This window comes from Acinetobacter sp. T63 (assembly GCF_053852345.1).
In genome coordinates this window covers 115343-230685 of record NZ_CM132659.1, presented here as the reverse complement: position 1 = coordinate 230685, position 115343 = coordinate 115343, and the positions used below count along the sequence as shown (strand labels likewise).

The following is a 115343-nucleotide window of genomic DNA, read 5'->3' as shown; positions in this document are numbered from 1 at the left end:
ATTTTGCCCGCGATTTAGGCAACCGTCCGGGGAACATCTGCTTCCCGGAATATCTGGCTGATCAGGCACTGGCACTGGCAGAAGAATTCCCGGATTTACTCAAAGTAACCGTGCTGAATGAACAGCATATGGCTGACCTGGGCATGGGTGCGTTCCTTGCGGTCAGCAAGGGTTCCGAGCGTCCGGGCCGCATGATTACCCTGGAATACAAGGCCAATCTTGAGCAGGCACCTATTGTACTGGTCGGTAAGGGTATTACCTTTGATACCGGCGGTATTTCCCTGAAACCGGGTGCTGGCATGGACGAAATGAAATTCGATATGTGCGGTGCAGCCTCAGTCTTGGGGACCGTACGTGCGCTGTGTGAATCACGCTTGCCGATTCATGTGGTGGCAGCCATTGCCGCAGCGGAAAATATGCCATCGGGCAAAGCCACCCGTCCGGGCGATATTGTCACCACCATGAGCGGTCAGACTGTCGAAATCCTGAACACCGATGCCGAAGGCCGTCTGGTGCTGTGTGATGCCCTGACCTATATCCAGCGTTTTAAACCGGCACTGGTCATTGACGTGGCGACCTTAACCGGTGCCTGTGTGATTGCGCTCGGTTCGGTGTTAACCGGTCTGTTCACACCAGATGATGAACTGGCACAGGAACTGACTCAGGCCGGCCAGCAGAGTTTTGACCGCGTATGGCGTATGCCGGTGATTGATGACTATCAGGAACAATTAGATTCACCTTTTGCCGATATTGGCAATATTGGTGGTCCAAAAGCCGGTTCTGTGACTGCAGCCTGCTTCCTGCAACGCTTTACTCGTGACTATCGCTGGGCGCATCTGGATATTGCCGGCACTGCCTGGAATTCAGGAACCCATAAAGGTGCAACAGGCCGTCCGGTACCGCTACTGATGCAATTCCTGGCCAACCGTGCAGAGCAGCATGGCTAAAGTCAGCTTTTATCTGTTTGAAAAAAGTCCTGAACGGCAAGTGGACAGCACTTGCCGTTTATGCCGGAAAATCCTGCGTGAACCACAGCGCATCTGGCTGTATAGCACAGACCCGGCATTGCAACGGGCGCTGGATGAACGGCTGTGGAGCTTTGATGCCGGCAGTTTTATTCCGCATGGTATTGATGAGCCTACGGCACAGGTCTGTATTTCAGCGCAGTTGCCAACTGAAAATGATTGGATTGTGTTTAATTTTAACGAACAGGCTCTTGAACAGTTCGCCAAATTTAGTCACATTATCGAAATCATTGAAAATCATGAAACCGCCAAACAGCTTGGCCGGGAAAAATATAAACAATATCGTCGTTTAGGCATTGAGCCGCAAACCCACAAATTATAGAACCACCCCAAAGGAGATGCAGCGTGGCATTAAATGTTGGTCCAGATTTTAAACAGCGCTGGTTAACTGCGCCTGAAGCTGTGCGTCAGACCTTTATTGATGACCTGCATCGGATTAGTGAGGTACTGCAACCGGACAGCGACCTAAAACGCTGGGTAGAGTACGATCAGCAGCAACAGCAACAGTCCTTTCAGAAAATTGATCAGGCCTATGCCGAACTGAAAATCCAGTTAATTGAAGAAGCGCGTATTCGCCGCCAGCAGATGCTGGAGCAACGTCTGGCCCAACAACGCGCCGATCAGGCCGCGTATGCGCAGGCTCTGTATCAGGATGAACTGCAACAGTTTGCCGCGCAGACCGAAACCCTGGCCATTTTACGCACCCAGCTGGATCAGGAGATTCTGGACTACACTGCGCGTTATCAAAAAAATCCGGAAAATGGTAGTTTCAATTTTGCCAAAGGCGTGCGTATTGCCGATGAACAGATTCTGTCGGAACTCGACAGTGTGCGGGTACGTCTGGAACTGGAAGCCGAAACCCGGATTGAAGAAGCAGTACAACAGTTCCGCAGCCAGCTACAAGCCGCTGCCCAGGAAGAAATTGAATATATTTTAAAACATTCCCAATTTTCCAAAGAGGCCTAAATGTCGGCCTTCTGGCGTGAAAAACCCGGTACGGTGTCAGTAAATGCAGATTTAAACCGGCCCATCTGAAAGATCAATCGGGTGTGAGGCAGAATTTCTCGCCCAAGTGTCATGAAAGTGAAATATTTTTGTCACAAGATAGTCATACTTTAAACAGCAGTACTGCTGCCTTTTAAAGTAAAAATTATTTTTATAATTAGGGTTTAAAATGGGTATCTTGACACAAATATCGAGCAAAATTGACCATCTGCATAGTGGTGAACAATGGCATATTACTGCTCAGGATTTATTAATCAGCCGTGCAGATTTCCAGTCGCTTTATATTTACCTGACCAAAGAAGCTAAAAAGGGTACATTTTCTTTGGCACCGGTTGCAGAAGCCAGTCCACGTTTAGGCGGCACTTCCGTCACAGTGATCAAGCACTAAGGTCAGCGAATTTCTCCCCGCAAGATAAAAGTCCACCCCGCGTGGGCTTTTTTGTACGTGCGGTTTTTCAGCACTGTTTATATTAAAAAAATATGACCCAGCCACGACAGGATATTGCCCAGACCGTAACCGATGGCCAATAAAGACACAATCCAGATAATGCCACCGGCAATGTTATAGGCCGTAAAGCTGGCGATGGGCATATGTCCGGAACCGGCAGCAAACGGTGCAAAAGAACGGACAAAAGGAATAAACCGTGCAATGAGAATGGTTTTACCGCCATGCTTCATAAAATAGCGGTTGGTTTTGACGATATATTCCGGTTTGAAATAACGCGAATGGTCATTAAAAAACTTCAGCCCCAAGACCTTGCCGGTATAGTAATTCACGCTATAGCCAAGAATAGAGGCCAGGCACAGTAAAATCGCCATATAGTGTAAATGCACCACATCGGTGGTTGAACATAAGGCGCCAATGGCAATCAGCAGACTGTCTCCCGGCAGGAAAAACATAAATACCGAACCGGTTTCCGCAAAGATAATTAAAAATAAAATTGCATAAATCCAGACCCCATAGTTGTTGAGCAACACAGGCAGCCACTGTTCAAAATTTAGCAAAAAATCAATCATCTACACTTAACCAACGTAAGTTACTCTGTTTCGCGCAGCCTGAATTATCGCTAAAAATAAAAAAACAGTCTAATTTTTTCAATCAGACTGTCCTGTACAGCAGCGTCAGGACTTATTTTAAGAAGCCATTTTCGGCCAGAAAGTCCATGCTGATTTTTGACTGTGCCGTGGTTTCTGCGGCTTTTTCACCGAGCAGTAAACGCTCGATATAACGCGCCAAAACATCCACTTCCAGATTGACTTTGCTGCCAGTTTTCCAGGTACCAATATTGGTACGCTCTGCGGTATGCGGAATCAGGTTCAGGCTGATTACACTGCCACGTAAATGGTTAATGGTCAGGCTGATGCCATCTACAGTCACCGAACCTTTTTCGGCCAGATATTTGGCAATTTCAGCCGGTGCAGTCACCTCAAAATATAAAGAACGCGCATCTTCACGCACCAAGGTAATTTCACCCACGGCATCGACATGACCACTGACAATATGTCCGCCAAAACGGGTGGTCGGTAACATGGCTTTTTCCACATTCACCGGCTGGCCAACTTTCCAGTTACCTAAGGTAGTCCGGTTTAAACTTTCCCGTGACACATCGGCCGCGTACCAGTTATCGCCCCACTCAATAACGGTCAGGCAGATGCCGTTGGTGGCAATAGAATCCCCCAGATGGACATCGGACATATCCAGATCGGTCTGAATACGCAGGCGGACATCACCACCGACACTTTGCAGGCTGTCCACTTTGCCCACGCTTTCAATAATTCCTGTAAACATAGTCTTTTCTCTTATTGTCTCTAGTGCTTACCACAAGGCCAGTTGGGTGCTGACACCGCTGGTATCGACCCCGCCCAGCTCGGCAAAGTGATGCAACTGCCCCAGCAACTGCCGGATTGGCGGGCCAGACTTGGCATGAGTATCGGTAATCACAATAAATTCCAGTACTCGTGCACGTTCAGACTGACGCTGCTTGCTGACCCGGTAACGCGGTACATCCTGGGTTAACAGGCTGACCCGGCCACGTTTTAAATTGGCCTGCAACAAATCCACTGCACTGATATTGCCATCGGTGGAGTAACTGGTCAGGATATAACGTGCATTAATGGTTTCTAACAGTTTCTCATACGCTTCTTTGGCGTGCTTGGACGAGTTATACGGACTCGGACGCTCTTTGCGCCAAGCACGGTCAATGCCGCTCTTAAAGCCTTTGGTATCCGGGGTTGGTAAATCAACCTGATCCCACAAGGTTAAGGCATTTAACACATGATAGTTACTGCTATAAGCATGCTGGTTATATGGCGGATCTAAATACGCCACATCCACTTCAAAACCGCTCATCTGGTTGGCCAGATGCTGGGCATCAACACACCACATTTCGGCAGCCGGACGTTTCGGATCACCAATTTCACAGAAGCGGCTTGGGGTTAACCACAACAAAGATTCAATCCGTTCCAGTGCAGTCTGGGTTTTACCACCCCAGCCATGGTGGAAACTTTTAAAGACCCCGGAGGTGTTGCTGACAAAACTGGCCGAATACAGCAAAGGCGCCAGCAGCGCGCTCATCTCGACATCATCAATCGCGCCTTGCGCCTGCCAGGTGGCAATCTGCTGGCGGATGGCATCAATACGCATTCCGTTACGGCGTTTAAAGAATAAACGGTCACGGGTCGGATCATAAATTTCATCATTGCGTGGGCACAGGTTATGCGTGACCCAGCCTTTGACTTCCGGCAAACGGTTTAAATAATCAATTGCTTTCTGATAACCGCCCAGCTCTTTAAATGCCGGCGCTTCTACACAGGCCAAAATCGCATGATTCAGCGCATGGCTATACGGTTCCCAGTCATTGGCAATTACCCGATAGCCATTTTGACGGGCCAAGCGCGAAACCACGCCTGAACCGGCGAAAAAGTCGGCGAAGATCGGCGCGCGGCCGCCTTTGTTCAGGGTGCCGGTCTGCTCCAGCGCTTCCAGAATCAGATGTAACAGACGACGTTTATTCCCCAGATAAGGAACCAGCTGATGGAAAAGATATTCATCTGTCGTACGTGCGGCGTGACGACGTTTGTGATAAACCGTAGACTCTGAATTCATAACGTCTCTTGAGAAGGGGTTAACCTTAAGCGCACATCATCACCGAATTGAGTGACGTCGCAAAGTTTAAATCGAAGTTGTTGTGCCATACGCTCAAATTCTGCCTGAAACATGGCACGTGCAGACCGGCCTAACAGGGTCGGGGCCACATAACTGATCACTTCGTCGACCAGTTGCTGCTGTAAAAAGGCGGTCGATAATGTTGCACCGGCTTCAATCAGCACATCATACAGCTGATACTGCTGCACCAAAGTTCGAAGCAATTGATCCAAAGGTTGAACCTCAAGCTGGATCACGCCCAGCGCTTCCAGCTCGGCCCGATACGGACCCATCACCATCACACTGTCCGGCTGCTCGAGCAGCTTGGCGGTTAAGGGCAAGCGTCCCTGACGGTCCAGTACCAGCCGTTTCGGCTGGACAATGCTGCTGATGTCCTGATGTATCGCCAGCTGGCGGACATTGAGCTGACAGTCATCGGCCAGCACGGTTTCAATCCCGGTAATCACCACTGCTGAAATTGCGCGCCAGTGCTGCACATCCAGACGGGCCGGATTGCCGGTAATCCATTTCGATTCACCGGAGGCCATGGCAGTACGGCCATCCAGACTTGACGCCACTTTTAAGCGGACATAAGGCTGACCCGTGGCCATGGCTTTTAAAAAGCCCAGATTCAGCTGATGCGCCTGCTGTTCCAGCACGCCTACCTCCACCTGAATTCCGGCATCGCGCAGAATCTGCACGCCTTTACCAGCCACCAGCGGATTCGGATCAGGACAGGCCACTACCACTCTGGCCACACCGGCTTCGACCAGACCTTTGGCACAAGGCGGGGTACGTCCATAATGCGCACAAGGTTCCAGAGTCACGTAAGCGGTTGCACCGCGGGCGGCATCGCCGGCATCACGTAAGGCAAATACTTCGGCATGTGGCTGTCCGGCACGCGGATGATAGCCCTCACCCACCAGCTGTCCGTCTTTAACCAGCACACAGCCCACATTCGGATTCGGTTTGGTCGAGTACTGTCCGAGTCGTGCCAGTTCAATGGCACGCTGCATCCAGATTTGGTCTTGAGTTAACTCGGACATGTCACCACTCTTGCGCGTTGAGCTTAGTATTCACGTTGCTGCATTTGTTCAATTTGACGGCGGAAGGCTTCCACATCCTGAAAGTCCTGATACACCGAAGCAAAACGCACATAGGCCACATGATCCAGCGAGAATAAAGACTGCATGACAATTTCCCCGATGGTGCGTGATTTAACATCACGTTCGCCCAGACGGCGGATTTGCAGCTGGATATCACTGAGTACCGTTTCAATCTGTTCCTGAGTCACGGGACGTTTTTGCAAGGCATGCATCAATGAACGGCGCAGTTTGGCTTCATCAAAGGGCTCATTTTTACCGTCCGATTTAATGACGCGTGGCATCACCACTTCATAACTTTCAAAGGTGGTAAAACGTTCACCACAGCTAATACATTCACGACGTCGGCGAATTTGACAGCCTTCAGCTGCCAGCCGTGAATCAATCACTTTACTGTCTGCGGCGTTGCAAAATGGACAATGCATAGTGGTTTAATTGAACAAATCCAGTTGATTTGAGAGTGTAGCAAAAAAACAGGATTTTGTAGAGTTTTACGCAATATATAGAAAAAAAACAGCCCTTTTGGGCTGTTTTACACAATATATTGATTATGCTGCTGAAAGATTATTCAACCCGTTCACCATGCTGGCTTAAATCCAGACCCATGCGTTCATCATCAGATTCAACACGGATACCAATTACCAGATCAATCACTTTCAGGATAATGAAGGTTAATACTGCAGAGTACACAATTGTGGCAATCACACCTTCCACTTGCACCCACAGCTGACCCATCAGGCTGGCAGGTGCCGCATCGCCCATAATGAATTCGCTGGCAAAGAAAGCGGTTAAAATTGCACCTACAATACCACCCACGCCGTGCAGGCCAAAGGCATCTAAAGAGTCATCGGCTTTCAGGGCACGTTTCAGTGCAGTAATCCCCCAGAAGCAGACCACGCCACCAATCAGACCCATGGCTAAGGCACCACCGACGGTGACAAAACCTGCTGCCGGGGTAATGACCACCAGACCAGCCACGGCACCTGAAGCACCGCCTAATACAGAGGCTTTACCACGGACCACTTTTTCCGTCACTAACCAGGCCAGTGCGGCTGCAGCTGCGGCAACTTGAGTCACCACCAGGGCATAACCTGCTGAACCATTGGCGCCCAACGCAGAACCACCGTTGAAACCAAACCAGCCCACCCACAGCAGGCTCGCACCCACCACAGTTAAGGTCAGATTGTGCGGTGCCATAGATTCACGGCCCAAGCCCATACGTTTGCCCAGCATATAGGCAGCCACCAGACCGGCTACACCAGAGTTAATGTGTACCACGGTACCACCAGCGAAATCCAGCGCGCCGTCGTTGCCTAACCAGCCGCCACCCCAGACCCAGTGGGTAATAGGTGCATAGACCACCACCACCCAGATGGCAATGAACGCAACAAAGGCCCCAAATTTCATCCGCTCTGCAATCGAACCGCTGATAATCGCCACGGTAATAATCGCAAAGGTCATCTGGAAGATCACGAACAGGATTTCAGGAATGGTGCCACTCAAGGCATCGGTGGTAATACCGGCCAGCATGAACTTGTCTAGGCTGCCAATAAAGGCATTGCCTTCGCCAAAGGCCAAGGTATAGCCAATAATTACCCAGACCAGACTGACCACTGCGGCCGCAACAAAACTGTGCGCCATGGTGCTGAGGACGTTTTTCTTGCGCACCATACCGCCATAGAACAGGGCCAAGCCCGGAATGGTCATAAGTAGGACAAGTGCTGTTGAGACCAGAATCCAGGCAGTATCACCAGTGTCTAACACGGCTTCTTCAGCCGCTGCCACTTCAGGTAAAGCAGTTTCTGTAGTGATGATATCGCTTGATTCAATAAGCGCAGGTTCCACAGTATCATTTACTGTGATTTGTTCTGAAGGAGTTGGCGCTGTTACGGCTTCTTCAGCCCAAGTAACAGAACCACCCAAAAGCGCGCCGGACAGGCCGAGCGCAAGTAGCATTTTTTTCATTCGTATCCCCCAACCTAGTTTTTGTGAGTTATTAGGTACTCAGCAAACTTCGTGCCAATTACTTAAACAGCATCTGCACCTGTTTCACCTGTACGAATACGGATGACCTGTTCCAGATTCGTCACAAAAATTTTACCGTCACCGATTTTGCCGGTGCTTGCTACACGGGTGATTGATTCAATCACTGAATCCACCATCTCATCACTAATGGCGATTTCGATTTTCACTTTTGGTAGAAAATCAACAACATATTCTGCGCCACGATACAGTTCAGTGTGACCTTTCTGACGACCGAAGCCTTTGACTTCAGTGACAGTGATCCCTTGAACACCAATTTCTGACAGTGCTTCACGCACGTCATCTAATTTAAAGGGTTTTACAATTGCAGTTACGAGCTTCATGTGTGTTTTCCTTCGGCTTATTTCACCAGTAAGGTTTTATGTTCAAATTTCATGCCAAAACTCCTAAGGTCGGGGGAAATTAGAAGTTACGGCATGTGATTTATTTATATCTTATTTTATACCTTTCTCATGCACCAATCTTCAAAAAATAAACATTTTTCTGTAGAGATTTACGATCTCCGGCATCGAATAAAACCATATTTCATCTGAAACACTATAGTCTGGGCCAGAGCAATGCTACACTGCGCTTTTCAGTCCACTGGAATGGAATTTATCATGATAGAAACCTTATTACAGGCCATCTTAGAACAGGTCGATCAACCGAAAAAAGATTTAGAACATAACCTGCGTGCCCTGCTAAACGAAGCCGTCAGCAAAATGGATCTGGTGTCCAAAGAAGAGCTGGACCGTCAGCGCACTGCACTGAATAATGCCAATCTTCGTTTAAATGAACTGCTGCAGCAGGTAGAAGCACTCGAACAAAAGATTTTGAACAAAGAATAAGCACCTTCTTAGTGCAACAAAAGACGCATAACGACCAAAAATAACGCACCAAAACGGAACATAACAACAATGTCTTTTGCCAAAATTTATACGCGGGGTCTGCTTGGACTGAATGCCCCGTCCATTGAAGTTGAAGTCCATTTAAGTCAGGGTCTACCCTCCTTAACCATTGTCGGTCTGGCCGAAGCCGCGGTCCGTGAAAGTAAAGACCGGGTCCGCTCGGCCATTATTAACAGTGGTTTTCAGTTTCCCACCAAACGTTTGACCATTAATCTGGCCCCGGCCGATTTACCCAAAGATGGCTCACGTCTGGATTTACCGATTGCCTTAGGCATTCTGATTGCTTCCGGACAATTGCCCGAACAGGCCGCAGAAAACCTGGAATTTATTGGTGAACTGGCGCTGGATGGCCAGTTACGCCCGGTCACCGGCACTTTAAGTATTGCCATTGCCTGTCAGGCGGCCGGCCATCAACTGGTATTACCGGAACCCAATGCACAGGAAGCCGCACAATTGCCCGACTTTCAGGTGTTTGCGGCCAGTCATCTGAAACAGGTCTGTGAGCATCTGGCGCAGGCTGCGCCCCTACAGCCTTTTGCAGCAAGCTCGGAAACCCGCTTGGAACGCTATGCTTTTGACCTGGCGGATGTCAAAGGACAGCTGCGACCTCGGCGTGCCCTGGAAATTGCCGCTGCCGGTGGCCATTCCTTGCTCTTTAAAGGTCCACCCGGTACAGGCAAGACTCTCTTGGCCTCACGTCTGGCCAGTATTTTGCCGCCCCTGAATATGCAGGAAAATCTTGAAGTTGCCAGTATTTATTCAATTGCCAATACCCCGCATCGCTTTGGACAGCGGCCATTTCGCGCCCCGCATCATACCGCTTCAGCGATTGCGCTGGTCGGTGGTGGCTCACATCCAAAACCGGGCGAAATTACCCTGGCCCATTTAGGTGTGCTGTTTTTAGATGAACTGCCGGAGTTTGACCGTAAAGTGCTGGAAGTATTGCGGCAGCCCTTGGAATCCAAGGAAATTGTAATTTCCCGGGCATCGCGGCAGATTACCTTTCCGGCCAGTTTCCAGCTGATTGCCGCGATGAACCCCTGCCCGTGTGGCTATGCGTTTAATCAGGATATTCGCTGCCAATGTTCCGCAGAAAGTATTAAACGCTACCAGAACCGGATTTCTGGCCCACTCCTGGACCGGATTGATTTGCATATTGATGTACCACCATTACAGGCCCATGAGTTACATGATAAAACTGTGGTGGAAAACTCAGATACGGTTCGCCAGCGGGTGATTCAGGCCTATGAACGGCAAATGCAACGCCAAGGTATGCTGAATATGAACTTAAGTCCAAAACAGCTGGAACAGTTTGCTGCCTTAGCCACACCAGCACAGAACATGATGGATCTGGCCCAGCAGCGCTTAAACCTGTCGGCTCGCGCCTATCATCGGGTCTTAAGAGTGGCGCGCAGTATTGCCGATTTGGCCGAAAGTAGCGAGATTCAAACTGCTCATTTATCGGAAGCGCTGTCTTATCGAGGTCAGCAAAGCTAAACGATTGGACAATAAAAATAAAAAAAGGCGACATTTGTCGCCTTTTTTCTATAAGAGATTAGAAGCTATAACCAAGCCCGAATACCACTTTATTCTTTTGTTTTTCATCAAAACGGTCATAACCACCAATGATGTAGTTCATGCTGGCAGTGACACCTGTATCACCCAGTGGTTTACTTAGACCGATGTCAAAATGGCGGAAGCCAAAACTTTCAGTCGTTCCTTCAATAAAGTCACCTGATTTTTCATAAGCATATAAACCCAGAGCGGTATCTAGACTGAAATCATTCGGCAAGGCGTAGCTATAAGTACCTTTAATATAAGTATCCCCCGCATTCCCCCAAGTCGTATCTTCAAGAAGGGTTTGTGCCGTAACACCTAAATCCTTATAGCTCATACCCAATAACAGCTCAAAACCATTGGATTCCACATCAGATTCATAATAATAATAGTAAGTCGTACCGATGGTTAAACCTAAGTCATCATTTACTGCATGGCTATAGCCTAGATAGAAGTTATTTTCAAAAGCATCACGTCCTTCCTCAGCCAAAGAATAATCCAGGGTAGATCCCCACCAGCCTGCATAGAAACCAGAGGCATGGGTATAATCCAGTCCACCTTGCAAGGTTGCTCCGCTATTTTCAGGCACGTTGGTAATACCACGCAGGTTATAGCTCGATAATACACCGATATTGCCAGATACTGAGTGCGGAGATGTAGGCTCATCTGCAAAAGTAAAACTGGATGCTGAAGCTACTGCTGCAACTGCTAAAGCTTTTAAAGTGAATTTCATTGTTAGATTCCCCCAACCGTCCGCAGACGTTTTTAGTTGTGTTTTTAAACTCAACTTAAGCTTTGCAATAGCTATGCCAACACTGGCATCTGTTCAAAAAGAATGATTTCAATTTTTCTTTAATTAGTTTCAACCTATTATTTTATATAAACTTTTAATATCAGATAAAAATTTAAAAACAGCATGATACTTTTTCAATCCTACTGATGTGCGGATCATTTCACTGCGTTGGGAGATAAACCAGATCATTTATATTTGCTTACATCATGCGCTATTTTGAGTCGCTTAATCATTCAAAAGCTTTTTTCTGCTTAAAAAAAGTGCAATCTTGCATTCCACTAAAATGCACTGATTCATGAGATAGTTCTAATCATAGCTTCAACGAAATGCATAAAAAATTCAGCGAGATAAATCTTTTATGTACGTTTTACTCCCTGTAAAGTGCCAAATTTTCTCTATCTTCACACTGTCTAAAACCGCATAATCACAAATTATTTTTTGAATAAAAAGTATAAACACAGTACATTAAAGCGCGAAAATTGCCTTCCTGTTTTGAGAAGCAAATTTTCTGCAATATGACCCAGGAAGGGTTTTTTACAAGAGCAAGGATTGAAACTGTATACGCTAGCGTTTGCATTTTTCTCAAAGAAAAATGGATAAAACGGTATCTTTTTTACAAATTCCCTATAAAATTCTTCCGGTTTCTGGGTTCTTTTTAAACAAATTGAAACATAACATTCTGGATGAGGCTCTCTCCCAATGCTAAACGCGAAAAAATTAACATTAGCAGTCCTGGTACAAGCTGCTTTAATTTCTACAGCTGTTGCTAGCGAACAAAGCGAAGCTAAAGGTTTTGTTGAAGGTGCAGAAGGTTCGGTATTATTCCGTACTGGTTTTATTCACCGTGACAAGATTGACAATAGAAAAGACCAAAGCTCTTATGCACAAACCGCAATTGTTCAACTTGAATCTGGCTATACCCAAGGCACTGTAGGCGTGGGTGTCGGTGCCGTAGGCGACTGGTCATTTAAACTGGGCAGCAATAACAACTCAGCCAACAATATGATTCCACGTGACAACAATGACGAACCATATGACCAGTGGGCTCGTGGTGGTGTCAATGTCAAAGCACGTATTTCCAATACTGAAGTACGTTACGGTACCCAAGTTCTAGACCTGCCGGTATTGGCCAGCAACACGGCGCGTTTAGTTCCAGAATATTTCACTGGTGTTTTAGCCACGAGCCGTGAAATTGATGGCCTGGAATTAACTGCCGGTAAATTTACCAAAAACCAGTTCTCTGACCAGATTGCCACCGATCAAAATGATTTAGATCGTGCCATTGTGTGGGGTGCACGTTATCAGGTGAATGATCAGCTGAATACAGCGTATTTTGGTGTAGACAATAAAGACCGTTTAGAGCGTCACTATGCCAATGTTAACTATAAGCTTCCATTGGCAAACCAAAGCAGCCTGACCTTTGATTTTAGCGGTTACCACACTGATTGGGATCGTGAAGCAAATGGTCGCCTGTATTCTCATATTGGCTCGGCTGATGATAAATTCCAGAACTCGATCTGGGCGATTTCAACTGCTTATAACACTGGTCCACACAACATCATGGTGGCGTACCAGCAAAATACAGGTAATACAGGTTATGACTATAACCTGGGTCCGGGTATTGCAGATGGTGGTCAAACCATTTATATGCCAAACTCCTACCTGTCTGATTTTATTGGTAACGATGAGAAATCTGTACAACTCCAATACACTTATGACTTTGCTGCAATGAATGTTCCTGGTTTAACTTGGACATCAGCCTTTGTATATGGTTGGGATATTGATGTACCAACAGCTACCGACCGTTCAATGTTATTAACTGATGATGCACAAGAACGTGAATTCTTTAACCAGGTGAAATACACTGTTCAATCTGGCTTTGCTAAAGATGCCAGCTTACGTGTACGTCATTCTTACTACCGTGCAAGCGATGAATACCAAGTAGACAGATACATTGGTGACACCAATGAATGGCGTTTATTCCTAGATATCCCGGTGAAATTATTCTAATTTCCTGACGATGGTCTAAATCAAAAAAACCTGCACACTGTGCAGGTTTTTTTATGACGTCCTCACTGAACAAGACAGATCAGTGAGGGGGAAAAGCCGTATTATTTTGCAGCTTCAATCGCTTTTAATACTTCAGCTTTGGCAACGTCTGCGCCTTCCCAACCGGTCAATTTCACCCATTTGCCTGGCTCTAAATCTTTATAGTGAGCAAAGAAGTGTTCAACCTGTTGAATCAGTAACGGTGGAAGATCGGTATATTCTTTCACGTCTTTGTAAATTGGAGTCAATTTGTCGTGCGGTACCGCGATCAGTTTCGCATCAATACCACCGTCATCTTCCATGTTCAATTTACCGACCGGGCGGCAACGAATTACTGAACCTGGTTCAACCGGATGTGGTGTTACCACCAATACGTCTAATGGGTCACCATCTTCAGACAAAGTATTTGGTACATAACCGTAGTTTGCTGGGTAGAACATTGCAGTACCCATGAAACGGTCTACAAATAACGCATCAGAATCTTTATCAATTTCGTATTTGATTGGCGCTGCATTGGCAGGAATTTCAATGATTACATAGATATCATTTGGCGCATCTTTACCCGCTGGGATATTGCTGTAGCTCATGGCATCACTCTTTCACAAATTAAATTTTTTAAACCGCGTCAATTATAACGGGTTTCGGCTATTAATGACTTCGCGATTATACATTCATGACATAAAAATAGATATTTTGCTGTGCAATCACGCGGTCAGTTTAATCACCAGCAGCAATAAACAGATCGGGCAAAGTAACGATAATAACCAGATAATCGAGCGCAACGTCGCCCAGTTGGCCAGATAACACAGCCCGTACAGCAGACGAAACACCAGATAGGCAATGCCAAAGGTCATAATAATAAACTGCGGAATCACCATATATTCGGCCAGTAAAATGGCGGCAATAAACAGCGGCAGACTTTCAAAGCTGTTTTGCTGGGCAGCATTGGCACGCGCCGCCAGACCGGTAGTATTGGCTAAAAAAGAACGTGGATTTTGATTATCTTCAGATTTAAAGCCGCCAGCCATTTTTGCAATTACTGCAAATAAATAAGGCAACAGGCAGGCGATTAGAATCAGATAGACGATTCCACTAATACTTTGCATCTATTTTTTCTCATCGGAATTCTTCAAAACTTTATCATAGCATGGTGTTTTAAGCATAAATTTTGTTAAATAGGGTGTTTTTATTCATTGTGTAGGATTCATGATGGTCAATCCTGATCAAAAAGAAATGTTCGATGTACTTGAAAAACAGCGCCAGCATCAGCTGCAAGTCGATCGGGCCTTAAAAATTGTGATTCCCATTGTGGCCTTTTTATTAACGGTCATCTGTTCCAACCTGAACATCTGGTCAACCCTGTTTACCTTTGTGGTGCTGTGGGTGGCCCTGTATGCGGTGGGAATTAAACGTCTGCCTTTATGGCACTGGGTGACCGTAATTCTGGTGTATTGCCTGATTGATAATATTTTAAGTTATGGCAGCTTCCATTCCTCCGGTTTTAGCCGTCAGTTTGGCTCGATGTTTATTTTCCTCGGGGTGATGGGGGTTGGACGTCCTTACTTCGACCGCTGGCTAATGAAAAAAGAGAATTAAAAAAAGCGCCCTTAGGCGCTTTTTTTATTGCAGAATTTATGCAGTCTTACGTAGGTCTTTACGCAGGATTTTACCTACGTTAGATTTCGGTAATTCATCCATAAATTCAACATAACGTGGGCGTTTATAACCGGTCAGGTTTTCTTTGGCAAAGGCCAGAACTTCTTCAGTCGTCAATGAAGGATCTTTCTTCACAACGAACAGTTTTGGCACTTCACCTGATTTTTCATCTGGTACACCAATTGCAGCCACTTCCAGTACTTTTGGATGCTTCGCCACGACTTCTTCAATTTCAGAAGGATAAACGTTAAAGCCAGATACCAAAATCATGTCTTTCTTACGGTCAACAATCTTCACATAGCCTCGTGAATCCATAACACCAATGTCACCTGTACGGAAGAAACCATTAATCATCACTTTGTCGGTTTCATCTGGACGGTTCCAATAGCCTTTCATGACTTGTGGACCACGAATTGAAATTTCACCCTGCTCGCCCAATGCTACTTCATTGCCGGCATCATCCAGAATTGCCACTTCAGTTAATGGCAATGGAATACCAATCGTACCGCTGAATTCTTCAGACGCTGGCGGGTTCGCGGTAGCCACCGGTGAAGTTTCAGATAAACCGTAACCCTCAATGATGTTGGTGCCAGTCACTTTTTTCCAGGCTTCCGCTGTAGATGGTAATACAGCCATACCGCCGCCCATCGCCATTTTCAATCGGCTGTGATCAAGCTGTTTAAACTCTTCATTGTTCACAAGTGCATTGAATAAGGTGTTCACCGCAGGGAAGAAAGTTGGTTGATATTTGCGTAATTCTTTCATTACCGCAGGTAAGTCACGCGGGTTTGGAATCAATACGTTTGCCTGACCTTTATACATCCCGTAAAGCGCGCACACCATAAATGCAAAAATGTGATACAGCGGCAATGCACAGAAAATACGGTCATCTGGCTGACCATCTTGCGCACCAAATTTACTTTGGAAAATACCATCGCATTGCAGCATGTTTGCCACTAGGTTACGGTGGGTCAGTTCTGCACCTTTAGATACCCCTGTCGTACCACCGGTATATTGCAGTACTGCCGTATCGCTTAGAGTCAGGCTTGGACGCTTGTAGTTGCTGACATTGGCTTTCGACATGGCCGCATTAAACTTGACATGACCCGGAAGGTCCCACGCCGGAATCTGTTTACGCACTGAACGTAAGACAAAGTTCACCAACGTACCTTTTAAGGTGCCTAGCATGTCACCCACAGAGGCAACCACGACGTGCTTGACTGGGGTTTTACCCAGAATCGCCTGATATACAGAAGCGAAGTTTTCAATAATCACCAGCACTTCTGCGCCAGAGTCATTTAACTGATGCTCAAGTTCACGTGAGGTATACAGCGGGTTTACATTCACCAGCACCAGACCGGCACGGAATACACCCAATGCCACCACTGGATATTGAAGAACGTTTGGCATCATCACTGCAACACGTGTGCCTTTGGCCAAGCCCAGACCTTGCAAATAGCTTGCAAATTTACGGCTTGCTTCTTCCAGTTCAGCAAAGGTCAGCACTTTATCCATAAAGATAAAGGCATCACGTGAACCAAACTTCTGGAAATTACGTTCAAAGATATCAACCAGTGACGTATTCTCCGGTGGCAACTCTACAGTTTCTGGAATCCCTGTCTTTCGGTATTCTTCAAACCAAATTTTTTCCATAATGCCAATCTCTCCAATCAGTAATCCTTAGTATTCAACTGTTTTATACACTGCCGCACTTCATTTTTTGGCTTGTTTATGTACAGCAGTGGATCCATTTTCACGAATTCGATTCATATATAACGTATTTTATGTAAACAACGCTAGTCTTATCTCTGAATCAACAGTTTATTTGCTTTTTGATATCCCCGTGGTAAAAGCTGTCCCTTAGTTCCTCTCTTACCGATATACTTCTGCAAGTCATCACCTTTTAATTTTAACTGCTGTTGTCCTGCAAACACTTGAATTATTTCATCTAAATTTAGCATTGTCATGGATACAATCTGATCTTTCGGTTCAAGTTGTATCAATTTATTACCTTTACCTTTGTTCAGCACCGGTAATTCTGCCAGATCAACAATCAGTAAACGGCCGGCAGAACTGAGTAGCGCAACATGACTGAACTGCTCAATAGTTTGCAGATTCATCACGCTGGCGCCTTCAGACAGGCTCAGGAAAGCCTTACCGGCTTTGGCATTGGTATCCAGCTGTTTGGCTTGGGTTTTAAAGCCATAACCTTTGCTGCTCATGACCAGAATTTCAGCCTGATCTTCTGCCACAAACACCTGTTTAAAGCCGACCCCGCTGGCCGGTGATAAACGTGAACTGAGCGGTTCACCCAAACCACGCGCCGATGGCAGGCTGTTAATGGCCACACCATAACTGCGTCCAGTGTCATCCAGCACATAGGCACGCTGGTTGGATTTGCCTTGGGCGTGACTTAAATACTGGTCACCAGCGCGGAAATTCAGGTTTTCGGCATCGACATCATGGCCTTTGGCACAGCGAATCCAGCCAGCTTCAGACAGCACCACGGTTACCGGATCAGCCGGCAGCATGTCCTGTTCATTAATGGCAGTGGCTTCAGCGCGCTGCACGATTGGTGAACGGCGGTCATCACCAAACTTTTTGGCGTCGTCTTTTAACTCCGTAATAATCAGGTTTTTTAATGATTCCGGATTGGCCAACTGTTCACGAATTGTGGCAGCTTTGGCCTCGAGTTCTTCCTGTTCGCGACGGATTTCCATTTCTTCCAGTCGGGCCAGATGGCGCAACTTGAGTTCCAAAATGGCTTCAGCCTGAATCTCATCAATACCAAAGTGCGCCATCAGCTCTGCTTTGGGATGATCTTCTTCGCGGATAATCCGGATCACGGTATCAATGTCTAAATAGGCAATCAGCAAGCCGGCCAGAATATGCAGGCGTTTTTCAATCTTGTTCAGATGATATTGCAGGCGGCGTGTGACGGTATGTTTACGAATCTCGATCCATTCCAATAAAATCTGGCGAATCGATTTCACCTGTGGACGACCATCGGCACCAATCATGTTCATGTTGACCCGATAGCTTGATTCCAGATCGGTGGTTGCAAACAGATGGCTCATCACTGCATCGGCATCAATCCGGTTGGAACGCAGCACAATCACCAGACGGGTCGGATTTTTATGGTCCGACTCATCCCGTACATCGGTCACCAGTGGTAGCTTTTTGGCCTGCATCTGGTCAGCAATCTGGGTAATGACTTTTGAGCCAGAGACCTGATACGGTAAATCACTGATAACAATTTCATTTTTTTCAATGGTATACACCGCGCGCATGCGATAGCTGCCGCGTCCGGTGGTCTGAATCTTTAACAGTTCATCTGGCGGGGTAATCACTTCAGCCCGGGTCGGTAAATCCGGACCAGGAATATATTCTGCGACCTTGCTATCGCTTAAATTCGGATTACGGATCAGGGCGATGGTGCCTTTAATGATTTCGCGCAAGTTGTGCGGCGGAATATCGGTGGCCATACCCACGGCAATGCCGGTGGTGCCATTGAGCAGGATATTTGGAACCCGTGCCGGCAAGGTCACTGGCTCTTTTAGGGAACCATCAAAGTTGTCCTGCCAGTCGCAGGTGCCCTGACCGAGTTCAGACAGTAACAGGTCACTATATGCGGATAATTTGGCTTCGGTATAACGCATTGCGGCAAAGGATTTTGGATCATCCGGTGAACCCCAGTTGCCCTGCCCTTCAATAAATGGATAACGATAGCTAAACGGCTGCGCCATTAACACCATCGCTTCATAACAGGCCGAGTCACCATGCGGATGGTACTTACCCAGCACATCACCGACCGTACGTGCAGATTTCTTTGGTTTACTGCTTGGCTTGAGACCCAGCTCGCTCATGGCATAGACGATACGGCGCTGTACCGGTTTCAGGCCATCGCTGATATGAGGCAATGCACGGTCCATAATCACGTACATGGCATAGCTGAGATATGCTTGTTCAGTAAATTCTGCTACGGAACGGTTTTCTGTCGCATGATGCGCGAGGCTTGTCATAACAACCTGTAATCCTAAATTAATGCGTTATAGTTTTGACGTTCTTATGCTATGCCGCAGCCGCGGCCAGCACAAGGGTAGCCGATCACACTCTGCGACAATTTATGTCTTATGGCGTAAAAATATCCATTTTAGGCGCGTCAATCAACTGAAAAATACACAAGTCTGACTGCACGTTGAAAAACATATTCCAGAAATAAAAAAGATGCGCCGGCACAATAGCCAGCGCATCTTGCATTGTCTGTATGAGCGGCTGCTTATAAACCAATCGACTCCAGGGTCTTGCCGCGGGTTTCCTCACCCAGCAGCACAATCACCAGTGCCACGGCCAGCAGCACCGCGGTAAACATCATAAATACATAGCTAAAGCCGTTGTGCATCACCATCATCTGGGTCACCACCAAAGGCGCAACAATACCGCCCATACGGCCCACCGCCGAAGCCCAGCCGGAACCAAAGGCACGGATATTGGTTGGATACTGTTCCGGCGTATAGGTATACAGCACACCCCAGGCGCCTAGGTTAAAGAAGGACATCAGGCAACCCCAGAACACGATCATGCCGACGCTGCTGGCCTGTCCAAAGAAGTAGGCTGATACCGCACACAGCCCAATAAAGCCGGCCAGTGTGGCTTTGCGGCCAAGTTTTTCTACCAGCCAGGCCGCCGCAATATAACCCGGCAACTGCGCCAGAATCATGATCAGCACATATTCAAAGGATTGCACAATAGTATAGCCTTCCTTGACCAGCAGGCTTGGCAGCCAGGTAAAAATGCCATAGTAGGAATAGACAATGCCGAACCAGATCAGCCACAGCATGAGGGTACGGCGTGCAAATGGCCCCGACCACAGCTGGGCAAAGGAAATATTCTGTTTGGCGGCCACCGGTTTCACTTCCAGCTGTTCAATCACCTCGACACCGCAGCGGCGTTCCAGACTTTGTACTAGTTTGTGCGCTTCTTCGACCCGGCCGCGGTTAATCAAATACGGCACCGATTCCGGTACTTTTTTCCAGATGACCCAGGCATAGAGCGCCGGCAAACCACCAATTAAAAAGGCCATATGCCAGTCAAAGGTCGGAATCACAAAATAAGACACCAGCGCCGCACAGAGCCAGCCCAGCCCCCAGAAGCTTTCCAGTAGCACAATAAAGCGGCCCCGCACATGCGCCGGAATATATTCACTGACCAAAGTCACCGCAACCGGCAACTGCCCGCCCAGCCCTAAACCGACAATAAAGCGGAAAAACAGTAACCAGCTTAAATTTGGGGCAAAGGCACAGGCGGCTGTGGCCAGGCTATAAATCACCAGGGTCGTGGCAAATACAGTTTTACGTCCAATCCGGTCAGCCAGACCACCGGAGAACACCGCACCAATGGCCATGCCGACAAAGCCAATCGACACCACCCAGCCTTTTTCTGCCGGACTCATTTGCCAGTCTTCCGCCATTTTGGCCAGAATAAAGGAGATTAAACCGGTATCCATGGCATCAAACATCCAGCCCAGTCCGATAACCCATAGCAAGGTATAGTGGAACTTACCAATCGGTAAGCGTTGTACACGAGAAACTAGATCCATAATAAACGCTCTGACAGGGTGAAGAGGAAAACGCGGATGGCGCGCCTGGTTATTGTTATGACAACAGCAATCAGCTTTGATTTTAAAGACAATGACCGCTATCTGGATAGCGGTCATGCAGTTTAATTTATAGGAGATTTGTGGCTAGGAGGCATCTTTGGATGAGGCCGACTGCTCATCATCATCCTTATAAATGAATTTTGGCATTTCCAGACCAAAATAGATCGCAATTAAACGTAAGGTAAAACCAAAAATCAGCGTGGCGATAACGGTTAGTTCTAGCGACAGGCCAATTTCAATACAGACCCAATAGCAGATCACCGACACAAAAGAGATACTGGCATACAGCTCACGGCGGAACACCAGCGGCACATCATTACACAGAATATCACGCAGAATCCCGCCCGAGACGCCGGTCAGCACACCAGCCACTGCCGACACCACAAAACCGTGGCCCATTTCCAGCGCAATCTGGCAGCCAATAATGGTAAAGCCAATCAGGCCCAAAGCATCCAGCACCAGGAAGATGGAACGCAGATGGCGCATCCATTTGGCAATTAAAATGGTGACAAAGGCTGCCGCGCAGGTCAGCACCAGATATTCCGGATGCTTGACCCAGGTTAAAGGATAATGGCCCAGCAATACATCACGTACCGAGCCGCCGCCCAGTGCGGTGACACAGGCAATCAGGGTCACCCCGAACCAGTCCATGCTTCGCCGTCCTGCCGACAATGCACCTGTCATTGCTTCTGCAGTAATGGCAATAATATAAATGACCAACAGCAACATGAACTGCCCTTCTTTCACTAGGGGAATTGATGCGCATTATCATAAGCGAAAATACGGCAAATGTTATAAAAATTGCGCACAACATTGCTTAAATTTCTTGCCCGAACCGCAGATACAGGGCTGTTTCATGGTGATCTGCTGATCGGTGGTCGGATCAAGAAAATACCACGCACCCTGATGTTTGACGAAATGCGATACTTCATGATGTATCTGCGGCTGGTTGCCATCCTGATAATAGGCCTTGAATTCGACCTGGGCATGGCTTTTGTCCAGCTTTTCCTGAGCACTTACGATTTCCAGTTTTAACCACTGGTTGGCGCTGCTCCAGTCCCGAATAGCGGCCACATCCAGAGCCTGCTGCTGACCAAGTGCGGTGGTTTTGACAATATAATCAATCTGCTGCAAGGCAAAGGCACTATAGCGTGAACGCATTAGCTGAGCGGCAGTTTGGGCCTGCTGCTGACCTAAATGCAAAGGCTGGCAACAACTGTGATAAAACCCAGCGCCACAAGGACAAGGCTGTTCTGACATAAATATTTTCCAAAAAAATAGCCTGACAATGCAGGCTATTTTAACGGAACTGGATCGGAAAACAGGAATATTCTGAGTGCTACTCGGCTGGCGGCTGTGGCAGCACATGCACCTTCTCGATTTTATGCCCGTCCATGGTGACCACTTCAAAAATATGATCATCAGCCAGCAGACGTTGGCCATTTTCCGGCAAACGGCCGAGATGGAACAGGATATAACCCGACAGGGTCGAATATTCTTCCAGCTCATTGACCAGATCACGACCGAGCAATAACGAGACATGGCGGATATCAGTCGAGCCATCCAGCATCAGGCTGCCATCTTCCAGGGTTTCTGCAACCGCGTCGAGGGTATCTTCATCCGGGAATTCACCGGCAATGGCTTCCAGTACATCAATCGGGGTGACCACACCTTCAATCGAGCCATATTCATTCAGTACAATTGCCATTTGCAGCGGCGCCTGACGCAGCTGTTCCATCACCATCAATACCTGCGCATTTTCATGCACAATCACCGGTTCGCGCAGATGTTTTTCAAAATCCAGTACGCCGGTTTCAATAAATTCATTCATGACCTTATGGGTCAGCACCACCCCGGCAATATTGTCCAGCTCGCCATGCACCACAATTAAACGTGAATGCGAGGTATTCATCAGCTGGGCCTGAATACTGTCCTGGTCTTCATCTAAATCCAGCCATTCCAGTTCCGGTCGCGGGGTCATCACCGATTTTACCGGACGCTCGGCCAGACTGAGTACACCCTGCACCATCACGGTATGGTAAACGCTGTTCTCTTCGGCAAAGACTTCATCGGCAAAAGCACGCGTGGCCAGCACTTCTTCCGGACTTGGATGTTCCGGTTCCGACCCGTTCGGTTTGCCGCCGAGCATCCGCATCACCGCGGAAGCAGTACGATAACGCAGGTCGGTGGTGGTGACCATTTTTTCCTGATTTTTGCGCATGGCCTGGTTCAGGAACTCGATCATCACCGAGAAACCAATTGCGGCATATAAATAGCCTTTTGGAATGTGATAACCGAAACCTTCCACCACCAGCGAGAAACCGATCATCATCAGGAAACACAGGCACAGAATCACCACAGTTGGATGTTTGTTAACAAAGTCCATCAGCGGTTTAGAGGCCCAGAGCATAATACCAATGGCAATGATCACTGCGATCATCATCACCGACAGCTCTTTGACCATACCCACCGCGGTAATCACACTGTCGAGCGAGAACACCGCATCCAGCACTACAATCTGCACAATCACCATCCAGAAAGTGGCGTGTACCGGATTTTCTTCTTTCAGCTGCGGCTTGCCTTCAATACGCTCACGCAGCTCCATGGTGCCTTTGAACAGCAGGAACACCCCACCAAACAGCAAGATCAGATCACGACCCGAAAACGGATGATCAAAAATATGGAACAGCGGATTGGTGAGAGTCACCACCCAGGCAATTGAAGCCAGCAGAATCAGGCGCATGCCTAGAGCCAGAATCAGCCCGACCACCCGTGCGGCGTTACGCTGTTCCGGCGGTAACTTTTCAGCCAGAATGGCAATAAACACCAGGTTATCAATACCCAGCACAATTTCCAGAATAATCAGGGTCAGCAAACCCACCCATGCGGCTGGATCAGACATCCATTCAAAAATCATGGGCGATGCTCCACGAATACCGTTTTGGCTGTGCGACAGCCAAGGCCGGCTGTTTCAAAACCTGGGGAATGAAAGGGAAAAAGAAAAGAGATTAAAAGCGACTGTTGTTGTATGGTGCGATAGTGTCCACTACCCATGACGGTTCTATTGTTGTCAAAAACAATTTCAGTATAGAAAAGATTGGCGCCAGAATCACTCTTTTTTTGGCCTAATCACGGTTGTGCTGCATGCTTTAACAATTCTTTGCAATCACACTGCACGGCGCTGGCATTGTTTGTCATATTTTTTGCATAAGCTAGAGCAGACAAAAAGAACATGTTAAGGTGAAACAAGAATCATGAATAGCGTAGTAAAAATGACTGATAATTTAAAACATCCTTCTCCTAAAACAACACAACCTTTAATTGCTTTATATTGCGGCTCACGTTCTGGAAATAAACCGGTTTATCAGGAAAAGGCCGTGGCACTGGCACGCCGTCTGGCGGAAAATGGCTTTGGTCTGGTCTATGGCGGCGCCAGTATCGGTTTAATGGGCCAGGTCGCCGATGCCGTAGTTGATCACGGTGGTGAAACTGTAGGTGTGATTCCAGAATTTATGCTGGATTATGAAATTGCCCATCATCGTCTGACCGAGTTGCATATTGTACACAGCATGCATGAACGTAAAGCCCTCATGGCCGAACGTGCCAGCGCCTTTGTGGCCTTGCCGGGCGGACTGGGCACCTTTGAGGAAATTCTGGAAATTGCCACCTGGGGCCAGTTGAACCAGCATCAAAAACCGATGATGCTCTATAACGTCAATGGCTTCTATGATGCGCTGATTGCCCAGCTTGACCATGCCGTAGCCGAAGGCTTCCTGCCGCCGCAGCACCGCGCCAAGCTGATTGTCTGCAATCATGCCGATGAAATCCTGACTGCCTTGCATAATCTGGATGCCCCACAGCACGTTGCCATTTAAAGCGCTTGAACCCAAAAGTCCAGAAAGAAAAAAGCGAGCCGAAGCTCGCTTTTTTTGTACTTGATGTTCAGTCCAGGCTTAGCCTGAAATCAGGTTATAGAACCATGGCAAAGTGGTCGCCAGGAATACCGACATGGCCAGACCAAACATCAGTTTCATCGCATCTTTGCTGACATTGCGTGAGGTACGGTATTTGCTGACCCCGTTCACAATCATTGAGATGGCAAATTCACGACCGGCCAACAGACCCAGGAATACCCAGGTGGTACTCATCGGGATATTGCTCCACTCTTTGAAAATCAGCAGGATCATTGCATAGATAAAGTCCACGATGGTCGCAGCACGTACATCGGTAACATCGGTTTTGGTATCGACAATCTTCTGGATGGCACCACCACGCTGGTACAGAATAACCCCCAGCAAGATCACAAAGACCGTAATGGCAAACATCAGGAATTCAAACGGTACCTGACGCGGCACATACACGAAGATGTTGGCCAGATCCTGAATCAGCCACTGGCTCCACAGGAAACCGGTAGATAACCATTGTAGAATCACCCATTTGGTCGAATGTTCCTGATCTTTGGTCTGGTTGAAGTACACCGTCATTTTGTTGGCCACAAAACGATAGATGATCAGCGCCGCCAGGAAGGCCACGGCATAGCCCATCATGGATTTGACCATCATCGAGCCCAGGCTCGCAGGAGAGAAGATGGTCAACACCAGGAAGGTGGTACTGACCGGAATACCATATTTGGTCAGTAGCAACAGTAAAACCGGCGGCACAATATACAGCCAGGTAATTCCACCTTCAGGGAACGGAATGGTTTCCAGTCGTCCATAAGAGGCATCACCGACGCCTGATGCATACCAGCCATAGACCAAGACCACAACCAGGATACTGCTGATATACACCCACAGTACCCACCAAGGACGATGGGAGTTAGAAGAAATAAAAGTCCCTAAGGTTTGAGGTACATCATTTCCGACAATAGAATAGGCCGCCAAACAGAAGCCGATTACCATTAAAAGTTCAATTGTCATAAGAACAAAGCCTATGTTCAAAAAGGGAACACCATCCCAATCGGGCTGGCATTAGCTTAAAATGATGACAATACTATTTCAGTTCTATGACATTTTAGTGACAATGAAAATTTAAAATAAAAAAAAGAGCACCGTAGTGCCCTTTCTCTTTTTTGCTCACTTATTTCAGATTCAGCTGATATACCGCGGTGCTGCCGCTGACTTCATTGCCCACCACCAGTAATGGCTGGCCATTAGGCGAGTCCATTGCCGCAATAAAGACCAGACCTTCCGGGCCTAAATCACCGGCCTGCCCCAGCTCAATTTGTTCAGTGCTCGCACTCATCTCACGGCTATTCAGATACTGCACAAAACTTGGTGCAGATGGAGTCGATACATCATAGACCATCACCCCGCCAGCACGTTCCAGACCAATAAAGGCAAAGGTTTTGCTGCCAATCTGGCCCAGCGTCACGCCTTCAGGTTCAGGGCCTTTGTTGTCACTGCGGTTATCCATGCCTGCTTCTTCATGGTTGGCATTGAAAATTTCCGGATGGTGCTCGGCAATGTACTGCTCAAAATCATCCCCTGAATCCCAGACCAGTTCCAGACCGTTTTGCGCGCTATTTTCTGTCCAGATACTGACCGAACGTGTACCAAAACTATAAAGATGGTCATATACCAGATTACCGCGTTCATTTAGCTTTGGCGTACCATCGGCATTTTTCTGGTAGCCTTCAGTCCAGGTAATATTCAGACGACCCAGCAGATGATCTTTACGGCAGTCACCAGCATTGCCTACCGTGGCACCGCAGTAGCCAAAATTATCCGGATTCAGCTCGGCACCTTTGGCCAGCTGGCTTAAGTGCGCAGGTAAATCATCGCCTAAACGGCGGGCAAAGCCATCGGCATGTACCAGATGTTTCACTCGCCATTCTTCAACAAAACCTTTGCTGATGTCGTTGTTAAAATATTCTGGTGTGTCTTCACCCCAGGCGCGCGCATCGCCTTCATTGGCGGTCACAATATAGGTTTTGCCGGCCACGTCAAAGCTGGCAATTGCATCTGGCATATACAGACCGCGCACATTGGCCCAAGTCTGGATCTTAATACTGCCCGCTCCATCGACACCATCCATATCGCTGACATCCATGCCATTGCCGTCCAGACCATGGTCTTTAAAGCCCAATGGATACACCGCCAGTACTTTGGCATTAACCACATCAATTTTGGCCAGTGCATTGTTTTCCTGCAATGCGGCCCAAGCCGTTTTGCCATCTTGCGATACCGTAATATATTCCGGTTCAAAATCCTGCGCCGCGGTCGCATTTGGCCCGAAAATACGCACGCCCTGGGCACGCAGCGCCGCTTCCTGACCATTAAAGGCTTTGAAGTCTGCAGTGCGAACCACAGGCGCTGTTAAATTACTCAGCTGAATCACGGAAATTGAACCTTCCGGATCAACCTGATAATCATCAGATGGCTCACCTTCATTGGCCACCAGCAGGGTTTGACCATCCGGGCTAAAAGTCAGCATATCCGGTAAGGCACCGACCTGCACATGCGCCAGTTTGCTCAGATCTTTGGCCTGATACAGCGCCACATAACCCGGATCGGTTTTGACGGCAGCCTGAATCGCAATTGCCACAATACCGTTATGCACCGCGACACTGTTTACTTCTGCGCCTTCGGCAATATCATGGACCTGAATCTCGGCAATTTTAACCGGCTGATTTGGCTGGCTTAAATCGAGTACATCCAGCACCCCGGCCTGCGCATTGACCACAAACAGACGTTTGCTGGCGGCATCATAGGCCGGAATTTCTGCGGCACTTTCTGCAAAAATGCCCGACTGATAGGCCCCAATTTTGCTCAGTTCAATGGTATTGGGGGTTGGATCGACCGGTGCGGGACTGACCTGATCATCATCACTGTTACACGCTGCCATCCCCACGGCCAACATGGCCACCCAAAGTGATTTCAATTTTAATTTCATAGGTTTAATTTGATAGTGTTTAGAATATGAACAATTTATAAACATCCGGTTGCAGTGCCATGACGTTTTGATTGCAGTTTTCTGACAGGGTCAGGCCGTCACGCGGCAACGCTTTAGATACGACATCCGCGCCAGATTGTTTTACACTAGGCAAAATTCCACCATGCCCGCTAATTATGACTGCCACGCCAACCCATCAAGCCCTGCAACCCGAATTCAGATTGTTGGTGCTGCTGGTGTCGATTGGCTTTTTTATGCAGGGCCTGGATACCACCATCATCAACACCGCGTTGCCGGCCATTGCCGAGAATTTGCAGGAAGATCCGCTGCGAATGCACAGCGTGGTGGTGGCCTATGTATTGTCAGTGGCGGCCTGTATTCCCTTGAGTGGCTGGCTGGCCGACCGTTTTGGCGTGCGCAACACCTATTTTTCCGCCATTGTGATTTTCACCCTGGCCTCCATTGGCTGTGCCTATGCCAGCAGCCTGAATGAACTGCTGTTTTACCGGGTACTGCAAGGCATTGGCGGCGCGTTCTTATTGCCAGTTGGTCGTCTGGCGATGCTAAAAATCATTCCCCGCACCCAGTTTTTATCGGCCATGAGCCTGATGAGTCTGGCCGGTCTGATCGGCCCCTTAATTGGACCTACTTTGGGCGGCTGGCTGGTCGAAGTGGCCTCATGGCACTGGATTTTTCTAATCAATCTGCCGATTGGCATTTTAGGCGTCTTGATTACCTTTAAAGCCATGCCAAACATCACCGAGCCGAGCGTGCCGCAATTTGATTTCTGGGGATTTATCCTGTTATTGATTGCCATGGTCGGGCTGTCACTGGGCATTGAAAACGTGGCCAGTCCGCTGTACTCGCTGTGGTGGAGCATTGCGCTGGTCCTGCTCGGTCTGCTGAGTGCCGGCCTGTATGCCTATCATGCGCATACCCATCAGAATGCCCTGTTTCGCAGCAAGCTGTTCCGGCACCGGATTTATGCAATCGGGATTCTTGGGAACTCGATTGCCCGGCTGGCCGGCAATTCAATTCCCTTTTTACTGCCGCTGATGCTGCAACTGGCCTTTGGCTTTGAGCCCTTTGTGACCGGCCTGATGATGATTCCGACCGTACTCGGTTCGCTGGCCTCAAAACCGATTATCCGCCAGCTGATTCAGCGCTTTGGTTATCGTCAGGTGCTCATCACCAATACCTTGCTGGTCGGGGCCTGTATCGCCAGTTTTGCCCTGACCACGGCCGATACACCCATCTGGTTACGCGCGCTGCATTTCTTTATTTTCGGTCTGCTCAATTCACTGCAGTTTGTATCCATGAACACCCTGACCTTAAAAGATTTACCGCAGCAAGATGCCAGCAGCGGCAACAGCTTCCTGTCGATGATCATGATGCTGTCCATGAGTATTGGCGTGGCCTTGGCCGGAACGCTGGTCAACCTGTTTAGTGCCTATTGGGGACCGGAACAGGTGGTCGCAGCCTTTCATGCCAGCCTGATCTGTCTGGGCAGTATCAACCTGCTGGCTGCAATGATTTTCTGGAAAATTCCGAAAAACACCCCGGTCTAAAGCCGCGTGGAATGCTAGCCGCCGTGCAGGCTTCGCGTTATGATCAAAATTGAATCCTGAAGATCTACCTTGCCTATGTCTGCACACCCTGCCCGCCGTTCTGTCCAGCCCCTGACCTATGCTGCGGTTGCCATCTGCGGCGTGGTGCTGATGGCGGCCTTGCTGTATTGGGGCGTGCTGCATACCCGGCCAGCCACCGCACAGGACTATCCGATTCAGGGCTTTGATGTTTCGCATCATCAGCAGCAGATTGACTGGCACAGGATTTCGCCGGAAAAATACCGTTTCGTCTATTTAAAAGCCACTGAAGGCGGCGATTTTAAAGACCGTAAATTTCAGGACAACTGGCTGGCCGCGCATGAACAGGGCTTTCTGGTCGGCGCCTATCATTTTTATCGGCTGTGTCGTGATGGTCAGGTGCAGGCACAGAATTTTATCGACAGCGTTCCGAAACAGGCCAACAGCTTGCCACCAGTGATTGATCTGGAATACGACAGCAACTGCATCAACACCTATACCCGGGAACAGTTGCTGCATGAAATTGGGGTGATGCATGATGCGCTGCAACAGCACTATGGCAAACAGCCGATTTTTTACATTTCCAGGAATTTTTATAATATTGTACTGGTCAATCAGTTCCCGCAGGTGCCGCTGTGGGTACGCGAATATCAAGGCAAACCGGCCTTAAGTGGCAATCCCGACTGGCTGTTCTGGCAATATAGCAATCGTGGCCAGATTACCGGCATTGCCACTCCGGTCGATCTGAATGCCTTTTATGGCGATGAACAGGACTGGCAACAGTTTCTGAAGGTCAACCAGATTGTGGAACCATCTAAACATAGTGCGGATACAACCCCTTAATACTCATACCAACAAGATAAAAATAAAAGCTGACAGGGATATTGTGCGAATGACACTGAAATACAAGATTTTGTCAGGTCTGCTTGGCCTGATGTTACTGCTGATTGCACTCATCATCTATATGCTGCAGCCCTCCGGCAAAGTGCAGGATTTCCAGCCGTGGCTGTATCAGCCGGCAGCAACCGCACCAGCGGGCTACACGGTCAAATTCTTTGGCGTATCGACCTTACTGTTTGATGATGGCCAGCAACAGCTGTTGATTGATGGCTTCTTTAGCCGGCCGAGTCTGAGTCAGCTGATGTTTGGTCAAATTAACAGCCAGCCAATCGTAATTGAACATGCGATTGAGCTCCATCAATTGCAACGAACGCAAGCCATTCTGGTGACACACTCGCATTATGACCATGCGCTGGATGTCCCTCTACTTGGCCAATTGCTGCCGCAGGCTAAAATTATTGGTTCCCGAAGCACGCTGAATATTGCCCGTGGTGCTCACTTGCCCGAAAGCCAGTTACAGCAGCTGGTACCTTTACAACCGATGCAGATTGGCAACTTTACTGTCACCGCTTTCCCGTCCCAGCATACTCCGCCAACTGCAGTGAATAATGATCTGGGTGAGGAAATCCAGCAGCCACTGAGCCTGCCGGCACGGTTTTCGGAGTTTAAAGAAGGCCATAGCTTTGACTATCTGATTGAATATGAAGGTCATAAAAGTCTGGTCAAGGCCAGCACCGGTTTTATTCCCGAACAGCTCAAACCGCTACAGGTCGATCATCTGTTTCTGGGCATTGCCCAGCTGTCCAGGCAACCGGAACAGTATCAGCAGCAGTATCTGACAGAAACCTTGCAGCACCTAAAACCCAAGGTGCTGATTCCCATCCATTGGGATGATTTTTTCCAGCCGCCAGAACAGCCGCTACAGTTTTTACCACATCTGGCCGATAATACCCCGAAGAGTCTGAATACCGTGATCAAGGCCGCAGCACAACAACAGACCCAAGTGCTGCTGCTCGATCAACCGTATGCTTATCCGCTAATGACAGCCACGGATGTCGCGCGTTAAGATGGTGCCATGAGAAAAATCATTCATATTGATATGGATGCGTTCTATGCCTCGGTCGAGCTAAAAGAGCGTCCAGAGTTACAACATCTGCCGGTGGTGGTGGCATCACATCATCCGCGTGCAGTGATTGTGGCCGCGTCCTACCCGGCGCGGGTGTTTGGGCTGCGCTCGGCCATGTCAATGAGTCAGGGCCGGAAACTGTGCCCGCAGGTGATTGTACTGGAACCGAATTTCCAGAAGTACCGGGAAGTGTCGGCACAAATCCATCAAATTTTTCAAAAATATACTGCAATCATTGAACCGCTGTCGCTCGATGAAGCCTATCTGGATGTTAGCGAAAACCTGCAGCAGCTCCCCAGTGCCACAGAAGTGGCAATGCGCATCCGCGAAGATATTTTTCAGACCACCGGCCTGACTGCATCTGCCGGCGTGGCACCCAATAAATTTCTGGCCAAAATTGCCTCGGACTGGCATAAACCAAATGGCCTCTGCGTAATCAAACCCTCGCAGGTGCAGGCCTTTATTCAGGATTTACCCTTAAAGAAAATTCCGGGCGTGGGCAAGGTCATGCAGGAAAAGCTGAAGGCCTTGGGTCTGGAAACCTTGGGCGATCTGCAACAGGTCGAAGAAGGCCTGCTGATTCAACGTTTTGGCAAATATGGCAAACGTCTGTTTTTATATGCACAAGGCATTGATGAGCGCCCCGTTCAGGCCGAACGCAAACGCCAGCAGATTTCCAAAGAAATCACCTTTGATGATGATTATGTCCTCAGCCAATGCACGCCCTACTGGCCACAGCTGCTGCAACAGGTCTGGGCCAGTCTGGAAAAAAAGCAGCTCTGTGCCCGCGGCGTGTCAGTCAAACTGAAACTGAAAAACTTTCAGGTGTTGCAGCACAGCAAAAGCTTTCAGCATATTTTTACTCATCCGCAGCAGCTGGCACAGGCGCTACAACTATTAATTGAGGAAATGCATATTTCGCCTCAGGAACAGTTCCGGCTGATTGGCGTGGGGGTTTATCAACTGTCTTCACCAGCACAGCAGCCGCAGCTCAGTCTACTTTAGGCTTAAAATTGTGCAGGAATTGATCAAAAGAATAAAAATGATACAAAATGCGCTTCACAATGGGCAAAATTAGAGTAATCTATCTGCGCAATACATTTATCCATGTATGTGCTGAGATGCTGAAAATCACCTTTACTTTCAGCATGCTGTCCTGTGATTGGCGTGATGATCTATCCGAATATTACAGGACAACTCTGACGTTCCCATGGATGGCTGTATCGTCTCCCGCCTTACTGTAACCTGCTTCTTTTTATCTGATTTTCTATCGCATTATCCCGATCTATTCCCTTCAGATCACCGGCTTTTTGCGTCCTAAAATTCCCATTTTTCAAATCAAAATCGCCACAAGATTGATGGATTTCTGTACCAACTCCGGCAGCGCTGGTGTTCTGTACTGGCGCTTCATGGCAATATAGTCACATTGCCAGAGCAGCCGAGGTGCTGCTTGCCCATCTACAGGATTTTGTTATGACCGTACAACGTTTACATGTCGCACAGCGCTATTCAGAAATTGCCATTTCAGGCCATCTGGTGCATTTGGCCGGCCAGCTGGCAGAAGACACCAGCCTGGATATTCGCGGTCAGACCCGCCAGACCCTTGAGATAATTGACCGTTTACTGGCTGAAGCCGGCACCGATAAAAGTCATATCATGTCAGTCATGATTTTCTTAAAAGATATCGAGCAAGACTATGCAGCCATGAATGAAATCTGGGATGCCTGGGTCGCCGATATTGAAGCGCTGCCCCGTACCTGTGTGGAAGCCAAGCTGTATCAGCCCGAAGTCCTGGTTGAAATGACTGTGGTCGCGGTTAAACCATAAAAATTTGAGATAAAAAGCATCTGTTTAGATGCTTTTTTTCAACCCAACGCGCCCATTCTGCGCGCTGAGGCCGGATAGAACGCCAATTTCTTTTTTGGCAGATCAAGCGCCTCCAGATTTTCAGCGCCCTCCAGTAACCCAAATTCTTCACGCAACTGCTGATATTCCGGCACCTGATCAAAGCTGATTACGGTATAACCGGCCATCCGCAGCAATTCATTCTGATACTGAATATGCTGACGTTTTAAGGTCAGGGTATCATCCAGGGTAATCACGGCCAGTACCTGATAAGCATCATCCAGCACCACAAAGTCCGCCACCATATTGCGGTATTTATTGCGGGTACGCGGCAGTTTGGTGGTCAGTAGCGCATCAAAAGACACATGGGTCAGCACGGTATGGGTCGGTAAAATTTCTTTCAGCCGGGTATAGGTCAGCTGCTCATTCAAACTGAAAATAGCGCGGCGTTTCAGGGTACTGTCGGTCTGGCGTTTGGCCTGAATGGCATGCCTGGCCGCCATGATGAGCAACCCTGCCAGAATAAGACTTGCGAGAATAATATAAACAGTCATGAGGTTAATCCTTTAATACTCTATTCTTATAATTTATTCGGTATCTCACCGATTATTTTTCAAATACAAGTATAACGTTTTGCTTATTATAAATAGGTTAAATTTAAGAAACTTAAACCAATGCTGACGAAAGATGCATAAACACTGACAGTCTGTTGCAGAGCAAGTTTCCAGGAAAAACCATCTCCTTGTTTTTCCTCAAGCTAATGTATACCAACTTTTATGAGCTTCACAATTCTTTTCAAACCGATTGTCTGACAAATCCGACAAAATGTGAACCAGAAAAAGGACGCACTTGGCGTCCTTTCCTGATTTAAGCACGAGATTTTGGCTTAGACTTACCTTTGGCCTTTGCACCGCCAAATGGACGTTTTTCGCCGGTTTCACGTGGAGGCAAACCGGTATGCTGGGTCAACATCTGGCCTTTTTTCGGACGATTCGACTGACCCTGATTTTGCCCTTGGCCACGGTTGCCAGGCTGACCGGTACGTTTCTGTGAATCTCCGGCCAGGGTCGAGTTTTTCTTACGCGCTGACTGGTACTGCCCTTCCGTACCTTGCGGCTGATAGGTTGGAATCAGATGCTGCTTGGAATTGCCAATCAAATCGGCACGGCCCATCTCTTTTAAAGCCTCACGTAACAATGGCCAGTTGTTTGGATCATGGTAACGCAAGAAGGCTTTGTGCAGACGACGACGTTTCTCACCCTTCACAATATCAACATCTTCGGTATAACGCGCCACTTTGGCCAGCGGGTTTTTACCGGTGTAATACATGGTGGTGGCGGTGGCCATTGGCGATGGATAGAAGGTCTGTACCTGATCGGCACGGAAACCATTCTTTTTCAGCCAGATCGCCAGGTTCATCATGTCGTAGTCGGTGGTGCCCGGATGCGCCGCGATGAAATACGGAATCAGATACTGTTCCTTGCCGGCTTCCTTACTGAAACGGTCAAACATTTGCTTGAAGCGGTCATAGGTACCAATACCCGGTTTCATCATCTTCGATAATGGACCTTTTTCGGTATGTTCCGGTGCAATCTTCAAATATCCCCCGACATGATGGGTCACCAGTTCACGCACATATTCCGGATTCAGTACCGCCAGGTCATAACGCAGACCGGAACCAATCAGAATCTTTTTAATGCCTTTAATTGCACGTGCTTTACGGTACAGCTGGGTCAGTGGTGCATGATCGGTATGCAGGTTCTGACACACGCCTGGGAATACACAGGACGGCTTACGGCAGTTCTTTTCAATTTCCGGATCTTTACAGTGCAAGCGGTACATGTTAGCGGTTGGACCACCTAAGTCCGAGATAATCCCGGTAAAGCCCGGTGCGGTATCACGGATTTTTTCCACTTCACGCAAAATCGACTCTTCCGAACGGTTCTGGATGATACGGCCTTCGTGTTCGGTAATCGAACAGAACGTACAGCCCCCAAAACAGCCACGCATGATGTTCACCGAGAACTTGATCATGTCGAACGCCGGGAAACGTGCATCGCCATAAGACGGGTGTGGCAGACGTGCATATGGCAGGTCAAACACATAGTCCATTTCTTCAGTGGTCAATGGAATTGGTGGTGGATTAATCCAGACATCACGCTCGCCGTGTTTTTGCACCAAAGCACGTGCGTTGCCCGGGTTAGTTTCCAAATGCAGAATACGGTTGGCATGTGCATATAGCACCGGATCATTAGCCACGTCTTCAAAAGATGGCAAACGAATAACCGCCAGTTCACGTGGTGGCAGTTTATGCTTAATGGCTTTTGAGGCCGGTTGCAGCTGAACAATCTGCGTATCGGCATCCAGGTTGTCGCCTTCACGGACAATCGGATTGGCCACCATTTCTTTTTGGAAATTCTGGTACTGGCTTAAGCTGTTACCCTTTTCTTTTTCAACTTCACAGCCATCAATATCTTCGGTCATCACATAGGGGTTGATGATCGGATCGACACGGCCAATGGTATCGACATCATTGGAGGCGATTTCGACAAACTTGGCTTTGGCCGCACGGTTATGTTTATTGATGATAAAGGCAGTACCGCGCACATCGGTGATATCGGTAATTTTTTCGCCTTTGGCCAGACGGTGCATCACTTCAATAATGGAACGCTCGCCATTACCGTACATCAATAAATCGGCTTTTGAATCCATCAGAATTGAACGACGGACTTTATCTGACCAGTAATCATAATGCGCAATACGACGCAGTGAACCTTCGATCCCGCCAAGCAACACCGGCACATCCGGGAAGGCTTCACGACAGCGCTGGCAATACACGGTTGCAGCACGGTCTGGACGTTTGTTCGGGACATTGTCTGGTGAATAGGCATCATCCGAGCGGATTTTGCGGTCCGCGGTATAACGGTTGATCATCGAGTCCATATTGCCGGCGGTGACGCCCCAGGCAATATTCGGTTTACCTAAGGCACGAAAGGCCTCGACATTGGTCCAGTCAGGCTGCGCGATAATTCCGACCCGGAAACCTTGCGCTTCCAGCACACGGCCAATAATACCGGATACAAAAGATGGATGATCAATATAGGCATCGCCGCAGACCAGAATAAAGTCACAGCTATCCCAGCCGAGTTGGTCCATTTCCTCGCGTGACATCGGCAAAAATGGCGCGGGTTCAAAACATGACGCCCAATATTTGTCGTAATCAAACAACGCTTTCGGCGCGGTTTGAGCGGTATAAGCAGTAGACATGGCTAGCAATTCTCGGCTGGCAGATGGAAGATCAGAAAAGATCGAAAGATGAAAGCCGAGTATTTTAGCATGAATTCCAAGTGGCTTGCTTGATTATAATTTATACAAAATCAAGTTTTTAATTTTTAATCTGTGCCGTGGGTGCAGTGCTGCTTAATTTTTTCAGATATAGGGTCAATATCAGGCCCAACAACAGCAGACTTGCGATAAAGATCAATAAGCCAGGCCAGTCCCAGCGCTCCCAGATCAGACCGCTACCACTGCCGAGCACGCTCGAGCCCAAGTAATAGCAGAACAGATATAAAGATGAACCCACCGCCCGATACTGTAATGATTGCACCGTCACCCAGCTGCTACAAAGAGAATGTGCTGCAAAAAAAGCAAAGGTAAAAATCAACAGCCCGACTAACACGACCGCCAGCTGATTCAGTAACATTAGCGCCAGACTGGCCCACATCACCAGCAGCATCAACGGTAACACTTTTTCCCGGCCAAACTTTTGTCCCCACTGTGCTGCCCGTGGTGAACTGTAAATTCCAGCCAGATAGGCCACAGAAATCAGCCCGATCCAGGTTTGTGGCAAAGCAAAAGGCGCATCCAGCAGATGATAGCTCATGTAGTTAAATACCGAGACAAAGCATCCCATTAGAATAGAGCCCTGAAGAAACAGAATTCTTAATTTTGGATCGGCCAGATTTTTGGCAAAGGCCTGTTTAAAACGCGACAATTGAATTGGATAGGACTGGAAATTCCGGGAATTGGGCAACAGCCAGTAAAACAGAATCGCAATCGCCAGGTTAATCACACCAATGATTAAAGTTGCATATTGCCAGGAAATAAAATCCACCAGGACTCCGGCAATTAAACGGCCACTCATGCCGCCAATTGCGGTGCCTGAAATATATAAGCCCATGGCAAAGCCAACATCTTTGGCCGCAATTTCTTCGCCAATATAGGTCATTGCCACCGCGGCCACCCCACTGACTGCCATGCCAATCAGGACACGAGTGCTGAGAAAAAATGACCACTGTGGCAATAAGGCACTGGCTATTAACAGTAAGGCCGCAGAGAACAATGCCACGACCATAATCGGTTTACGCCCGACCCGATCTGAAATCAGGCCGGTAAATAATAGAGCGGCGGCCAAAGCAAAGGTCGAAAAAGATAAGGGAAAACTACTTTGGGTCGGACTGACCTGAAAGAACTGGGCCAGAATCGGCATCATCGGTTGAACACAGTACAAGGCAGAAAAGGAGGCAAAACCGGCCAAAAACAAAGAGAGAAGAATGGCCTTAAACTGAGGAGAATCGTGCTCAATTTGCTGAGTCTGGCTTTGGGAATCTGACATATACACTCCAATTATGTTATGAGTATACGCCGGTTCCGGTTAAATGGGAGGCTTCAATTTCAACCGATTAAAAGCTTATTTAAACGGAGAGAACAGTCCTCGAAAAATTCCACTTTCTTAAGCACATAAATTTTCTGCATAAAAAAATCCCCCTGCTGTTTAAGCTAGGGGGATTTTGAATTAATGAGCTGGCGATGACTTACTCTCACATGGGTAACCCCACACTACCATCAGCGCTAAGAGGTTTCACTTCTGAGTTCGGGAAGGGATCAGGTGGTTCACTCTTGCTATTGTCGCCAGCACAACTGGGATGACTTTGCTTTGGTCTTATCTTTACTGCTGTTGCAGTGTTGTGCCATTGCTTGGTCAAATGAGTTATTAACGGATTGGCCATTGGGTCTGAATTTTATTGTGTTGCATTAACTAAATCAAGGATTAGTTTAGAATTCAGCTTGATACAACAACTGTTTGGGTGTTGTATAGTCAAGCCTCACGAGCAATTAGTATTGGTCAGCTTCACATATCGCTATGCTTCCACACCCAACCTATCAACGTCCTAGTCTCGAACGGCTCTTTAGAGGAATAAATTCCTAGGGAAATCTTATCTTGAGGTAGGCTTCCCGCTTAGATGCTTTCAGCGGTTATCCCTTCCGAACATAGCTACCCGGCGATGCGACTGGCGTCACAACCGGTACACCAGAGGTTCGTCCACTCTGGTCCTCTCGTACTAGGAGCAGATCCTCTCAAATTTCCAGCGCCCACGGTAGATAGGGACCGAACTGTCTCACGACGTTCTAAACCCAGCTCGCGTACCTCTTTAAATGGCGAACAGCCATACCCTTGGGACCTGCTTCAGCCCCAGGATGAGATGAGCCGACATCGAGGTGCCAAACACCGCCGTCGATATGAACTCTTGGGCGGTATCAGCCTGTTATCCCCAGAGTACCTTTTATCCGTTGAGCGATGGCCCTTCCATACAGAACCACCGGATCACTAAGACCTACTTTCGTACCTGCTCGACTTGTGGGTCTCGCAGTTAAGCGCGCTTTTGCCTTTATACTCTACGCGTGATTTCCGACCACGCTGAGCGCACCTTCGTACTCCTCCGTTACTCTTTAGGAGGAGACCGCCCCAGTCAAACTACCCACCAGACATGGTCCTCGTCCCGGATCACGGGACAGAGTTAGAACCTCAACATTACCAGGGTGGTATTTCAAGGACGGCTCCATTGGAACTGGCGTTCCAACTTCAAAGCCTCCCACCTATCCTACACAAGTAAGGTCAAAGTTCAATGTCAAGCTGCAGTAAAGGTTCACGGGGTCTTTCCGTCTAGCCGCGGGTACACTGCATCTTCACAGCGATTTCGATTTCACTGAGCCTCTGCTGGAGACAGCGCCGCCATCATTATGCCATTCGTGCAGGTCGGAACTTACCCGACAAGGAATTTCGCTACCTTAGGACCGTTATAGTTACGGCCGCCGTTTACTGGGGCTTCGATCAAGAGCTTCGCTTACGCTAACCCCATCAATTAACCTTCCAGCACCGGGCAGGCATCACACCCTATACGTCCACTTTCGTGTTTGCAGAGTGCTATGTTTTTAATAAACAGTTGCAGCGGCCTGGTTTCTGCGGCTGTCAACCGCTCAGGGAGCAAGTCCCATCACCGTCAACAGCGTACCTTCTCCCGAAGTTACGGTACCATTTTGCCTAGTTCCTTCAGCAGAGTTCTCTCAAGCGCTTTGGTCTACTCGACCTGACCACCTGTGTCGGTTTCGGGTACGATTCCAGTGTAACTGAAGCTTAGAGACTTTTCCTGGAAGCATGGTATCAGCCACTTCGCTAGTAAACTAGCTTGCTATCAGCTCTCAGCATAGAGCACCCCGGATTTGCCTAAGATGCATGCCTACAGCCTTCCACCTGGACAACCAACGCCAGGCTGACTTAACCTTCTCCGTCCTCTCATCGCATTACACTGAAGTATTGGAATATTAACCAATTTCCCATCGACTACGCCTCTCGGCCTCGCCTTAGGGGTCGACTCACCCAGCCCCGATTAACGTTGGACTGGAACCCTTGGTCTTTCAGCGAACGGGTTTTTCACCCGTTTTGTCGTTACTCACGTCAGCATTCGCACTTCTGATACCTCCAGCAGACTTCTCAATCTACCTTCATCGGCTTACAGAACGCTCCCCTACCACGTATACAATGTATACATCCGCAGCTTCGGCACATAGTTTTAGCCCCGTTACATCTTCCGCGCAGGCCGACTCGACTAGTGAGCTATTACGCTTTCTTTAAAGGGTGGCTGCTTCTAAGCCAACCTCCTAGCTGTCTATGCCTTCCCACATCGTTTCCCACTTAACTATGATTTTGGGGCCTTAGCTGGCGGTCTGGATTGTTTTCCTCTTGACTACGGACGTTAGCACCCGCAGTCTGTCTCCCGGATAGTACTCATCGGTATTCGGAGTTTGCATCGGTTTGGTAAGTCGGGATGACCCCCTAGCCGAAACAGTGCTCTACCCCCAATGGTATTCGTCCGAGGCGCTACCTAAATAGCTTTCGGGGAGAACCAGCTATCACCAGGCTTGATTAGCCTTTCACCCCTATCCACAAGTCATCCCCTGGCTTTTCAACGACAGTGGGTTCGGTCCTCCAGTTAGTGTTACCCAACCTTCAACCTGCTCATGGATAGATCGCCTGGTTTCGGGTCTACACCCAGCAACTATACGCCCTATTAAGACTCGGTTTCCCTACGGCTCCCCTATGCGGTTAACCTTGCTACTGAATGTAAGTCGCTGACCCATTATACAAAAGGTACGCAGTCACCGAACAAGTCGGCTCCCACTGCTTGTATGCATGCGGTTTCAGGATCTATTTCACTCCCCTCACAGGGGTTCTTTTCGCCTTTCCCTCACGGTACTGGTTCACTATCGGTCAGTCAGGAGTATTTAGCCTTGGAGGATGGTCCCCCCATATTCAGACAAGGTTTCACGTGCCTCGCCCTACTCGTCATCATTATGTGTGCCCTTTCGTGTACAGGACTATCACCCACTATGGTTGCACTTCCCAGAGCATTCCACTAAAACACACATAACTTAATGGGCTGTTCCCCTTTCGCTCGCCGCTACTGAGGGAATCTCAATTGATTTCTTTTCCTAAGGGTACTGAGATGTTTCACTTCCCCTCGTTCGCCTCAATACACTATGTATTCATGTATTGATACCTACCTTATGGTAAGTGGGTTTCCCCATTCAGACATCTCCGGATCAAAGGATATTTGCCGCCTCCCCGGAGCTTTTCGCAGGCTATCACGTCTTTCTTCGCCTCTGACTGCCAAGGCATCCACCACATGCACTTAATTACTTGACTATACAACCCCAAACAGTCGTTAATCCCTACAAGTAGGATTAAGACAATTAAATAAATAATCAATTATCTATTTAATCTACAGTTCGAAGTCACGTGCACTTAAGCACCGTACAGCTTCAATCTAAATTCATATACCAAAACGCTTGATTCAGTTAATTTGCTAGTTCTCAATTCAATCTACGTTCATCAACCCGTCATAACAACGCGTTAACGTATATTGATTGAGTGAACAATTTATTTCAGACTCAATTTTGCCAATCTGTTAATGATTCACTGCATCCTCGTCGGACTGCAGTTAACTGTGATAAATCACAGAGATTAATAAGCATAAACTTACTAAGCTCTATAATCTATGGTGGAGACTAGGAGAGTCGAACTCCTGACCTCCTGCGTGCAAAGCAGGCGCTCTACCAACTAAGCTAAGTCCCCAGCTTATCATTTAAGCCAATGTTCTGATTTCTATTCGCTCTGCAATTGCTTGCTTGTCGTTAGTGGTGGGTCTGACAAGACTTGAACTTGTGACCCCACGCTTATCAAGCGTGTGCTCTAACCAACTGAGCTACAGACCCTCAGATACATCGTCATGAAGAACAACTTGTTGTGGATTCTTACTAATCGTCAATCTTTCGTTAAGGAGGTGATCCAGCCGCAGGTTCCCCTACGGCTACCTTGTTACGACTTCACCCCAGTCATCTGCCACACCGTGGTAAGCGTCCTCCCTAAGGTTAGACTACCTACTTCTGGTGCAACAAACTCCCATGGTGTGACGGGCGGTGTGTACAAGGCCCGGGAACGTATTCACCGCGGCATTCTGATCCGCGATTACTAGCGATTCCGACTTCATGGAGTCGAGTTGCAGACTCCAATCCGGACTACGATCGGCTTTTTGAGATTAGCATCACATCGCTGTGTAGCAACCCTTTGTACCGACCATTGTAGCACGTGTGTAGCCCTGGCCGTAAGGGCCATGATGACTTGACGTCGTCCCCGCCTTCCTCCAGTTTGTCACTGGCAGTATCCTTAAAGTTCCCATCCGAAATGCTGGCAAGTAAGGAAAAGGGTTGCGCTCGTTGCGGGACTTAACCCAACATCTCACGACACGAGCTGACGACAGCCATGCAGCACCTGTATCAGAGTTCCCGAAGGCACCAATCCATCTCTGGAAAGTTCTCTGTATGTCAAGGCCAGGTAAGGTTCTTCGCGTTGCATCGAATTAAACCACATGCTCCACCGCTTGTGCGGGCCCCCGTCAATTCATTTGAGTTTTAGTCTTGCGACCGTACTCCCCAGGCGGTCTACTTATCGCGTTAGCTGCGCCACTAAAGCCTCAAAGGCCCCAACGGCTAGTAGACATCGTTTACGGCATGGACTACCAGGGTATCTAATCCTGTTTGCTCCCCATGCTTTCGCACCTCAGTGTCAGTATTAGGCCAGATGGCTGCCTTCGCCATCGGTATTCCTCCAGATCTCTACGCATTTCACCGCTACACCTGGAATTCTACCATCCTCTCCCATACTCTAGCTAACCAGTATCGAATGCAATTCCCAAGTTAAGCTCGGGGATTTCACATTTGACTTAATTAGCCACCTACGCGCGCTTTACGCCCAGTAAATCCGATTAACGCTCGCACCCTCTGTATTACCGCGGCTGCTGGCACAGAGTTAGCCGGTGCTTATTCTGCGAGTAACGTCCACGCATCTAGGGTATTAGCCTAGAGCGCCTCCTCCTCGCTTAAAGTGCTTTACAACCAAAAGGCCTTCTTCACACACGCGGCATGGCTGGATCAGGGTTCCCCCCATTGTCCAATATTCCCCACTGCTGCCTCCCGTAGGAGTCTGGGCCGTGTCTCAGTCCCAGTGTGGCGGATCATCCTCTCAGACCCGCTACAGATCGTCGCCTTGGTAGGCCTTTACCCCACCAACTAGCTAATCCGACTTAGGCTCATCTATTAGCGCAAGGTCCGAAGATCCCCTGCTTTCTCCCGTAGGACGTATGCGGTATTAGCATCCCTTTCGGAATGTTGTCCCCCACTAATAGGCAGATTCCTAAGCATTACTCACCCGTCCGCCGCTAGGTCAGTTACCGAAGCAACCTTCCCCGCTCGACTTGCATGTGTTAAGCCTGCCGCCAGCGTTCAATCTGAGCCATGATCAAACTCTTCAGTTAAAATCATTTTGTCACTTTATTCGAAGTGACCAAATCTGGCTCATCAATTTCTGACTTAAATTCGCTCAAATAAACTTCGAGTAATTTAAACCAATCAATTAATGAAAATATATTCGATCAATCAACCAGTAAAAATCCACACAAGTTGTTCTTCATAATCTCTTAATGATCTTCTCGATGCTTCGTCAGCATCAAGCTAGGTCGGCTATATTACTCTCTATTTTTAGAAAGTCAACATGCAATGTTGATTTTATTTCTAAACTTACTACCTAAACCAGAACTCAACCATTTTAGCTAAATCCTTGTTTATCAACAAGTTTTTATCAACACCACCGCCGATGGATGTGCATTCTACAGGATTTCAGAGGGGTTGCAATACCTTTTTTAAAACTTCTGAAACGTGTGTTTATTTTATAATCCAAAAAATTTATAAATAATTGTTTTATTTATAAAAAATATTTTAAGAAAAATATTCGTAATTTTATTTGGAAATATCAATTTATATTAAGCTATTGAAATAAATAAATTTTATAAAATTTTAAAAATAAAAAGCAGGACTTTCGCCCTGCTTTTTGTCTGCATTTCGAGCTAATTAGAATTTAAAGCTCATTCGTGCCCAATAATTACGGCCCACATTATTGAATTGCTCGTTGGCGGCTAAACCAATACCTGCATTCCCCATTTTATTGAGATGTTCGGTATACGTCTTATCTAGAACGTTGTCGATTCCCACAGAAAGATCAACCCCATCGGAAAGATGGTACGTGCCGTTTAAAGATAAGGTGCCGAAACCTGCGCTTTCTTTCAGGTCATAGCCCACAATATTGCCCTGGTTCTGGCTAATCCGGTTTTGACCATCTACGATTCGCCAATAGGCACCCAAGGTATAACGATCCTGGATATAACGTAAGTTTACACGACCTTCAAGCGGTGCAATCTGTGGTAACGGCGTATTGTCAGTGGTGTTTTCACCCCAGGCATACATTGCGCTAACATCTGCCTGAATCGCATCGCTAAATTGATATGCCAGCCCCGCTTCTGCACCCGCAATCGTGGCATCGACATTCTGGGTATGTGCTTCCAGCATACCCATACGGCCTGTTGGCAGATAATCGGTCAGTACAAAATCCTGAATCAACCCTGCATATGCAGACACCCAGGAGCTAAATGCACCATGCTCATGCTGATAACCAAAATCTAGCTGCAAAGTTTTTTCAGTATCAATGTTTTTAAAGGTATTGGTATTGCCATTTCCTGAAACGGGACTAAACAGTTCCCAATAATCTGGCATCCGTTCTACATAACCAAGCCCAATATAGGTTTTAGCATCATGATGAGGATGCTGGTTTTCCAAACGAATAAAAGCACTCGGTAAGGTTTCCTGACGTTGCTGTGCGGTTTGTACCGCATCTACTTCAACCTGATCGACACGAACACCGCCCACCAAACGATTCTGCTCACTCAGCTGATAACCCAACTCACCAAAACCACCAATAGATTGAAACTCCATATCTGTTGTAACAGGTGAGTTCATTCTTGGCATGGTTGCAGAATACATCCCTTTGCCATGTTTATTATTCTGACTATCCACACCGGTAATAAACTGCAACTTGTCCCATTCATGAGTGACGGCCATTCGGGCATTCAAGGTACGGCGCGTCACATTCATGGCAGATTTAGCCTCAACCATTTCGTGGGTCATATGATGCTCAGCCATGCCGACTTGACGCAAACTATAGTTATCCATCACATGATCATTAAAGTTGTAGTTAACCTGCGCTTCAATTTTCTTGATCACATCAGTGACGTTCTGTTTTTCAACACGTAAACCCAGACTTTCACGGGCAAATTTAGAACCATCCATCATCCGGCCAGCATACACCGCTTCACCATCGGCTTTCCCCCCAGTCAGTTCGACCCAGGTATCTGCATCCGGGGTCCAGCCCAGTGCTACATCAGCATTCCAACGTTCCCAGTCCGATGGCACGGTATTGCCCTCACCATCCTGATAGCTATTCGATACCGAACGGTTGCTATTTAGGCGAATATATTTCTGCTCGTCGCCTGCTGCAACCTCAATATTATGGTCCAGACGGCCAAATGAACCGGCCAGCACACTCAGTTGACCACGATAGTGCTGATCTTCATCAAACTGTTCCGGACGGCGCTCAAAAATCACGGTGGCAGCTGAACCGGTATTGGCATATTGCACGGTTTGTGGGCCTTTAATTACCGAAATCTGGTCATAACTTTCTGGTGAAATATAGGAGGTCGGTGAATCCATACGACTCGGACAGGCACCCAGGTTTTCTGTGCCATCGGTCAGAATTTTAATCCGCGAACCAAACATACCCCGGAAAGTTACATCGCCATTGGTGCCGGCGCCACTGTTGACCGCGCTAAAACCGACAATACTTTGCAGATAATCTGCACCATCGGTGGCTGGAATCGGTTGAATTGGCTGTTTCGGATCGGCACGGACAATCAGGCCGTTGGCATCATTGCCCTGATGCGCAGTCATCACAATTGGTGCCAGACTTTGGACGGGTGTTGGGGTTTCTGCAAACACAACTGGTGAATAACAAGCAACACAAATCGCAGCCGCAAGAGGCTGTAAAAAGAATTTTGGCTGAGCCATTTTTCATTTCTCACTGGAATACATATAAAACACGGCTTAAGTCATTCAAGACCCAAGCAAAACAAACGCGGTTTTATGCAAACAGTGGCGGTGCCCTACCCTGAGGAATAAGAAATAGTCGTTGCAGTGCAAACCAGACATGCTGGAAAGCTTTTTCAAAAGCGATAAAACGCACTTGAATACGATCAAGCACTTCTTTCACACTGAGTTCTGGGGGTAAAACAAGATTGCCGTACACGGTACAGTACTGGCATTGATGATTGGCATCATGATGATTATGCCCGTCATCTGAAATGACTGGTTGATGCTGACTGTACAGATGTTCGGAATGGGCATGTCCATGCGCTGAATGATCAACCGGCAATAAAAGCGCACGCGTAATGGTTTCACAGACCGGTGCCACCTGATAGGCTTTCGGCAGCAAAGGCTGTAAAAAAACAGCAATCTGTAAAAATACTGCCATCAGTGAGAGCAGTAAACCACTACGAATCAACAAACATATATTCCTGCTTTTGACTGGCCCAAGTATAACAAAGCCCAATCGAAATTGGGCTGTTTTGTCCTGATCTTTTGGTCGCAGGGCTGTTTAGCGTTTAACCGCCACTTTCTGACGCTGACGCACCACTTTTTCGACTTTTTCACGGGCACGCTGGCGCTTTAATGGCGACAGATAATCGACAAAAAGCTTACCATTTAAGTGATCCATTTCATGTTGGATACAGACAGCGAGAAGTCCGTCCGCTTCTAACTCAAATGCTTGACCTTCAAGGTTAATTGCCTCAATTTTTACACGTGACGGACGCTCAACTTTGTCGTATATTTGAGGCACTGACAAGCAGCCTTCTTCATAAGGCTGGGTTTCTTCAGTCAATGGGGTAATTTTGGGGTTAATGAATACCATCGGTTGGTCTTTGTTTTCAGACAGATCCATAACAATCAGCTGAATATGACGGTCAACCTGCGTTGCAGCCAGCCCGATGCCGGGCGCTTCATACATGGTTTCAAACATATCTGCGGCGAGCTGACGAATTTCATCAGTAACTTCTTCGACGGGTTGTGCAATGGTACGAAGACGGGGATCGGGGAAACTTAAAATAGGTAATAAGGCCATATTACGTCCTCAGCTTTGCCATTGGTCAAATAACCGAATGAAGGAATGCTTCATCGAAAAAATGTATGTAAGATCGTTATTATAACGCAACTACATACATAATTTTAGGAATTATGATAATGAAAAAGGTTTTGAAGGGCACATCTTCTTTTCGTGCCTTGGGGTTAAAACAGCAGGCGCTGGCACTTGCTGTCTGTTTCAGTTTTGGGGTGGGCGCAGTCAGTACTGTACAGGCCGCACCGGCACGCAATATCAACCCACCGACCTTACAGGCCAATGCACCAAATGTGTATGTGGTGAAAAAAGGCGATACGCTGTGGGATATTTCCAAGAAGTTTCTGCAAAACCCGCTGCGCTGGCGTGAAATCTGGGCCAGCAACAAGCACGTGAAAAATCCGCACTGGATTTTCCCGGGAGATCGCCTGCTGATGTGTACCTATGATGGCCGCCCGATCATTGGTAAAGATGAAGGTGATGGCTGTGAAGGTATTATCCGTCGTTATACCGGTAACACCACCAGCCTGCAGCCGCAAATCCGGGTCGAGTCACTCAACAATACCATTCCGGTGATTCCACTGGAGTACATCCAGCACTGGCTGGAACGTACCAGCATTATTGCCCCTGAATCTTTGCAACAGACGCCTTATATTTTAGGCACGGCGGATCAGCGTGTCCTGGCGGCCAAAGGCCAGAATGTCTATGCCCGCGGTCAGGGTCTGCAAGTTGGCCAGCGTTATGCTGTGTATCGTGAAGGCGAACCGTATATCTTCACCGATGCCAACGGTAAAAAATACAATGCCGGTCTGGAGCTGACTCAGGTTGCATCCGGTATTGCAGTACGCGGTGAAAATGATATTACCACCCTGGAACTGACCGATACCTACAATGCCGAAGTGCGTCGTGGCGATCGTGTGCTGCCAGAATATGACCCGATGTTACCAACCCTATTCTACCCGACCAATGCCGAACACATTGCAGCAGATGGCCAGGTGGTACGCGTGATGGGTTCAATTGGTACCGCAGCTAAACACAGTGTGGTCACCATTGACCGTGGTCAGGCGCACGGCGTGCAATCCGGTCATGTATTTGCGGTAACTCAAAAAGGCGAAGTGGTCACCGATCCGAAAACCCGTGAACGGGTGCAGCTGCCAGGCGAGCGTATTGGCTATGCCATGGTCTTTAAAACCTTTGACCAGCTCAGCTATGCCTATATTCTGGACAGCGAACTACCAATTAAAGTCGGGGCCGGTATTCAGCCACCGATTATGGAAGATTAAGACTGAGGGATGAGCCATGCTGAATACGATATCACCCGGTCATCTCGCAACGATTCGCCTGTGGTATCTGGTTCAGCATTCGCTCCCCAGCTTTTATAAATTAATCCGGCACTTCGGTTCGGCCGCTGCGGCCACCGAAGCCGGCAACCTGCAGCGCTGGGCAGAACTGGGACTGCATCAGAACCATCTGCAACGCGCACGGGATTTTCATCAAGCACAGGCACAAGCCGACTTCCAGCACTTGCTGCAGCGCATCCAGCAACATACCGATTTTATTCTTATTCCCGAAGATGTCGGTTACCCCACCCAACTGCTGCCCTATGCCGATAAGCCACCGATTTTATTTGGTCAGGGACAGGCGCAACCTTTACTTCAGCCACAAGTGGCAATTGTCGGCAGTCGCAAAGCCAGTCCGCATGGCCGGCAGGTGGCTTATGACTTTGCCTATTATTTAAGTGAAAAAGGCTTTTTTATTAACAGTGGCCTGGCGCAAGGCATTGATGAAGCAGCCCATCAGGGCGGCCTAAAACATCAACGTACCATTGCCGTGATGGGTACTGGTCTGGACTTAACCTACCCAACCACACATCAGGGTCTGCGTGACCAGATTCTGCAACAGCATGGCACCATTATCAGTGAGTTCCTGCCACAGACCAAACCGCTACAGCAGCATTTTCCACGGCGTAACCGCATTGTCAGTGGACTTAGCCTGGGAGTGATTGTAGCCGAAGCCACGCTGGACAGCGGCTCGCTGATTACCGCCAAACTGGCGGCCGAGCAAGGTAAAACCGTGTTTGCCATTCCGGGACATATTTACAGTGAATTTCATCAGGGCTGCCATCAACTGATTCGGGAAGGCGCGATTCTGGTTGATCATCCGGAACAGGTCATTGAAGATCTGGCCTTGCCAACCCAATGGCTGAGCCAGCAGCAGGCGACCTTATCCGCTACAGCATCTGCAGCTGCCCACCCGACCTTACCCGAACATCTGTTGGCCCTATACAGCCAGCTGGACTGGGTCGGTAAAAACATGGACCAGCTGGCCAGCGAACTGCAACAGGAAACCGCCCATTTAACCGCTCAGTTAATGGAACTGGAGCTGCTCGGGATGGCAATGCAGCAATCGGGGCTATATCTGCGTTGTCGTCCATCGCAATAAGGTTCACAATAGTACACCCCGCATAACCTCGAAAGGTGTACCACATGATTACAACCTCTGTTGCCGAAGCAGCCACTTGTCTACAGCAAGGACAGGTGCTGGCCTATCCTACAGAGGCAGTTTGGGGTCTCGGCTGTGACCCGTATAACCAAGATGCTTTTATGCAGATTCTGCAACTGAAACAGCGTCCGATTGAAAAAGGCGTGATTTTATTGGCAGGTCATATTTCCCAGGTAGAACATTTGCTGCACAACCTGGCCGAACCACAGCGTCAACAGGTGATCGACTCCTGGCTCAATCCACCCGCAGAGCGTGCTACCACCTGGTTGTTGCCGGCAGGTGAGCATATTCCCAGCTGGATTAAAGGCCAGCATCCTAAAGTCGCGGTACGTGTAACCACGCATCCGCTCTGTGTCGCGCTATGTCATGCCTTTAGCGGCTTTATTGTATCGACCAGTGCCAATCCGGCCGGACAGGAACCGGCGCGCTCCCTGCAAGAGGCCAGCCAGTATTTTGGCAATCAGCTGAATTATTTAAATGGCGATTTGGGACTCAGCCAGTTACCTAGCCGTATTCTGGATGCTGAAACCGGTGCCGTGATTCGTGACTGAAGATCGGGCCAGAAATGAAAGAAATTTCAGGCAAAAAAAAGCTCAACCATATAGGGATGGTTGAGCATAAAAAAGGATGTGTATCAATCACATCCAGAGGGTATCGAAATCTCTGGGCAAATCAGCAACAGTCGCTGATCTGCGATGGAGCGTATTATGGGTGAACAGTTTAAAAAAAACAAATATATTTTAGCTCTTAAAAAGCAGCTTAAACCTATGATTAATCAACCATTATTTGAAAAAGTTCAAATTATCTTGCTCTTTTTAAAGTGCTTTTTAAAGAAGCTAAAAGCTACTCTCCTCGACTAAAGTCTATTTGCCTTTATTCACGAGATCATTCAAGCAAAAAATTAAGTTTGTTTGTTCGTTTTTTAGGCAATTATTTAGCTTTCAGCAGCACTGGCGCCACAGTTTTTTTCTGGGCCAGCACAATTCCGAACAGAATAATCGCCCCACCAATACTGTGATAAATGGTCCAGGCCTCTTTTAACCAGACAAAGGCAATTAAAGCGGTAAACACCGGCATCAGGTTCATAAAGATACTGGTGCGGTTCGGTCCCAGACGCTGAATCGCCATCATCCACACCAAAGGGGCAATTAATGAAGGAAAAATACTGGCGTAGATCACGCTGCCGGCATTGGCCATATTGATAGCATCAAGACCCAACCAGGCCACAAACGGCAGGTGATACAGCAGTGCAAACAGAATCTGCACATACAGGCTCAGCATTAACGGAATCTGCAGCTGCCATTTTTTCAGAAAAACCCCGTAAAAGGCATAGAAAAACACGGCAATAATCATCAGCAGATCGCCCCACTGACCACCGGCATGCAGCAAGCCCCAAGGATTGCCCTGCCCCATCACATAGATTAGCCCGGCAAAGGACAACAGGCTGCCAATAATGGCGTAGCGATTCGGAATATCGCGCAGAATCAGCATCGACACAAAAATGGTAAAAATCGGAATAAAGGCATTAATAATGCCCATATTGGTGGCGGTGGTGTAATGCGCAGCGGTATAGGCCAGTCCCTGATACAGCACCAGTCCAAAGGCACTCAGCACTGCCAGCTGTTTCAGATGCGGTACAATCAGGGCGCGTTCACGGATCACCCGCGGCAAAATAAACGGGGTCAGAATCAGAAAGGCAAAAAACCAGCGATAAAAACTGATGCTCACCGGCGAGATAAAGTCGGTCACATAGCGGGTCACGACAATATTCAGTGACCAGATCAGTACCGCACTGACCGGTAAAAGAATGGCCCAAGACAGCATTTTTTCTTGCTGTGTCATATTCTGTTCCTTGTTGAGTCGATCGGCCTGAAGCAGACGCTGCTTCCTGCGCTGAATGAATGCCTTTTCACTTTATTTTTAAACTTTCCTTGTGCCCTCATTCTAGTCCAATTTAACTGCTTTGGGGCAGTTCGCGATGGTGAAATCTTGTGCTGCGTTCAAATTGCTCCATCACTCCACTTTGCTGGGATTCCGCACCTGCTTAAAATATGCCGCATTGACACAGCGCTATACAAAAATCTGCCAAAAGCCGCAGCAATAGGTCTTGCGGGATTGGGCAAAGCCCGTTACAACAGAGAACGACAATAAATCACTTTAGGATAAACACATGGCATCTGTATATGACATTCCGGTCGTGACCATTCAGGGTGAAGAAACCACACTGAACCAGTATCAAGGCAAGGTGCTGCTGATTGTAAACGTGGCTTCTAAATGCGGTCTGACGCCGCAATATGAAGGTCTGCAAAAGCTTTATCAGCAGAAAAAAGAACAAGGTCTGGAAATTCTCGGTTTCCCGGCCAATGACTTTCTGGCGCAGGAACCCGGCAGCAATGAAGAAATCCAGCAGTTCTGTTCGCTGAATTATCAGGCAGATTTCCCGTTATTCGCCAAAATTTCAGTGGTGGGTGAAGATAAACATCCGCTATATGCTCGTCTGACCCAGGCCATTCCAGAACGGATTGGTGAAGGCCCATGGTGGAAAGATCTGGTGGATTATGGTCTGACCCCAAATGAACCACCTGAAGTGCTGTGGAACTTCGAAAAATTCCTGGTCAATAAAGAAGGTGAAGTGGTGGCACGTTTTGCCCCAGACATTCAGGCCGATGACCCACGTATTGTAGACGCAATTAATGCCGAACTGGCGCGTTAATTGTTTGCAGTAACAGAGAGGGTTGCGGCCCTCTTTTTTATAGATCTAGACATCCATAAGCCACGCTAATCACACCGCCTGCTTGTCCTGGAAAATTGTTATTGCTTTGCAACAATCTGTTTTTTATTTAATTAAAGCCCCTATATTAAACTGCAAGATAAAAAATTGTGATTGATCTTGCCATGAAACGCGCCTTTTCCCATTTTCTCCTGCCCTTGGGTCTGTTGAGCTCAGGTCTACTGCTGGTCGGCTGTGACCAGCCCAGCGCTCCGGTTTCGGAAGCCGATCCGGATACCGAAATCACCTCCCAGCAGCAAAGCCCAGCGCCACAAGCCGATTTAAAAAGTGGCAATATGTTTTATATTGTGCGCGATGTGGCTGATATGCAGCTGAAAGCCGGTGAGTATGTCGAGCAGTTACGCCAGACCCAGACCGAGCTACAACAGGCCATCAACAGTCAGGATCATCAACAGCTACAAACTGCAGCCAGCAAATTGCAACAGCAGTTACAAGGCTTTAATAGCGCCTTAAACAGTTTGAATTTAAAAAGTCAGGAAATTGACAATATTCGCCAGAACATTCTGCAAGCCAATGAACAGGTTCTGGCTTCGCCGTTTTTAAATGGCCAGATTGATCTCAGCAAAGTCGACTTTGCCAAAATTCAGCAGCAGATGGGCACGGTACAGTCTGAAATGGTGAAACTGGCCAGCATCCTGTTACAGTCAGAGAATTCTGAAAATACTGAAAGCGCAAACACTGACACTGAAAATCAGGCAGCAACTGAATCCTGATTTTCAGGCTCACTGCCCATCTGGGTGGTGAGTCTGCTTAATTGAGATAGCTTTTTGAGCTAATCCTGATGGTTAAAATTTAAAAAAATAATGCGTTCATTTAAAAATAAGAGGTCTGCCATGCAGCATCCACTGATTTATTCTGTTGTACCGGTGACATTCCGTTTAGATCTGAAAGATCCGTTTATCTTCTGTGCCCATCATCTGGATCATTTTCCGGCTGGCAATGCCCAACTGGGTCCGCAAACGTCACCACAAAATAAAGAATACAATATGTATTATGGCGATGTGGTGCCCGGTTTCCCTGAGCACCCACATACCGGTTTTGAAACCATTACCTTAGTGGAACAAGGCGTGGTCGATCATTTTGATTCACTCGGCAATGCCGGTCGCTATGCCGCTGGAGATGTGCAATGGCTGACCACCGGCAATGGAGTCGAACACTGCGAGATGTTTCCACTCGTGCATGAAGACCAAGCCAACCCAATGGAACTGTTCCAGATCTGGTTTAATTCATCGCCTGAGCAGAAGCAACAGCCAGCTGATTATAAAATGTTATGGCGCGAGCAGATTCCGCATGTAATTGAAGCCAATGCGGCAGGCCAGAAAGCTGATATCCGGGTAATTTCCGGCCAGTTTAAAGAAACCGATGCCCTGCCACGCCCACCTCATTCATGGGCAGCGCCGGCTGAAAACAAGGTGAATATTTACCTGATTACCTTAGCGCCCGAAGCTGAAGTGACCATTCCAGCCACCAGCGCCAGTTCGACCCGCTTCTGTTATTTCTATCAGGGTAAGAGTTTAGAGCTTGAAGGTCAGCAGATGGACGTGAAACATCTGGCCGAACTAAAACCGGATGTCGAGATTCATTTAAAAGGCGGACTACTTGAATCCCGGATTCTATGGCTTGAAGGTGAGCCAATTGGTGCACCGGTAGCCATGCGCGGACCGTTTGTACTAAATAGTGAAGATGAACTGAACGCTGCCTTTAAACGTTACCGCGACACCCATTTTGGTGAATGGCCATGGCCGAGTCCGGCACCGGTGTTTGAACGCAAGCAGCCACGTTTTGCGACTTATCAGGGTGGTGAGCATAAGGAATATCCTGAACAGCTCTAAATTCTATTTTTATGAGAACAGCTTGGCATGTTTCAGGCTATTTTTATGAAAAATTAAACAATGAAATTATCAGAGTTTGGAAAAATGGATATAGAGCTGGGTTAAGTAAAGATGAATGAAAGTCTTTAGATCAAAAGCAAGTGTTTGCGATTTACACCTTGCAGCAACCGCAAACACAGATGTGGAAATTATTATTTAGGAAGTTGAATAGAAGGCTTAGAACATTTGCCGCCTACTGCCAAACTGTATTTTTCAATCGCCTGCTGACCTTCAGTCTCATCAACCAATTTTACGTTTGCACCACCAACAAATACACCTGGTTTAATGTATTGTTGAACATAATAGTTTTTCCCACTTTGTGTAGTTACGTTCAGGTGATTAGGAGAAAACTCTGATTCTGTAGACACAATATGTGTTTTACCACCTTCTACCTCTGTATAAAAATAAACACCACGTGCAGTTTCACCCAAGCACTCACCATTAACCCAAATATCTTTCTTGAGTCCTGCACCTACAACGCTATTCGAGCGGTACACATAGATTCCTGCTTGACCTGCTTGTGGCGCTTGAATCTTTTTTTGTTGCTGCACTGCTTGTGGATCTGCTTTCGGAACCGAAGCACAACCAACAAAACCTAATGATAATAATAGCGGTAAAATAATTTTATTTGACACCCCAAATTCCCCTTATTTATTTTTTAAGAGCATGAGATATAACAAATATATAAGTTATTTACTAATATATTCCATTAAATAGTATTCATAAAAAAACCACCCTTTCGGGTGGTTTCTTCAATCTTAAACCAGCAATTACATTGCGCGGTTTTTGATTTTGCGGATCGTTTCCAACTGTGCAGCAGTTTCTGCCAAAGCAGCCAAAGCAGCAGCAGCGTCCAAATCGCTCTTTTGATTCGCCAGCAATTGTTCAGCGTGTTTACGCGCTTCAATAATTGCCGCTTCATCCAAGTTTTCTGCACGGACTGCAGTATCTGCAAGAACCGTAACAACGTGCGGTTGAACTTCTAGAACACCACCAGATACATAGATTAATTCTTCTGTACCATTTTCCAAAATAACGCGGATCGCGCCAGGTTGGAGCAAAGTTACCAGCGGAGCGTGGCCAGGCATAATACCCAACTCACCGCCAGCACCTTTTGCAATTAGCATAGTTACAGTGCCAGAGTACAAAGACTCCTGAACACTTACAACGTCACATTGCATAGTCGCCATGAGAACCTCCTAAATTAGGTAGCTAATTAAAGTTTCTCGGCTTTAGCAATCACTTCGTCAATACCACCAACCATATAGAACGCTTGTTCTGGGATGTGATCGTATTCACCAGCTAGAAGACCTTTAAAGCCACGAATCGTTTCTTTAAGCGGTACAAGTTTACCAGGCGCGCCAGTAAATACTTCAGCTACGTGGAACGGTTGAGAGAAGAAACGTTGGATCTTACGTGCACGGTATACAGTAAGTTTGTCTTCTTCTGACAATTCGTCCATACCAAGAATTGCGATAATGTCTTTCAATTCTTTGTAACGTTGAAGAACGTTTTGAACTGAACGAGCGATTTCGTAATGCTCAGTACCTACTACAAGTGGATCTAACTGACGTGAAGTAGAGTCAAGTGGATCGATCGCAGGGTAAATACCTTGAGAAGCGATGTCACGGCTCAATACAACAGTTGCGTCCAAGTGAGCGAACGTAGTTGCAGGCGATGGATCTGTTAAGTCATCGGCAGGTACGTATACCGCTTGGATTGACGTAATAGAACCAGACTTAGTAGATGTAATACGTTCTTGAAGAACACCCATCTCTTCTGCAAGAGTCGGTTGGTAACCTACTGCAGATGGCATACGACCTAGAAGTGCTGATACTTCAGTACCCGCTAGTGTATAACGATAGATGTTGTCAACGAACAATAGTACGTCACGGCCTTTACCGTTTTCGTCTTTTTGATCACGGAAGTACTCAGCCATAGTCAAACCAGTCAACGCTACGCGTAAACGGTTACCTGGTGGCTCGTTCATCTGACCGTAGACCATTGCTACTTTGTCAAGAACGTTAGAGTCTTTCATCTCGTGATAGAAGTCGTTACCTTCACGAGTACGCTCACCAACACCAGCGAATACAGATAAACCTGAATGCGCTTTCGCGATGTTGTTGATCAACTCCATCATGTTTACAGTTTTACCAACACCGGCACCACCGAACAGACCAACTTTACCACCTTTCGCGAACGGGCATAGTAAGTCGATGACTTTAATACCAGTTTCTAGAAGGTCAGTAGAAGCCGCTTGTTCTGCATAAGAAGGCGCTTGACGGTGAATTGGTAAACGCTCTTCAGTTGCAACTGGACCAGCTTCGTCGATAGGGCGACCAAGAACGTCCATGATACGACCAAGTGTCGCTGTACCTACTGGTACAGAGATCGGCGCGTTAGTGTTAGTTACGTTCAAACCACGTTTAAGACCTTCAGTAGATCCCATCGCAATTGTACGTACAACGCCGTCACCAAGTTGTTGCTGAACTTCTAAAGTAGTTTCAGTGCCATCAACGTGAAGAGCGTCATAGATCTTAGGAACGCTGTTGCGTTCAAACTCGACGTCGATAACCGCGCCGATGATCTGAATGATACGACCGCTACTCATTGCTGTCTCCTCAATTCAAAATAATGTTAAACGGCAGCGGCACCACCAACGATCTCAGAAATTTCCTGAGTAATCGCGGCTTGACGCAGCTTGTTATAAATAAGTTGTAGGTTCTTGATAAGCTCACCTGCGTTATCTGTCGCAGCTTTCATTGCGACCATACGTGCAGATTGCTCACAAGCGATGTTTTCAATCACACCTTGATACACCACAGACTCAATATAACGAACCAATAAACCATTCAGCAGTTCTTCTGCTTCTGGTTCATAGATATAGTCCCAACCGTATTGACGGTTCAGGGTCTTGTCTTCTTCAGCAGCTGCTAAAGGAACAAGCTGTTCGATTTTTTGATTTTGAGTCATGGCATTGACAAAGCCGTTGGACACCAGATAAATACGATCTAACTCGCCTTTATCATAAGCGTCTAACATCACCTGTACAGAACCAGATAACTGTTCAAGACTTGGTGTATCACCTACGTTTGTAGTTGCACCTAGTACTTTACCGCCGTAGTTTTTAAAAAACGAAACCGCTTTTTGACCAATTAAAGCAAATTGAACTTCAATTGACTGCTCTTGTTGCTGTTGTACGTGTTTGACCACTTTTTTGAACAAGTTAATGTTCAAACCGCCTGCCAAACCACGATCTGAAGAAACAATGATATAGCCAACGCGCTTCACAGGACGTTCAACCATATAACGGTGTTTATATTCAGGATTCGCTTGTACCAAATGAGCAATTACACGGTGCATATTTTCGGCATACGGACGGCCTTGAGCCATGCGCTCTTGCGCACGACGCATCTTAGAAGCAGCTACCATTTGCATCGCTCGAGTAATCTTCTGCGTGCTCTTGATACTAGCTACTTTGGCGCGAATTTCTTTTAAGTTTGCCATACGCTTAACCTAGTATTCGAAGGCCCTTTCGAGCCCTCGAAGGTTGATCCGTGAACCAAACCAACACTAATTAGCAAAGTGCTAAATTAGTAAGTTTGAGTCGCTTTAAAGCTTTCAATACCTGCTTTGATTGCAGCTTCGATGTCTTTGTTGTAATCACCAGTTTCATCGATTTGTTGCATTAACGCAGCGTGCTCTGAACGGAAGTAAGAAATTAACGCAGCATCAAAGTCTACGATTTTCTTCACTTCAACGTCAGCCATGTAGCCTTCGTTAGATGCATAAACTGAAACAGCCTGGTCAGCAATTGAGTAAGGCGCATATTGTTTCTGCTTCATTAACTCAGTTACGCGTTGACCATGTTCAAGTTGCTTACGAGTTGCTTCGTCAAGGTCAGAAGCGAACTGAGCAAACGCTGCCAATTCACGGTATTGCGCCAAAGCGGTACGGATACCACCAGACAATTTTTTGATGATCTTCGTTTGAGCCGAACCACCAACACGCGATACAGAAATACCGGCGTTCACCGCAGGACGAATACCCGCGTTGAATAATGATGTTTCAAGGAAGATCTGACCATCAGTAATCGAAATTACGTTAGTCGGTACGAATGCAGATACGTCACCTGCTTGAGTTTCAATAATCGGCAATGCAGTTAATGAACCAGTTTGGCCTTTAACTTCACCGTTAGTGAATTTCTCAACATAGTCAGCAGATACGCGAGAAGCACGTTCAAGTAGACGTGAATGTAGATAGAATACGTCACCTGGGTAAGCTTCACGACCTGGTGGACGACGAAGAAGCAATGAAATTTGACGGTAAGCAACAGCTTGCTTAGACAAATCATCATAAATAATTAACGCGTCTTCACCACGATCACGGAAGTATTCGCCCATTGTACAGCCAGCATAAGGCGCCAGATACAGCATTGCTGCTGGATCAGCTGCAGCTGCTGCTACAACAGTGGTATACGCCATAGCGCCAGTTTCTTCCAGCTTGCGTACTACGTTCGCGATAGTCGATTGTTTTTGACCAATTGCTACGTATACACACTTAATGCCAGAGTTTTTCTGAGCGATGATCGCATCGATCGCCATAGCTGTTTTACCAGTCTGACGGTCACCAATGATCAACTCACGCTGACCACGGCCAACTGGGATCATTGTATCTACTGATTTATAACCAGTTTGTACAGGTTGATCCACTGATTGACGCCAAATTACGCCTGGTGCTACTTTTTCTACAGCATCAGTTAATTTCGCATCAATTGGGCCTTTACCATCAATTGGGTTACCCAAAGCATCTACGACACGGCCTAAAAGTTCTGGACCAACCGGAACTTCTAATACACGACCTGTACAACGAGCTTTTTGACCTTCTTGAAGGCCTAAGTAGTTACCTAAAACAACGACGCCCACTGAATCCTGTTCTAGGTTCAGTGCCATACCGTATAAGCCGCCGTCGAATTCGATCATTTCACCGTACATTGCATCAGCAAGACCGTGAATGCGCACAATACCGTCGGATACCATAACAATGGTACCTTCGTTTTTAGCGGTCGCGCTGGTGTCCAGATCGCCGATACGCTGTTTAATGAGCGCACTGATCTCGGATGGATTCAGTTGTTGCATTGCGCTATACCTCAATCTTTTTAAAGTTCAGTCTTCTTATATGCAATTACGCAAGAAGACGAGTCCGCATTTTTTCAAGCTTGTTAAGCGCAGAATCATCTATCACTTGGTCGCCTGCACGAATAACAACACCCGCGATTAACGCCGGGTTGACTTCTACTACAATAGAAACCGTGCTGTTGAAACGCTTTTCCAGCGCCGCTTTCAACACTTGTTCCTGGTCAGCAGACAATGGGAAAGCCGATTCAATTACGACGTCCACATTGTTGTTATTCTGTGATTTGAGCTGTTCATATTCTGCTTGAATTTCAGGCATTAAAGACAAACGATCATTTTCAGCAAGCAAAGTCAAAAAGTTTGACAATGCTGCAGTCTGGTCTTCACCTAAAACTTTTGCAAAAACACTCACCTGCTCTGCAGGAGTAAGCTCAGGGCGATTTAAGTAAGCTGAAAATGCTTCGTCTTGTACCGCAGCACTGAGCAATGCTAGTGCTTGTGACCAACTGTCAGTTGCACTTTGCTCAGAGGCATAAGCATATGCTGCTTTCGCATATGGGCGTGCCAACGTCAAGAGTTCAGCCATATTTCGCCTCGCTTAAAGTTTAGCAGCCAGCTGGTTCAGCATGGCATTGTGAGCTTCTGCGTCAACTTGCTGGCTAAGAATTTTCTCAGCACCGGCAACTGCCAAAGCAGCGACTTGTTGACGTAATTCTTCGCGAGCAGCATTGATTTCAGTATCAACAGCTTCTTTCGCCTGTTGACGGATACGCTCACCTTCAGCAGATGCTTGAGTACGCGCTTCTTCGACCAATTGTGCTGCACGACGGTTCGCTTGTTCGATCAATTGAGCCGCTTGTGCTTTCGCTGCATCTAGCTCTGCCTTAACTTGTGCTTGCGCATCAGCAAGGTCAGCTTTTGCTTTTTCAGCAGCATTTAAGCCATCAGCGATGCGACGCTGACGCTCACTAATCGCATTGATTAGTGGTGGCCATACAAACTTCATGCAGAATGCGACGAAAATCGCAAATGCAATCGCTTGGCCAATCAATGTGAGGTTGATATTCATTGCTATTCCTCAAATAGTGGATTTTTGGGAATTAAGCTGATTAACCTACAAATGGATTAGCGAAGATGAAGAACAAGCCAATACCAACACCGATCATAGGCACAGCATCAAGAAGACCCGCGATTAAGAACATACGAGTTTGAAGTTGTGGAGCCAATTCTGGCTGACGTGCAACAGCTTCAAGGAAGCGACCGCCCAAAAGACCAAAACCAATCGCAGTACCTAAAGCACCGAAAGCGATCAAGATAGCAGATGCAATTGCAACTAGACCTAAAGTGAGTTCCATGAAAAATTCCTCAGAGGTTAGGTTTTATACCAAATTAAGTTAAAAAATTGTGTGCCCAACCGCCCGATGACAGTTAGGCCATACCATTAATGCTTTTCGCTTGCCATGCTCATGTACACGATTGTCAACATCATGAAAATGAATGCTTGTAGCGTAATAATCAAAATGTGGAAAATCGCCCAAGGCACAGACAATGCCCACTGGATCCAGAACGGTAATAACGCGATAAGAATGAAGATTAACTCACCCGCATACATGTTACCGAACAGTCGTAGAGCCAATGAAACTGGTCGCGCCAAGAAAGTAGTCAATTCCAACAATAAGTTGAATGGAATTAAAAGCACTTTAGCAACTGGATTACTTGGGTTAAATGGGTTAAGTGCCAACTCACCAACGAAGCCGCCAACACCTTTCTCACGAATACTATAGAAAATAATTAAGAAGAATACAGAAATAGACATACCTAAGGTAATGTTTGGATCTGTAGTCGGAACAATTTTAAAGTAAACCTGATGAGGGTCCACACCCAGCATAGATGCAATCGCCTGTTGAGCTACATAAGGAATAAAGTCAACAGGGATTAAATCCATCAAGTTCATGAGGAAAATCCACACGAAAATGGTTAATGCTAAGGGTGCAATTAATCGAGACTTCCCATGGAAGGTATCACGTACACTTGAATCTACAAACTCGATAATCACTTCAATTACTGACTGGAATTTACCAGGCACGCCTGAATTTGCAGCTTTCGCGACAATCCAGAACAATAAACAGAAGATCAGACCAAGTCCGATAGACCAACCCATTGAATCCAAGTGAATAGCAGTGAACCCCATCTGTTGAGCTTCTTCAGCAGACTCAGCCAACTTCCATGAACCGTCTGGCATTTTGCCGTACGTCATGTTGGTCAAGTGATGCTTGATATACTCGGTCGAAGTAAGGGCATGTTCTTCAGCAGCCATAAATCACACCTGGTCAATGTCAAAAACAAAAGAGGGAACGAATATCGCGTGCTGCTTGATATCTCGCTCATCTCCTAAAAACTTTTCAATTTTTGCTGCGCCTATACTCGTTTTTGTAGACGTGACACCCAAAACGGAGCGACCCACGACATGGCCTGAACGAGAATAAAACCACAAAACAATGCAACCGGAGACAACGGCTCGACATTGCTTAAAATTAAAATGAATCCTACGATCACAATCGCAAACTTACCGAGCATGCCCCTATACATGTTCGACAGAACTTGTTTAGATGCTCTCGCGCCTGCTGCGCGGAACGACTGCCAGGAAAAATAACAACTTGCAACCCAACATACCAATGCACCAAGTGCGGCACTCAAGGCGGCTGTAGCATCTTTGAATATCCAGGCAATCAATGCAGCAACAGGTATCATGAATGCTTGCAAGAAGACCAAAGCTTTCGCTAATCGTCGGTCAATCAAGCGACTAGTTCGGCTCATTTACTTTCCACTCACAGCATAAATGCTTGACAAGTTTAACTGATGATCGTTTTTTATCGCAGGCATTATAGAGTTACACCCCTGAACATGCAATCTTTTCCCGATCTTAGTCGTATTTTTTTGCACAACTGTAACCGTATTGTCATAATTCAAATTTGCCGCCAAAACGCGCTATTTTTGCGCATTTATTACACATTTTTGCGTTTGGGTAGCCAATTTCTGCCAGGCCTGCACAAAGTCCCCTGCCCCACTCATACTTTCGTCGACCATTTGAAACACAATCGGATTCAGGCGCTGATACTGGCTCTTGCTGGCATGACCTTCGGCCAGTAAACACATTTTCGTGTTTGGACGATGATCATTCATATATTTAATTTGCGCCACCGTCGGAGCGACATGCGGATCATGGGTCAGTGCGCCGGCAAACTTCAGATTCAGCGGACGTTCCAGATATTGATAGGCATCATGATAAGACCAGTAGGCTTTGGCCGAGGCTTTGCTTTTAAACTTGTCTGCGGTCAGGAGCAGCTCTTGGGCAAAGGCACGGGCATTGGCCCAGTACTGTTCACGCTGCTCAGGCACCTGCTGGGAACGCAAGGCCGCAATAAAAAAGCCAATACGAATGGCATTGTTCGGATCAAGCCAGACATGCGAGTCGACCGTATCTTTTAATGCTGCACCACGAGGGCTACGCTGTGGTAGCGTTTGCAAAATGCCAGAATCTAGCAATGAAATAGCTTTGCTCTGATTGCTGAACAGTTTTTCTAGAGGCGCTTCATGCGCTTTGCCCAGCCAGATCACCAGACCTGCATCCTGAATGGTCTTGCGATGTGCAGGAGTCAAACTGACATCATGTCCGGTCTGGTCGGCCAATAATAAGATCGGGGTTTCTATGCCTTGTGTAATTTCCTTGGCAATCAGATAAATCGGCTGTGTCGAAATAACAAGACTTTGAGACCAACTCAAGGTACTGAACAAAGCCAGAGCACAGAAGGCGAAAAAACGGGACATGAGCGCAAAATCATAAAACAGGATAGATGTTATATTATAACAAAATAACAAAAATACCTATGTATAATCGAATCTGACTATACTTCATGTTAAAATTTAATGTCCGATTTTCCTCCTACATTTCCTTGGGGTAGCTATGAGCTTATGTTCTCATGAACATCATGATGCATTACATGGCGTGCACGACCATCAAAATATTGAGCAGCGTCTTGCTGAAGCCGAAAGTCTCTGTGCCGCCACAGGTGCTCGCCTGACCCCACTTCGTCGTGAAGTGCTGGAACTGATTTTAAATGCCTCGGGCCCGATGGGGGCATACGACCTGCTGGCCAAAATTAAAAGTGAGTCAGATCGTCCGGCGGCACCACCAACCGTGTACCGCACCCTCGACTTTTTATTAGAAAAAGGGCTGATTCACCGTTTAACTTCTATTAATGCCTATATTCCCTGCTGCCATCCGCGCGAAGGCCATCAGGCGGCGTTTTTAATTTGCACCGAATGCAAAGTGGTCAAAGAAGCTTCTGCGCAGGGTTTACTGCAGCAACTGGCAGAGCTGTCGGCTTCGGACCACTTCACCGCCCATCACAGTATTATCGAGATTTCTGGTTTATGTCAGCACTGCGCCAGCAAACGCTAAGTCCTGCGCCGCTGATTCGTCTTGAACAGATTCAAGTCCGGATTGATGAGCGTGATATTTTAAAACAGGTCGATTTCTCTTTGTATGAGAAAGAAATTGTCACGCTGATTGGTCCGAATGGTGCCGGCAAATCGACGCTGATTAAAGTCATGCTCGGTATTGTCAAACCCACGGCTGGCAAAGTACTGGCCGCTAAAAAACTGAAATTCTCCTATGTACCGCAGAAATTCAATCCTTCGCATAGCTTGCCGTTAAGAGTCAAGGATCTGCTGGCTTTAGAAAAATGTAGCAGCGCTTTAAAAGCAGAAATTATCCGCGACACCGGCATTGCCAAGCTGGAAAATTCCAAAGTGCAGCAATTGTCAGGTGGTGAACGGCAGCGGGTATTACTGGCCCGCGCCTTATTGCGCCAACCCGATGTGCTGGTGCTGGATGAACCAATGCAGGGGCTGGATATCCAGTCGGAAGCCGAGCTGTATGACTATGTGCGTAGCCTACCAGAAAAATATGGCTGTGCCGTGCTGATGGTCTCACATGATCTGCAATGGGTCATGCAAGGCACGCATCGGGTGGTATGTTTAAATAAACACATTTGCTGTAGCGGCTTGCCCGAAAGCGTGCAGCAGCATCCGGAATATCAGGCCATTTTTGGCACCAACCGGGTGTTCTATCAGCATCATCATGATCATTGTGCGCATGGCGACCATGCCGAGCCGTGTCAGCATGATTCCCGTCCCCATATTCACCCTGAACCGGAAGTCTAAACCATGATGGATTGGTTATCGTTATTACTTCCGGCCTGGATCATGGGCACTTTACTGGTGTTTCTGACCGCGCCACTCGGCTGTCTGATGCTGTGGCGCCGGATGTCTTTTTTTGCCGATACCATGGCACATGGCACCTTATTAGGCGTGGCCATTGCCGGCGCCTTGAGCTTACCGCTGTGGATGGGCGTTACATTTTTAGCCTTATTACTGGTTGGTATTCTTTGGATTCTGCATGATCCGCGCTTACCGAATGATGCCCTGCTGGCCTTATGCTCTGCGACCCTGCTCTGCTCCGGTCTACTGTTTATCCAGCACATTCCAAGCCTGCGCCCGGAACTGCTCAGCTACCTGTTTGGTGATCTGCTCACGATCTCCTGGGCTGATTTACCCATCTTTGCGCTGGTGATTGTCGGTGCACTGCTGGTTCTATATAAGTATTGGCAAACCCAGATTCAGATTGCCATTGATCCGGATATTGCTGCCAGTGAAGGTATTCATGCCCAGTGGCAACGTCTGATTTTTATGTTGCTGCTGGCCCTGTTTACGGTTCTGGCATTACGCGCGGTCGGCTCGCTATTGATGGGTGCGCTGCTGGTGATTCCGGCGCTCACGGCACGACTGCTGGCGCATTCTCCGAAACAGATGGTGATTTGGGCTTTTGTGATTGCACAAATTGGGGTAACGGTTGGTTTATGGTCCAGCGCCGGCTTAAATACCTCGACCGGTCTGACTATTGTGCTGACCATGGCGGTGATTTTTGCCCTGATCTTTACCATGCAGAAATTTAAAAAACTGGCCTAAACAATCAACCGAAAGGTTCCATCTAGCCCTCTCCTCTTTATCATTGAGAGGGGAAAATCAACATCTATTACTGATGCACCAGACTTAATAAAAATGCAGCACCAGCAAACAGACCGGCAAACGTCCGGTTCATGACTTTCTGCTGACGCGGTGACTTTAACAATCTTAAAACCTTAGCTGCCAGGCCGGTATAGCCCGCCATCACAATCAGATCAATCGTAATCATGGTTGCTGCCATAATCAGATATTGAATCCACTGCGGTTTGGATAAATCCAGAAATTGTGGCAAGACAGCCAGCAAAAATACAATCGCTTTCGGATTGCTCATATTCACCAGAAAACCGTTCAGCAGCAGTCGTCCAGCTGATTTCTGTGGTAAATCCTGCCGGATTTCAATCGAGTGTACCGGCGCTTTCCATTGCAGATAGGCCAGATACAGCAGATACGCTACCCCGAACCATTTCACTGCCAGAAAAGCCCAAGGCGTGGTCGCAAATAGCACGCCCGCGCCGGCCGCCACAATCGCAATCTGTACCAGCAGCGCCAGTTGCAGCCCGATGGCATTCCAGTAACCATGACGAAAACCGTAATTCAGCCCACTCGACATCGAGGCAATCGCACCTGCGCCCGGCGACACACTAATCACCCAACAGGCCAGCATATAGGCCAGCCAAATCTGATAAGACATGGTAATTCACCACAAAAATGACAGATTATTATATGACGATTCATCTTTTAAGTGCGCAGTAAAGAGGCAATAAAAATCTGATCCAGAGACTGTTAAGCTGCTACCGGTTCAGGCACAATAGTTTTAGTGATTGATTATTAAAAACTTAGGAGCCATGAATGACAGCTCAATCTGTAATCTTGCCATTACCTTCAGATCATGCCCGTTTTATTGTTTTACGTTTAAAAGATTTAACTCTTGAGCAATTAAAAGAAAAATTAGCTGATCTTTTTAATACCCGTGATCGCCTGATTACCCAGCATCCTCATGCACAAATTAAAACTGCCGTGGCCTTTGGACCTGAACTTTGGGCACAACTGTACTCCCAAACTCCAGCTGGCTTTAAGCAGTTACAACCGATTGAAGGCGCATTCCAGATGCCTGTCGTACCGGCAGATGTACTCATTCATATTGCCAGTGCCCGTGCGGATATCTGTTTTGCCCTGAGCCAGTCTTTCTTTGAGGGTATTCAGGATCAGGTTGATGTTCTGGATGAGCGGGTCTGCTTCCGCTATTTTGATGGCCGCGACATGACCGGCTTTATTGATGGCACAGAAAACCCGCAATTCCCGGATGACCGTGCTGAAGTCGCTTTACTGGGCGAAGATGCCGGCATTTTTGAAGATGGTTCCTTTGTCTTTGCCCAGCGTTATGCACATGATTTAGATAAATGGAAACGTCTGAAAGTCGATGCACAAGAACAAGTGATGGGTCGCACCAAACTTGAGTCGATTGAGCTGGATGATGAGGTGAAACCTGACAATGCCCACGTCGCCCGTACCGTAGTTGAAGATGATGAAGGTGAAGAAATGGAAATTCTGCGTCATTCCCTACCGTATGGGGATGGGCAAGGTGACCAAGGCTTATTCTTTATTGCCTATACCAAGGATTTAACCATTCTGGATGCGATGCTTGAGCGTATGTTTGGCACCTCGGGAGATGGTATTCATGACCGTTTACTGCATTTTGTCACCGCTTTAGATGGCGCTTACTACTTCGCTCCAAGTGAAGAGTTGCTGGAAACAGTGCTGGAAGGATAATTTATAAAGCCGACGAGAGTCGGCTTTTTTAGTAATAATTTAAAGTTATCAGCTAGCGTTTAATTTCTCAGAGTGATATTTAAATTAAATATTAATTTCAAAAACAGGTTGCGTTAATTTTATTTAAATTAAATCTAGTTTCATCGAGATCTTTAACTTCTTTATTAATTGGCGTATATGTTGCCCCCCAAAATTCATTACCTTTTGAGATAAACGTAAAACTGGCTACCTCTCTATTATCCTCTAATTCTTTATAGGTTGTTTCCAATGCTTTTGACTCATCATCATAAATAACAGTTTTTACTTCCTTTAACTTATGAAAGGAAGTAAAAGGTCTATGGATTATTCTAGAGTTGTATCTATCAAAAGCAATTTCTATCTTCGATGTATCATCCTTTAGACAATAGTATACTTCAGATATAAGTGTTTCACTTGTTTTTGCACAAGATATCATTGAAAATAAATAAATTATTATAAATATAAGCTTTTTAACCACTTAATTTTCTCCTAGCTAATACTTCTGCTCTTTCCTGTGTGTAGCCATATCTCTTAGGTGGTTTAAATTTTTGATTCTTGGAAAGTTCAATAAATCTTGCATAACCTTTTCTTGCTTCACTTAATGATTTTGTACATCCAATTTTCTTGTATTCAGGGTCATGCCACAACCCCCAACCAAATACCTCACCAACCATATCATTAACTATACTATTCTCTAATTTAAAATCATCTAACGAACTTAATAAAGATTGATCAATTATTTTACAATTCCCAACTTTTAAAATTTTAAAGGCTCTCAATAAATATGCTTTTCTATTTTCTCTACCCCCATGATTATCATTATCAAAATGATTAAAACCACCATTAATTATTGCAGAAACACCTATCAAATCATTTTTTAAAGCAAGTTCATTTAGGTCTCTAGCTTTACCCTTCCTCCAAAACCATGCTGCAGAATCAACAGCATACTTAGGACTAGAAATTTTAACTCTATTTACTCCTGTAAAGTCTTCACCTTTAAACTTACCATAAGCAATATAATTATCTTTCCAAGTTAATTGAATAAGCCCTCTTCCTTTATATCCACCATAGTTATTTTTTTCATATTCAGCCGAAACTCGCTCTTCTAAATACTTGTACTCACCAGTTTCTAAAAATGTTTGTGAAATAAAATAGGCCTTTTGTATACATTTATCTATTTTATAAATTTTAAATGAATCATTAATTGGTGCTATAAATTTAGATAAGTGCTTTGTACTTCCTACTGCCAAAGCCTTTAAATCATCCAAAGTGATATCTCTTCCACATGCACAATCATGTAGCTTTATATTCTGCTCAATTATTGGCTCATTTTTTTCAGTCAAACCTTTAACAATATCAACATCTAGATGTAATTTAATAGCTTCCTCTTTAACTCTTTTGGCCACATAACTTACTGGATCTAAAGGCTTTCCATCTGGTTTGAGTACAGTAAATTGTAATCTCTGCCCAACCATACTTATTAACGGCAGTTTTCCATTGGAAATCGAATAAACCTTTTTCTTCCCGGTAGCTACAATTAACATCTCAATATTTGTTTTTTCAATAACGTAATTACTACCTTCACGATCTACAAGTGTTAATGTAGAAGTACTTTTAAACTTTTCATAGGGTTCATCTAATTGAATCAGAATAGGTTTTTCTGTGCCATTACCTGAATTAAGCGATCTTTTTAAAACAAACTCATCATTCGATGTTAAGGCTAAAAATTCAATATCACGATTAGCCGAAGAGAGGACTTCAACTCCATTGCTGTCCCACAATTTTTCACAAGAGGAAGCTCATTTGAGCTTCCTCTTGTTTTATGGGTATTTTATCGGGTGAAAATAAAGCTTTTAAAGTTCTTCTTTCAAACAAATTCACTTGAATTATTCTGAGTAAACGTTGAACTGTCCAACCTGTTTTTCCTAAATGTCGAGCGAAACTCACCAATAAATAGGCGATCATCGCAATCCAGATTTGTGTCTGAATTGCGTTCCTGCTGCGGCCTAGAAACGCTTTTAATTTGAGATTCTGCTTAATCGCCTTAAAGAACAGCTCAACTTTCCAACGATCTTTATAAATCGCCGCAATGGTGGAGGCGGCTAAATGAAAGTTATTGCTGAGAAAGCTAAAGTGCTTGCCACTTTGCTGATCTCTATATTCAATTCTTCTTAACACTGGGGCTTTTCTTTTTAGGGCATGTGCGCTATTCAGCTGAATGGTTTCATCTTTTAGAATACCTTTGGATTCAAGCACTGGATGTTGCTGGATCACCTGATACACAGATTTAGGCCTAAAACGTGTGACAAATCCAATGTTTTGAGCAGTCAGATTTGCATACCATTGGTAATCGACATAGCCTTTATCAAAAACTACAATGCTGCCAGCAGGAAACTGGAATTTTCGGCCTTGTACCATGTCATTTTCTTTGCCATTTTCAACTGCAACAAACTCAGGAATATCATTGCTGTGATTCAATCCTATACTGAGTTTCATGCTGGCTTTTGAGTCGTGAACTTTGGCCCATTCACATAAGGAAAGCGACAAGTCAATATGACTGGCATCCAAGGAATACAAGGGATTCTTAAAGCGAAATTTATGAGCTACTTTTGAGTGTTCATAGTATTTAAGCAACTTGTAAAATAGCTGTTGATACAAGGCAGCAGGCTGCTGCTCATTGATTCGTGCCAGCGTGCTTCGGGGAATAGACTTTGCTCCGAGATGACTCAGCTTTTCCTGTTGGCACTCCAAATTGGATTGAATATCTCTCAGACTTTGCCTACAAGAGAATTGAGACATCAATATAGCAATAAACTGATCCCACCGGGAAGCCGCTCTAAATTTCTGTCCAACATGGTGTACTTTAGCAAGTTGTTCAAAATCCTGTCGCACAACAGGTTTAATTAGCTCATGAAATACGGTATTCTGATGTGACAAAACCTGAATCCTGGTCGTTAAAGTGTTTGTTTGCACTCATATTTTAACTGTTAGGACTCAGGTTTTTTTATTTAAAGCAAACTATGGGACAGCAGTGACTTCAACTCTTCCTTGATCATCTGTAATACGTTCAAAACTTTTCTTTCCCTTTGGTCGTGTTTGTATCGGAAAATTAGCCATAATCTTTCCATGAACATCCACCACTTGAAAAGGTGTTACCACCAAACCATTCTGAGAAATCGTACTATTCATTTGTCGATATTCTTCAATGGTGTTAGGTAACTGAATTTTTATAGGATGCTCTGAAGAGGAGAGTGTCGAAGAATTAATGACCTTCACCACAGTATAATCAGATGCCTTCGGTGGTTTTGCTAAAATTTCTACCATCCGATTAGGAGAAGCTTGAAAGACAAATAAGCCATCTGTATCTGTTTTCTTCAGATTCTCTCTCGATGAATTTTGATAACGTGATTTCACCTTCAGATTTCTGACATATCGTCCAGATTTATCATAAAACTTAGAGGTAATGGTCACCAGTTTACTCATGATTCAATATCCTCGTGTGTAGACACCTCATCCTCCTGATCTTCTTCTATTTCTTCGAGCAAATAATCAATCTGTTCATCACTCAATGCTCCACTCAAATGTGTATGCAAAGAGTTAAAGCCCAGTGCAATAAAGTCAGTTGACTGCGGCGTATAGAACCTAAAAGTACTCAATTGATGTTGTTCATTTAATATGGATTTATTGGTTTTCAGAAGCTTTCCATCAGTTTGATCAATCACAAAAATTTCTTTTTCTCCTGCAGATGAGCTATTCCATTGATAATTGATTTGATTACTAAACAATGTTGCCATCTGAGGTAAGCTCATCTTCGGTTCAACCACATTCTGTGGCTGTAAAAACAGATGCTGCCCCGCTTTCACCTCAAACTTCCCAGCAGTTGTCGGCAACACACCTGAACCACTAATCTCAATCTGACTTCCTCCAGCGACCAATATAATTTTTTTACTCGCCTTAACTTCAATCCTGTCTTCTGTGGAGATGACCTGCACCCCTTTCCTGGCAATAAGATCTGCCCCATCACCCTGTGCCTGAATCTCAACCTTGCCTTTACCAGCATACAGACGTGCACCCTCTTGTGCTGCAAATAAACTTAGTTTCTGGCTGGCATGGGCAATCAGGGATTGCTGCGTACTCAGGTTAATACTCTCTCCGGCACTGTGGCTGATCTGACCATCCGCAGAGAGATGTACATCTTGCTGGCTACTCAACGCAATAGAGTTTGGTGCGCTGAGAACCATCAGTGCCTGTTTAAAAGCAGCGGCTTTGCTTTCATCCTGCTGTTCGATCTGTTCCAGGAAGTTCTTTAAGTTATCGAGAACTTCTAAAGGATCGGTCTGCTGGTTTTTGGCCACTTCACTTAGGGCTTGGGTATTGTTCAGGCTGCTTTCTAGCTGACTCTTGGCTTCACTGGCATCGAGATGATTGCCTTCGGCCTGTGCCTGTGGATGGGTGGAAATTAGTAGCCCTTTTCCAGCACGGACTGCACCCCACTGATCGGTTCTGAGCTCAAAACCTTCACCACGGCCATCACTTTCAGCGCTGGCTTTGGGATGGCTCAAGCTCCCTAGATTTAGTTGTGTTGCGCCATGACTACTTTGCAGCTGGGCAGAGATCTGCTTCGGAGTATCATCAAAGCGCAGCTGGTTAAAGCCACTGCCCTCAATTTCCTGTGAGCGGATCCCGCTGAGTTTTTTGGTGTCGGGTAGTTGGCCTTGTTGGTCGAATTGGGTTGGCGAGCGTTCTGCTTCATGTAAACGACCAACCACGAAAGGCCGGTCGATGTTACCGTCAAAGAAGTCGATCACCACAATTTCATTAATCCGTGGCAGGAAACGTGCCCCGTAGCCTTCTCCGGCCCAAGGCGTCAGTACATCGACCCAGGCGGAATCGGTGTCATTGTCATTACTGCCGGCCCCGCCATCATGCTGATGGTCATCACTGCGGGTAAACAGGAAACGGACTTTAATCCGGCCCCATTCATCGACATGGATACTTTCGCCAGCAGGTCCCACCACCCGGGCGCGCTGTGGATGAGCCGCCGGTCGGTGCTGTAGTGGATGATATTCGGGTACGGTGCGGATATTGCGGCGTTGTAAGGTTAAGGTATTGCCTTGACGTTCATCCGGGTGTTGTTCGTGTTGAAAACTAAAATGGCTATGCCAGTGGCTTTGACTGAGTAACTGGTTAATCTGCTGATTGAGGTCTTTAGGTAAGTTGTTCTGGTTATAGAACTGTTTGCCGGTAATTAAGAATTCTTTGTCTGCTGCGCTGTGCTGATCAATTTCCGGGTGTTCATTCAGTTCAAACCAGTAGCCGACCTGGGCATCACGGACGGTGGAGTGGGCACTAAAGTATTTGGATTGCAGGTCGTGGTAGTGACTGAGGTTCTGGTTCAGTTTGTCCAGCTGGTTATTAGAGGATGCGGTGGCCTGGTCTTCACCATTTAAATCCTGCATCCAGGCCGGGCTGATCTGCCAGGCTTGTTCCAGGCTTAAGCTGGCATTGTCCTGATTGTGGCTGTGCTGGTGTTTGCTTTGTACAGAACCGGCGCCTTCTTCCTGGCTGAGGCTGTCTGACTGCCAGCGTTGCAGATGTACGGCAGTCGGTTGCAGGCTGCGCTGGGCAATCAACTGGGTGATGCTATCTAATTGTTCGGTGGCACTGGAGCGATGAAAGCGGATGCTGCGGCGGTTTAAGGCACTATACTGGCTGTTGTCATCAATCAGGCGTAGTTTCTGGGCCTGAATCGGGCTACTGGAATGTAAGACCTGTAACTGGGCTTCATCAATCAGCCAGTTAATGCCTTCACTGCGCCAGAGCCGGGTCAAAAAGTCATAGTCGGTTTCATTGGACTGCATGATAAAAGGACGCACATCCAGTTCCTGGGTCAGTCCGGTTAAGTCCAGAGTCAGGCTGGCAGCAAAGAGCGGGCTTTTGTTTTGCCATTCTTTAAATAAAATTTCGCTGACTTCGCGCACGCTTTTATTCATAAACACGCGGCTGTTACGGCGTTTATGCCAGAGTGCGGTTGAATCTTCTAGCGTAAGTTTATAGAGGGTGAGAGAGCCATCACTCTGGCCTTGCGCGGCTGCGGTGATAATACCGCTGCTGCGAAACAGCTGGCCCTGATCAGTGACCTGATCGACGGCGACCTGCGCGCCGATAAACTGTTTTAACGGAATCTGGGCATTGGTCGAAAGACAGATCAGTTCAGCACATAAGCCCTGATTGAGCTGGTGTTCACCGTCGATGCGCTGCAAGAAAACATCGGCATTTAAGGCAGGCTGAGAAAATTGAATATGGAGGGCACGTTTTTGTGGGCTGAGGCCGGCCTGCTCCAAGGCAGTGTGGATATGAACACGGATTATCATTGTTATAAAAGCTATTGTTTTAATTTGCCCCGATTCTAAACAATGCTTATTTTTTAATCCAGCCTCCCGCTTTCATTTCTTGCCTACAAACCACCTGTTTCCGACCAGTTGCGATCAACAGCTGCCCAAAAAAGGAGCCGAAGCTCCTTATGGTGTTTGTCTATATTTTAAAAGGTAATCCGGCGATAACTGCGGTATTCCGGTTTCCAGAAATTCGCCTCAATCGCCTCTGCCAGTAACTCGTCACTGATTACTGGTGCTACACCGGCCAGCATCGCCGCTTTAGCCACCTTAAAAGCAATAATTTTCGAAACCTTCTGGATTTCATTTAAATCCGGTAACAGATCGGCTGCTGGATCGAGCAGCATCGGCGAACAGTCTGCCAGTGCATTACTCGACGCCATCAACATACTATCCGTGACCCGGGTCGCGCCGGAGGCGACTACACCCAAACCGATGCCCGGGAAAATATAGGAGTTATTACACTGCGAGATATGATAAATCTTGCCATGATAATTCACCGGTGCAAATGGACTACCGGTTGCAATGAGGGCCTTGCCTTCAGACCATTGCAGGATATCAGCCGGCACCGCCTCAACCCGTGAGGTTGGATTCGACAGTGGCATTACAATTGGTCGCTCACAATTTTCCGTTAGTGTGCGAATAATTTCTTCGGTAAACAGCCCCGGCTGACCTGATACGCCAATCAGTACCGTTGGTTTGGCATGTTTGACTACATCGAGTAGTGAAATCATGTCATCGGCATTGCCCCAGGCTGCGACCCGTTCAGGCGGCTGCGCCAGTTTGCGCTGGAAGTCCAGCAGATTCGGCTGGTTTTCAGTAATCAGGCCAAAACGGTCGACCATAAATACCCGCGCACGCGCTTCAGCATCGCTTAAACCTTCATACATCATCTGCGCAATAATCTGCTCGGCAATACCGCTACCGGCAGAACCGGCACCGAGGAAAGCTACCACCTGATCTTTCAGCTGTTTACCAGCGGCACGTGAGGCAGCAATTAAACTGCCCACCGAAACGGCTGCGGTGCCCTGAATATCATCATTAAAGCAGCAAATCTGGTCACGATATTTGTTTAACAACGGCATGGCATTGTTCTGAGCGAAATCCTCAAACTGGATCAGCGCTTTTGGCCAGCGGCGCTGGATCGCGGCAATCACTTCATCAACAAAGGCATAGTATTCATCGCCGGTAATCCGCGGCTGATTCCAGCCCATATAAATTGGATCATCCAGCAGTTGCGGGTTGTTAGTACCTACATCTAAAGTAATTGGCAAGGTATAAGCCGGGCTGATCCCACCACATGCGGTATATAAGGATAATTTGCCAATCGGAATCCCCATCCCGCCAATCCCCTGATCACCAAGACCTAAGATGCGCTCGCCATCAGTGATTACAATCACCTTCACGTTTTTCTTGTTCACATTTTGCAGAATGTCATCAATATGGCCGCGGTCCGGATAGGCCAGGAAGATGCCACGATGACGACGATAAATATCGGAAAAACGCTGGCAGGCCTCACCGACCGTTGGGGTATAAATAATCGGCATCATTTCACTTAAGTGATGCTCAATTAAGTGATAGAACAGGGTTTCGTTGGTGTCCTGAATATTTCGTAAATAAATATGCTTGTTGATGGCATCGTTAAACGACACATACTGCTGATAGGAGCGCTGACTCTGTTCTTCAATGCTCTCGATGGCATGTGGAAGTAAACCGTGGAGATTAAAATGGCGGCGTTCCTCTTCTGTAAATGCACCGCCTTTATTAAGCAAAGGCAGCTCCAGAAGCGTGTTTCCGGCATAAGGGATGTAAAGCGGTTTTTTGGTGGCTGAATTCGCTGATGTCATTTCCGATCTCATTATTCGATGATCCAGAAGGAGGCTCAAAGCAAAAGTTCCTCTGGGAGATAAGCTAGCTTAGCCCGTTTTGAGGACAATGGGGTATTTAGAAAATTGATAATGATTTGTGGATAATTTAGGTACTGAATAAATTTGTCCAATCCGGCATCCAGTCATGACATAAGGCCTTACCAAAGCCGAAAATGCGGTTTTTTATGCCCAAATCAATCCCCTGCCTGTTTAGCTTACAAATCTCCGCCCCTGCTGGATGTAGTTTTTCGCTGTTTTTCTGTTACATGCAGCCAGTGCAGATTTTTCAATTGGCCTCAATTTGGGTATGCTCTGGAGCAAAACACAACGACATATTTAAAAATCATGTATATCAAGCCATGGATTGCACTGGGCGGTTTGGCCGCTGTGCTGGGTTTAGGCGGCTGCCAGACCCTTTCCAATACCACTGAAAAAGTCAGCGATCAGGTGACCGGTTTATTCTCCGCTAAAGACAAAGCACCGGAAATCGACAAAGATGGCGTGGTCGATATCAGTAAAAAAACCCTGGAACAACTGGAAAAATTTACTGCCAGCATGCCCACTCAACAATGGGTCTATATTGAAAATGAACAGCTGGGACGCTATCAGCTGAAAAACAAGGCTCAGGATGGAGTGATTCTGACTCTGGCCCTGCACTGCAAGATCAGCAGCCAGCGACCAACCTTCTCGCTGAGCAGTGCCGAAGGCAAGACATTGTTAAAGGCTTATGATCCGAATGCCGGACAGATCCAGTTCCTGCTCGACAATCAGAATTATGGCAATCCTTTTAATGTACATACCGATGAGCCATTGAAACGCTTCCAGGCAGCCATTGCGCAGGCCAAGGTGATCAAGATTTTTAATGCCTCCCGGCTTTATACCTTCCAGAATGGCAATGCCGATCTGCTGAGTAAACCGGTGTCCTGTCAGGAGTCTGGCACATCGGGCTAAATACTATTTGGGTGTGCCCGGCATATCCACCAGCATCGCGGTAAACCGGCGCACCAGCGGCAACACCACCAGCACCACCGGAAAGGCAATGGCCCAGGAAATCATCCAGTTCTGGAACCACAGTGTGATCAGCCCTTCGACCCAGCCCAGCGCACGCAGCATATTGACCATTGAAATAATACCGCTCATCAGGCCAGACAGCAGCAGCGGCATAATAATGCCCGCCCATTTTGCTGGCAGTTTAGGAATATTGGCGATAATTACAGGACGTTTGGCGTGCATGCATGCTCCTACAGCGGGACAAATCCGTCATTGATCAGGTTATTTCATGGCCATGTTAGCATTTTCAGGCTACAGATGGCGCAGAATGTCGGACAATCTTCATTCACTACAAATGGGTTCACCTAAAGACAGTGAAATTTGCTATATTTGCTGTTTTTCTGCGACATTTATTTTTCGACTGATTATGAATACGGCAATCCAAGCAGCTCTTGAACATGCAGTGCAATCCCTTCAAGCAGAAGGTGTCCTCCCAGCAGACTGGAACAACACCAGTAATTTGACGCGAACCAAAGACCGAAGCCACGGTGACTTTGCCTCAAATATCGCCATGATTGCCTCTAAAGCTGCGGGCATGAAGCCGCGTGATCTGGCCGAAAAAATTCTGGCTGCATTGCCAGAAGTGGCAGATATCAGCAAAGCAGAAATTGCCGGTCCGGGTTTTATCAACTTCTTCTTAAATGCCGACCAGCGTTTTGCCATTCTTGATCAAATCCAGGCACAGCAAGACCAGTTTGGTCGCACCAAGGTCAACGCGGGCAAACGCATTCAGGTTGAATTCGTTTCTGCCAACCCGACGTCCAGCCTGCACGTGGGTCATGGTCGCGGTGCCGCTTATGGCATGACCGTTGCCAACCTGCTCGAAGCCACTGGCGCGACTGTAGATCGTGAATACTATGTGAACGATGCCGGCCGTCAGATGGATATTCTGGCAACATCAACTTACTTACGTTACCTGGAACTGACCGGTCAGGAGCTGGTGTTCCCAAAAAATGCCTATCAGGGTGATTACGTTAAAGAAATCGCGCAAAGCATTATCGACCAGGATGGTGATGCTTATGTACGTCCAGTGGCCGATGTCTATAAAGATGTACCGGAAGATGTGCAGTATGCAGCTGAACCGGATGCAGAAGGCAACAAGGTGGTCCTGTCTGGCGACAAAGAAAAACACATTGATGGTCTGATTTTCAATTCACAAACTTTAATTGGCGAAGGCTATCGCGTATTCCATCAGGCGGCTTTAAAAGCCATTCTGGATGACATTAAAGATGACCTCGGTGAATTTGGCGTAACCTTTAACCAGTGGTTTAGCGAAGCCTCTTTAACTGAAAAAATTGATGAAGCGCTGCAAACACTGGATCAGCGTGGTTATCTGTATGAGCAAGAGGGCAACATCTGGTTTAAATCGACTGAGTTTGGCGATGAAAAAGACCGCGTGGTCAAACGCCGTAATGGTCAAACCACTTATTTCGCTTCAGACATTGCATATCACCTGAATAAATTACAACGTGGCTATACCGACCTGATTGATATCTGGGGCTCTGACCACCACGGTTATATCTCCCGGGTGAAAGCCGCTATTGATGCGATGGGTTATGACTCGAAAAAACTAACCGTTTTACTGGTGCAGTTTGTGAGCTTATGGCGCGGCGGCGAGATGGTACAGATGTCTTCCCGTTCTGGCCAGTTCGTGACCTTGCGTGACCTGCGTAAAGAAGTGGGTAACGATGCAGCGCGCTTCTACTATGTCATGCGTAAATCTGAACAGCACATCGACTTTGACCTGGATTTAGCAGTCTCACAAAGCAAAGACAATGCGGTGTATTACATCCAGTATGCGCATGCCCGTATCTGCCGCATGCTGGAAAAAGCAGCCAGCACAGGCGTGAATTTTAATGCGCTTGACGCGCGTCAGTTTGCGGCCAAGCTGGAACTGGAGGCTGAAACTGAAATTCTGGCCAAGCTGGCGGCCTATCCTGAAATTGTGACCCGTGCTGCCAATGCCTGCGAACCCCATCAGGTGGGTAACTACTTGAAAGAATTAGCAGCTTTATTCCACGGCTGGTATAATGAACACAAAGTGCTCAATGATGATGCTGCGCTTACTCAAGCCCGCTTATTGCTTTCAGTAAACGTACAACAAACCTTGCGCAATGGTTTAGAATTATTAGGTGTTTCTGCACCTGAAAGCATGTAAACCAAGACATTCTTCTGCTGGGCAGGCGTACCATCACGCACCTGTCCAGCCAATCAGCCAATAATCAGAATAAAGAGGTTCCCTCGTGTTTGGAAAAACGCAGCGCGGTGTATCAGAACGACCAAATAAGCCCAAAAAACCACTCATTCCGACCTGGTTAGGCACACTGGTGGTGATTCTGGTCGTGTTATGTTTCGCAGTGGCCTTAATGCTGTGGAAGCCGTGGGAACCTGTGCCACCAAAAGGCCAGATCACTTCTGAACATTATCAGGAAGACACCAACAAGGATTACCGCTTCTATGACCTGCTGCCCCAGCAACAGGTAACACCAATTCCGGAGCAGGCCGTACCTGAAACCCAGGAACAGACGGCAGTGGTGATTGTCGAAGCGCCAATTGTTGAGCCGGCAGCGCCTGCAGCCGCCAGTGAAGCGACGGCGGGCATCACGCCAACTGAACCGCCCGTGGCCGCGCCTGCCAGCTATATTCTGCAGGTCCGCAGCTATACCGATCCGGATGCCGCCGATGCACGTCGAGCTGAAATTATTCTGAATGGTCTGTCCGCCGATGTGGTCAAAACCGTAGAAAGTGGTGAAACCTGGTATCGGGTAATTTCGGGGCCATATACCTCTGCAGAGGCGGCGCTAATTGCTCAGCAAACCCTGCAACATAGCGGGATTGATTCGATTGTGGTGAAACGCCAATAATAAAAAAGATGCGCAAGCATCTTTTTTTATAGCTTCAAATTTTGTTTAGGCCAACTGTGCCTCTAGCTTCTGTTCACGAGCGAATGCCCGCTGATAGCCCTCGCGCTGTGCCAGTCGCTGCAGATAACGCTCAATCTGCGGATATTTGCCATCAGTACGGCTTTGCAAGGCCTGTAGCGGAAAGGCCATCTGAATATCGGCAAAGGAAAATGTGCCGGCAAAATAGTCATGTGTGGCCAGATAATCTTCCAGAAACTGGATATGATCTTTGAGTCGCGGCTGAATAAAACCCTGCTGGATACCTTCACTGACTTTTGCTGCCACCGGACGAATCAGCCAGGGTGCGCGCTGCGGCACTTTACTGGCCACCAGCTGCATCACCAGCAATGGCATCAGTGAACCTTCGGCATAGTGCATCCAGTAACGGTACTGCTGCTGATCGGCCGGATGTGTTGGCTTGAACTGCTGCGCCGGATCATACTGTTCCTGTAAATACTCTAAAATCACCGCAGATTCGGCAATCGGCTGCCCACCATCTGTCAAAATTGGTGCCTTACCCAGCGGATGCACCCGTTTTAACTCGGGTGGTGCGGCAAAACTCGGTAAACGGCGATAAAATTCAATCTGATAAGGCTGGCCCAGTTCTTCTAAGGCCCACAAAATACGAAAGGAACGCGACTGTTCCAGATGATGCACAGTAATCATAATGACACTCTGATTGTTTTTCTTGAAATAAAGAACCACCGGTCACCTTGACCGGTTGCGGCAACTCAGCATCATCAGGCCCACCCATCGATCGCGACGCTTGGGCCTGAAGTTCAATTCATCATGCCTGCTTAACGTGAAGCACACATTTTATCTGGCAGGGCCGGTGCTTCCAGCCGTGGCCCATTATAATCTGGAATGCTGCCAAAACGCGGGTCCTGATTGACCCACTGGTCACGTGCCTCGCTCAGCTCGTCCTGGGTACGTCCGACAAAGTTCCACCATAGTAAAATCGCAGATTCAAATGGCTCACCGCCCAGTAACAGTACGCGTGCACCCTGGTGCAGTTCAATCTCAATGTCCTGCAGACCCGGCTCCAGCACCACCATATTGTCTTCGTTCAGTTCATGCTGGTTAATATGCGCCGTGCCTTCTAGCGCCATAAAGCCATATTCAAAGGCCGGATTCAGCTGAAGCCGGGTGCGTACCGTTTCTGCTGCAGTTAAGTCCAATGCCAGTAACGGGCTATGCACCTCAACCGGCGAGCGGGTTTCCAGAAACTCCCCGACCAGCACGGTAAATTCAACCCCATCTCGTGACACCACCGGTAATTCAGGATAATGGTCAAAACGCGATGGCATATTGCGCTTGGCATCCGGCAAGGCAATCCACAGCTGGGCCGCATGCATGTGGGTTTCCTGCTCTGGCGCGACTTCGGTATGCGAAATCCCCTGCCCGGCTGTCATCAGGTTGACCTGTTTCGGCCGGATCAATTGTTTGGAGCCGATACTATCGGTATGCATGAGGGTGCCTTCAATCATCCAGGTAAAGGTTTGCAGGCCAATATGCGGATGTGGTCCGACATCTAGCCCGTCACCCTGCGGAAAGCTGACCGGACCGGCATGGTCTAAAAAGCACCAGGCACCAATCATGCGTTTATGACGGCTGGGCAAGGCGCGTTTAATGACGGTGCCCTGCCCGATTTCTGCACGGCGCAGCGGCACTTCCTGAATAAACTGCTGGATATATTTTTCACAATCGTCTGAATGGGACAGTTCGGTATAGTTGGCATTGGTCATAGTTGTATCCTAACTCTGGCGATGTTCCATGTCGCTCATCTTGTTGTTTATCTTATACGCGGATGCTGCATGAGTTTGCTATAGTTCAGTTAATATGCAGCATTCTCCTGGCAGAACAATCAAAAAATCGCTTTTTGTTGTAAGGATTCATGTGAGCACCAGCGCACAATTTCCTCTCTTTTCCTGCCGTTTTGAGGCTTTTTTTCAGCAAATTACCCATATTTAGGGAGGTCTTTTTTTAATCGTCAAAGCTATACTATTACTTTGATTTTATTAAAGACTTGGGGCAATTCTATGAAGATGGGAAATCGGATTAGAATGTCGACGAATTCAACAGATCTTGCACCCGATGATTCGGATCGACATATTTTACAAGCGTCAGAGTGCGACCTGGAAAGTCGTCAGGCCCTGGAACAGGCCCTGCAAGATCCGGCTGCCCGTATTCCGCCCCAGTTTGAAGACTATTTTTATAAATTCCAGACCATTCACCAGAAGCTGTATTTACAACAGGTCAATCACATTGGCCAGCTGGCATTTTTACTGTACTTTTTCGCCGATTATTTTGTACTGCCCGATGTCAGTCTGCTCTCCGGTATCGCCAGAGTCATCGTGATTGTACTGGCCATCAGCATTAATTATTTCCTGTTCAAATATGTGAAAGATATCCGGATCCATGACCAGATTTTACCGGTCGGCACGCTGGTTTGTGCCGGCCTGTGGTTTTATCTGATGTCCTTGTCGAACAGCCCCTATATCGATATCTATATCTATGCCTCGGTCATTTTTGTGGTGCTGGCCAATTTGTGTATTCAGGTGCGCTTTAAGCCGGCGCTATATACCTCGTTTTTAATCAGTACCGTGGTGTTTTTAGGCGTATCTAACTTAACCAGTGCCATTGAAACCATCATTTTTGCGCTGGTCTATCTGCCAATCTGGCTGTTCAGTTTATATATCAGCTGGACCAATACCCTGAATGCACGGCGTAATTTTCTCAGAACCATGCTAAATGACTGGAATTTCCATATTCTGCAAGAGTTGGCGCATACCGACGAGCTGACCCAGCTCAGCAACCGCCGCCAGTTTGTGCATATTGCCGAGCATAAGGTACATGAATGGCCGCAGCATGCTTCGACCTGCCTGCTGATGTTTGATGTCGATTATTTCAAGCAGATTAATGACACCCATGGTCATGATGTCGGCGATCAGGTGCTGCAGACCATTGCCGATATTGCCCGTAAGGAAATGCGGCGCAAGGATATTCTGGCACGTTTTGGTGGCGAGGAATTTACTGCTTTACTCACCGAAACCAGTCTGCAGGATGCACTGCTGATTGCCGAACGTTTAAGAACCAAAATTGCTCAGCACCGGATTTATATTGGCCAGAATATCAGCCTGAATTTTACCGTTTCGATTGGGGTATCTGAACTTAAAGCCGAGCAGCCCGATTTAACCACATTAATTAAAGAAGCTGATATTGCCTTATATGCGGCCAAACAGCATGGGCGTAATTGTGTGCTGCACTATGATATTGGCATGAGTGAACCGAAAAAACCGGCCTGCCCGTCCAATATTTCCTGGGTGGTTTAAATGCAAAAAGAGCGCCGAGGCGCTCTGCAAAATGAATTAGAAATTATCTTCATCAAAACGGTCTTGGTCGATTTTATAGATATGGAAACTCCGTTCTATCTGTACCCCTAAACCAAATTCAATCATCAAGGAGGTCAGCTTATTGCCATCAATTAAAACAATACCTGATTTCTTCGCAGACTCAATTGCCTCTTTACTAAAACTTGAAGTTGTAATGAAAACACCCTTCTTGGCGACCTGATCTGCCAAAGCGCCTTTAAACTGCTGAATATCAGGACGCCCCACGGTATTTTCCCAGCGTTTTGCTTGAATATAAATTTTATCCAGACCTAAGCGATCTTCGCTGATTACACCATCAATTCCACCATCATTCGTTTTTCCAATTGCTTGCGCTGCATCTTGATGTGAACCGCCATACCCCATAGCGACAAGAAGATCGACAACAAGTCGTTCAAAAAATACAGAGGATCTATTTTTAACCAGAGCTAATAAATCACTTTTTAATGATTCATTTAATAATTTTGAGTTCTTATCAATAATCTCTTCTGGTAAATCCTCATCTTGCTCTACCTCAACAGTAGAATTTATTAATAATGGAGTTGGACTTCTAAACTCCTTAAAACTATCAAATTCAGAAAGAGTTTTACTAGAAAACTTTTCAATTTTAGTCAAATCAAAATTTAGCCCTAGTGGAGTCAAAGTAAAGTTACTAGGAGATGTATACTCTAATAAACCGGCTTTCTTAAGATAAGTTTTCGCCCACTGAAAACGATATTTAATTAAATTCTTCCCATTTTGCATTTTTAATTGTTTATCAGCTTCGGTTAATTTCAATTCTTTTGAAATTAAAAATAGGGCTTCTTCATTACTGATTTCATTTTTATAAATCTGCATGACTTTAATTAAGGGTTTCATTAAATCGTAATGGGTATACATATCATCGTTTTAATTAACTATTTTGATATATATTAAACAAAAAAAGAGCGCCTAAGCGCTCTTTTTTAAATAATTTTGGGCTTCTAAACTGCCGCGCACCTTGTGCCCATTTTAAAAGCGGTGCTTTAAAATGGGCTCATGGCGTAAAACTGGCAAGCAGCAGTGCTGCTTGAAACCCCACTGCCGCGGGCACAGCCCTTGGCGTAGTTCAGGCGGACAGCAGTACTGTCCGAAAGCCCTGAATTACTCCCATTCAATTGTTGCAGGTGGTTTAGACGATACGTCATATACCACACGTGAAACGTCTTTAATCTCGTTCATGATACGAGTTGAAATACGATCTACCAGATCATATGGCAGGTGCGCGAAACGTGCTGTCATAAAGTCAACTGTTTCAACGGCACGCAGGGCAACAACCCAGGCATAACGACGGCCATCACCCACCACCCCAACAGATTTCACTGGCTGGAATACAGCAAAGGCTTGTGCAGTTTTGTCATACCAGCCGCTGGCACGCAGTTCCTGCATAAAGATGTCATCAGCCAGACGTAAAATGTCGGCATATTCTTTTTTCACTTCACCCAGAATACGCACGCCCAAACCTGGACCCGGGAATGGATGACGGTAAATCATGCTGTGTGGCAGACCTAAAGTGGTGCCCAGTTTACGTACTTCATCTTTAAACAGGTCACGTAACGGTTCAACCAGTTCAAAAGCCAAATCATCCGGTAAACCACCCACGTTGTGGTGTGATTTAATTACATGCGCCTTGCCCTGTTTGCTGGCGGCAGATTCAATCACGTCTGGATAAATCGTACCTTGTGCCAGGAATTTCACACCATCTAATTTACGTGCTTCTTCAGCAAACACTTCAATAAATTCACGACCAATAATCTTACGTTTCGCTTCAGGATCAGTGACCCCTGCCAGTGCAGACAGGAAACGATCTTCCGCATCGGCGCGAATCACGCGGATCCCCATGTTGTCAGCAAACATTTGCATAACCTGGTCGCCTTCGTTTAAACGCAGCAAACCGTTGTCTACGAATACACAGGTCAACTGATCGCCAATTGCTTTATGCAGCAATGCAGCAACCACAGAAGAATCCACACCGCCTGACAGACCCAGCAGTACTTTTTCATCGCCAATCTGTTCACGTAGCTGTTCTACACGCAGGTCGATAATGTGCTCTGGTGTCCACAGACCGCGACAGCCACAAATCTGGTGTACGAAGTTCGACAGTAATTCCGCACCTTTAGAAGTGTGCGTTACTTCCGGGTGGAACTGGATGCCGTAGAAACGACGTGTTTCGTCAGATACCATGGCAATTGGGCAGCTTGGAGTTTGCGCTGTCACCTGGAAACCTTCCGGAATACGGGCAACTTTATCGCCGTGGCTCATCCAGACATGCAGCTGGTTTTCACGGTCTTGCAGGTTACCAATCAGCTGGTCACGCACCACGATGTCTACTTCTGCATAGCCAAACTCATGGACAGTACCTGGCTCAACTTTACCGCCAAGCTGTTCGCACATGGTTTGCAGGCCATAACAAATGCCCAATACCGGCACACCCAGTTCAAACACCACTTGTGGTGCACGCGGGCTGCCTTCCTGGTGAACGCTTTCAGGTCCACCCGACAAGACGATACCGTTTGGATTAAATGCACGAATGTCTTCTTCAGACATGTCATAGGCATACATTTCAGAATATACGCCAGCTTCACGAACACGACGTGCGATGAGCTGACTATATTGAGAACCGAAATCCAGAATCAGGATACGATCTTCAGTAATTTGAGTATTGGTAGTCATGACAAACAACTATGAGAGGCAAACGAATATAAGCGCCGTATTCTAGCATTTTTTCTGCGCATTAAACACAAGATTCAGATCAGTCTGTGTGGATCTCCGAATCAGGCCGCTACCGGCAGATGTTCCCGACCCTCTTCTTTATTATCTATTTAGGCAAAAAATAAGGCAGCCGGAGCTGCCTGTACTGAATGACGGGACATTATTTCCCTGCATCACATCTTATTTTTCAATCAGATGATCCAGACTCAGTTTACCTGCACCTTGCAGCACCAATAGCAGGAAACCACCTGAAATCGCCAGGTTCTTCATCAGGTTAACCGCATCTTCCGGTGCGCCATGGAACATAAATGCAGTCAGCAAACTGAATACTGCCAGTGCCAATGCCACCAGACGGGTTTGCAGACCCAGTAAAATTGCCAGACCACCACCCAGCTCCAGCAGAATCACCAGCGGTAACAGGCCACCCGGCACCCCCATCGCTTCCATATAGCCCACCGTTGCGCTATAGCCGGCAATTTTGCCCCAGCCCGACACAATAAAAATATAAGCCAACAAGACACGCGCCAGTAGCAGCGACAGGTTGTTCAAAGCAGGGGTTTGAAAGATTTTGGCAACTACAGTATTTGGATTAAACATGAGAGAACCTACAGCAGATCAGTAAAAAGATGCTGCTATCTTAGGGACTGGCCGAATATCAAAAAATCACCATTTCAAAGATGTATCGTTGCAAATTTAGAATGATGACAGCGGAAATTTATTTACGTTTTTCTACTGACTTTCACCAACCGGACTGATAGGATTTGACTACATTTCTGCTTGTTTTTCCCTCATGGAACTGATTGATTTTATCCTGCATGTTGATGCGCATTTACTTGAGTTCATTACCAATTATGGGGTCTGGATTTATGCCATCCTGTTTCTGATTATTTTTGTTGAAACCGGTCTGGTGGTGATGCCCTTTTTACCGGGAGACAGCCTGTTATTTGCAGCCGGTGCTTTAGCAGCCTCGACCGGTGCCATGGATCCGTGGTTATTGGGCGGCTTACTGTTTATTGCCGCTGTCCTCGGCGATACCCTGAACTATCATATTGGTAAATATATTGGGCCACGGGTATTTGAAATTGAATCACGCTTTATTAATAAAAAACACCTAATTGCCACCCAGCAATTCTTTGCCAAGCATGGCGGTAAAACTATTATTTTTGCCCGTTTTGTGCCTTTTGCCCGCACCTTTGCCCCTTTTGTTGCCGGTGCCGGGAGCATGAACTATAAATACTTTCTGACCTATAACGTAGTGGGCGCTTTCTGCTGGATTGGCTCATTTATTACCCTAGGTTATCTGTTTGGTAACATGCCAATTGTGAAAGAGAATTTTACCTATCTGATTTTTGGCATCATTATTTTAAGTGTCTTGCCGGGGGTGATTGGTTTTGCCCGCCAGAAGCTGAAAAAGCAGGTCCGCGCTTAAGCAAAAAAGCGCAGAATAACCGGAAAAGCACACAGCACCAGCAACATGGCCGATCCTTTATACAAGAGATCGGCTTTTATTTGCTTGGATTCTCCCGACAAAATCGCGCGACCAAAAGACATCCAGAACATTGCGGTCGGCAACAGCACCAAACAGAACACTGCATAGACCATCAAGAAATTGGTCGGATTATCCCAGGTTTCAGTCGGTAAAATCCCGGCAGCAAAAAGTAGTGCCTTGGGATTTTTTAAGGTGGCAAAAAACAGCTGATGCGGGCGGATAGACGGGTTGAGCTGGTTATGCTTGACCAGATGCGCATGCTTCCACAAATGAAAAGCCGTCCACAGCACATATAGTGCGCTCAAGCCATGCAGAATATGGCTTAAATACGGCCAGATTGGGACGGTCAGATGAATCAGCAGCGCCCACAAACTGATGGCATATAAATAGCCAAGCAGCTCGGCAGGCACAAATAAACTGGTTCTGGCAATTCCATGTTGATGTGCTGAACTTGCAAGCAAAGCATTGGTTGGTCCCGGAATAAGCAGAACCGCAATCATTGCCAGCACAAACAGCCAACTTTCAATCATAGACACCTGAAATTACCTGAAATTAGGCGCACACCTTATATTAATTTGATAAAAACTGACAAGTTTTTCTCACGACTGGGAGGATATTTGGACAGATAAAAAAGCCTTTATTTTTATTTAAATTTAAGATTTTTAATAATTTTTTCTGAAACATTTTGCTAAGATTTTTCACGCCGTGACTCACATAAACTGCCAGCCTAGCGTGAAAAATGCGAAGCCTTAACTGGCCTGCTTGGTGCGTACAACAATTGGACAGCCTTTAAAACGCGCCGCCTGCACAATGGCTTCCTGCTCGCCCAGCACCCGTGCCAGTTCAGTATTTTTGGTATTCGATGATTGTCCCATATTGACCGAAACACTTGGGCCAATGCCCCAGCCGCCACGACTGCCCCAGCCTCCGCCAAGACCCACCCCCACACCAACGCCGGTCCGTTTAGGCGCCTGTACGCCCTGATCAATATAGGACTGAATCCGGTTATATTCGCTTTGCAGCTGCTGACAGTTCAGCGCCTGATAATGTGTAGGCGAGACATAGGTCGGTTTAACCGTCGTGGCACAGGCACCCAGCAGCAAGGTTCCGGCAGCCAGCAGGCTGATATACAGTGTTTTCATGCCCATCTCAGGATTGTTTCTGTTCAATCTCATTGAACAACGATTGATAGGCCTGCGTCAATTTATGATCTGTAGCAAAATGAATAAGCGGCAGATTTTTATGATGCGACTCTTTCATGATGACTGAGGGTGGCAGCATGCTGTTAAATACCGGTAACTGCTCCTCTTTCAGCTGCTCGACCACTTCTCGTGGCAGCTTGGCCTGGGCCTGGAACTGGTTCACCACAATGCCTTCAATCTCCAGCTCGGCATTATGATCTTCCTGGGTTTCCAGCACATTTTCAATCAGGCTGTGCAGGGCACGTTTGGAAAACACATCGCAGTCAAACGGAATTAATACCCGGTCAGCCGCAATCAGCGCCGACAAGGTAAAGAAGTTAAACGCCGGCGGTGTATCAATAAAGACCCGCTTATAACGCCCGGCCAGTGAGGCCAAGGCATCCCGTAATTTATAGATTTTATGTTTGCTTTCTAAGGCATGGGCCAGACTGCCCAAGTCCGGACTGGCTGGAATTACATCCAGATTTGGAAAGGGCGATTGATGCACATAGGCTTCCAGCCCCTTGGCGCGGCTTTTTAAGATCGAGCCCAGGGCATTGCCAATCAGGCCTTTGCTTTGGGTATTGCCCAGCACTTCTTCAAAATAGTTCTGGATATTTGGCTCTAGTGCCGGCTTATGGGTGGAATAGGTGGCATCATCACCCAGTAAATACTGGCTGGAGTTGGCTTGCGGGTCCAAATCAATGACCAGGGTTTTAAAGCCCTGATGGGCACTGATGGCGGCCAGATTGACCGTAATACTGGATTTTCCAACGCCGCCTTTCTGGTTAAAGACCACACGTGTTCGCATGTCTATCCCTCTGATTTTATATTCTAATTGGCTCAAGTGTAGCGAAGTATAGCCGAGAGATAGACATTATTGTCGAACAATTAACCAAAACTTGGCTTGATCATTACCAAGGCGATAATCGCCAGTAATGCAACCAGGGCTATGCCCCAGCCGGCGCGGCGTTGCACCAGTAAAATACTGTCCGTTTTACGGTAGGCTTTCATTAACGAAGACAGCATCACCAGGAATAAAATGATTTTGGCATAAAACCAGGTTTCGACCTGAAAATCCTTTAATGCCAGCAGCACAATTCCGGTTACTACTATCAGCGTAACCGATAAATGTTGTAGCGCCACCCATAGTGTGCGTCCGGCCGGATTGGGCTGGTTGCCCTGCACGCCTTTAAATAAGGTCAGGCCACGGGCCAGCAGAATGACCAGCAATACGCTGACGCTGGTCATATGAATAATTTTAAGTAAAAGTTGGGTTTCCATGAACTGTTCTGATCTCTATTTCTTGTTCCGGGTTATTGTTTCGGGGCGTGGGCACATTCCGGGCTTGAGGTATCCTGTCCTTGCCATTCATCCTGAACAAAGGCATGAATTGCCAGCGCATGAATCTTGCTTGGACTTAACAGATCACCGACCGCGGCATAGACCTGTTGATGGCGCTGCACCAGACGTAAACCGGCAAACTGTTCACTGACGATTACCACCTTAAAATGAGATTCCTTCCCCGGATAATAGCCGCCGTGACCAGAAGATTCATTCACCACGTCTAAATGTGTCGGGTTCAGGGTGTGTAAGCGTTCAATCAGTTGTTGTTCTATGCTCATGATCATGCATCCAAAAAGGCCTGAGATTAATCTTAGTATACCCTGTTCTTTTTGCGATATTGTAGCGACTGGCTTAAAACCGGCTTTTTCCCGCCTGAACCGCCGCTATTGGCTGATTTCACAGCAGAAATCATCTAAACCTTGGTCAAAATGGCTTTTATTTATGCAATCAGCACAAGTTTTTTCACAAAGTTATTGACCCTGTTTTTGCATAATGTATTATACACCGCATGCGGGAATAGCTCAGTTGGTAGAGCACAACCTTGCCAAGGTTGGGGTCGCGAGTTCGAGTCTCGTTTCCCGCTCCAAATTCTTTTTTGTTCATTTTTTAAAGTAAAAAATTGATCGACCCTGCGGGAATAGCTCAGTTGGTAGAGCACAACCTTGCCAAGGTTGGGGTCGCGAGTTCGAGTCTCGTTTCCCGCTCCAAATTCAAAAAGCCCTGATCGAAAGATTGGGGCTTTTTTATTGTTGATTTTAAATAACATTTTTTCTTTCAGTCTATAAAGCTATCAGCTTCAAAGTGAGTAAAAAGTTAAGTTAGATCAGTTAAGAGTGGGCTTACGTGACCAAAAGTGACCAAAACGTGCCCTATCAATGTCAACTATAGATCAACATGTTTAAGTTTTTTGCATGAATTCTACTCAATATGAACTGAGTAATTTTTAAAAAAACCTGAAGCACTCCCTTATGGCTTTCATTAAAGCTTTTTAATCTCTTATAAAAAATGGTGACCAAATTTGGTCACCAAAAATACTTAATAAAAACAATATACTAACTATAAAATTATTAAACTACATGACGCTTTTTATTAGCAATAATTATTCATCTGGCTTGAACTTTAATAAATCACCAACGTCTACATTTAACAATACGCACAATTTTTCTAATGTTTCAAAATCAATACGAGTTGATTGACCATTATAAAGCTTATGTAAAGTCGTCTTACTCATTCCGGTTGCCCGAGCTACATCTGCCACTTTCATTCTTCGTTCCGCCAAAAGAACAGGCAAGTTACAAACTATCATTAATTACCACCATTGTGTAATAAAGTACTTGCATGATGTATTAAACGCATTTATTATTGCATTGTGATCTTAAATAACACCATTGTGATACTTTATAAAAGGATACAAACATGAATCTTACTTATATTACTACAAAAGAACTGGCGGAACGAATCCATTACAACGAACGCACTATCCGAAATCAGTTGAAGGACAGTGTTCTAATCGAAGGCATTCATTACATCCGCCCTTTTGGTGGACGCAAAATTTTATATGTATGGGAGCGTATTGAAGAAGATATGACTAAAACCACTTTAGGCTCGCTACACAGCCTACAACTTCAATAAGGAGGATATTATTATGGCTGCCATCCGTACTAGATACGGTAAGTTATGTGTCGATTTTCGATACTTAAACATCCGTTGTCGTGAAACAACAGCTCTTGAAGACAATGCTCCAAATCGCAAAAAGCTTGAAAAAGTGATTGAGCGAATGGAAGCGGAAATCTTATTGGGTATTTTTGACTATGCTAAGTACTTTCCAAAAAGTTCTCGTTTGAAAGAAATCAAAAATGCAGAAAACAGAGTAAATGAAATCAGCTCTAAAACACCTCTATTTTCAAAATTCTGTGAAATCTGGTTCACTGATAAAGAAATAGAGTGGCGTACAAGCTACAAGGGAAAAATTCAAATTGTAATCAAAAAGTACTTGATCCCTTTTTTTGGCGCAATTCCTGTTATTAATATTAAAAAGTCAGACATTCTTGGATTCCGTTCATCCCTCGCCAAAGTGACTCACGGAAAAAACCAAGAATGCCTTTCACCATCAAGAATCAACCAGATTATGATAGTGCTTCGTATGATACTCGATAGTGCTGCTGAACGATATGACTTTGATAGCCCTTATAAAAATATCAAGAACTTAAAGCAAGGAAAGATTGACGTAACACCTTTTTCATTAAAGGAAGTACACGCAATCCTTGCCACAGTTCGTGATGATTTCAAGCCTTATTATACTGTTCGATTTTTCACAGGTATGCGCACCAGTGAGATCGATGGCTTGCAATGGAAAAATGTGGACTTACCACGTCGTGAAATCCATGTCAGAGAAGCGTTAGTAAATGGAGAGCTTGGTGGAACCAAAACTTATGGTTCTGACCGTACCATCCAAATGAGTGATCGGGTTTATCAGGCCTTTCTGCAACAGAAAATGTTAAATAATGGTAAATCAGAGTTTGTATTCTGCAATCGTGATGGTGGACCTCTCGATTATCGTCTGGTAAACAAGCGTGTCTGGCATCCTCTGCTACGCTTTTTAGGATTAACGCCTCGTCGTGCTTATCAGACACGTCATACAGCAGCAACGCTCTGGTTGGCGGCAGGTGAAAATCCAGAATGGGTCGCTCGCCAATTGGGGCATTCAACCACTGAAATGTTGTTCCGGGTCTATAGCCGCTACATTCCGAATGTTACCCGTCGCGATGGCAGTGCTTTTGAAGCCATGCTGGAAAAACTAAATACAGAGGAGCTTGCACATGAATAGTAAAGCTTTCTTTGGTGGTGTGGTCGTCAGCCCTGAAGCAGATATGGTCGCTCGTGAATTAATCCATGAGCTACACATTCCCAAACTGCACAATCTGGCCTTTTTGCTGGAAATCAATAAATGCTTCGATGATCACCAGGCGTTGAGACTCTGGTTACAGCGAATGCTGGATGAAGGGCAAGCCCATTACGATGACTTGGCCCAACAGGCCCGTCTCCGGTTAATGAGCCTAGCTCACTAATAAAACAAACATAGAAGGTCATTCAATCGATGACCTTAGCCCCTTTATACCTATAAAAAGGTGAACACATGCATAAAGATATTTCAATTTGGATGCCACTCTATATTGGCGACTTACAGGCAAAATTTGCACGAATGACAGCAGAACAAATTGGTGCGGCACTGCTGTTAATGATGGATTTCTGGAAAAATGGTGCCATTCCTTATGACCTAGCTACTGTATGCAGCATTACAAAATTATCGCAACATACCAAGGCTAAAACTTTGTTGAATACGCTAATGGCCCTGGAATTGTTTGAAGTCGAATCTGAGCAAATTCATTCAAATTTTTTAACCAGTTTAAAAAGCCAGGCATTGCAAAATCAGCAAATGAAATCTGATAAAGCTAAAAATGCAGCTCAAGCACGTTGGGGTAAATCCGCAAGTAATGCTCAAGCATCAACCAAGCAACGAAAAGTAAATGCTCAAGCAGCTCCTGAGAAGAGCTCGAGTATTACTCAAGCCATGCTTGAATCATGCCCTTCATCTTCATCTTCATCTTCATCTTCATCTTCATCTTCATCTTCATCTTCATCTTCAAATTTTGAAGAAAAAAATGAGGATTTTTTAGAAAATTCCAAATGGATTTAGGAGAGTGATCATGAATACCATGCTTAAAACGCTCCAGTTTCGCACAGAAACAACGGAAACACTTTGTCCTACCCATCATATACCCCTGATGGAAATCGCTGGTCACAGACTCTGTAAATTGTGTGCCAAAGAAACCGTCCATCACTCACATGCAGCCTATGAAGATGAATTGCAACAGCGATTGCTACAACAGAAAATCAAAAACTCAGGGCTCAATAAACGCTACCTGGATCGTGGCTTCAAGAATTATGTAGTTGCATGCCCTGCACAAGACAATACCATCAAACTATGTCAGGCCTTTGCACAGCAGATTATTTCTGACCACAACCCGAACATGTTGATGATTGGTACACCAGGTACAGGTAAAACCCATCTGAGTGCATCAATTATTCGCAACATTCTACATAACAGTACAAAATCTGCACGCTACTATACCAGTGCAGAAATTGCTCAAAAAATGATGGATACCTGGTCAGATGCTTCACGCTCTGAAAAGGAAGTCATCGACCATTTCTCCAGTTTTGATTTATTGGTGATTGATGAATATGGCCTGCATGACCGGCATGAAAAACGCCTGGAGATGGTGCATAAGGTCTTATATAGTCGTTATGACAATATGAAATCTACCCTGCTGATTTCCAATTTCACAGTCCAAAATATGCAGCGGGATTTAGGTGTCCGATTATGGTCAAGGTTGCATGAAAACAATTTGATTGTAGTGCCGTGTTATTGGGATGATCAGCGGATAACCAAATAATACGACTCTTTACTTAAGCCAATTATCTCACTGAAATAATTGGCTTTTTCTTAAAGACTCAGAACACCCAACCCAACAGATAACTTTCGCTTTTCCATGATCAATGTCCAATCCAGTCTGAACTAATATAAATTAGATAAGAGAGGTCTTTAAAAATCAAGTATTGTGAATAGTCATCAAAATAAAGCTGTCCGATGTCGAGTTTGTAAGTAGCAACCTATAAATCACTTCCTTTTCAAACATTTCATGTTTAAATGTAGTGGCCGTACAATCGCCCACTTATTTTTAAAAATCACATTTACATATAACAATTTACCCATGTAAATTATGATTTATTTTAGTTGCTCACCTTTCAGTGTCACACGATCAAAACTATACACATGGGCAAAAGGACTCTCAACGCACCGTCCCACTAAAGGCATCTTTTGATCTGGTTTCCCACTTTTTAAGAGGACATGGCTTTGTTGCATAAATATGTAAGCATCTGATTTAAATAAATTTAATTTTGGATCAAAAAATAATCAAAACCTTTAAAATCATATAGTTATGAAATCTTTGTGCAACAAAGCCCGTCAGAATTAAAACAGACTTATTTTATATCAATACCGTGGTTGCACGTCCTGCCACAACTACAACTTACTTAATCGGTAATCCCACTAAATTTAACTTCATCTAAAATTTCAAATAGATCTGGATAATAAAACTGCTTCCAACGCTTCATATAAATATCTTTCGATAATAATATAGCTTCATCTGTATGATGTTCTTTTCCTGATAAATCTAATCCGTGACCTAACTGAATTCCGCCTAACTCATTTAAGATATAACGATTATGAAAAGCATCACTTTGATCAGTTTCCTTTATTTGAAAGACGGTTATTTCTAGGTTTTGCGCAATATTATTCAGGCCCGATAGAAGTTGTTTCTTGATATATTCTGGACTTGGAGAGCTATCTTGTCTATTTTCTTTATAATAAATTTTCACAGAAGGATATGAAGGATACTTCTTATATTCAAATAAATTTAAGAGACTTTTTATTACATTTATTGCATTTTCCTTCCAACAATATGCATCAATAATAATTAAATCTTTTGAGCTAGAAACAATAAATTGAGAAATTATTTTTAAAAACTCATCATGCGTTCTGTTAAAACTTACCTGTGAGGGTACATTCCAAAGATTCGAAAAGAATATATTCTCAGGTGTGAGCCAATCTGTAGTTTCAAGTTTATTGTCCGTAACAATAGCTTTAAATGGATTTAAGCTATGTTCATATATAACTCTTTCTTGCCATTCATTAACTGTAGCCTGAACAGATTCTCCAAGACGCTCAAGCATGCCGCCTTTATCTAAATATTCACAAAAACAATCTAGGCGCTCTAGAGCCCTTTGATCACTTATATTATCTTTTAGTTTAGCTAGTCCTTTAATAAATTTACGTTTTTTCTGGTTTGGAAAGGTACTTATGAAATGTGGTGTACCAATACCGATACCGTTTATACTTTTAAGCCAATTTAAATGGTCTTCATTTTGTAACCATTGAATTACAACTTTTGGATCTAAAGCATATTCGTAAATCATTATAGTGCCTCATCCAATCTCTCGTGAAAGAAACCATTTGGCCATGGTTGTCTAAATTCCCCATCTTCATCCATACGAATACGTCTAACTTGTACTCCATCCTTCGATGGTTCTAAATAGTTAATGACAACCTCATTATGGCTGAATGCTTTTAGTCCTACTGGAAGTTCATTATCTGTATTCTGTCTAATACGTCTTCTAAGGCGTAAAATCAAATGCTCACTATGTGTTTCAATCAAGTAATTTACATGTTCAGTGTTTTGACTTAACAAATCACCAATAGCAACCTGCACTCGTGGATGCAAATGGAGCTCAGGCTGTTCGCATGCAACTAAACCACTCTTTTGTGTAATGGCTGCAACAATCAAAGGCATTAATTGAGAAACACCTGTACCAATTTCATTTGGTTCAACAGATATATCATTTTGTTGATCCCAAATTGAAAATCCCTTAATTAGATCATTTGTATCTAATTTTAAGAAGTCTGTCTCACTTAGTACTGTGTATCGCTTTGCTTTAACTTCTTCATATCTATTTGTTAGATCAGCAATTGCGTCATCATACCTTTTGTTTTTCAGAAGTTCTTCAAGTTCATTATCTTCATCCAACTGATTTAAAAGTTCTTTACTTTGCGAACTTACTGAACTCTGCTCAAAATCTTTTCTAGATCGCAGATCTTCTAGAAGAAATTCTAAGTTGCGTTCCTCTTTTTCTAGTCTGCGATATTGTTTAATAATGGCTTTCTGTTCAAAATCATATTTATATTCTGCTTCATTAGTTGGATCTATGACACGGTTTTCAATTTCAGAAATACCATCTAATACAGCTCCCATTTCACTGATACGTTGATCACCTAAATGCCAGCGAATTAATTCATCAATCTTAGGAGACAGAATTTCAATATTATGAGTAGCATAGATAGGATTATGTAAATCAAAGACCTTACTTACTTTTACAGATATGCCATAACCAAGATCTAATTTATCTTGATCCGACATCCATTTATGAATTTCTTTTAATTCACCAAATGAGGCTTTCTTTAACATGCTCCATGCAGCTGATCCATCGTACCAATCTGACTGTTCTATATATGGTAAAGGCTGATAATTGGCATCAGGAATTTTACGAATTGGACCGATACACAAACTTTCGTTTAATAAGTTCAAAAGATTATCTAAAGGTGCAACCAATACATCACTAAGTAACTCCGTAATAATCTCATCATGTTTAATTGTATCTAACTCAAGGTTAGTTCTAATTTTTCTGCCTAAAGTCGGTAATGCACCGACATTAGTATCTATCGTTAAAACATTATGTAATAAATTGTATTCACGATGATCATGGATAGAAATCATATTTCTACGATCTCTATCTTGTAAATTCACTAACTCATGTAAGGCACTTACAAAATAGTCATCACTTGAAAACTGGATAGATAAGCCATCTTCAGTAATATCCTTCGGATCAATACCATATTTTTTCATACGATATTTGAAACGTTGAGCCATATACTCAAGTGCTATTTCTTTCTTTTCCTCAGGATTGTCAGTTTTTTCTAGTAACTGGTTATAGTGATTACTTAATTGACGATCAAACTCCAACTCTTCTTCGTCTTCTTCTTCGGTTTCATAGACATCTATACCGTCCAATATTAATCGATTGTATGGATGTAAATTAGCCTTTGAATCTTTTTGAGCTTGTAACCATTCATCATGATTCGCAGGCAGAAGCAATGGATGAATATAATTTAAGAAAGTAAGGAATGCCTGCTTCGGTCCTGAACTGGTAACCTCTGCAATAATGTCACCATCAAATTCAACACGATACGTTTTGATGTATGCTGTTTTTTCAAACTTATGCCATGCAATTTCAAACTCTACTGCAATCGTTTGAGCATCAACTACAGGACTACTGAGTTGTATATCTAGCTCTTCACTCAGTAACTCATAAAGATATGCATAACTACTCCCAATCGCATCACCCTTATCATATTCAATCTTAAGGGTAATATTGGTATCCAAATCTCGCTTATGCACCAAGTTTTCAAAGCCACCTATGTACTTTTTATTCAAGGCATCTAAGTACATTGGGTTGCACTGTCCTTTAGACAGAATTTGCTGTACATAGAATAAGGCCTTGAGTACGGTACTTTTCCCGACACTGTTTGGACCAAAAAGTAAGGTTACAGGAGCAAACTCAATGGTTTGAGTCTGCTTAAATGCACGAAAATTTGTCAGCGAAATTTTAGTAATTTTCATAATATTCGATGATTTCTCTTATTATCAAAATGGTAATTCAACATCTTGCTCGATCACATATTTTTCTGAGTTTACATCAAATTGATCAAACCATTGTAACCATGCATCTGAATGATACTCATCTAAAGATGTTTCACTATACATCTGCAAATCGATTTTTGGCTCTAGCATGTTAAAAGCATTATAAAGTGCACTAGTCATACATGAGTGAATCAGTGAAATATAATATTCACGATCTGCATGAGGGATCTGCACTAAAAACTCATCATAGAGTGGACATACCAATTGCATCGTTTTTTTCACATCTGTTTGGAAAATTTGCACCAATGCTGATTTGAAAATGCCTGCTGCGGTACTTTGAATTGGGAAATTAAAAAACCAATTGTTCTCCCACTGATCTAAATAAGTATTATTGGGTCTATTTTTTACACTTGCACGATGTAGCCCAAACATATTATTGATAAAACCATGTTGCTGACCAAATTCAATACACTGTTGTCTTAATTGATCAATTGCAGGATAACGTTGATCAATTTGCTGACGAACCTGAACAATTTGATGGCTTGGCATAGACATCATTTTACTTAAATTGTCATCTTGAATGCCGTAAATTAAACCAAGGAAGAAGAGTTTTGCTTGATCTCGGCTAATCTCTATTTCATCCGCCAGCTCTTGATAAATATCCGATTGGTTATAATCCTGAATCAGTTGCTGATCACCAGATAAACCGGCCAAAACCCCAAGTTCAATTTGTCCATAATCAAAGGAATACAAGGTATACCCTGCTTGATTGGCAAAAATAGATCGAAAGGCTTTAGGGAAAGACAAAATAGCAGGATCTTTTGCTGTACAACGCCCTGTCACTGTTCCCAAAATTTGATACTTAGGATGTACTCGATCTTGCGTAGTATTGGCAAATGCTTTGACTAAGCTAGACGCACGATTGAGTTTGTCAAACTGATAATATAAATGTGCCACAGGATCTTGCTGAACTTTCTTCAAGAGATGATCTAGACTTTCATCCTGCTTCGATTGCATCAAGATATCATATTGGTATTTGTCTTTTAAATACTGCTTAATTTCAACAGTATCTGAAGCAAATACGCCGGTTTGCTTTTGAATATCGAAACTAATGCGATTGCGTGCCTTTTCAATTTTTTCGGCAAATGCGCTCAGTTTGGCAGCAGGCAGATGCAGTCCTGATTTTGAATAGTGATATAAAGCAATGGCAAACGGTAATTCAATCGTTTTATAAAGATGATGGAAATATGGACGTTTGAGTGCTTTGTCTGCAATTTTTTTTAGCTTTTCAAAAGTCTCGAAATCTACATTACCAAAGTCATCTTCTTTTACATCTGGTATTTCATAAGATGCTACAAATGGCTGATAATTTTTATGTTCTAAACCCATAAATGCCATTTTGGCTAAGATTTTGACATCAACAATCACATCATAGCTTTTTAATTTTTCAAACTTTACACGTTTATGTACTAATGCTTGATAGAGATCATAAACGTATAGTTTATTTATACCATTATTGAATTGAGTTACAATTGATTGAATTTCATATTTAATATGTTTTTCTGGAAGATTTTTCTTTGCAAGATAATTTTGGAAAAGTTTTTTCTTAATAGATACTGTTTCGCCACATCCTTTACATTTTGCCCTAGTACGGTTTGTTTCATTTAATTGTGGATATGCGTCCTCCAATCCACAGTGTGGGCATGTTCCCTTAAAGCCATGTTCCCAACAACATGCAGCACAATTTATACATAAATAAAATTTTTTGAATGATAAAGTCTCATATGGGTTACAGCTAAAATGCGAATCGCGACTATCAATCACAGACATACACGATAAACAATGCGTTATTTTTACTACATGCGTAAAGTTATGACATTTTTCATTTGAACAATGCCAATAACTCGCACCATACGCCATTTTACCCATTGAAAATTTAGCATGCTCTGAAACTGAAAAATTGCTATCACACTTTCTACAATTTAACCGATCAATAATTTCATTCCAACGATTAATACCTGCTATTCGACGTAGTACTTGATTGTTATCTCGTCTACCATCATGCAAAATTAAATAATCAAATTCGATTTCTTTTAAAAGTTTGTAAAATATACTAGATTCAAGAGTATCTACAGTGCAGTATTGGCAGTCATGTCTTCTACATAACACTTTTCTTTCAGCCAAAACTTCTTTAACTATTTCATCTTCTTTTAAAGCCTTCCTGTCATCATCAGACAATAGTTCAATATTAATCTTTTTGTTATTGACGATTTTATATTTAATTTCTTTATCTTTAAACCATATTCCTCCCTCACAAAAACTTAAAGGTTGTAATTTTGCAGGTGTAGGATAAGGTTGAGCATATGGATTTGCGTTATGGTAAATATCAACAAAATTATTTTCTTTCCCGTAGCTTTCAGGCATATATGTACAACTAGAAAAAATAGTAAAATTTATTTTAGTTAATAAATTATTTTGACTATTTTTTCCAAAAAGTTTTTCAACATAGTTTTCTATAATTTTATTAAGTTCATATACTGGCATTTTTTTATTAATAATTTTGTATTCAATAATTTTGAGAATACAAAATACATGATAAAAATTATTTTTTTTAGAAAACTCATAGTAATTAGCAAAATTCACGTAATTATTAAACTCTATACACTCCATGATGTGAGTAATATAGCGATGTTCATCAGAAATAAGCGGATAAACATAAGCAAAGTGTTCTTCTGCCAATCTATTGGCAAGGCTATTTCGAATATTTAACGGTAACTGATTTAAAGCCTCAAGCCACTGCGTTTTATCTTCAGGCAGTTCATCAATAAATTTCTGCGCAATGTCATCACTATACAATGTGTCAGGATGCGCCAAGACCATTTCACGCCATAATGGGTGTTTCGGTATATAGGCATTTAAAAAGCTGTATTGATCTGCTAATTGTATATTACCGATGTCATTTACATCGAATGCACGACTAGAAACCAATTTGACCGCAAAGCTAAGTTGACCAAATCCTTTGTGATCTGCATAAGTCAGTAGAACATCTAGATCTTCAGGCGTCTTTGCCTTTTGTTTAAGTAATTTGATTAATACGCTTTCAGGTAATTCTTCTTCAGCGTTTAATAAATAAGCATGGATATAGGTATTGCTTAAAGCATCATGCTCTAGCAATAAACGCTGACTTAGGTTTCGCACCCCAAATACATTTTGATAAACCTCATCCTCATACTGTTGTTTAAGCAGTAATTGACATAGGTTTTCTAACTGTTGTGTATACAGCTCTTTTTTGACCGCAAAGGCAAAAATCACATAGAAAAATTCTAAAAAACTGATAATCAGCGCAGAGTTTTTAGTATCAAATAGTCCTTCTAAATTGCTATGCGCAACAATATCTAGACGATCATCACAATGTGTTGACTCTGTATAGTTAAAGAAAATCAGATCGCCAATCTTTAAATCATGATGCTCTTTACCTGTATGTAAGTAATAACGTTCTGAACCTTTAACCGAACGAATGTTATACCCTTGATCTGAGCGTGTACGTGAGTGAATCCAACCGACATTGATACGATAATCAGTGACATTAAAAAATTGCTGTAATTGCTGGCTTAAGGTTTTTACGGCTGTTTGATTGGTATCTTTGGGATGTATGAATTGGATTAACATATTTAGAACCTATTCCTTAACGATACGGAATAAAGGGTGGTCTGATGATTTAGACCACAAAGAATTTACAAGCTGTTTTGGAAACGGCAGACCGTCGTCATGCTCTATTTCATCTAAGTCGAGCAGAGCCTCCAGATCAAATAGCTGTACAGCTTGAATATAGCTTGCACATTTAAACTGTGGATATTGTCCGTTTTGTTTCACTTTTAGGCGACCTTGAAGCATCACGGATTGCCCAATAGTTAGCTTTTGACAGTCTTCAGCAAAACTATGATCTAAAACGATATAGTGTTGCTCTATGAGTGTTTTCTGATTGCCAAATTTATCAGTCCAGCCTTCTTGTGTTTGCACAATAATGTGGTATTCGGAGGTTTGGCCCGATGTAATTGGCTGTATGTACTGAATCGTGCCTAGAATAAAGACACGATTCACTGATCGATTAAAAACTTGATGTTCCGACATTTAATTATAGTGTTCCATTAAATGCTTTTTGCTGTAAGCCACTAAATAAGTCATTGATTTTATGAAATGCTTGTTCTAGCAATTTTTTCTGTTTTGTCAACTTCTCATGGAAGTTTATGAATTTTTCCTGCTCCTCAAGGTCAGGTACAATAATCGAAATATTCTTTAATTGAGTAGCTGTTAGTTGTTGAACAGCAGCTCCATTACCGATTGATTTCAAATGCTTCTGCATTGCTTCACTACTTAAGATGATATGTAAGAATCTGTTGGACATGAAGTTTTGATTAGCTCGAATAATCATCATTTGGGCATTGATAAATGCTTGAGGATATTCACATTCATATATACAAGTTGAACCTAAAGTCCCTCGTAATGTTATTAATATATCTCCATTACTGACTTTCCCTCTAGATAATTTATTAAATTTCTCCTGAGTAATGAATTGCATATTTGATGAGTCAAAAAAATTACCCTTAATATTTTTTGTACTCAAAAATGGAATACCTTCCTGCACCACATCCGCACCACTTGGATAGTTATTGGATCGATCTCCATTTTCAAAAGATGAAATACTTCCTAATGTCATCATTTGATATTTTTTAGGATTATCTAAAGGATCCCCAAACATATCAATAAAGGTGGCCTGCAAAAGCTCATCTAACTTTTCAATGGCTTGCTGACGTTTTTGGCGAATGGCATCGGCTTTATCAAGAATTGAAGCAATCCGGCGTTGTTCTTCTAAAGAAGGGATAACAACTTCAAAATTTTTTACACTAGTTGCAGAAATACTTGCTTGGTTTACTGATTTATTGGCATAAGTAAGTAATCCTCTTTTTACCTTATCGCTACGCAATAAATGTAAAAAAAATTGAGGATCAATAAGTTTCACATTAGGTCTAAGACAAAGCAAATTCATTCCATGTATTAGTTGCTCAGGAATACCATTATATTTTGCAGTCTTAAACAAATGCTCCACGCTATTAATATGACTAAAAAGTATATCTCCATTTTTTAAAAGATAACTTTCATTACCTTCCAAAGCTAAATTTGCATATCCAACTTTTGCAGGATCAATTACTGAGTTTGCAATTGTTTCAATTCTAGTAATTGGCAAGCCTTTTTGGTCTTTTGTCTGCTGGACAGATTTACCATTTTTTATGAACTCACAAATATCTTCTAGTTTATACTTTTTATAAGTCACTTAATTAACTCCTCAAGCTCATTCATCCCTTGAAGAATCTCATTTTCCAATTGTTTGAGTTCAGCCAAAATCACTTTTGGATCAGCATATTCAACCGTTTCATAAACCACTTCTTTATAACGGTTAATCGAAAAATCAAACTTGTTGGAAATAATATCTTTCGCATCCACCACAAAGGCTTTTTTCGATTTATCGCCAAATTGCGCTGTAATTTCTTCGGCTGTGGCATTCGCTAACACAAGCTTACGATACGCTTTCCACTGCGCAATCACATCAGGTAAGTCGTTTGCACTCTCACCTTTTAATGGCGTACGCTTATCATCTAAAGAATAACCATCGGCTTGAACATCATAGAACCATACACGTTCAGTTGAACCACCTTTCGTAAACAGCAAAATTGCTGTACTTACACCTGCATAAGGCTTAAACACACCACTTGGTAAGCTAATAATGCCTTCAAGCTGATTGTTTTCAATTAAAGTTTTACGTAGTTGTTGATGCGCTGTTGAAGAACCAAATAAAACACCATCTGGCACAATCACTGCCGCACGACCACCAAGTTTTAAAGCACGTAAAATATGCGCTACAAACAACAGCTCGGTTTTCTTGGTTTTCACCATTTTGAGTAAAGGCGGATTAATATTAGATTCATCCAAACTGCCTTTAAATGGCGGGTTTGCCAAAATCACATCAAAGAAGTTTTCTTCTTGCTGTGGGTAATGGGCTTTAATCGACTTATTTAAACTGTCTTGGTACAAAATATTGGCATTGGTTACGCCATGTAACGCCATATTCATACTCGAAACACGAAGCATGGTGCTGTCAAAATCGAAGCCCCAGAACATATCGTGATTAATATGATCCATATATGGCGTGAGCAAATCACCAAGATAGTTTTTATTGCCATCTTCATCGACAACAACACCAAACTCACTTGAATGCTGACGGTTTAAATATTCACGAGTACGAGCTAGAAAGCCGGCTGTACCACAAGCAGGGTCACAGACAATTTCAGTCGGTTGAACATCTGCAATCTCAATCATGGCATCAATGATATGGCGTGGTGTACGGAATTGACCGTTAATCCCTGCTGTAGTCAGTTTACTCAGTAGATATTCATAAATATCCCCTTTCACATCACTTTGGATTAATGGTAATGCATCAACCATGTTGACCGCAGAGACTAATACCGATTCATTTTTAATTTCTAAATCGGCATCCTGCATATAGTCACCGATACTGCTGACACCTAGCGAATTGTGCTCAGATGCTTTGGAACCTAACTCTGCAAAAAATGGAAAAACTTTGCTTTTTAAATGCTGATGTAACTCTGAACCACTGAGATTTTTAAAGTTTTTCCAACGGAGCATTTGACCTTCAGGCGTTTGTGGAAATAAACGACCTGTCACCGTTAACCCTTTTGCCGCTTTGTTGTCAGCAACATCTTCTTGCATATCTAACATACGGGCAAACATCAAATAACTAATTTGCTCAATCACGGTTAAAGGATTGGTAATGCCTCCGGTCCAAAATTTTTCCCAGAGTTTATCGATATCATTTCTAATAGATCCAGTCAGCATAGTATTTCCAATAACAGCAGAGTTTTCATCAGTTTAGTTGAGCAAGGCAGTTTAATTAAGCAATGCGTTGCTCAGGTGGTTGTTTTTTAACAAAAGGCTTCATCACATGAATTAAATCTGTCACATCATCTGGTGTAAACAGACCATCAATACTTTGTGGATGAACCCCTGTAAATGGTGCTTCATAAAGTTTATCAATCATGATGCCGCCATTTTGCGAAATGTAAGCTTGCAATAAATTTAAGAACTGCACTTGTCGAGCTGTCAGTTGCGGATGTTTGTGCAAAAAATCTTTAAAGTGTGTTTCAACAGCAAGCGGATCTAATCCAACAATATCTTGAATGGTCAGATGTAATTCCGCTGCTGTACGACCATAAAATTTATTGAGTACATCAATTTCGATATTTGGGTGCTCAGATAAAACTGTAGAGGTCAGCATCTGCAACTCACCTTCTTCAACCGGTTGTTGCTGACGGATTTTCTGCAATACCGAGTTACTCTCAATCATTTGATCTAAGATTTCTTTTAATTTTTTACGATAAAGCATTGCTTCGTTACTACTGAGTTTCACCTGTTTTTCTACAGTTTGCACTTCACCATCTGAGGTTGTTGTGGTTGGTGTTGCCCACACACCCCCTATGGTGTTTCCAGCTTGTTTAAACTGCATCAGTAGTCTTAACTCTAGTCGCAAATGCTCAAGTTGACCGACCGTAATTTCAGACCAATACACCTGTGTTTGTACTGCTTTAATCAGCTCTGCTTTTTGTCGCACCGCCTGAATATTAACTGCAAGAGACGAGACTTCCGCAAGCACTTGAGCCTTACAGGTTTCATAAGCGCTCGATTTACGGATCAACGCTTCTTGTGTAAGTGCAATGAGCTTATCGAAAGCAATCGCTTCTTTCTCTTTCAACACACGTGCATCCATCAACGGCGCAATTTGATCCAATAAAATATGCTGTGTGGCTGCACTAAACTCTTTCACCAACTGTGTTTGTTGCAATTGATGCACGACACGTAAGTTTTTCTTGACGGTAATGCTGTCATTTGGCAAATCGTTAATATCCGCCATGAGTAAGTTAGTTGAAATCTCAAAACCGTCAAAATTGCTATGAGTGAAAGCTGCTTTTGCAAAATCTAAACGTGCAAGGAACATCGCTTGTAATAAAGAAATCGACTTCACATCGATCGGCTCTTCATATTCTTCTTCAAAATATTTAAAGTTGCCGTAATGATCGAAAATATAAAACTCTTTCTTATCTTTACCCTCACCAAATAGATTTGGACAAAGTCGTGTACCACGACCAATCATCTGCCAGAATTTCACCCATGACATCACGGGTTTTGCAAAGACTAAGTTCACCACTTGAGGCACATCAATTCCTGTATCCAACATATCTACAGATATTGCGATACGGAAATCATTATCAGGTTCTTTGAACTCCGTGATGAGTCGATCGACTTGATGAATCTTGTTGTGAATCACCTTACATACGCGTGCACCATGCTGTGGATATAGCTTACAGAACAGTTGTTCTAAATGCTCTGCATGATCCTGACGCTGCGCAAAGATAATCGTTTTACCAATCAAACTGCCATTGGCATCTTTGATGCCATTTTCCATCAAGTTTTCTAAAATAAACGTGTCGGTTGATTCACTAAAAATCTTCTTACCAATTTGACTACCTTTAATCGTGGTTTGTTGAGCAACGTCCACGCCAAGATCTTCTTCAAGCTGTTTCTTCTGATCTTCAGAAAGTTGGTTGTAATGAATTCCCTCACGCAAAAACTCTGTTGTGACATCTTTGACTTTAAAAGGCACTAAGTACGCAGGATCATTTTCAATTGCTTTATCTAATCCAAACTCAAAAGTTGGCTGCGTATTCACACAGTCAAACATTTGGAAGGTATTTCGACTGATAAATTTCACAGGTGTTGCAGTCAACCCCACTTGCAAGGCATCAAAGTAATCAAACAAATCTTTATAACGATTATAGATACTGCGGTGGCTTTCATCGGCAATGATCAAATCAAAGAACCCTACATCAAACTGTGCAAAGCGATTCATCATTCCCGGATATGTGGCAATATAAATACGTGAATCTATTGGTACTTTATTGGTATCGCCAATTACACAACGTGGTTCGCTCCCCAAGAAGTCTTTAAAAGCATCATCAGCTTGCTTACGCAACTCTCGACGGTCACATAAAAATAAAACACGCTGTGCCCAGTGTTCCCGAATCAGCAATTCAGCTAAAGCAATCGCGACACGCGTTTTACCCGTACCTGTTGCTTGGATAATTAAAGCCTTACGACCTTGATCCTGAAATTTACGGCTTAAAGTCTTAATTGCTTCAATCTGATACGGGCGTTCAACAATCGATAAATCAGGGTTATTGCGCTCTAACTCTTTATTGGCAAATTGATGTTTGAAACGTAAGCTTGCCAAACTATCACGACTATAAAAGCCATAGATTTGACGATAACTGTTATAACGTGCATCATCCCAAATATAGGTCTCATAACCGTTACTATAGAAAATCACTGGGCGCTTAAATCCCATTCCTTCTAAAGCATCCGCATATTGGCGTGCTTGCTCGCGACCTTGGTGGACACTGACACTGGTTTTTTTGGCCTCTAAAACAGCGACTGGCTGACCTTCTAAATCGAAAAATACATAATCAACATAGCCTTTCGTACCATCTTTCATTTCCACAGGAAATTCGATTTGGACTTGCTGTGTGTCTGTTAAATCCCACCCTGCCGTTAAGATCATGTTATCGATGATGAATTTTCGGGTTTTTTCTTCATTCCATTGCAAACTTTGCGCAACTTCATAGCTGCGTGCACGTTTTTGTTGAGCGATTTCAGTTGTGATGGTTTCTACTTTTAGATTTTTTAAGCGTTCTCGATCTAGTTCTTCTCTTAACTTTTGATTTTCTTCATACTGGACATTGAGCTCTTTTTCAGTCGCAGATATTTTTTCAATATCTTTAAATGATGGTAGTGCGTTTTGTGATACCTTGTAATAGTTAACCATCAAATACTGCCCAATGCCGAAGGCTGTACCTAAACATGCAAATGCTGTTTTTTGATGTCCTATGGCACCATGCGCTGTTAAATTACCTTGTTGACGCAGATAATCTAATTTGTATAACAACGATGGCGTAACACAATTTTTAAAATCAGTTGCTTTAAGCAACTCTGCAAAATTTATATTTTGAGGGCGAGCTAAATCTTCAAATTCGTAGATTGATTTAACCACTTCTTCTGCAAAGGCACGTAAGCGTGTAGTTGTACTTCCCGGATCTGTATAGATGACTGCCTCAGCAAATGCAGCTAAATCTGCCAACAATGGAAATTTCTCTCTTAAAAACTCAAAGTTTTGAGATTGCATTACATCCCTCTTTTGAAACTTATTTGTATAAAGTCTTGATGTAAAAATAACATAAGTAAAAAGGAATATAGATAGTAATAGCTCGTTGATCCAATCAGAGGCTATATCTATCTATTTCCATCATCATTGCACTTTAAAATTTAAATGCCATCGTCCACCCTTCTTCCAGTCACCAGATGCCTGTAAATAAAACGCTTTATCTTGATGAGCATTACTCACCAATTTGTAATTCACCCCACATTCCAAATTCGTACATTCAGCAGTAAATGTTTGATTTGTTGGTCGGGGATGAAAATCTGCCTGAGATAAGCAAATTGGACAGTGCGTAATATGAAGGTAATCATCATGCTGCTTTTTGATCGCTTGATAAATATGCTCAGTATTGGATGAGATACACACGGACTCCGGTCTGCGTCGTTATGAATAAAAAATGTGGTTATTCGCCGATTCAATTTGAAAAGCTTATTTAAAGTTGAGATTGGCGTAATAATTAGAAAATTTATTAAATAAAATCGTTAAAATATAGCAGATATTGGAATGGATAATATTTTCTTCTCCTTCCCCCCTGACCAGACTAAATACTCATTCTCTAGCGCCTGTTTATAAGCCCAATCAGCAACGCGATGTGAACGCTGCATATCCGTTAAAAAACCGAATTGAGAAATCTCTCGTGTAATGGATTGATCATACAGATAATTACGCTCCTGCCACTGCTGCAGGAATTGTTCTGATGCCAAATAATTACTTTTTTGTGAGTTGCACTTTTCATCCGCCAGGACAAAATTATGTCCGGTATCGGCAGGATATAATGACCATGGAATAAAATGATCCACTGCATATTTGGAGTTTTTTAGGCTTTTACCGCAATAAAAACACTGGCATTCTTGCAAATCAATCAGAAAGTCTGCGACCTGTCCTAGTTGGTTACGACTCGGTGCAAACATGAATTCATCTAGGTCAGGTAACCCATCTAATACAACCAGGTTCTGCTTGTTTAGCCGAACAAAATCAATCCAGCGCTTCTGGCAAAGCTCTTCAATAATTTCACTAAACTGTCTCAAACAATACATCACTTTGGGTAAAAGCTTGAGGGACTGTTTGGAGTCTTCAAGGCAATAGAGAAATTCTACCGTTTGACCATTCAGATTCTGCAAATATACCACCGGCATTTGCTTTACCGTTGTCGCCACTGTTCGCTTCAGCCTGTTCCAGTAAAGTACATCCTTTCTCAACGCGGCCAAGGTCTTGAATTGTTGCTGTGCTTTCTGGATTTCACTGATGATCTTTGCCTGCTTACCAGTGCTTTGATGAATAGTAAAAGGCTCATACTGGTTAAACTGAAACGGCAGTGACTGTTTCCAGTATAAGTCAATAAACTTTTCAGCAATATCCTGATATTCTAAATGCAAGGCAGCACCAGTATCTTGCCCCTGTTCAATCGCCAGACGCGTGATACTTATCAGCAAAGCAAACTTATATGTCGAAGTAAAAGTCCCTGACTGCAATATCTGCTGAATATGCTTCAAGAATTTCAGCTGCTCGTTGGGTGTAGGTTTATTATTTTCTATAAAGTGATCATCCTGCCACATGTTGAAGCTTCACCTGTCTTTGCAATCCTGCTTCCGTAGCGATTTCCATCATTTTCGCATTTTGAATGGCTTTTTTACGCATAGCTGAAAGGGTTTCTTTAAACTCGTGCTGATTACCTTTCAAATTGAGTGGCAGTATCGTTTGCTTAAAAACTTTTTCTTCAACATTCCAAGGTTCTTCACAAATTATCCAAGACACATACGCATTATCTTCAAGCCATGCATCCAGCCATTGTTCACCTGAATGCGTGAAAGTCATGCGATTACCTGACCCTACTCTTCTAAGCGGATACCCACTCATCTCAGCCAAAAGTATGCCCAATGTTCGTCTTAGCGTTGAACCTTCTGCGTTACCTGCAAAGTGTGTTTTAAGCCGTATTCTCAAATTTGATTTACTATTTGGTTTAGCCTTTTTGTCAGGCGATATGCCAACATACAACAAAGTATATTCTTGATACGTTATACAGTTTTTTATTGGGATTCCCGGTGGATTTGTTTTGAACCACCAAAAATAAATCCCGTGTTCTGCAGGAATCAAAGAGGGCTCTTTCATTAACTCGGCACGACTGTATAAACGCTGTGGGTAATAATCAAAAGCATGTGATTGCTTTTTCCATATTACGTTGATCCACTCTTCTGTACGGTCTGGACGTTTATCTACAGTAATCCATTGCTGTAACAGTAAAGCCTGATCTATTTGTTTGAGTAAGTCGTAAGCTTGTTTCTCATTCAAGTCAGTAAAGCTGCGCCCTTCTTTCTCACGGTCTGTATCGCCATATTTAAAAGACATGTAACACACACCATTTAGCTTTAATGCTTTGAATATAAGCCCCAGCACTTCAGTTAGGCGATCTCTTTCACAATGTAAAAGAGATGCACAAGCCCAAATACCATCGTATTTATTATTCTCAGCTAGGTCATAAAAACTTTGCTGACGTACTTCAATATTGGTCAGCTCCCTGGCCTTTTTAACCAGCTCGGCAGAATAATCAATTGCCTCAACTTGATAGCCTTTTTTCTTAAATGCCAAAGTGTCCCGCCCCGAGCCACAGCCCAAATCTAGGATCAATGCCTGTTCCGGCAAATATCTTAGAAATGGTGCGTAAAGACTTTCCATTTCAACCTGATAGGTATTTTCAAAAAATGCTTGAGCATGTTGATTGTAATAATTTGATGTTTGATTCATTGTCTAAAAGCCAATATCTTATGTTAAAGAACATACTGATTTTTCACTAGATAAGTCAAATGATCAGTCCTATGAATGAATCAAACTCTTATTTCACTGTATCCGGACAACTGAGATAGAAACCAAACTGGTTCTTGTAAATGGAAAAAATATGGGCTTCAGATTTCGCAAGAGTATTAAACTGCTACCTGGATTAAAAATTAATCTGACACACAAAGGTATAAGCAGTGCAAGCATTGGCAAACCCGGTGCTTCGTTAAATATTGGCAAAAAAGGCGCCCGAACCAGCATTGGTATTCCTGGCACAGGCCTATCCTATTCAAAACACCAGCCCTATAAGAACAGAGTTGGCAACCCAAAAAATCCTACTCAGGAACAGCAATCGTTCTATACATCCCATACTGAGCAACCCAAATTGAATGTCTGGATTTGGGTGATTTTTGGATTATTTTGTTTTATTGTCGGGGCAATTATTTTTTGAATTTAGCCATTCTTTGTACCCCATAATATCCACTGCTAGGCAAAATTTAATTCATTCATTACTATGGACGGATGTTAAATACAATAAAGGCTGCCGCTGATGTCTGATAATGACAGTACTATGGATTATGATGAAAATGATTTAATCGATTCTCCCTTGTCTCAAATTTTAAAAGAGGATAATGAGCAAATTGAAGTTCTAATTTATCGATTACCCGATAGTGACTGGACACTGGAAGTGGTAAACCAAAATGGTACTTCTACGGTATGGGATGAAACATTCCCGTCAGATCAGGAAGCTCTATCTGTTGCTTTAGATGGAATTAAAGCTGCAGGCGGTATTCAAGCCTTTTCAGAACTCAGTGACCTTGAAGCAAAGAACAATATTTTTCCTGAATCACTTACTCGCCATTAAAAATGAAGCTGCTAGCGTGGATATGAATCAGTATTTTCTGGATTCTTAGAACCTATCGTGATGATAGGTTCACTTCAAGCCTACCCTCTCTAGGGTCGAAGGGTCAAAATTTTCCTCAAACATAAACTCATCTGCTCGCTCTTTTTTCAATATTGCCAAGGCATAAAAGAAACATTTTTCACATAACTGCAATTCATATCATTCCCCGTCATGCCTGGAGCCATAGCCCCAATGTGCCGATAAAGTTCCAAACTCCAATTTCGTTGATTGGTTGCATACATCACATAAAACATCGGTAACGACTTCTACCTGTTTCAGTTGTTTAATTTCCATATACGGCTCCCGGTATCAATCAAGTTAAATTTGTCCCCTGCTTAGAAAAAACTTATTTATTTTTGATTTAAATCACACTTTTACAAACAACAGATAACTATATATAGTGATTTAAATAATCTAAAAACACAATATATGGTATTTTTAGCCATTACCCCCTATTGAAAATTATATGAATATTATTGTTTTATTTTCAGCCATTTGGCACAAATATGGGGAAGTATCACTGTATGTCTGTAAAAAAGAAAAGCATACCCAATTACCGCGTACCTGCAAAAAATCTGCAATTAATATGCTATCCAAACTGTATGCACGCCTACCAAGTTTGGATCGCTTTATTTTTTCAACTTAATGAAAAACAGCAAAGCTATCATTTGGATTTTACTTTTAAACAGAATATCAACATCCCGCTCCTTACAACTAATAAACCGGACCTCTATTTTTTTAGTAGTCATTTCAGCTGGATCTATGCCTATTTTTACAGCAAAAATAAAAATGAATTCAAGTTCAGAGCTTATGAGAAAAATAATTCCTACGAATTCACCATCCAGGCTTTAAGCGAAGTAAGGGCCTTACTGTGTTCCGGATTACATCAATCAATTCATGGCTTAGACGTCATTTCAAATTGGCTAAATGAACAATACTTAGCTGTACATCTTCAGGACGTTTTCGGTCATGAAGTTTTAACTATCGATCATCTACGAGAATTATCAGGACTGTCTAAATCCAAAAGTCCAGTAAGTTCTGTTTCAAATTATGCCGGCCCACTGTCATTAGAAAAGATTCTGGAGGGAATTGCATAATGAACGGATATAGTTATTTAGAAGATACTCAAGAATTAAAGCTTGAGCCATTTCGAGACTTCTATCAAGCACTGGCGGAAGCAAAACTGAAAAATGATCAGGACTTCTTTAAGCTGAATGATTTCATCCAACCAACTGAAGTCGTTAAACTAATTAAAATTATGACTCAGCATCCTACTGATCTATCGATTAGTAAATATCCATTGGCGCATTATCTCTTGGCACTGATCAACACTCCATCAGCATATCAATCAAATGCACTGAAATGGGCTATTTTCAATACTCAATGTATCGAGTTACTGAATGGTAAAGAACATACAGCAACTGTAGCTAATCTATGTAGGCGTTTTCGTTTAGCAAGTACAAAGAAAGAATACTATTGGCTTTACAATTTTTTACCGTCTCTTCCGATTGAATTAGAAGAGCTAGTTAAATTTCTAAAAAATACTGAGACTGAGAATGGGGAATTATTTGACAAATCTAAAGAGAGTTTAGAGAAAACGGAAATGGGCCAATTGGCAGAAATCCGCGTTATTTATACCTATGCGCATACTCAATCAGAACGTCAAAAAAGAAATCGTCAAAGTAATCCACCCCCCCAAAAACCGTCTCAAACTGACGTTAAAAAGACATTAAGAATTTCACTTGATGGAGAAAAAACATATCAAACTCATTTTGAGCGAGGTGTGGCAAAACAGCCACCTGAGGATAAAACTATAGAAAAAGTTGAAGATCATAATTTTGAATTTAACTCACTAGAGCAATGTTCTATTACAGCTCAGATCAATAATCTCAAAAATAAAATTCTGCATCAAAACAAGAATGAGCTAATGAGCAAGCCGAATCCTCGGGTCTTCGATTTGCCTACCGCACAGTACATTATGCAAATTTTATTAGAACAGGCAGAAAACTCTCCAATTCATACCCTGCTTTTATTTTCAGTCCTCAGTCTTACTCATTATAAAGATCTGCCGGTATTTCAAAAAAATTTACGAGTCAGTACAAAAAACAAAGAAGTATCACTGCAACCCCAAAAATGTTTCTTTAAGCAAAGCTTTGAAGTCTCTAAATTCAAGGATTTTGTTTTAAGAAAACATCGGTTGAATACCGTGAATTCTTTTACGATTCCTCTGCCTCAATATTATCTGGAAAATCTAAGTCAGTTGAAAAAAATGGATGGTGTTGAGATTGATTTCAAGATACAGGAGTATTTACGAAAAATTAATAAAGGGCTGACCTTCCAGCTAACATCACAAAATCTTCCTCGCTTACTCAGTGATATTGCATTGAATGAAATGGGGTATGAGCTGGAAAGCAAATTACTGAATGGAGAAAGTGTTCAGCACTATATTCCATGCCATTACTTTTCAAAACAGATCGTAGATATTTTTGATATTTATACTCAAACTCTAATTTTGACTGTTCCTCAACTGGAAACTGAATATCTTGAAGAATTCAGCAATCCGCATTCTTTTGGTAGCCAGCAGACACCTAATCTCCCATTCGTCCAGTCTTTTTTTTACCAGCTTGACCACCAAGTTCGGAATAATCCCAATCCCTTTCAGACTTTAAATCATTATTCAATCTGGCTGTGGCATATTTGCATGCTGATAACTTCAGCACGGCCGAGTGAGTCCTTCCCACCCAATCTAGATTATATTGACCTTGACAACCAATTGATGGCTGTTGCAGATAAAGAGCAGCGTTATTCGGGCACCATTGGACGCTATTTACCTTTTAATAATTTTCTTCGTGATGAAATACAGCATTACCTAAAGTATTTGAAACATTTTCTGCACCTCACTAAAGCCTATCTGTCGCAAGAACAAGTACAAGCAATCCAAGAGGTCTTCGAGGGGGAACGCCCCTTTCTATTATTTTACGATCCACAAGGATATATCCGAAATCTGGAACTTTCTGATATTCAAAAATACTGTACTGAAATAGCATTACAGCGCAATTGGACCCGCCACTTCGCTCGCTATTTTTTTGCCCAATACTGCAATGAAGATCTAATAAAAGGCATCTTTGATCATGACGAAGCTATGCAGGAACTGTTTGACCGCTATTCAGCTTTTCAGGCGACTGATTACGATCAAATCAGAACAGCACAAGACAAGCTGGTCGAAATTTTAGAACTTAAAAGCATGTCAAGTTTCACAGGAATAATGATTACATGAGCAAACATCCTCACTCGCTCAAACGATTAAAGAAACATAGAGAGAGAAAAGCGTTTCTTCTGCAATTATTTAGCGAAAAATGCTCAAAGATGACACCTGAAAATTATCCTGAAGTTTATCGACAAATTGATGACCGGCTTTTAGAGCGCTGTAAATCCAA

103 protein-coding genes, 4 tRNA genes, 3 rRNA genes and 3 pseudogenes (2 of these 113 running past the window's edge) are annotated in these 115343 nt (G+C 44.7%); 42 read left to right on the top strand and 71 right to left on the bottom strand.

All coding sequences use genetic code 11. The annotated features are described in order from the left end of the window. The 4 genes from ACVLR6_RS01080 to ACVLR6_RS01065 all read left to right on the top strand — a co-directional run. Positions 1 to 947: the 3' portion of a leucyl aminopeptidase gene (locus ACVLR6_RS01080; protein ID WP_455995669.1), read on the top strand. It extends 502 nt beyond the left edge of the window; 947 of the gene's 1449 nt are visible here — the last part of the coding sequence; its start codon lies off the left edge, out of view; its stop codon occupies positions 945 to 947. Further along, complete coding sequence (locus tag ACVLR6_RS01075) at positions 940 to 1347, top strand: DNA polymerase III subunit chi (protein ID WP_455995667.1); 408 nt, start codon at positions 940 to 942, stop codon at positions 1345 to 1347. Before ACVLR6_RS01080 ends, ACVLR6_RS01075 begins: the two co-directional genes overlap by 8 nt. 23 nt (positions 1348 to 1370) lie before the next feature. Next, a complete protein-coding gene (gene blhA / locus ACVLR6_RS01070) occupies positions 1371 to 1991 on the top strand; it encodes a cell division protein BlhA (RefSeq protein WP_455995665.1) in 621 nt (206 codons plus the stop codon). A 208-nt stretch (positions 1992 to 2199) separates the two neighbouring features. Beyond that, complete coding sequence (locus ACVLR6_RS01065; protein ID WP_075174917.1) at positions 2200 to 2418, top strand: hypothetical protein; 219 nt, start codon at positions 2200 to 2202, stop codon at positions 2416 to 2418. A 77-nt stretch (positions 2419 to 2495) separates the two neighbouring features. Here ACVLR6_RS01065 and ACVLR6_RS01060 read toward each other — a convergent pair whose 3' ends face one another. The 7 genes from ACVLR6_RS01060 to glnK all read right to left on the bottom strand — a co-directional run bounded on the left by ACVLR6_RS01060 (position 2496) and on the right by glnK (position 8644). After that, positions 2496 to 3047 carry a VTT domain-containing protein gene (locus ACVLR6_RS01060; RefSeq protein WP_455995663.1) on the bottom strand — a complete coding sequence of 184 codons (552 nt, stop codon included), beginning with the start codon at positions 3045 to 3047 and terminating at the stop codon, positions 2496 to 2498. Positions 3048 to 3159: 112 nt separating this feature from the next. Then, positions 3160 to 3819, bottom strand: coding sequence for a riboflavin synthase (locus ACVLR6_RS01055; protein ID WP_005181557.1), 660 nt, complete (start codon positions 3817 to 3819; stop codon positions 3160 to 3162). A gap of 27 nt (positions 3820 to 3846) precedes the next feature. Further along, positions 3847 to 5136, bottom strand: coding sequence for a DNA adenine methylase (locus tag ACVLR6_RS01050; protein ID WP_005181555.1), 1290 nt, complete (start codon positions 5134 to 5136; stop codon positions 3847 to 3849). Further along, complete coding sequence (ribD, locus tag ACVLR6_RS01045) at positions 5133 to 6221, bottom strand: bifunctional diaminohydroxyphosphoribosylaminopyrimidine deaminase/5-amino-6-(5-phosphoribosylamino)uracil reductase RibD (protein ID WP_411687586.1); 1089 nt, start codon at positions 6219 to 6221, stop codon at positions 5133 to 5135. Before ribD ends, ACVLR6_RS01050 begins: the two co-directional genes overlap by 4 nt. 23 nt (positions 6222 to 6244) lie before the next feature. Beyond that, complete coding sequence (gene nrdR, locus ACVLR6_RS01040; RefSeq protein WP_005181550.1) at positions 6245 to 6703, bottom strand: transcriptional regulator NrdR; 459 nt, start codon at positions 6701 to 6703, stop codon at positions 6245 to 6247. 139 nt (positions 6704 to 6842) lie between these two features. Continuing rightward, a complete protein-coding gene (locus ACVLR6_RS01035; RefSeq protein WP_168389913.1) occupies positions 6843 to 8243 on the bottom strand; it encodes an ammonium transporter in 1401 nt (466 codons plus the stop codon). 62 nt (positions 8244 to 8305) lie between these two features. After that, the gene (glnK, locus tag ACVLR6_RS01030) at positions 8306 to 8644 is read right to left on the bottom strand and encodes a P-II family nitrogen regulator (RefSeq protein ID WP_004650081.1); all 339 of its coding nucleotides are present in this window, start codon (positions 8642 to 8644) and stop codon (positions 8306 to 8308) included. A 276-nt stretch (positions 8645 to 8920) separates the two neighbouring features. Between glnK and ACVLR6_RS01025 the strand changes: the two genes are divergently transcribed. Beyond that, a complete protein-coding gene (locus ACVLR6_RS01025; RefSeq protein ID WP_168384663.1) occupies positions 8921 to 9148 on the top strand; it encodes an accessory factor UbiK family protein in 228 nt (75 codons plus the stop codon). Between the two features lie 69 nt (positions 9149 to 9217). Further along, on the top strand, positions 9218 to 10705 hold the full coding sequence (locus ACVLR6_RS01020) for a YifB family Mg chelatase-like AAA ATPase (RefSeq protein ID WP_455995660.1): 1488 nt from the start codon (positions 9218 to 9220) through the stop codon (positions 10703 to 10705). Between the two features lie 58 nt (positions 10706 to 10763). On the opposite strand, the gene ACVLR6_RS01015 is transcribed toward ACVLR6_RS01020, so the two are convergent. Beyond that, positions 10764 to 11498, bottom strand: coding sequence for a TorF family putative porin (locus ACVLR6_RS01015; RefSeq protein WP_075174922.1), 735 nt, complete (start codon positions 11496 to 11498; stop codon positions 10764 to 10766). Positions 11499 to 12257: 759 nt separating this feature from the next. On the opposite strand from ACVLR6_RS01015, the gene ACVLR6_RS01010 reads away from it, so the two are divergent. Further along, positions 12258 to 13568 carry an OprD family outer membrane porin gene (locus ACVLR6_RS01010; RefSeq protein ID WP_075174923.1) on the top strand — a complete coding sequence of 437 codons (1311 nt, stop codon included), beginning with the start codon at positions 12258 to 12260 and terminating at the stop codon, positions 13566 to 13568. Between the two features lie 101 nt (positions 13569 to 13669). Here the strand turns inward: ACVLR6_RS01010 and ppa are convergent, their stop codons facing one another. Next, the gene (ppa, locus tag ACVLR6_RS01005) at positions 13670 to 14194 is read right to left on the bottom strand and encodes an inorganic diphosphatase (protein WP_005181532.1); all 525 of its coding nucleotides are present in this window, start codon (positions 14192 to 14194) and stop codon (positions 13670 to 13672) included. Between the two features lie 117 nt (positions 14195 to 14311). Continuing rightward, positions 14312 to 14713, bottom strand: a complete 402-nt coding sequence (locus tag ACVLR6_RS01000; protein WP_005181530.1) for an MAPEG family protein — start codon at positions 14711 to 14713, stop codon at positions 14312 to 14314. Positions 14714 to 14816: 103 nt separating this feature from the next. Here ACVLR6_RS01000 and ACVLR6_RS00995 point away from each other — a divergent pair, with 103 nt between their 5' ends. Next, positions 14817 to 15203 carry a hypothetical protein gene (locus ACVLR6_RS00995; protein WP_016659719.1) on the top strand — a complete coding sequence of 129 codons (387 nt, stop codon included), beginning with the start codon at positions 14817 to 14819 and terminating at the stop codon, positions 15201 to 15203. Positions 15204 to 15239: 36 nt separating this feature from the next. Here the strand turns inward: ACVLR6_RS00995 and ACVLR6_RS00990 are convergent, their stop codons facing one another. The 6 genes from ACVLR6_RS00990 to ACVLR6_RS00965 all read right to left on the bottom strand — a co-directional run bounded on the left by ACVLR6_RS00990 (position 15240) and on the right by ACVLR6_RS00965 (position 23839). Further along, on the bottom strand, positions 15240 to 16916 hold the full coding sequence (locus ACVLR6_RS00990; protein ID WP_160241713.1) for an AMP-binding protein: 1677 nt from the start codon (positions 16914 to 16916) through the stop codon (positions 15240 to 15242). A 149-nt stretch (positions 16917 to 17065) separates the two neighbouring features. After that, the gene (gene parC / locus ACVLR6_RS00985; protein ID WP_016659721.1) at positions 17066 to 19285 is read right to left on the bottom strand and encodes a DNA topoisomerase IV subunit A; all 2220 of its coding nucleotides are present in this window, start codon (positions 19283 to 19285) and stop codon (positions 17066 to 17068) included. 257 nt (positions 19286 to 19542) lie between these two features. Next, positions 19543 to 20862 carry a niacin transporter NiaP gene (gene niaP / locus ACVLR6_RS00980; RefSeq protein ID WP_005181520.1) on the bottom strand — a complete coding sequence of 440 codons (1320 nt, stop codon included), beginning with the start codon at positions 20860 to 20862 and terminating at the stop codon, positions 19543 to 19545. A gap of 144 nt (positions 20863 to 21006) precedes the next feature. Then, positions 21007 to 21651, bottom strand: a complete 645-nt coding sequence (locus ACVLR6_RS00975) for a trimeric intracellular cation channel family protein (RefSeq protein ID WP_005181518.1) — start codon at positions 21649 to 21651, stop codon at positions 21007 to 21009. 63 nt (positions 21652 to 21714) lie between these two features. Continuing rightward, positions 21715 to 22182 (bottom strand): YchJ family protein, encoded by a 468-nt coding sequence (locus tag ACVLR6_RS00970; protein ID WP_104489945.1) that lies wholly within the window; start codon positions 22180 to 22182, stop codon positions 21715 to 21717. A 79-nt stretch (positions 22183 to 22261) separates the two neighbouring features. Then, entirely contained in the window at positions 22262 to 23839 is a 1578-nt protein-coding gene (locus ACVLR6_RS00965; protein WP_455995657.1) for a TerC family protein, read from the bottom strand. A gap of 337 nt (positions 23840 to 24176) precedes the next feature. Here ACVLR6_RS00965 and ACVLR6_RS00960 point away from each other — a divergent pair, with 337 nt between their 5' ends. After that, on the top strand, positions 24177 to 24797 hold the full coding sequence (locus ACVLR6_RS00960) for an LOG family protein (protein ID WP_104470536.1): 621 nt from the start codon (positions 24177 to 24179) through the stop codon (positions 24795 to 24797). 78 nt (positions 24798 to 24875) lie between these two features. On the opposite strand, the gene ACVLR6_RS00955 is transcribed toward ACVLR6_RS00960, so the two are convergent. Then, complete coding sequence (locus tag ACVLR6_RS00955) at positions 24876 to 25841, bottom strand: hypothetical protein (RefSeq protein ID WP_016659723.1); 966 nt, start codon at positions 25839 to 25841, stop codon at positions 24876 to 24878. A gap of 160 nt (positions 25842 to 26001) precedes the next feature. Further along, positions 26002 to 27816 (bottom strand): choice-of-anchor I family protein, encoded by a 1815-nt coding sequence (locus ACVLR6_RS00950; RefSeq protein WP_455995655.1) that lies wholly within the window; start codon positions 27814 to 27816, stop codon positions 26002 to 26004. Positions 27817 to 27992: 176 nt separating this feature from the next. On the opposite strand from ACVLR6_RS00950, the gene mdtD reads away from it, so the two are divergent. From mdtD to ACVLR6_RS00925, 5 genes are all read left to right on the top strand, one after another. Next, positions 27993 to 29384, top strand: coding sequence for a multidrug transporter subunit MdtD (gene mdtD / locus ACVLR6_RS00945; RefSeq protein ID WP_005181486.1), 1392 nt, complete (start codon positions 27993 to 27995; stop codon positions 29382 to 29384). 75 nt (positions 29385 to 29459) lie between these two features. Beyond that, entirely contained in the window at positions 29460 to 30245 is a 786-nt protein-coding gene (locus ACVLR6_RS00940; RefSeq protein WP_455995653.1) for a glycoside hydrolase family 25 protein, read from the top strand. 49 nt (positions 30246 to 30294) lie between these two features. Then, positions 30295 to 31308 (top strand): MBL fold metallo-hydrolase, encoded by a 1014-nt coding sequence (locus ACVLR6_RS00935; protein WP_455995651.1) that lies wholly within the window; start codon positions 30295 to 30297, stop codon positions 31306 to 31308. Positions 31309 to 31317: 9 nt separating this feature from the next. After that, positions 31318 to 32373, top strand: coding sequence for a DNA polymerase IV (dinB, locus tag ACVLR6_RS00930; RefSeq protein WP_206896616.1), 1056 nt, complete (start codon positions 31318 to 31320; stop codon positions 32371 to 32373). Between the two features lie 468 nt (positions 32374 to 32841). Then, complete coding sequence (locus ACVLR6_RS00925; RefSeq protein WP_005181474.1) at positions 32842 to 33195, top strand: RidA family protein; 354 nt, start codon at positions 32842 to 32844, stop codon at positions 33193 to 33195. Between the two features lie 38 nt (positions 33196 to 33233). Here ACVLR6_RS00925 and ACVLR6_RS00920 read toward each other — a convergent pair whose 3' ends face one another. From ACVLR6_RS00920 to def, 11 genes are all read right to left on the bottom strand, one after another. Next, positions 33234 to 33767 carry a DUF2726 domain-containing protein gene (locus tag ACVLR6_RS00920; RefSeq protein WP_005181471.1) on the bottom strand — a complete coding sequence of 178 codons (534 nt, stop codon included), beginning with the start codon at positions 33765 to 33767 and terminating at the stop codon, positions 33234 to 33236. 313 nt (positions 33768 to 34080) lie between these two features. Beyond that, complete coding sequence (locus ACVLR6_RS00915) at positions 34081 to 36480, bottom strand: YgiQ family radical SAM protein (RefSeq protein WP_168384654.1); 2400 nt, start codon at positions 36478 to 36480, stop codon at positions 34081 to 34083. 118 nt (positions 36481 to 36598) lie between these two features. Then, positions 36599 to 37828 carry an MFS transporter gene (locus ACVLR6_RS00910; protein WP_455995649.1) on the bottom strand — a complete coding sequence of 410 codons (1230 nt, stop codon included), beginning with the start codon at positions 37826 to 37828 and terminating at the stop codon, positions 36599 to 36601. A 186-nt stretch (positions 37829 to 38014) separates the two neighbouring features. Next, positions 38015 to 38129, bottom strand: a 5S ribosomal RNA gene (gene rrf, locus ACVLR6_RS00905). A 178-nt stretch (positions 38130 to 38307) separates the two neighbouring features. Further along, positions 38308 to 41197, bottom strand: a 23S ribosomal RNA gene (locus ACVLR6_RS00900). Positions 41198 to 41550: 353 nt separating this feature from the next. Then, a tRNA-Ala gene (locus ACVLR6_RS00895) sits at positions 41551 to 41626 on the bottom strand. 63 nt (positions 41627 to 41689) lie between these two features. Next, positions 41690 to 41766: transfer RNA gene (locus ACVLR6_RS00890), tRNA-Ile, on the bottom strand. A gap of 61 nt (positions 41767 to 41827) precedes the next feature. Continuing rightward, a 16S ribosomal RNA gene (locus ACVLR6_RS00885) occupies positions 41828 to 43364 on the bottom strand. Together the 16S, 23S and 5S rRNA genes with 2 tRNA genes alongside form the textbook arrangement of a ribosomal RNA operon. Positions 43365 to 43956: 592 nt before the next feature. Further along, positions 43957 to 46002: a TonB-dependent copper receptor gene (locus tag ACVLR6_RS00880; protein ID WP_455995647.1), complete on the bottom strand. Its 2046-nt coding sequence runs from the start codon at positions 46000 to 46002 to the stop codon at positions 43957 to 43959. Positions 46003 to 46075: 73 nt separating this feature from the next. Then, positions 46076 to 46498: a DUF2946 family protein gene (locus ACVLR6_RS00875; protein WP_016658991.1), complete on the bottom strand. Its 423-nt coding sequence runs from the start codon at positions 46496 to 46498 to the stop codon at positions 46076 to 46078. Positions 46499 to 46588: 90 nt separating this feature from the next. Further along, the gene (gene def, locus ACVLR6_RS00870; RefSeq protein ID WP_005181462.1) at positions 46589 to 47113 is read right to left on the bottom strand and encodes a peptide deformylase; all 525 of its coding nucleotides are present in this window, start codon (positions 47111 to 47113) and stop codon (positions 46589 to 46591) included. A 119-nt stretch (positions 47114 to 47232) separates the two neighbouring features. On the opposite strand from def, the gene ACVLR6_RS00865 reads away from it, so the two are divergent. From ACVLR6_RS00865 to ACVLR6_RS00850, 4 genes are all read left to right on the top strand, one after another. Next, positions 47233 to 48390 (top strand): LysM peptidoglycan-binding domain-containing protein, encoded by a 1158-nt coding sequence (locus ACVLR6_RS00865; protein WP_016658990.1) that lies wholly within the window; start codon positions 47233 to 47235, stop codon positions 48388 to 48390. A 16-nt stretch (positions 48391 to 48406) separates the two neighbouring features. Beyond that, the gene (gene dprA / locus ACVLR6_RS00860; protein ID WP_168391263.1) at positions 48407 to 49549 is read left to right on the top strand and encodes a DNA-processing protein DprA; all 1143 of its coding nucleotides are present in this window, start codon (positions 48407 to 48409) and stop codon (positions 49547 to 49549) included. A 44-nt stretch (positions 49550 to 49593) separates the two neighbouring features. Further along, entirely contained in the window at positions 49594 to 50160 is a 567-nt protein-coding gene (locus ACVLR6_RS00855) for an L-threonylcarbamoyladenylate synthase (protein WP_005181449.1), read from the top strand. A 156-nt stretch (positions 50161 to 50316) separates the two neighbouring features. Next, positions 50317 to 50469: a hypothetical protein gene (locus ACVLR6_RS00850; RefSeq protein WP_228152267.1), complete on the top strand. Its 153-nt coding sequence runs from the start codon at positions 50317 to 50319 to the stop codon at positions 50467 to 50469. A 70-nt stretch (positions 50470 to 50539) separates the two neighbouring features. Here ACVLR6_RS00850 and ACVLR6_RS00845 read toward each other — a convergent pair whose 3' ends face one another. Beyond that, positions 50540 to 51451, bottom strand: coding sequence for a DMT family transporter (locus ACVLR6_RS00845; RefSeq protein WP_005181447.1), 912 nt, complete (start codon positions 51449 to 51451; stop codon positions 50540 to 50542). A 328-nt stretch (positions 51452 to 51779) separates the two neighbouring features. On the opposite strand from ACVLR6_RS00845, the gene ACVLR6_RS00840 reads away from it, so the two are divergent. The 3 genes from ACVLR6_RS00840 (at position 51780) to ACVLR6_RS00830 (ending at position 54232) form a co-directional block, all read left to right on the top strand. Then, the gene (locus ACVLR6_RS00840) at positions 51780 to 52322 is read left to right on the top strand and encodes a glutathione peroxidase (protein WP_455995645.1); all 543 of its coding nucleotides are present in this window, start codon (positions 51780 to 51782) and stop codon (positions 52320 to 52322) included. A gap of 182 nt (positions 52323 to 52504) precedes the next feature. Continuing rightward, on the top strand, positions 52505 to 53113 hold the full coding sequence (locus ACVLR6_RS00835) for a hypothetical protein (protein ID WP_455995643.1): 609 nt from the start codon (positions 52505 to 52507) through the stop codon (positions 53111 to 53113). Between the two features lie 120 nt (positions 53114 to 53233). After that, entirely contained in the window at positions 53234 to 54232 is a 999-nt protein-coding gene (locus ACVLR6_RS00830) for a pirin family protein (RefSeq protein ID WP_168384815.1), read from the top strand. 191 nt (positions 54233 to 54423) lie between these two features. Here ACVLR6_RS00830 and ACVLR6_RS00825 read toward each other — a convergent pair whose 3' ends face one another. The 11 genes from ACVLR6_RS00825 to ACVLR6_RS00775 all read right to left on the bottom strand — a co-directional run bounded on the left by ACVLR6_RS00825 (position 54424) and on the right by ACVLR6_RS00775 (position 63234). After that, complete coding sequence (locus ACVLR6_RS00825) at positions 54424 to 54906, bottom strand: DUF2846 domain-containing protein (RefSeq protein ID WP_005181435.1); 483 nt, start codon at positions 54904 to 54906, stop codon at positions 54424 to 54426. A 135-nt stretch (positions 54907 to 55041) separates the two neighbouring features. Continuing rightward, a complete protein-coding gene (locus ACVLR6_RS00820) occupies positions 55042 to 55461 on the bottom strand; it encodes a F0F1 ATP synthase subunit epsilon (protein ID WP_005181432.1) in 420 nt (139 codons plus the stop codon). 26 nt (positions 55462 to 55487) lie between these two features. Next, a complete protein-coding gene (gene atpD / locus ACVLR6_RS00815; RefSeq protein WP_104490036.1) occupies positions 55488 to 56882 on the bottom strand; it encodes a F0F1 ATP synthase subunit beta in 1395 nt (464 codons plus the stop codon). 26 nt (positions 56883 to 56908) lie between these two features. Beyond that, positions 56909 to 57778, bottom strand: a complete 870-nt coding sequence (gene atpG / locus ACVLR6_RS00810; RefSeq protein ID WP_005181426.1) for a F0F1 ATP synthase subunit gamma — start codon at positions 57776 to 57778, stop codon at positions 56909 to 56911. 86 nt (positions 57779 to 57864) lie between these two features. After that, positions 57865 to 59409 carry a F0F1 ATP synthase subunit alpha gene (gene atpA, locus ACVLR6_RS00805; RefSeq protein ID WP_005181412.1) on the bottom strand — a complete coding sequence of 515 codons (1545 nt, stop codon included), beginning with the start codon at positions 59407 to 59409 and terminating at the stop codon, positions 57865 to 57867. 46 nt (positions 59410 to 59455) lie between these two features. Next, on the bottom strand, positions 59456 to 59992 hold the full coding sequence (locus ACVLR6_RS00800) for a F0F1 ATP synthase subunit delta (protein WP_005181408.1): 537 nt from the start codon (positions 59990 to 59992) through the stop codon (positions 59456 to 59458). Between the two features lie 12 nt (positions 59993 to 60004). Beyond that, entirely contained in the window at positions 60005 to 60475 is a 471-nt protein-coding gene (locus ACVLR6_RS00795; protein WP_005181403.1) for a F0F1 ATP synthase subunit B, read from the bottom strand. A gap of 40 nt (positions 60476 to 60515) precedes the next feature. Next, on the bottom strand, positions 60516 to 60761 hold the full coding sequence (gene atpE / locus ACVLR6_RS00790; RefSeq protein WP_000424060.1) for a F0F1 ATP synthase subunit C: 246 nt from the start codon (positions 60759 to 60761) through the stop codon (positions 60516 to 60518). An 86-nt stretch (positions 60762 to 60847) separates the two neighbouring features. After that, a complete protein-coding gene (gene atpB, locus ACVLR6_RS00785) occupies positions 60848 to 61723 on the bottom strand; it encodes a F0F1 ATP synthase subunit A (RefSeq protein WP_004970145.1) in 876 nt (291 codons plus the stop codon). A gap of 101 nt (positions 61724 to 61824) precedes the next feature. Further along, positions 61825 to 62223 carry an ATP synthase subunit I gene (locus tag ACVLR6_RS00780; RefSeq protein WP_005181400.1) on the bottom strand — a complete coding sequence of 133 codons (399 nt, stop codon included), beginning with the start codon at positions 62221 to 62223 and terminating at the stop codon, positions 61825 to 61827. A gap of 171 nt (positions 62224 to 62394) precedes the next feature. Next, positions 62395 to 63234 (bottom strand): metal ABC transporter solute-binding protein, Zn/Mn family, encoded by an 840-nt coding sequence (locus ACVLR6_RS00775; RefSeq protein WP_455995640.1) that lies wholly within the window; start codon positions 63232 to 63234, stop codon positions 62395 to 62397. 136 nt (positions 63235 to 63370) lie between these two features. On the opposite strand from ACVLR6_RS00775, the gene ACVLR6_RS00770 reads away from it, so the two are divergent. From ACVLR6_RS00770 to znuB, 3 genes are read left to right on the top strand one after another with little or no spacing between them, the layout of a single operon-like run. Further along, positions 63371 to 63868 carry a transcriptional repressor gene (locus ACVLR6_RS00770; RefSeq protein WP_005181393.1) on the top strand — a complete coding sequence of 166 codons (498 nt, stop codon included), beginning with the start codon at positions 63371 to 63373 and terminating at the stop codon, positions 63866 to 63868. Then, positions 63841 to 64632 (top strand): zinc ABC transporter ATP-binding protein ZnuC, encoded by a 792-nt coding sequence (gene znuC / locus ACVLR6_RS00765; RefSeq protein ID WP_455995638.1) that lies wholly within the window; start codon positions 63841 to 63843, stop codon positions 64630 to 64632. Before ACVLR6_RS00770 ends, znuC begins: the two co-directional genes overlap by 28 nt. Positions 64633 to 64635: 3 nt before the next feature. After that, a complete protein-coding gene (znuB, locus tag ACVLR6_RS00760) occupies positions 64636 to 65436 on the top strand; it encodes a zinc ABC transporter permease subunit ZnuB (protein ID WP_455995636.1) in 801 nt (266 codons plus the stop codon). A 67-nt stretch (positions 65437 to 65503) separates the two neighbouring features. Here the strand turns inward: znuB and ACVLR6_RS00755 are convergent, their stop codons facing one another. Continuing rightward, a complete protein-coding gene (locus tag ACVLR6_RS00755; protein WP_005181385.1) occupies positions 65504 to 66124 on the bottom strand; it encodes a LysE family transporter in 621 nt (206 codons plus the stop codon). Positions 66125 to 66282: 158 nt separating this feature from the next. On the opposite strand from ACVLR6_RS00755, the gene ACVLR6_RS00750 reads away from it, so the two are divergent. After that, positions 66283 to 67203 (top strand): Dyp-type peroxidase, encoded by a 921-nt coding sequence (locus tag ACVLR6_RS00750; RefSeq protein ID WP_005181383.1) that lies wholly within the window; start codon positions 66283 to 66285, stop codon positions 67201 to 67203. 97 nt (positions 67204 to 67300) lie between these two features. On the opposite strand, the gene ACVLR6_RS00745 is transcribed toward ACVLR6_RS00750, so the two are convergent. From ACVLR6_RS00745 to ACVLR6_RS00720, 6 genes are all read right to left on the bottom strand, one after another. Continuing rightward, on the bottom strand, positions 67301 to 67699 hold the full coding sequence (locus ACVLR6_RS00745) for a hypothetical protein (protein WP_034598110.1): 399 nt from the start codon (positions 67697 to 67699) through the stop codon (positions 67301 to 67303). After that, the gene (locus ACVLR6_RS00740; RefSeq protein WP_455995634.1) at positions 67692 to 69002 is read right to left on the bottom strand and encodes a glycoside hydrolase family 19 protein; all 1311 of its coding nucleotides are present in this window, start codon (positions 69000 to 69002) and stop codon (positions 67692 to 67694) included. The genes ACVLR6_RS00745 and ACVLR6_RS00740 overlap by 8 nt, the downstream gene beginning before the upstream one ends. Before the next feature lie 4 nt (positions 69003 to 69006). Next, entirely contained in the window at positions 69007 to 70158 is a 1152-nt protein-coding gene (locus ACVLR6_RS00735) for an IS4-like element ISAbe18 family transposase (RefSeq protein WP_005176703.1), read from the bottom strand. A gap of 81 nt (positions 70159 to 70239) precedes the next feature. Next, a complete protein-coding gene (locus ACVLR6_RS00730; protein WP_455995632.1) occupies positions 70240 to 70704 on the bottom strand; it encodes a hypothetical protein in 465 nt (154 codons plus the stop codon). Continuing rightward, a complete protein-coding gene (locus ACVLR6_RS00725) occupies positions 70701 to 73595 on the bottom strand; it encodes a type VI secretion system Vgr family protein (protein WP_455995630.1) in 2895 nt (964 codons plus the stop codon). Before ACVLR6_RS00725 ends, ACVLR6_RS00730 begins: the two co-directional genes overlap by 4 nt. A 167-nt stretch (positions 73596 to 73762) precedes the next feature. After that, the gene (locus ACVLR6_RS00720; protein WP_016658973.1) at positions 73763 to 75463 is read right to left on the bottom strand and encodes an NAD-dependent malic enzyme; all 1701 of its coding nucleotides are present in this window, start codon (positions 75461 to 75463) and stop codon (positions 73763 to 73765) included. A 366-nt stretch (positions 75464 to 75829) separates the two neighbouring features. On the opposite strand from ACVLR6_RS00720, the gene ACVLR6_RS00715 reads away from it, so the two are divergent. Then, positions 75830 to 76435: a hypothetical protein gene (locus ACVLR6_RS00715; protein WP_455995628.1), complete on the top strand. Its 606-nt coding sequence runs from the start codon at positions 75830 to 75832 to the stop codon at positions 76433 to 76435. 3 nt (positions 76436 to 76438) lie between these two features. On the opposite strand, the gene ACVLR6_RS00710 is transcribed toward ACVLR6_RS00715, so the two are convergent. Continuing rightward, complete coding sequence (locus ACVLR6_RS00710; protein WP_168369829.1) at positions 76439 to 76717, bottom strand: DUF2798 domain-containing protein; 279 nt, start codon at positions 76715 to 76717, stop codon at positions 76439 to 76441. Positions 76718 to 76901: 184 nt separating this feature from the next. Between ACVLR6_RS00710 and argS the strand changes: the two genes are divergently transcribed. Together argS and ACVLR6_RS00700 are read left to right on the top strand one after the other, a co-directional pair. Then, positions 76902 to 78692, top strand: coding sequence for an arginine--tRNA ligase (gene argS / locus ACVLR6_RS00705; RefSeq protein ID WP_127799285.1), 1791 nt, complete (start codon positions 76902 to 76904; stop codon positions 78690 to 78692). 85 nt (positions 78693 to 78777) lie between these two features. Further along, on the top strand, positions 78778 to 79398 hold the full coding sequence (locus ACVLR6_RS00700; protein WP_005181359.1) for an SPOR domain-containing protein: 621 nt from the start codon (positions 78778 to 78780) through the stop codon (positions 79396 to 79398). A gap of 45 nt (positions 79399 to 79443) precedes the next feature. Here the strand turns inward: ACVLR6_RS00700 and ACVLR6_RS00695 are convergent, their stop codons facing one another. Together ACVLR6_RS00695 and ACVLR6_RS00690 are read right to left on the bottom strand one after the other, a co-directional pair. Next, positions 79444 to 80103: a glutathione S-transferase family protein gene (locus tag ACVLR6_RS00695; protein ID WP_160243630.1), complete on the bottom strand. Its 660-nt coding sequence runs from the start codon at positions 80101 to 80103 to the stop codon at positions 79444 to 79446. 131 nt (positions 80104 to 80234) lie between these two features. Next, on the bottom strand, positions 80235 to 81182 hold the full coding sequence (locus ACVLR6_RS00690; protein ID WP_455995626.1) for a pirin family protein: 948 nt from the start codon (positions 81180 to 81182) through the stop codon (positions 80235 to 80237). 318 nt (positions 81183 to 81500) lie between these two features. On the opposite strand from ACVLR6_RS00690, the gene ACVLR6_RS00685 reads away from it, so the two are divergent. Next, on the top strand, positions 81501 to 82769 hold the full coding sequence (locus ACVLR6_RS00685; RefSeq protein ID WP_016658966.1) for a GGDEF domain-containing protein: 1269 nt from the start codon (positions 81501 to 81503) through the stop codon (positions 82767 to 82769). A 36-nt stretch (positions 82770 to 82805) separates the two neighbouring features. Here ACVLR6_RS00685 and ACVLR6_RS00680 read toward each other — a convergent pair whose 3' ends face one another. The 3 genes from ACVLR6_RS00680 to ACVLR6_RS00670 form a co-directional block, all read right to left on the bottom strand. After that, positions 82806 to 83684, bottom strand: coding sequence for a restriction endonuclease (locus tag ACVLR6_RS00680; protein WP_410169326.1), 879 nt, complete (start codon positions 83682 to 83684; stop codon positions 82806 to 82808). A 264-nt stretch (positions 83685 to 83948) separates the two neighbouring features. Further along, positions 83949 to 85517, bottom strand: coding sequence for a glutamine-hydrolyzing GMP synthase (gene guaA, locus ACVLR6_RS00675; protein WP_455995624.1), 1569 nt, complete (start codon positions 85515 to 85517; stop codon positions 83949 to 83951). 219 nt (positions 85518 to 85736) lie between these two features. After that, a complete protein-coding gene (locus ACVLR6_RS00670; RefSeq protein WP_016658964.1) occupies positions 85737 to 86153 on the bottom strand; it encodes a DoxX family protein in 417 nt (138 codons plus the stop codon). Between the two features lie 193 nt (positions 86154 to 86346). Here ACVLR6_RS00670 and ACVLR6_RS00665 point away from each other — a divergent pair, with 193 nt between their 5' ends. Beyond that, the gene (locus ACVLR6_RS00665; RefSeq protein WP_005181345.1) at positions 86347 to 86985 is read left to right on the top strand and encodes a DedA family protein; all 639 of its coding nucleotides are present in this window, start codon (positions 86347 to 86349) and stop codon (positions 86983 to 86985) included. On the opposite strand, the gene ACVLR6_RS00660 is transcribed toward ACVLR6_RS00665, so the two are convergent. From ACVLR6_RS00660 to ACVLR6_RS00640, 5 genes are all read right to left on the bottom strand, one after another. Continuing rightward, positions 86982 to 87575 carry a LysE family translocator gene (locus tag ACVLR6_RS00660; protein ID WP_168391291.1) on the bottom strand — a complete coding sequence of 198 codons (594 nt, stop codon included), beginning with the start codon at positions 87573 to 87575 and terminating at the stop codon, positions 86982 to 86984. The two genes, ACVLR6_RS00665 and ACVLR6_RS00660, sit on opposite strands and share 4 nt — an antisense overlap. A 219-nt stretch (positions 87576 to 87794) precedes the next feature. Then, entirely contained in the window at positions 87795 to 88187 is a 393-nt protein-coding gene (locus ACVLR6_RS00655; protein WP_005181343.1) for a hypothetical protein, read from the bottom strand. A 7-nt stretch (positions 88188 to 88194) separates the two neighbouring features. Further along, complete coding sequence (locus ACVLR6_RS00650; RefSeq protein ID WP_455995622.1) at positions 88195 to 89037, bottom strand: ParA family protein; 843 nt, start codon at positions 89035 to 89037, stop codon at positions 88195 to 88197. Between the two features lie 80 nt (positions 89038 to 89117). Continuing rightward, positions 89118 to 89510, bottom strand: coding sequence for a SirB2 family protein (locus ACVLR6_RS00645; protein WP_005181341.1), 393 nt, complete (start codon positions 89508 to 89510; stop codon positions 89118 to 89120). A 32-nt stretch (positions 89511 to 89542) separates the two neighbouring features. Next, complete coding sequence (locus ACVLR6_RS00640; protein WP_016658959.1) at positions 89543 to 89851, bottom strand: BolA family protein; 309 nt, start codon at positions 89849 to 89851, stop codon at positions 89543 to 89545. Positions 89852 to 90083: 232 nt separating this feature from the next. Between ACVLR6_RS00640 and ACVLR6_RS00635 the strand changes: the two genes are divergently transcribed. Together ACVLR6_RS00635 and ACVLR6_RS00630 are read left to right on the top strand one after the other, a co-directional pair. Beyond that, positions 90084 to 90159 (top strand) — tRNA-Gly (locus ACVLR6_RS00635). Between the two features lie 45 nt (positions 90160 to 90204). Continuing rightward, a tRNA-Gly gene (locus ACVLR6_RS00630) sits at positions 90205 to 90280 on the top strand. Positions 90281 to 90672: 392 nt separating this feature from the next. Here the strand turns inward: ACVLR6_RS00630 and ACVLR6_RS00625 are convergent. Beyond that, a complete protein-coding gene (locus ACVLR6_RS00625) occupies positions 90673 to 90879 on the bottom strand; it encodes a helix-turn-helix domain-containing protein (RefSeq protein ID WP_004280956.1) in 207 nt (68 codons plus the stop codon). Between the two features lie 110 nt (positions 90880 to 90989). On the opposite strand from ACVLR6_RS00625, the gene ACVLR6_RS00620 reads away from it, so the two are divergent. The 5 genes from ACVLR6_RS00620 (at position 90990) to ACVLR6_RS00600 (ending at position 94027) form a co-directional block, all read left to right on the top strand. Further along, positions 90990 to 91205 carry a hypothetical protein gene (locus ACVLR6_RS00620; protein WP_001054887.1) on the top strand — a complete coding sequence of 72 codons (216 nt, stop codon included), beginning with the start codon at positions 90990 to 90992 and terminating at the stop codon, positions 91203 to 91205. 13 nt (positions 91206 to 91218) lie between these two features. Then, positions 91219 to 92400, top strand: a complete 1182-nt coding sequence (locus ACVLR6_RS00615) for an Arm DNA-binding domain-containing protein (protein ID WP_455995619.1) — start codon at positions 91219 to 91221, stop codon at positions 92398 to 92400. Next, on the top strand, positions 92393 to 92641 hold the full coding sequence (locus ACVLR6_RS00610) for a hypothetical protein (RefSeq protein ID WP_004895356.1): 249 nt from the start codon (positions 92393 to 92395) through the stop codon (positions 92639 to 92641). The genes ACVLR6_RS00615 and ACVLR6_RS00610 overlap by 8 nt, the downstream gene beginning before the upstream one ends. A gap of 68 nt (positions 92642 to 92709) precedes the next feature. Beyond that, positions 92710 to 93270, top strand: a complete 561-nt coding sequence (locus tag ACVLR6_RS00605) for a DUF1376 domain-containing protein (protein ID WP_455995617.1) — start codon at positions 92710 to 92712, stop codon at positions 93268 to 93270. Positions 93271 to 93280: 10 nt separating this feature from the next. Beyond that, a complete protein-coding gene (locus tag ACVLR6_RS00600; protein ID WP_455995615.1) occupies positions 93281 to 94027 on the top strand; it encodes an ATP-binding protein in 747 nt (248 codons plus the stop codon). Between the two features lie 640 nt (positions 94028 to 94667). Here ACVLR6_RS00600 and ACVLR6_RS00595 read toward each other — a convergent pair. The 10 genes and pseudogenes from ACVLR6_RS00595 to ACVLR6_RS00550 all read right to left on the bottom strand — a co-directional run. Continuing rightward, positions 94668 to 95609, bottom strand: coding sequence for a hypothetical protein (locus ACVLR6_RS00595; RefSeq protein WP_455995614.1), 942 nt, complete (start codon positions 95607 to 95609; stop codon positions 94668 to 94670). After that, complete coding sequence (locus tag ACVLR6_RS00590) at positions 95609 to 97867, bottom strand: AAA family ATPase (protein ID WP_455995612.1); 2259 nt, start codon at positions 97865 to 97867, stop codon at positions 95609 to 95611. Before ACVLR6_RS00590 ends, ACVLR6_RS00595 begins: the two co-directional genes overlap by 1 nt. 24 nt (positions 97868 to 97891) lie before the next feature. Further along, positions 97892 to 101557: a DNA polymerase gene (locus ACVLR6_RS00585; RefSeq protein ID WP_455995610.1), complete on the bottom strand. Its 3666-nt coding sequence runs from the start codon at positions 101555 to 101557 to the stop codon at positions 97892 to 97894. Positions 101558 to 101566: 9 nt separating this feature from the next. Next, positions 101567 to 102019, bottom strand: coding sequence for a hypothetical protein (locus tag ACVLR6_RS00580; protein WP_455995608.1), 453 nt, complete (start codon positions 102017 to 102019; stop codon positions 101567 to 101569). 4 nt (positions 102020 to 102023) lie between these two features. Continuing rightward, positions 102024 to 103220 carry a restriction endonuclease subunit S gene (locus ACVLR6_RS00575; RefSeq protein ID WP_455995606.1) on the bottom strand — a complete coding sequence of 399 codons (1197 nt, stop codon included), beginning with the start codon at positions 103218 to 103220 and terminating at the stop codon, positions 102024 to 102026. Further along, positions 103217 to 104800 carry a type I restriction-modification system subunit M gene (locus ACVLR6_RS00570; RefSeq protein WP_321092624.1) on the bottom strand — a complete coding sequence of 528 codons (1584 nt, stop codon included), beginning with the start codon at positions 104798 to 104800 and terminating at the stop codon, positions 103217 to 103219. Before ACVLR6_RS00570 ends, ACVLR6_RS00575 begins: the two co-directional genes overlap by 4 nt. 55 nt (positions 104801 to 104855) lie before the next feature. Continuing rightward, on the bottom strand, positions 104856 to 108197 hold the full coding sequence (locus tag ACVLR6_RS00565) for a type I restriction endonuclease subunit R (RefSeq protein ID WP_455995605.1): 3342 nt from the start codon (positions 108195 to 108197) through the stop codon (positions 104856 to 104858). A gap of 515 nt (positions 108198 to 108712) precedes the next feature. Further along, positions 108713 to 109786 carry an HNH endonuclease gene (locus ACVLR6_RS00560; protein ID WP_455995603.1) on the bottom strand — a complete coding sequence of 358 codons (1074 nt, stop codon included), beginning with the start codon at positions 109784 to 109786 and terminating at the stop codon, positions 108713 to 108715. Further along, positions 109773 to 110246, bottom strand: a pseudogene (locus tag ACVLR6_RS00555) (GIY-YIG nuclease family protein); the annotation flags it as partial. The pseudogene ACVLR6_RS00555 and the gene ACVLR6_RS00560, both read right to left, overlap by 14 nt. A 147-nt stretch (positions 110247 to 110393) precedes the next feature. Continuing rightward, positions 110394 to 110972, bottom strand: a pseudogene (locus ACVLR6_RS00550) (class I SAM-dependent methyltransferase); the annotation flags it as partial. Positions 110973 to 111123: 151 nt separating this feature from the next. On the opposite strand from ACVLR6_RS00550, the gene ACVLR6_RS00545 reads away from it, so the two are divergent. Further along, on the top strand, positions 111124 to 111453 hold the full coding sequence (locus ACVLR6_RS00545; RefSeq protein WP_127801939.1) for a DUF4236 domain-containing protein: 330 nt from the start codon (positions 111124 to 111126) through the stop codon (positions 111451 to 111453). A gap of 99 nt (positions 111454 to 111552) precedes the next feature. Then, the gene (locus tag ACVLR6_RS00540; RefSeq protein WP_016658948.1) at positions 111553 to 111867 is read left to right on the top strand and encodes a hypothetical protein; all 315 of its coding nucleotides are present in this window, start codon (positions 111553 to 111555) and stop codon (positions 111865 to 111867) included. A gap of 69 nt (positions 111868 to 111936) precedes the next feature. Here ACVLR6_RS00540 and ACVLR6_RS00535 read toward each other — a convergent pair. Beyond that, positions 111937 to 112200, bottom strand: a pseudogene (locus ACVLR6_RS00535) (hypothetical protein). A 308-nt stretch (positions 112201 to 112508) separates the two neighbouring features. On the opposite strand from ACVLR6_RS00535, the gene ACVLR6_RS00530 reads away from it, so the two are divergent. The 3 genes in view from ACVLR6_RS00530 to ACVLR6_RS00520 are tightly spaced (each overlapping or abutting the next) and all read left to right on the top strand, a layout consistent with a single transcriptional unit that may run on beyond the window. Further along, a complete protein-coding gene (locus tag ACVLR6_RS00530; protein ID WP_168396133.1) occupies positions 112509 to 113003 on the top strand; it encodes a hypothetical protein in 495 nt (164 codons plus the stop codon). Beyond that, positions 113003 to 115183 carry a hypothetical protein gene (locus ACVLR6_RS00525; RefSeq protein WP_180088735.1) on the top strand — a complete coding sequence of 727 codons (2181 nt, stop codon included), beginning with the start codon at positions 113003 to 113005 and terminating at the stop codon, positions 115181 to 115183. The genes ACVLR6_RS00530 and ACVLR6_RS00525 overlap by 1 nt, the downstream gene beginning before the upstream one ends. After that, positions 115180 to 115343, top strand: partial view of a tyrosine-type recombinase/integrase gene (locus ACVLR6_RS00520; protein WP_180088733.1) — the 5' end (the start) only. The gene runs 2794 nt beyond the window's last position; the window shows 164 of its 2958 coding nt (coding positions 1-164); it begins with the start codon at positions 115180 to 115182; its stop codon lies beyond the right edge, outside the window. The genes ACVLR6_RS00525 and ACVLR6_RS00520 overlap by 4 nt, the downstream gene beginning before the upstream one ends.

What these genes read in the sequence shown, in the direction of transcription:
- parC (WP_016659721.1), bottom strand. Translation starts at nt 19,285, where the DNA reads ATGACAAGCCTCGCGCATCATGCGACAGAAAACCGTTCCGTAGCAGAA.
- ACVLR6_RS01050 (WP_005181555.1), bottom strand. Translation starts at nt 5,136, where the DNA reads ATGAATTCAGAGTCTACGGTTTATCACAAACGTCGTCACGCCGCACGT.
- ACVLR6_RS00955 (WP_016659723.1), bottom strand. Translation starts at nt 25,841, where the DNA reads ATGACAATTGAACTTTTAATGGTAATCGGCTTCTGTTTGGCGGCCTAT.
- ACVLR6_RS00600 (WP_455995615.1), top strand. Translation starts at nt 93,281, where the DNA reads ATGAATACCATGCTTAAAACGCTCCAGTTTCGCACAGAAACAACGGAA.
- ribD (WP_411687586.1), bottom strand. Translation starts at nt 6,221, where the DNA reads ATGTCCGAGTTAACTCAAGACCAAATCTGGATGCAGCGTGCCATTGAA.
- ACVLR6_RS01020 (WP_455995660.1), top strand. Translation starts at nt 9,218, where the DNA reads ATGTCTTTTGCCAAAATTTATACGCGGGGTCTGCTTGGACTGAATGCC.
- ACVLR6_RS00920 (WP_005181471.1), bottom strand. Translation starts at nt 33,767, where the DNA reads ATGACTGTTTATATTATTCTCGCAAGTCTTATTCTGGCAGGGTTGCTC.
- ACVLR6_RS00915 (WP_168384654.1), bottom strand. Translation starts at nt 36,480, where the DNA reads ATGTCTACTGCTTATACCGCTCAAACCGCGCCGAAAGCGTTGTTTGAT.
- ACVLR6_RS01060 (WP_455995663.1), bottom strand. Translation starts at nt 3,047, where the DNA reads ATGATTGATTTTTTGCTAAATTTTGAACAGTGGCTGCCTGTGTTGCTC.
- ACVLR6_RS00660 (WP_168391291.1), bottom strand. Translation starts at nt 87,575, where the DNA reads ATGATTGAAAGTTGGCTGTTTGTGCTGGCAATGATTGCGGTTCTGCTT.
- ACVLR6_RS00795 (WP_005181403.1), bottom strand. Translation starts at nt 60,475, where the DNA reads ATGAATATCAACCTCACATTGATTGGCCAAGCGATTGCATTTGCGATT.
- ACVLR6_RS00595 (WP_455995614.1), bottom strand. Translation starts at nt 95,609, where the DNA reads ATGATTTACGAATATGCTTTAGATCCAAAAGTTGTAATTCAATGGTTA.
- ACVLR6_RS01015 (WP_075174922.1), bottom strand. Translation starts at nt 11,498, where the DNA reads ATGAAATTCACTTTAAAAGCTTTAGCAGTTGCAGCAGTAGCTTCAGCA.
- ACVLR6_RS00975 (WP_005181518.1), bottom strand. Translation starts at nt 21,651, where the DNA reads ATGTTGCTGTTGGTCATTTATATTATTGCCATTACTGCAGAAGCAATG.
- ACVLR6_RS00935 (WP_455995651.1), top strand. Translation starts at nt 30,295, where the DNA reads ATGACACTGAAATACAAGATTTTGTCAGGTCTGCTTGGCCTGATGTTA.
- atpE (WP_000424060.1), bottom strand. Translation starts at nt 60,761, where the DNA reads ATGGAACTCACTTTAGGTCTAGTTGCAATTGCATCTGCTATCTTGATC.
- ACVLR6_RS01025 (WP_168384663.1), top strand. Translation starts at nt 8,921, where the DNA reads ATGATAGAAACCTTATTACAGGCCATCTTAGAACAGGTCGATCAACCG.
- ACVLR6_RS00750 (WP_005181383.1), top strand. Translation starts at nt 66,283, where the DNA reads ATGACAGCTCAATCTGTAATCTTGCCATTACCTTCAGATCATGCCCGT.
- ACVLR6_RS00560 (WP_455995603.1), bottom strand. Translation starts at nt 109,786, where the DNA reads ATGTGGCAGGATGATCACTTTATAGAAAATAATAAACCTACACCCAAC.
- niaP (WP_005181520.1), bottom strand. Translation starts at nt 20,862, where the DNA reads ATGGATCTAGTTTCTCGTGTACAACGCTTACCGATTGGTAAGTTCCAC.
- ACVLR6_RS01075 (WP_455995667.1), top strand. Translation starts at nt 940, where the DNA reads ATGGCTAAAGTCAGCTTTTATCTGTTTGAAAAAAGTCCTGAACGGCAA.
- ACVLR6_RS00775 (WP_455995640.1), bottom strand. Translation starts at nt 63,234, where the DNA reads ATGTCCCGTTTTTTCGCCTTCTGTGCTCTGGCTTTGTTCAGTACCTTG.
- ACVLR6_RS00695 (WP_160243630.1), bottom strand. Translation starts at nt 80,103, where the DNA reads ATGATTACTGTGCATCATCTGGAACAGTCGCGTTCCTTTCGTATTTTG.
- ACVLR6_RS00835 (WP_455995643.1), top strand. Translation starts at nt 52,505, where the DNA reads ATGAAACGCGCCTTTTCCCATTTTCTCCTGCCCTTGGGTCTGTTGAGC.
- ACVLR6_RS00910 (WP_455995649.1), bottom strand. Translation starts at nt 37,828, where the DNA reads ATGTCAGATTCCCAAAGCCAGACTCAGCAAATTGAGCACGATTCTCCT.
- dinB (WP_206896616.1), top strand. Translation starts at nt 31,318, where the DNA reads ATGAGAAAAATCATTCATATTGATATGGATGCGTTCTATGCCTCGGTC.
- ACVLR6_RS00855 (WP_005181449.1), top strand. Translation starts at nt 49,594, where the DNA reads ATGATTACAACCTCTGTTGCCGAAGCAGCCACTTGTCTACAGCAAGGA.
- ACVLR6_RS00685 (WP_016658966.1), top strand. Translation starts at nt 81,501, where the DNA reads ATGTCGACGAATTCAACAGATCTTGCACCCGATGATTCGGATCGACAT.
- ACVLR6_RS00865 (WP_016658990.1), top strand. Translation starts at nt 47,233, where the DNA reads ATGAAAAAGGTTTTGAAGGGCACATCTTCTTTTCGTGCCTTGGGGTTA.
- argS (WP_127799285.1), top strand. Translation starts at nt 76,902, where the DNA reads ATGAATACGGCAATCCAAGCAGCTCTTGAACATGCAGTGCAATCCCTT.
- ACVLR6_RS00620 (WP_001054887.1), top strand. Translation starts at nt 90,990, where the DNA reads ATGAATCTTACTTATATTACTACAAAAGAACTGGCGGAACGAATCCAT.
- ACVLR6_RS00845 (WP_005181447.1), bottom strand. Translation starts at nt 51,451, where the DNA reads ATGACACAGCAAGAAAAAATGCTGTCTTGGGCCATTCTTTTACCGGTC.
- ACVLR6_RS01035 (WP_168389913.1), bottom strand. Translation starts at nt 8,243, where the DNA reads ATGAAAAAAATGCTACTTGCGCTCGGCCTGTCCGGCGCGCTTTTGGGT.
- ACVLR6_RS00830 (WP_168384815.1), top strand. Translation starts at nt 53,234, where the DNA reads ATGCAGCATCCACTGATTTATTCTGTTGTACCGGTGACATTCCGTTTA.
- nrdR (WP_005181550.1), bottom strand. Translation starts at nt 6,703, where the DNA reads ATGCATTGTCCATTTTGCAACGCCGCAGACAGTAAAGTGATTGATTCA.
- ACVLR6_RS00680 (WP_410169326.1), bottom strand. Translation starts at nt 83,684, where the DNA reads ATGAAACCCTTAATTAAAGTCATGCAGATTTATAAAAATGAAATCAGT.
- ACVLR6_RS00960 (WP_104470536.1), top strand. Translation starts at nt 24,177, where the DNA reads ATGAATAGCGTAGTAAAAATGACTGATAATTTAAAACATCCTTCTCCT.
- ACVLR6_RS00580 (WP_455995608.1), bottom strand. Translation starts at nt 102,019, where the DNA reads ATGTCGGAACATCAAGTTTTTAATCGATCAGTGAATCGTGTCTTTATT.
- ACVLR6_RS00715 (WP_455995628.1), top strand. Translation starts at nt 75,830, where the DNA reads ATGTATATCAAGCCATGGATTGCACTGGGCGGTTTGGCCGCTGTGCTG.
- atpG (WP_005181426.1), bottom strand. Translation starts at nt 57,778, where the DNA reads ATGGCAAACTTAAAAGAAATTCGCGCCAAAGTAGCTAGTATCAAGAGC.
- ACVLR6_RS00800 (WP_005181408.1), bottom strand. Translation starts at nt 59,992, where the DNA reads ATGGCTGAACTCTTGACGTTGGCACGCCCATATGCGAAAGCAGCATAT.
- ACVLR6_RS00585 (WP_455995610.1), bottom strand. Translation starts at nt 101,557, where the DNA reads ATGTTAATCCAATTCATACATCCCAAAGATACCAATCAAACAGCCGTA.
- ACVLR6_RS00540 (WP_016658948.1), top strand. Translation starts at nt 111,553, where the DNA reads ATGTCTGATAATGACAGTACTATGGATTATGATGAAAATGATTTAATC.
- ACVLR6_RS01055 (WP_005181557.1), bottom strand. Translation starts at nt 3,819, where the DNA reads ATGTTTACAGGAATTATTGAAAGCGTGGGCAAAGTGGACAGCCTGCAA.
- ACVLR6_RS00820 (WP_005181432.1), bottom strand. Translation starts at nt 55,461, where the DNA reads ATGGCGACTATGCAATGTGACGTTGTAAGTGTTCAGGAGTCTTTGTAC.
- ACVLR6_RS00610 (WP_004895356.1), top strand. Translation starts at nt 92,393, where the DNA reads ATGAATAGTAAAGCTTTCTTTGGTGGTGTGGTCGTCAGCCCTGAAGCA.
- znuB (WP_455995636.1), top strand. Translation starts at nt 64,636, where the DNA reads ATGATGGATTGGTTATCGTTATTACTTCCGGCCTGGATCATGGGCACT.
- ACVLR6_RS00605 (WP_455995617.1), top strand. Translation starts at nt 92,710, where the DNA reads ATGCATAAAGATATTTCAATTTGGATGCCACTCTATATTGGCGACTTA.
- ACVLR6_RS01065 (WP_075174917.1), top strand. Translation starts at nt 2,200, where the DNA reads ATGGGTATCTTGACACAAATATCGAGCAAAATTGACCATCTGCATAGT.
- ACVLR6_RS00720 (WP_016658973.1), bottom strand. Translation starts at nt 75,463, where the DNA reads ATGACATCAGCGAATTCAGCCACCAAAAAACCGCTTTACATCCCTTAT.
- ACVLR6_RS00840 (WP_455995645.1), top strand. Translation starts at nt 51,780, where the DNA reads ATGGCATCTGTATATGACATTCCGGTCGTGACCATTCAGGGTGAAGAA.
- ACVLR6_RS00690 (WP_455995626.1), bottom strand. Translation starts at nt 81,182, where the DNA reads ATGACCAATGCCAACTATACCGAACTGTCCCATTCAGACGATTGTGAA.
- atpD (WP_104490036.1), bottom strand. Translation starts at nt 56,882, where the DNA reads ATGAGTAGCGGTCGTATCATTCAGATCATCGGCGCGGTTATCGACGTC.
- ACVLR6_RS00640 (WP_016658959.1), bottom strand. Translation starts at nt 89,851, where the DNA reads ATGAGCATAGAACAACAACTGATTGAACGCTTACACACCCTGAACCCG.
- ACVLR6_RS00615 (WP_455995619.1), top strand. Translation starts at nt 91,219, where the DNA reads ATGGCTGCCATCCGTACTAGATACGGTAAGTTATGTGTCGATTTTCGA.
- glnK (WP_004650081.1), bottom strand. Translation starts at nt 8,644, where the DNA reads ATGAAGCTCGTAACTGCAATTGTAAAACCCTTTAAATTAGATGACGTG.
- ACVLR6_RS00950 (WP_455995655.1), bottom strand. Translation starts at nt 27,816, where the DNA reads ATGAAATTAAAATTGAAATCACTTTGGGTGGCCATGTTGGCCGTGGGG.
- ACVLR6_RS01010 (WP_075174923.1), top strand. Translation starts at nt 12,258, where the DNA reads ATGCTAAACGCGAAAAAATTAACATTAGCAGTCCTGGTACAAGCTGCT.
- ACVLR6_RS00710 (WP_168369829.1), bottom strand. Translation starts at nt 76,717, where the DNA reads ATGCACGCCAAACGTCCTGTAATTATCGCCAATATTCCTAAACTGCCA.
- ACVLR6_RS00780 (WP_005181400.1), bottom strand. Translation starts at nt 62,223, where the DNA reads ATGAGCCGAACTAGTCGCTTGATTGACCGACGATTAGCGAAAGCTTTG.
- ACVLR6_RS00725 (WP_455995630.1), bottom strand. Translation starts at nt 73,595, where the DNA reads ATGATAATCCGTGTTCATATCCACACTGCCTTGGAGCAGGCCGGCCTC.
- ACVLR6_RS00665 (WP_005181345.1), top strand. Translation starts at nt 86,347, where the DNA reads ATGGAACTGATTGATTTTATCCTGCATGTTGATGCGCATTTACTTGAG.
- mdtD (WP_005181486.1), top strand. Translation starts at nt 27,993, where the DNA reads ATGACTGCCACGCCAACCCATCAAGCCCTGCAACCCGAATTCAGATTG.
- znuC (WP_455995638.1), top strand. Translation starts at nt 63,841, where the DNA reads ATGTCAGCACTGCGCCAGCAAACGCTAAGTCCTGCGCCGCTGATTCGT.
- ACVLR6_RS00645 (WP_005181341.1), bottom strand. Translation starts at nt 89,510, where the DNA reads ATGGAAACCCAACTTTTACTTAAAATTATTCATATGACCAGCGTCAGC.
- ACVLR6_RS00525 (WP_180088735.1), top strand. Translation starts at nt 113,003, where the DNA reads ATGAACGGATATAGTTATTTAGAAGATACTCAAGAATTAAAGCTTGAG.
- ACVLR6_RS00940 (WP_455995653.1), top strand. Translation starts at nt 29,460, where the DNA reads ATGTCTGCACACCCTGCCCGCCGTTCTGTCCAGCCCCTGACCTATGCT.
- ACVLR6_RS00530 (WP_168396133.1), top strand. Translation starts at nt 112,509, where the DNA reads ATGCACGCCTACCAAGTTTGGATCGCTTTATTTTTTCAACTTAATGAA.
- ACVLR6_RS00880 (WP_455995647.1), bottom strand. Translation starts at nt 46,002, where the DNA reads ATGGCTCAGCCAAAATTCTTTTTACAGCCTCTTGCGGCTGCGATTTGT.
- ACVLR6_RS00925 (WP_005181474.1), top strand. Translation starts at nt 32,842, where the DNA reads ATGACCGTACAACGTTTACATGTCGCACAGCGCTATTCAGAAATTGCC.
- ACVLR6_RS00570 (WP_321092624.1), bottom strand. Translation starts at nt 104,800, where the DNA reads ATGCTGACTGGATCTATTAGAAATGATATCGATAAACTCTGGGAAAAA.
- atpA (WP_005181412.1), bottom strand. Translation starts at nt 59,409, where the DNA reads ATGCAACAACTGAATCCATCCGAGATCAGTGCGCTCATTAAACAGCGT.
- ACVLR6_RS00590 (WP_455995612.1), bottom strand. Translation starts at nt 97,867, where the DNA reads ATGAAAATTACTAAAATTTCGCTGACAAATTTTCGTGCATTTAAGCAG.
- ACVLR6_RS00995 (WP_016659719.1), top strand. Translation starts at nt 14,817, where the DNA reads ATGGTCAATCCTGATCAAAAAGAAATGTTCGATGTACTTGAAAAACAG.
- ACVLR6_RS00850 (WP_228152267.1), top strand. Translation starts at nt 50,317, where the DNA reads ATGGGTGAACAGTTTAAAAAAAACAAATATATTTTAGCTCTTAAAAAG.
- ACVLR6_RS00565 (WP_455995605.1), bottom strand. Translation starts at nt 108,197, where the DNA reads ATGCAATCTCAAAACTTTGAGTTTTTAAGAGAGAAATTTCCATTGTTG.
- ACVLR6_RS00770 (WP_005181393.1), top strand. Translation starts at nt 63,371, where the DNA reads ATGAGCTTATGTTCTCATGAACATCATGATGCATTACATGGCGTGCAC.
- def (WP_005181462.1), bottom strand. Translation starts at nt 47,113, where the DNA reads ATGGCCTTATTACCTATTTTAAGTTTCCCCGATCCCCGTCTTCGTACC.
- ACVLR6_RS00650 (WP_455995622.1), bottom strand. Translation starts at nt 89,037, where the DNA reads ATGCGAACACGTGTGGTCTTTAACCAGAAAGGCGGCGTTGGAAAATCC.
- ACVLR6_RS00755 (WP_005181385.1), bottom strand. Translation starts at nt 66,124, where the DNA reads ATGTCTTATCAGATTTGGCTGGCCTATATGCTGGCCTGTTGGGTGATT.
- ACVLR6_RS00990 (WP_160241713.1), bottom strand. Translation starts at nt 16,916, where the DNA reads ATGGAAAAAATTTGGTTTGAAGAATACCGAAAGACAGGGATTCCAGAA.
- ACVLR6_RS00545 (WP_127801939.1), top strand. Translation starts at nt 111,124, where the DNA reads ATGGGCTTCAGATTTCGCAAGAGTATTAAACTGCTACCTGGATTAAAA.
- ACVLR6_RS01000 (WP_005181530.1), bottom strand. Translation starts at nt 14,713, where the DNA reads ATGCAAAGTATTAGTGGAATCGTCTATCTGATTCTAATCGCCTGCCTG.
- ACVLR6_RS00670 (WP_016658964.1), bottom strand. Translation starts at nt 86,153, where the DNA reads ATGTTTAATCCAAATACTGTAGTTGCCAAAATCTTTCAAACCCCTGCT.
- ppa (WP_005181532.1), bottom strand. Translation starts at nt 14,194, where the DNA reads ATGAGCTACAGCAATATCCCAGCGGGTAAAGATGCGCCAAATGATATC.
- ACVLR6_RS00970 (WP_104489945.1), bottom strand. Translation starts at nt 22,182, where the DNA reads ATGTCAGAACAGCCTTGTCCTTGTGGCGCTGGGTTTTATCACAGTTGT.
- ACVLR6_RS00625 (WP_004280956.1), bottom strand. Translation starts at nt 90,879, where the DNA reads ATGATAGTTTGTAACTTGCCTGTTCTTTTGGCGGAACGAAGAATGAAA.
- dprA (WP_168391263.1), top strand. Translation starts at nt 48,407, where the DNA reads ATGCTGAATACGATATCACCCGGTCATCTCGCAACGATTCGCCTGTGG.
- atpB (WP_004970145.1), bottom strand. Translation starts at nt 61,723, where the DNA reads ATGGCTGCTGAAGAACATGCCCTTACTTCGACCGAGTATATCAAGCAT.
- ACVLR6_RS00730 (WP_455995632.1), bottom strand. Translation starts at nt 70,704, where the DNA reads ATGAGTAAACTGGTGACCATTACCTCTAAGTTTTATGATAAATCTGGA.
- ACVLR6_RS00655 (WP_005181343.1), bottom strand. Translation starts at nt 88,187, where the DNA reads ATGAAAACACTGTATATCAGCCTGCTGGCTGCCGGAACCTTGCTGCTG.
- guaA (WP_455995624.1), bottom strand. Translation starts at nt 85,517, where the DNA reads ATGACTACCAATACTCAAATTACTGAAGATCGTATCCTGATTCTGGAT.
- ACVLR6_RS00965 (WP_455995657.1), bottom strand. Translation starts at nt 23,839, where the DNA reads ATGATTTTTGAATGGATGTCTGATCCAGCCGCATGGGTGGGTTTGCTG.